Raw genomic sequence first — 108,870 nt, 5'->3', positions numbered from 1 at the left:
CTGCCCCCTGTCATCCGCACGTTACCTGCCGCCCCCAAGGTGGCGCCGGCCGACTCGCATTCCCCGCAGGGTTGGCACGGCATCCTCGCGGCACCATTCCCATGTGACGATGCTGCCCGCCATCCTCGTTGTGCCTGTCGGCGGCGATGGCATGGTCCAGGGCTCGTCCAGTCCTGGCGACCCAAGTCCCTAACACTCGGGGCCCCTTCGGGGGCCCCTTTTTTCCGTCGCTCAGGGCGCCAAGCAGGCCGCGACGCTTTCCGCCATCGCACGCAGCAGCTGCGGGTAGAGCGCCGCGCCCGGCTCCAGCCTGGCGCCCAGCGGGTCGAGCGTGGCGATCCGGGCCTGGGTGCCCTCCGAGGCCGCGCGGATCAGCCGGTCGTCGAACTGCGGTTCGGTGAAGACGCAGGCAACACCGCGCTCGGCCAGCACCGCGCGCAAATGCGCGACGCGGGCGGGGCTGGGGCTCGATGCATCGCCCAGCGTCAGCGTGCCGGCCGAGACGATGCCGAAGCGGGCCTCGAAATACTGGAAGCCGTCGTGGAAGGTTGCAACGGGATGCGCCCCCGCCCCGGCCAGCAGGGTTTCCAGTTCGGCGGTCAGAGTGGCGATCTCGTCCGCGCCGGCGGCGGCATTGGCGCGATAGGCCGCGGCATTGGCCGGGTCGAGCGCCGCCAGCTCACTTGCGATGACATCGAGCCACACCGCGGCATTGGCAGTATCGAGCCAGGCATGGGGGTCGGTGCCGCTGTGTTCGTGGTGATCGTCGTCGTGGCCCTCGTGGTCGTCATGGCCCTCGTGGTCGTCGTGCTCCTCGTGCTCCTCCTCGCCCGGATCGCGATAGCCCAGCACCTTCGTGCCCTGCGCCTCCAGCAGGTCGATCTGCGCCGCCCCACCGGCCAGCGTCTCGAGCGGCTTGGCCAGCCAGGGCGTCAGCTCGGGCCCGATCCAGACCACCAGCCCCGCCTCCTGCAAGGCCCGTGCCTGCGACGGCCGCATCGAGGCTGTATGCGGCGACTGGCCCGGGGTCAGCAGCAGGTCGGGCGATCCGACCCCTTCCATCACCCGCGAAACCAGCGCATGGACGGGGGCGATGTCGGCCACCACCTTCGGCGCTTCGGCGGCGGCGGGGGCGGCAAGCAGGCAGGCGAACAGGGCCGGCAACAGACGGGGCATGGCGGTTCCTTCGATTGGTTACAGAATCGGGTTGATAGATGAGATGTTATAACATATCAATCCCCCAGATTGCCCGAGAGAGATCCGCCCCATGACCGCCATCGGCTTTGACCGCCACGACCACTCCGGCTGCATCGCCGATTCCATGCGCGCCGCCGAGACGCTCTGCGCCGCGCAAAAGCTGCAATTCACCCCGACCCGGCGGCGGGTTCTGGAGTTGCTGCTCAAGGAGCACCGCGCGCTTGGCGCCTACGAGATCCTCGACCACCTGGCCGCCGAAGGCCTGGGCGCGCAGCCGCCGGTGGCCTACCGGGCGCTCGACTTCCTGGTGAAGCATGGCCTCGCCCACCGGATCGAACGGCTGAACGCCTATGCCGCCTGCGCCCATATCGACCATGACCACGTGCCGGCCTTCCTGATCTGCCGCGCCTGCAAGGCGGTGGCCGAGGCCGAGACCGGGCTGGAACAGGGCCGCCTTGGCCGCGCCGCCGAGGCCGCTCATTTCACCATAGAACGCATCGTGGTCGAGGCCGAGGGCCTCTGCCCCGCCTGCGCCGAGGCGGCATGAGCGCCCCGCTGATCGCCGCGCGCGGGCTGGGCATCCGGCTCGACGGGCGCGAGATCCTGACGGACGTCGATTTCGAAATCCGACCCGGCGAGATCGTCACCGTGGTCGGGCCGAACGGTTCGGGCAAGTCGACGCTGCTCAAGGCGCTGATCGGTGCGGTCAAGCCGAGCGCGGGCCGGGTCGAGCGGGCCGAGGGGCTGCGCCTGGGCTATGTGCCGCAGAAGCTGGCGATCGACGCCAGCCTGCCGATGACCGTGGGCCGCTTCCTGTCGCTGCCGCGCCGTGTGTCCGCCGAGGCGATTGCCGCCGCGCTCGACAAGGCCGGTGTCCCGGACCTCGCCAACCGGCAGATGAAGGATCTGTCGGGCGGGCAGTTCCAGCGCGTGTTGCTGGCCCGCGCCCTGATGGACCGCCCGCAGACCCTGCTGCTGGACGAACCGACCCAGGGCTTGGACCAGCCCGGTTCCGCCGCCTTCTACCGCCGGATCGAGGAGGTGCGTTCCGAGATGGGCTGCGCCGTGCTGATGGTGAGCCATGACCTGCATGTGGTGATGGCCGCCTCGGACCGGGTGCTCTGCATCAACGGTCACGTCTGCTGCGAGGGCACGCCCGAGATCGTCGCCGGTGCGCCGGAATATCGCGCGCTGTTCGGCAGCGGCACCAAGGGCGCGCTGGCGCTCTACCGGCACGAACACAGCCACGACCACGACCATTCCCACCCCCACCACCATCATCACGAGGCCGACGCCTGATGCTCGACGATTTCCTGGTGCGCGCCGCGCTGGCCGGTGTCGGCGTGGCGCTGGCCGCCGCGCCGCTTGGCTGTTTCGTGGTCTGGCGGCGGATGGCCTATTTCGGCGAGGCAACCGCCCATGCCGCCGTGCTGGGCGTCGCCCTGGCTCTGGCGCTCGAGGTGCCGATGCTGCCAATGATCCTGCTCGCGGCGCTGGCCATGGCGAGCGCGGTCTCGGGGCTGACCGGGCGCGGCTATGCCGCCGACACGGTGCTGGGCGTGCTGGCGCATTCCGCCTTGGCGCTGGGGCTGATCGCCGTGGCGCTGCTGACCGACACCCGGATCGACCTGATGGCCTTTCTCTTCGGCGATATCCTCGCCGTCAGCCGCGCCGATCTCGCCATAACCTGGGGCGGCGCGCTGGCGGTGCTGGGGCTGACCATCTGGCGCTGGCAGGCGCTGCTGATGGCGACGCTGAACCCCGACCTCGCCCGTTCCGCCGGGATCGACCCGCGGCGCGAGGAATTCGGCCTCACCCTGGCGCTGGCCGCCGTGGTGGCGGTGGCGATCAAGGTGGTCGGCGTGCTGCTGATCGCGGCGCTGCTCGTGATCCCGGCGGCGGCGGCCCGGCCGCTGGTACGCACGCCCGAGGCGATGGCCGTCGCCGCAGCCATCATCGGCGCGGTCTCGGCTCTGGCCGGGCTGTGGGGCGCGTTCGAATTCGACGCCCCCGCCGGCCCCAGCATCGTCTGCGCGGCGGCGGCCATCTTCGTGGTGACCACTTTACTGGCCGCCGTCCGGGGGCGCTGAGGTACTGCCCGAACCGGCCCTGCGAGCGATGCGGACCTCGCGCACCGGCCGGACGGGTCGGATTTCGCGCAAGCTCTTGAAATCCCTGCCCTGCCCGTCACGGGCAGGATTAGCGCCGCTACGGCGGCCGAGGAGCGCGAAAACCGGAGCTTGTCGCCGGCAGGGCTGGAGGCCCCGCAAGGTTATACACAGGAAAGCAGGGCATCTGGGGTACGTTTCTGAAAACGTTCGAAAAGGTCAAGATTCCAGCGACATCCTGTGGATAACTCTGCCAGCAATACCATTCCGTGACGTTCCACCCATCCATCCCGGCCCGCCAATCGGTGGATAACCGGTTGGGCGATGGCAGCGCGACCTCCCCGCGGCCCAAGCGCCGGCAATGCAACGTTACCTGCACCTGCCACAACATCGTGCCGCAGTGGCTTGATCAGGCGTGATTTTCAGGAGATGCCCTTGAGATACTCCATGATCGCCGGACGCACCGTCGTTGCGCCACTGTCGCGCGCATGGCGGATCAGCGTAGCAATCTCTTCGAGGTTGACCTTGCGGATCAGGCTCTTGACCGGGCCAATTGAGGCCGGGCGCATCGACAGTGTCCGCACCCCGATGGCGGCAAAGCAGATCGCCTCGACCGGGCGGCCCGCATCCTCGCCACAGAAGGAGAGCGGCGTGCCGCTTTCGTTGCAGCGTTCGACGATGCGCTCGATCAGGCTGAGGAAGCTGATGTTCAGCGTGTCATAGCGCCGCCGCACCCGCTCGTTTTCGCGGTCGGCGGCATAGAAGAACTGCTTGAGGTCATTGCCGCCGATCGAGACGAATTCGACCTCGTCGAAGAAGCGCTTGGGCGCGAAAGCCATCGAGGGCGTCTCGACCATGGCGCCGACCTCGATGCTGGCCGGCAGCTGGTGGCCCAGCCGCTCTTCCCGCGCGATGGCTTTGTCCAACTCGTTCCGGGCGGCGGCGAATTCTTCGTATTGCGCGATGAAGGGGAACATCACCGTCAGCGGCCGTCCCTTGGCCCCGCGCAGCAGCGCCTGCAGCTGCATCCGCAGCACGCCCGGCTTGTCGAGGCCCACCCGGATCGCCCGCCAGCCCAGCGCCGGGTTCGGCTCATCCGTCGGCTTCATGTAGGGCAGCACCTTGTCCGACCCGATGTCGAGCGTGCGGAAGGCGACGCGCTTGCCCTTGGCCGAGTCCAGCACCCGCGAATAAAGCGCGCTCAACTCGCTGCGCTTGGGCATCTGGTTGCGGATCAGGAATTGCAGCTCGGTGCGGAACAGCCCGACGCCCTCGGCCCCCGACCCCGCGAGCGACGGCAGGTCGGCCATCAGCCCGGCGTTCATGTGCAGGCTGATCGTGGTGCCGCAGCGCGCCTGCGCCGGCAGGTCGCGGATCGAGGCGAACTGCTGCTGCGCCTGGGCGTGCATCGCCACCTTGTCGCGGAAGGCGCTGACCACCGTGTCCTCGGGACGCAGGTGCACCATGCCCTGGTCGCCGTCGACCAGGATGTGGTCGCCGTTCAGCGCCTCAGTGGCGATATGGCCGGCATGGACCACCAGCGGAATCGCCAGCGCGCGGGCGACGATGGCGGCATGGCTGCCGACCGAGCCCTCTTCCAGCACGATGCCCTTCAGGCTGCGGCCATATTCCAGCAGGTCTCCGGGGCCGATGTTGCGAGCGATCAGGATCGGGTCGGGCGGCATCTCGGCGCCTGTATTCGCGCCCTGCCCGGTCAGGATCCGCAGCAGCCGGTTGGACAGGTCGTCGAGGTCGGCCAGACGCTCGCGCAGGTAGGCGTCCTGCACCTGGTCCATCCGCGCGCGGGCCAGGCTCTGTTCCTTCTCGACCGCCGCCTCGGCCGAGAGGCCGCGGCTGATGTCTTCCTCCATCCGGCGCATCCAGCCGCGCGAATTGGCGAACATGCGATAGGCCTCCAGCACCTGGAGCTGGTCCTTGTCGCCGCTCTTGCTCATCTCCAGCATCTGGTCGACGCCGATGCGCAGCTGGTCCACCGCCTCGTGCAGGCGCTCGAATTCGCGGTGCGGGTCGTCGGCGATCGGGTTGGCGACCACCACGCGCGGCTCGTGCAGCCAGACCCGGCCCTCGGCCGCGCCCTCCTGGCCGCAGGTGCCGCGGAACACAACCGGTTGCTGGTGACGGGCCGACAGTGCGGCCCCCTCCCCCACGAAGGCGCCCAGCTCGGCCATCTCGGCCAGGACCATCGCGACGACTTCCAGCGCGTAGAGTTCGTCTTCCGAAAACTGCCGGGCATCGCGCGACTGCACGACCAGCACGCCCAGCTTCTCGCCCAGCCGCTGGATCGGGATGCCGAGGAACGAGGAATAGCGCTCTTCGCCGGTCTCGGGCATGTAACGGAATCCGCGCTCGGCAGGCGCGTTCGGCGTGTTGATCACCTCGCCGGTGCGGGCGACACGGCCGACCAGCCCCTCGCCCATGCGCATCCGCGTCTGGTGCACGGATTCGGGCTTCAGCCCCTCGGTGGCGCAAAGCTCCAGCGTCTCGTCATCGCGGAACAGGTAGATCGAACAGACCTCGGTCCCCATGCTGTCGGCGATCAGATGGGTGATCTTGTCCAGCCGCGCCTGCCCGGCGTCGCCGCTGACCAGCGTGTCCCGCAACCGCTGCAGCAGCTTGCGGCTTTCCTTGTCCGTGCGTTCGTCCATGACGGGGACCGGTTACCTCCTGCAACCTCCGGGAGACTGCGCCTTTCCGTGTCTATAGATCACAACCACCAGCGAAACGAAACGGACGATTTCACTTCTCGCTTCCGCTTTCGCCGTCGGCGTCACCTGTCAGCTTCGGCTGCCCAGCACAAGGCGGCGGCCCAGCGTGTTATGCTTCGCAAGGCGTTGCAGCATGACTGGCCCGAGCAGCCCGGCCAATAGGCCGAGGGCGATATGAATTCCGAACCAGTCGACTCCGAGTTCGCTCAGCAGCCTGCGTGTCGGGCTCGAGAAGAAGGGATGGTAGAGGTAGATCGTGAACGTATACGGCGCCAAGGCCCGCATTGGTGGGCTATCCGGCGCGCCAAGAAACAGCGCGATGCAGGCGAACCACCCCAGGAAGATGGCTGCAAGCGAATATTTCGGCGCACCCAGAATGCCGAAATCCAGGTCGTTGGACAGGAAGATCTGGTGCAGCGCGAAGCCGACCAGCAGCACCAGGATCACGCCACCGACATGCGCCCGTGCCAGGGCCATGAAATTCGCGCGAAAAGCCAATACACCCAGCAGGAAAAAGGGGGCAAGGTAGAGAGCGCTATTGAGCGAGAAAATCGATGTTCGACCCACGTAATCTGTCAACGTAATGAAAAAGGTTAACGTCAGGGCGAACCAGACACTCCATTTTCCGATCAGTATGTCCATCGCAGCAAAGGCCAGCAAGACAACGAAGATGGCCTGAAGGAACCAATAGTGGGCATACGGCATCACGTAGACGGTCCAGAACTGCGCCAGAGGAACAGCAAACCTGTTGCCGATCATCCCCGAGCCAAGCGCAAAGAGGGTTGCGGCCAGGGCACCGGGAAGCAAGAGACGCCGGACCTTGCCGACCAGGAAGAAAGAGAAACTCGACCTGGATACAGGCTTCAGCGCATAGACGTACCCGGCGATGAACGCGAAAAGCGGCATCCTCACGTGTCCGAATGCGCCATTGAGGATCTGCAGGAATTGCTGTTCCAGCGGCGACCCGATATCCTTCTGTGCCAAGCCGGTGGAGACGTGAAACAGCACGAGAGCTATACAAGCGAAAGCTCGCATGAAATCTATCCGCAAATGCGCCGGAATCACTTCCCGCAATAAGTTGCCCCACGAAAGAAAATTGGGGCAATTAAGAGCAAAATGCTTGCTCATATCAAGCCATCAAGCCCGAGCCCCTCCAACTTTCAAGGAGGCGCGCCACTGCAGCCGAAAATTGCTGCATCATCTCTACCATCGCGCGGATTGCTGCCTTCGCCCACCCGGAAAACGGGTGGCCTTCGGAGAGGCGGCCCCGCTCAGGCCGCCTTGTCGAGTTCGAAGGCGTCGTGCAGCGCCTGCACGGCCAGTTCCATGTATTTGCGGTCGATCAGAACCGAGATCTTGATCTCGGAGGTGGTGATGACCTTGATGTTGATGTTCTCGTTCGAGAGCACCTGGAACATCTTGGCCGCCACGCCGGTGTGGCTGCGCATCCCGATGCCCACGACCGAGATCTTGCAGACATTGGTGTCGGCGACCAGTTCAGAGTAGTTCACCTTGCCCGCGGCCTTCATCTCGGCCAGGGCGGTCTCGGCGCGGGCGACCTGGTTGGTCGGGCACGAGAAGGTCATGTCGGTGCGCTCGTTCTCGGCGATGTTCTGCACGATCATGTCGACGTTGACGTTGGCGTCGGAGAGCGCGGTGAAGATCGACGCCGCGATACCGGGGCGGTCGGCCACGGAAAGCAGGGTCAGCTTGGCTTCGTCGCGGGAATGGGCGACACCGGCAACAACTTTCGATTCCATGATTTCCTCCTCGTCGCAGACCAGCGTGCCAGCCGTGTCGGACGGTTCCTCGAAACTAGACAGCACGCGCAGGCGCACCTTGTAGCGCATGGCGAGTTCGACCGAGCGGGTCTGCAGCACCTTGGCGCCCAGGCTGGCGAGCTCGAGCATCTCCTCGAAGGCGATCTTGTCGAGCTTGCGGGCCTTTTCGCAGATCCGCGGGTCGGTCGTATAGACGCCGTCGACATCGGTGTAGATGTCGCAGCGTTCGGCGTTGAAGGCGGCTGCGAAGGCCACCGCGCTGGTGTCGGAACCGCCGCGGCCCAGGGTGGTGATCCGCCCCTCCGGGCTGACGCCCTGGAAGCCGGCGATCACGGCAACCTTCATGCCCTCGCCGAACTTCCTGAGGATGTTCTCGGGCGGAATGTCCTCGATCCGGGCCGAGGAATGGGTCGAGGTGGTCAGCAACGGCACCTGCCAGCCCTGCCAGCTGCGCGCGGGAATATCCATTTCCTGCAGCGTCAGCGCCATCAGGCCGGCAGTCACGTTCTCGCCCGACGAGACGACGGCGTCATATTCGCGCGCGTCGAACAGCGGCGAGGTCTCTTCCACCCAGCCGACCAGCTCGTTGGTCTTGCCCGCCATGGCCGAAACGATGACGATCACGTCATAGCCCTTGGCCACCTCGAGTCCGACACGCTTGGCCGCACGCTTGATGCGGTCGAGCGTTGCCACCGAGGTGCCGCCGAATTTCATCACCAGGATCGGCATTGCGGTTCCTTACGTCCCAAAAGTCGCGCGGTGTTTACGCGCGCGCCGGAGCGAGGGCAACTGGAATTCGGCAGGCGGCCTGCGGCGTTCTGCCGATGTCACATCGGGTGCGCGCGGCCGTCCCAGGTCTCGAAACAGCCGGTGGTATCGACCGAGAGCGCGGCAAAGCGTTCGGCCAGCCCGCGCGCCGCTTCCTGCGCGGTAATCTCGGCGCTGCCGCCGCCCATGTCGGTCTGCACCCAGCCAGGGTGATATATGCCGACGGCGATCCCCTCGCGCCGCAGATCCTTGGCGAGATTGCGCCCGAGGTTCAGCGCCGCGGCCTTGGAAGCGCGGTAGATATAGCTGCCTCCCGGCGCCCGCTCCTGCGAGGCCATCTGGCTGGAGATGATGGCGATCTTCGCGCCCGGCCCGGCCCGCAGGTTGGGCAGCAGCGACTGGATGGTGAGAAAGACGCCGGTGACGTTCACGGCAAAGGTCTTCGCCCAGAGCTCGGCGGCAAAGCCGGTGTCCAGCGGCTGGCCCTTGTCGATGTAGATCCCGGCGTTGCAGACCAGAAGGTCGATCGGGCGGCCCGCCAGCCGGCCGGCCAGCGCCGCGTGGCTTGCGGGGTCGGTCACGTCCAGCGGCTCGATCCCCGGCGCGGCGCTGCGCGCGGCGCCGGTTACGTCGTGCCCCTGCCCCGCCAGATGCGTGGTCAGGGCCAGGCCGATCCCTCGGCTGGCGCCGGTGATGAGGACATGCATCGGGTCAGTTCGCCTTGCGGTTGGGAAGGAAGGGCAGCGGCGCCACCGGGACACCCTCTTCGGCCAGCTTGCGCGCCTCGTCGAGCCGCGCCTCGCCATAGATCGCCCGTTCGGGCGCGTCGCCCGCGTGCATCGCCCGCGCCTCGCTGACAAAGCGCGCGCCGACGTATTCCGAGTTTTCCTCGATCTTGCGGCGCAGCTCGGCCAGGGCCTGTTCCGCCGGGCTGGCGGGTTCGCGCAGCTTCGCCGGCGGGGCCGGTTCGCGCGAGGCGGCCACGCGGGGCGTCATCATCGCCTTTTCTACGCCGCCACCGCCACAGATGGCGCAAACCACCATCCCGGCACTGGCGAGCCTTTCATAAGCATCGGCGGACTGGAACCAGCTGTCGAAGGTATGTCCGTCTGCACATCTGAGCGCGTATTGGATCATGTCTCGTTCATTCTGCGTCTTCGGAGTACATGTTCCGAGTCCGCGGCAATTTCAAGACTTGTCCGCCGGATGCAGCGTCCTGGGGTCGAATGTGCGCAGGATATGGGCCAGCTCGGGTTCCTGGACCAGGCTCGCCGCCTTCTTGGGCGAGAACCACTTGCGCCGCCGCTGCCCGCGTTCGGGAAACTCACCCTTGAGCGAGAGCACCTTGACCGGGAAGACCTGCGTCTCGCAGATCTTGTCGGGGGCCTTCTCGAAATACTTGAGGTAGGTATAGGTGCCGAGGCACTGTTCGTAGATCCGGCCGATCACGCCGGCCTCTTCCCAGGCCTCCCGCGCCGCCGAGCCCGCGGCCGAGGCGCCCTCGACCCGCCAGCCCTTCGGCACGATCCAGCGCCCGGTCCCGCGAGAGGTGATCAGCAGAACGCGGGTCTTGCCGCGCGTCGTGGAGAAACAGAGCGCCGCGTATTGCTTGCCAATATCTTCCGCCGTCTCGGAAATTTCAGGAGACGGGTTTTCCACCATCATGTTCACATTCGTATCACTGCTGCCGCGGGCCGACCTGCCGGATCGGTCCCTTTTTTGTCAAAAAATCCATTCCCTATAGTAGACGCCTCAGATTCTATGAGGTCAAGCCCGCTTTGCCGGGGGCCCTTTGACCCTATCCTGCAATTTCGTCAAAAGTTCGGCCTGAGGCATATCTGCGTCAATCGCAAGCCGGCGCAGCCCGAAATGCACATGCGCGATTTCCTGGTAGTAACGGGTATAGACGTAATTGGCCGAGGCCCCGGCAATCGCGCCCAGCACCGGCACCGTCTGCGCGGCAAGCTTGTGACCCATCGCGATGGCCAGCTTCGGCGCCACGGTGGCGATCAGCTTCTGCATCGCCCCGCCGGTCAGCGTGAGGCGCAGGGTGAAGAAGGCGAGGTCGGCGCCGTCGTCATGGCTCAGCGGGCCGGCGGCGGCGAAGACGCGGATGCAGTCGAACTGCACCCCCTCCTCATCGGGGTTGAAACCGTTCTGCGCCGCCACGCCCTGGATCGCGCGCAGCAGCACGGCGGTGGTGGCCGGCAACTCCACCAGCGCCGAGGGCAGCCCGCCGAAACCGCCCGCCGCGCCCATCGCGGTGGCCACGGCGGTGTTCACCCAGGGCTGCTGGTCGCCGACCGTGCCGCGCGACTTCTGCGCGCCCTTCATCGCCAGCGTCAGCGCATAGGCGGTGGCGTCACCCAGACGGTCGCGGATACCCGAGGGCAGCCGGTCGAGCAGCCCTTCGGCCTGCCCGCCAAGGGCACTTAGCATCTGCACGCCAATGCCCCCCGCGCGGCGATAGCGCGCGGCAAGCCGGTCGAGCTCTGCCTCGGCATCCACCGGGCCAACCATCACGACGTCGTCCATGTCACCCTCCGCTTCTCACAGCGAATGTCGGGCCTGGACCGGCGGGTTTCAATAGTCGGTGGCGTCCCAGCGCATCACCGGCCCCGAGACTCCGGCCCAGGCGCCCGGCACCAGGTCCTGGCCAAGCACGCGGTCGGGGTTGGTCGGCGGCGGCATCTCGACGTCGTCGAGCTTGGTGAAACCGAAGCGGTTGTAATAGGGCGCATCGCCCACCAGCATCACCCGCTCCCAGCCGCCCGCGCGGGCGGCGGCCAGCCCCTCGCGGATCAGCCCGGCGCCCAGCCCCTCGCCCTGGTGCGTCGGGTGCACCGCCACGGGCCCCAGCAGCAGCGCCGGCAACCCGCCCACGCGGATCGGCCAGAAGCGGATCGCCCCGATCAGGATGCCCAACTCATCGCGCGCCACCAGTGACAGCCCGCGCACCGGCGGGATGCCGTCGCGCAGCCGGTAGGACGACAGCAGGGTGCGCCCAGGCGCGAAACACAGGTCGAGAAGGGCCTCGACCTCCCACCAGTCGGCGTCGGTTTCCGGTCTGAACTCGATCACGGGGAATATTCATCCTCGAAGGTATGCGGTGGAATCGCACCTAGCATGACGCTACCACTAGGGCAAACCAGAGGAGCCCCCATGTTCTACCGCCCCGAGGACGGCCACGGCCTGCCGCACAACCCGTTCAACGCCATCGTCACCCCGCGCCCCATCGCCTGGGTGTCGACACGCAAAGCGAAAGGCCAGGAAAACCTGGCGCCCTACTCCTTCTTCAACGCGGTGGCCTATACCCCGCCGCAGGTGATGTTCTCCTCGACCGGCTGGAAGGACAGCGTGCAGAACATTTCCGAGACCGGGGTCTTCTGCGTGAACATCGTCGAATATGCCGCCCGCGACGCGATGAACATCACCACGACTCACTTCCCGCCCGAGGTCGACGAGTTCTCCGAGGCCGGCATCGCCCGCGTCGAATGCGAGACGATCCCCTGCTCGCGCGTGGCCGATGCCCCGGCGGCGCTCGAATGCCGGATGACCCAGATCATCCCGCTCAAGGGCGGGATCAACCACCTGGTGCTGGGCGAGGTCGTCGGTGTGCACATGCGCGACAACTGCCTGCGCGACGGCCGCTTCGACGTCACCCTGTTCCAGCCCCTGTCGCGGCTGGGCTACCGCGATTACGCACGGGTGACCGAGGTTTTCGAACTGGCGCGGCCCGATGACTGAGCAAGCGCGCGAAAGCCTCGGCCTTGCGCCGCTCTGACCCTTGCCATTGCCCTGCCGCGCCGCCAGTCTGGCGCCAGGCAAGCAGGGGCAGAGCATGACAGACACCTTCATCGGGATCATCGGCGGATCGGGCATCTATGACATCGAGGGCCTCGACAATCCCGAGTGGATCGGGATCGAGACGCCCTGGGGCTCGCCCTCGGACCAGATCCTGACCGGAATGCTGGACGGTGTCGGCATGGCTTTCCTGCCCCGCCACGGGCGCGGCCACGTGCATACCCCCTCCTCGGTGCCCTATCGCGCCAATATCGACGCGCTGAAGCGGATCGGGGTGACCGACGTGATCTCGGTCTCGGCCTGCGGCTCGTTCCGCGAGCAGATGGCGCCGGGCGATTTTGTCATCGTCGACCAGTTCATCGACCGCACCTTCGCGCGCGAAAAATCCTTCTTCGGCCCCGGCTGCGTCGCCCATGTCAGCGTCGCCCACCCGACCTGCCCGCGCCTCTCGGCGGCCTGCCTCTCGGCCGCCATCGACGCCGGCATCACCGTGCATGACGGCGGCACTTACCTGGCGATGGAAGGCCCGCAGTTCTCGACCCTGGCGGAATCGAAGATGTACCGCGAGCAATGGGGCGCCGATGTCATCGGCATGACCAACATGCCCGAGGCCAAGCTCGCCCGCGAGGCCGAGCTCTGCTATGCCTCGGTCGCCATGGTCACGGATTACGACAGCTGGCACCCCGACCACGGCGAGGTGGACGTCAGCCAGATCATCGCCACGCTGATGGGCAATGCCGACAAGGGCCGCGCCATGGTGCGCCGCCTGCCCGCCCTGCTGGGGGCCGACCGCACGCCCTGCCCGCATGGCTGTGACCGCGCGCTCGACCATGCGATCCTCACCGCGCCGGACCGCCGCGACCCGCTGATGATGGCCCGACTCGACGCCGTCGCCGGGCGCGTCCTGGGGCGGCCCGCGTAAGGGCTTGGCAAAGCGCGCGTTCCGTGGCTGAGTTGCCGCCTCTGATGCGGAGACCCTGAGATGACCTTCGAATTCTGGCTGGCCTTCGTCGCCGCCACGGTGATGCTGCTGCTGATCCCCGGACCGACCGTCCTTCTGGTGCTGAGCTATGCGGTCAGCAAGGGCCGCAGCGTCGCCATCGCCACCGCGCTTGGCGTGGCGCTCGGCGATTTCATCGCCATGACCGCCTCGCTCCTGGGGCTGGGTGCGCTGGTGCTGGCCTCGGCCACGCTGTTCACCGCGCTGAAATGGGTGGGCGCGGCCTATCTCGTCTGGCTCGGCGTGAAACTGCTGCGCTCGGCACCGTCGCAGGGGCTGACCGCCGACACCACCCGGCGCGACGTCACCGCCCGCGGCGTCTTTGTCCATGCCGCCGTGGTCACCGCGCTGAACCCGAAGTCCATCGCCTTCTTCATCGCCTTCGTGCCGCAGTTCCTGCGCCCCGAGGCGCCGCTGCTGCCGCAGTTCGCGCTGCTGATCGCCACCTTTGTCGGCCTTGCGGCGGTGAACGCGCTGGCCTATGCGCTGCTGGCCGACCGGCTGCGCATGACCATCGGCAGGCCAAAGGTTATCACCGGACTGACCCGCACCGGCGGCCTTGCGCTGATCGGGATGGGCCTGGTCACCGCGCTGCTGCGCCGCCCCGCCTAGGAGATCCCGATGCCGAAAAGCCGAACCGTCCGCGACTATATCCGCACCATCGTCGACTTCCCCCACGAGGGGATCATGTTCCGCGACGTGACCACGCTCTTTGCCGATGCGCGCGGTTTTCGCATGGCGATCGACCAGATGCTGCACCCCTATGCCGGCATGGAGATCGACAAGGTCGTCGGCCTCGAGGCGCGCGGTTTCATCCTCGGCGGGGCCATCGCGCACCAGCTCTCGGTCGGCTTCGTGCCGATCCGCAAGAAGGGCAAGCTGCCGGGCACCACGATCAGCCAAGATTACAAGCTCGAATACGGCGAGGCCATCGTCGAAATCCACGACGACGCCATCGCGCCGGGCGAGCGCATCCTGTTGGTCGATGACCTGCTTGCCACCGGCGGCACCGCGGCGGCGGGCATCAAGCTGGTCGAGCGGCTGGGTGGCGAGATCGTCTCCTGCGCCTTCGTGATCGACCTCCCCGACCTCGGCGGTCGCCGCCTGCTGGAGGGGATGGGCATGGATGTTCACGCGCTCTGCGCCTTCGAGGGGGCCTGAGGCAAGCCGCCTCAGCCAGCGCCCGATGGCCGACAGGCACCAAAACAACGCAGTGCGCCATCGCGACGCGTTGGTACCTCTCCGTGAGCGGTCCCGCCCCGAATTCTGTGCGCCGACGTTCATCAGAACAGGTCCACCTCCCCGCTGATCCGCCCGGCCTCATCAACCACCGGCTGGCGCGGGTGCCCGGCCAGCTTGCCGGCCAGGTCGCGCAGGGTGATCCGCGCCAGCATGTCATGCACCTCGACCGGGTGCGCCTCGGGCACCTGGTCGGCCAGCGCCAGCACATAGGCGCTGAGCTCGCCCAGGGTCTGCACGATCAGGTCGATCTTCTGCAGGTTGCCCAGCGCCTCGCGCCGGGTCGGTTCATGGTCGAGGATGGCGTGGGCAATGGCGTCCTCCAGTCGCCGCCCCTCGTCGCGCAGGTCGCGCAATTCGTCCGCCACCAGGCTGACCAACTGGGCAAGCGGCATCGGATCGAGCCTGGCGGAACGCGACACGGTCAAAGCTGGCCGACAACGGCCTGGATGCATTCACGCATCTGCGGTGTGGTGAACGGCTTCTGGATGAAGTTGTTCATGCCCAGCTGGCGCCCGACGTTGATGATGTTCTGATCCACCCTCCCGCTGACCAGGATGAAGCCCACGCCCTTGGTCGCAGGGTTGTGGCGCAGCGCCTGCAAGAGGTGCAGCCCGTCCATGTTCGGCATGTTGTAATCCGAGATCACCAGGTGCACCGGCTTCTGCGCCAGGGCCTGCAGCGCCGAGGCGCCGTCGGTGCTGAAGTCGATCTTCCTGATGCCCATCTCCTCCAGCGCCATGATGATGAGGCTCCGGCTGGTCGACATGTCGTCGACCACCATGATGGTCAGCGCGTCTCTCAAGGCCATGTGGGGCTGTCCCTTTCCTGTTGTCGTCTTGCGATCATGGTCTCAGACCCGGCGGAAGGTGGTCTTGCCGACCATTTGCAGGCTGCCCTTCAACTCCGGACCGATCCGCTCGGAATGGCCGGTGAACAGCGTGCCGCCCGGCGCCAGGACCGAGGCCAGCCCGGCCCAGACCCGCGCCTGCACGTCGTCCTCCATGTAGATCATCACGTTGCGGCAGAAGATCGCGTCGAAGGGGCCGGTGACCGGCCAGGGCTCCATGAAGTTCATGTAGCGAAAGCTGACCAATTCGCGCAGCGCCGGGCGGATGCGCAGCTTCTCGCCTCCGCGCTCGAACATCAGCGCCGCCAGCTCGGGGGTAATGGCCTCGGCCCTGTCGGCCGGGTATTCCGCCCGCTCGGCCACCGCCAGCACCCGGCGGCTGATATCGGTGGCAAGGATGCGCAGATCGTGTCGGCCGGCCTCGGCGAAATGCTTCAGCACCACCGCCGCGATCGAATAGGCCTCCTCCCCCGTCGAGCAGCCGGCCGACCAGAGCCGCACGCGCCCCCCCCGCCCGCGCCTTCTGCACCAGGTCGGGCAGCAGCGCCTCGGCCAGCGTGTCGAAATGGTAGCCCTCGCGAAAGAAGCGCGTCGTATTGGTGGTCAGCGCCTCGACCATCGCCTCGCGCTCGTCGGCATTCCGGGCTGCCTGCACGTGGTCGACATAGTCGCAGAACCGGCTCATCCCCAGCTCGCGCACCCGCCGCGACAGCCGCGAGAAGACCAGCGCCTCGTTCGTGGGCGGCATCCGGATGCCCGAGACCTCGTGCAGGATCTCGGTGATCCGCTGGAAATCCGCGGTTCCATAGTCGATATCCCGCCCGATCGGCCCACCCGGCAGATCTGCCTGCAACACGCTCATGACGCCTCTGCGGTTTCCGCGACCTTGGGCAGCACGGTCTGGATATCGAGCACCCGCAACATCCGCTCCCTGGTGACGATGACCCCTTCGATGAAATTGCGCGTCGCCTCGGATGTGACATCCGGCGTCGGCTGCACCTCGGAGGCATCGACCGCTATGATATCGGCCACCGCGCTGACCAGGAAACCGGTGGCCTGGGTGCCGATCACGGCAATGACGATCACGTGGCGGTCATCGGGGACCGATGGCCCCAGGCCCAGCCGCGCCGAAAGGTCGACGATGGGAACCACCGAACCGCGCAGGTTTATGACCCCCAGCACGTATTTCGGCGCATGGGGCAGGATCGTCGCCGGCGACCATCCGCGGATTTCGCGCACCATCATGATGTCGATGCAGAAATCCTGGTCGCCCACGCGGAAGGTCACCAACTCGCGAACGCCGGGCTGCACATGGGTTGCCGTCGTCATTTCACACCTCGTCCAACAGGGCCAGTTCGCCGGGGTCGATGGCCGCCCCCGAGCGATGCGCGGTTTCTTCGGGATCGATGATCAGGGCGATGTTGCCATCGCCGAGGATGGTGGCCGCGGCGACGCCGGGCACGTGCCCGTAGTTGGACTCGAGCCCCTTGATCACCACCTGCCGCTGGTCGAAGATCTGGTCGACCGCCAGCGCCCAGCTTGTGTGGCTGTCGGATTCGACCAGCAGTACCACCATGTCCGAGATCGAGGCCGGCGCGCCGCGATGGCCGAAGACGACGCCGAGGTCGATGACCGGCACCAGCTTGTTGCGCACCGAAACCACGAGGTTGTCGGCGCCGAGGGCATGGATATCCTCGGGTTTCGGGCGCAGTGTCTCGACGATGGCGGTGATCGGCACGACCATCGTCTGCCCGGCCACGTCGACCACCATTCCGTCCAGCACGGCGAGCGTCAGCGGCAGGCTGATCGACATCGTCGTGCCCTTGCCGCGCTGCGACTGGATGCTGACCCGCCCGCCGAGCTTCTGGATCGCGCTGCGCACCACGTCCATGCCCACGCCGCGACCCGAAAGGTTGCTGACCTGACTGGCCGTCGAAAACCCCGGCATGAACAGCAGGTTGTCGATCTCCGCGTCCTTCAGCTGCGACTCGGGCGGGATCAGCCCCTTTTCCACGGCGATCTGAAAGACCTTGGGCCGATTGATCCCGGCGCCGTCGTCGGAGACCTCGATCAGCACCCGGCCCGAGCGATGTGCGGCCGAGAGCGTGACCCGCCCCGTCGCGGGCTTCCCCGCGGCCAGGCGGTCCTGGGGCGACTCGAGCCCGTGATCCACCGCGTTGCGGATCATATGCGTCAGCGGATCGACCAGGCGCTCGATGATTGTCTTGTCGACCTCCGTTGCCTCGCCCTCGGTGACGAACTCCGTCTCCTTGCCCGAAAGTTCCGCCGCCTCACGCACGATCCGCGCCATGCGCTGGAACAGGGGTTTCACCGACTGCGCGCGGATCGCCATCACGCTCTCTTGGATGTCGCGCGCCAGGTTGCGGAATTCGGCGAGGCTGGTGGACAGATCACCCCGGTCGAGCAAGCCGGCATCCTTGACGCATTGCGTCAATACGGCCTGGTTGATGACAAGTTCGCCCACCATGTTGATGAGCCGGTCGACCAGGTCGAGATTGACCCGCACGGTCGCCTTGGGGCCTTCGGCCTCCGCCGGCTTGTCGCGGGACTGCGCGGGCGCGGGGGGTGGGGCGGGCGGTGCCCCGACCGGCGCGGCGACAGGCGTCTCGGGCGCGGCAGGCAGCGGAATTTCGGCACCGGCAGGGGCGTCGGCCACCGCTTCGATCTGCAAGTCGCACATGCCTTCGACGAATTCGAAGACGTCCCGCACCGCGCCTTCGCTTTCCTCGGTCACCAGCCGCAGCGTCCAGGACAGGTAGGCTTCGCCTGCCTCGATCGCGTCGAAATCCGGTAGCCCCTCGGTTGCGACCTCGACAGTCAGCACCCCCATTTCGTCCAGCTCGCGGAGGATCAGGGCGGTGTCGTTGCCACTGGCGTAGAGCGCCCGATGCGGGCGGAAAGCGATCACGAACGTGGTCTGCCCGGAATCCTGCGTAATGGCGCCCAGATCGAGGCTGAGCGGAGCGAACCCAAAGCCGCCTTCCCCCGAAACGGGCGGCGTGGGGGCCGGCGCGGATTCTGGCATGGCCACAAGGCCGGCCAGCCGCGCAGCGATATCGGGGCCGCTCCCCGCGTCGAGCTCCCGATTCTCGCGGCCCGCGGCCACCAGGTCGTTCAGGTGATCCGCCGCCCGGTGGCAGATCTTCATGCCCTCCTCGGTCGCCTGCAACTGGCCCGAGCGCATGGCGTCGAGCACCGTCTCGAACTGATGGGCGAAATGCACCAGCGCATCCAACCCGAAGGCCGCCGCGCCGCCCTTGATCGAATGCACCGCACGGAACACCGCATTGACGGTGTCGATGCTGAAGGTGGCGTCGGCGATGCCATCGTCGATCTCGCTCAGCCCGTCGTCCAGCGCCTCGAGCAATTCGTCGCATTCCTGGAAGAAGGTCTGCCGGATGTCGTTTGCGGTGCTCATGCCAACCTCATGCTACCGTGATCCGCCGGATGGTGCCGATCAGCTTGGCATCATCGAAAGGTTTGACGATCCACCCCGTGGCCCCGCTGCGACGGGCCCTGTCCTTGAGGTCCTGCGCGCTCTCGGTGGTCAGCACCAGGATCGGCAGCCCGGCATATTCCGCCGCGGCGCGAATGGTATCGATCACGCCGAAGCCGTCCATCCGCGGCATGTTGATGTCGGTGATCACCACGTCGGGGGCGATACCGGGGAGTTTCTCGATCCCGTCGATGCCATCCTCCGCGACATGCACCTCGAAGCCGCCCTCGGTCAGCGTATGGCGCAGCATCTCGCGGATGGTGCGGGAATCGTCGATTGCGAGTACCCTGATGCTCATTTCGGTGGTTCCTGCGTAAGGAGAACGGCGTCCAGCCCAAAGCGACGGAGGTCGTCGCACAGAGCTTCTGACGGGTGGATTTCGAAGCGATGCCCGTCCCGCTCCCAACGGCACGCGGCGGCGAGGAGCATTTGCGCGGCCAAGCCGCCCAGGAGCCGCAGATTGCCGCCCTCGAGCTGCACCGGCTGGCCCGTCGCCTGGCGCAACTGCGCCTGCAAGGCCGGCACGGCCGCGGTGTCGAGCTTTTCGCCAAGGTCTATGCGGAGCGTCATCGCGATCTTTCCTCAGAACAACGTCACATCGTCGTCGCCAGGAGGAGCGACAGGTTGTGGCCGATCCGGCTCGACCTGGTCCTCAAGAAGCATCTGCTGCGCCTGACCGGTCGTCGGCACGAAGCGCACCCGCCGGGCGAGCGTACCGCCCAGGCTTTCCGCCCGGCAGGGAATGCCTTCGTTCGCCAGGAACCGCCGCGCGAAGATCGCGTTCGACTCGCCGATCCGCCCAAGACCGCCGTTCATCATCGCCCCCCCGAAGAGCTTGGCTTCGAGGCGTGGTTTCTGGGCGCCCCGCTTCAGGAGACCGTTGACCAGCAACTCCATCGCCAGCAGGCCATAGCGGAACCCGATGTCCTGCTTGATCTCGCCGTCGGGCAGCAGGAAATGGTTCATGCCGCCGACCCGCGCGACCGGATCGCAGAGACAGGTCGCCACGCAGGAACCGAGGATCGTGGTCAGCACGACGGCAGGATCGTCCGAGACGCGAAACTCGCCCTGGATGACATGGGTTGTCCTCAGGCCCACGCCGGCGGGGGCCGAAACCGTTCCGTTCACAACGCACCGCCTTTCGCGCCCGCCGGCCGCCATTCCGGTTTGCCCGGAGAGGGCCGGATCCTCAGAAGTCTTCCCACTGCGCCGCGGCCTTTTCGATCGCCGGGGCCGCTCCGCCAGTTCTTGCCAACGCGCGTTCGGGTGGCCGTCGGGCCGCTGCCGCCTTCTCCGGCTGACGGGTCTGCACCACGCCGCCCGCCTCGGTGGTCTGTTCGGAGATGCGGAACTGCGCGACCGCATCGACGAGGCTCAGCGCGTTCTGGCGGAGACCTTCGCTCGCGGCGGTGGTTTCCTCGAGCCGGGCCGCGTTCTGCTGCGTCGAATGGTCGAGCTGGCCGACGGCCGTGTTGATCTCGGCAAGACTGGCCGATTGCTGCCGGGCCGAACCCGCGATCTCGGAAACCAGGATCGAGATCTCGGAGACGGATTCGACGATCTGGCGCAGCGCCTGGCCAGTGCGGCCGACCAGTTGCACCCCCGTCTTGACCTGGGTCGCGCTCTTGGCGATCAGGTCGTTGATCTCGCGCGCGGCATTGGACGAACGCTGGGCCAGCGCCCGCACCTCCGAGGCGACGACCGCGAAACCGCGCCCGGCGTCGCCGGCGCGCGCCGCTTCCACTCCGGCATTCAGCGCCAGGAGATTGGTCTGGAAGGCGATGTCGTCGATCACCTTGATGATCGAGGTGATCTTCTCCGAGGAATCGGCGATCTGATCCATCGCCGAAACCGTTTCCAGCACGACCTGGCCGCTGTTTTCGGCATTTGTCTTGGCCGCCGAGACCGCCGAATCCGCCCGGTCCGCGCCTGATGCGGCGGCGCGCACCGAGGTTGTCAGCGTGTCCAGCGCGGCGGCGGTTTCCTCGAGCGTGGCCGAGTTCGTCTCGGTCCGCCGCGACAGGCCATCCGCGGTGCTGGAAATGTCGCGCGCCTCGTTGTGGATGCTCTCCGCGCTGCGGGCGATGCCGCTCATCGCGCTGGCCAGCGTGCGGAGCGCCCCGTTGAAATCGCTGCGCAGCTGTTCGTAGGTCCCGCTGAAGGGCTCCTCGATGGCGGTGGTCAGATCGCCCTGGCTCAGCCTGGCGAGCCCGACCTGGAGCGCCTGGACCACCTGCCCCTGGCTCCGCTCAGCCTCTTCCCGCGCGCTGCGGGCAGCGGCCAGTTCGGCCTCGGATACCGTCACGTCACGCCCGAGCAGCAGGATGCGCATCGGCTTTTCTTCGCTGTCGCGGATCGTGGTGAGGCTGCCGTCGAGCAACGTGGTCGTTCCGTCCGTGGCGGCCAAGGCGATCTGCCCGGCATAGCCCTGGCCACGACCGGCCAGTTCGAGCAGTTGCGCCGCCGTCTGCCCCTGGCCCACTGATCTGACGATACTGGCGAAGGTCTGGCCCCTGACGGCGTCGACCGATGCGCGCAGCGCAGCCGCGAAGGCCGGATTGGCCTGGATCAGCTCGCCCGAGGGGGCAAATTCCGCCTTGAGCTGGTTGGCCTCTATCGACCCCAGCGTCGCCTTGCCGAGAAGGTCGCTGGTCACATCCGCCCATTCCAGCACATGACCGAGCGCCGCGCCGTCCTCGCCGCTCACCTCGCTGATCGAAAGCGAGAAATGCACCTCGCCAAGACGCAGCACACGCTGGCCCAGGGCGCCCTGGCCCGAACGGAGCAGGTCGCCCAGCTGCACGCCGGCGATGTTGCAGGCGTCGACGGGTTGGCCGACCAGTCCGGTCGCATCGAACCCCGGCAATACCTTGGAAAAGGCTTCCTCATGTTGGCTGAACAGCGCCGCCATTCTTGTGTTCAGGTAGCGGATCGTGCCGGTCTCATCGACCACCATCAGGGCCGCCGAACAACCCATGAAGGCCGAGCCCTTGAAACTGGCTTCACGCTGGATCGCCTGGCCGACTTCCAGTTGGTCGCGAAGCATCGACAGCGACTGGCCGATTTCACCAATTTCATCGCTGCGGCGCAGGCCGGGAATCCGGATGTCGTACCGGCTGTCGCCCAGCGCCTGGATGGCATCGCGAAACTGGCGCAGCGGCCGGACGATGAAACCGCCGCAGACCACCAGCGAGAGCGCCACCGCGCCGAGGAAGACCAGGCCGGCCCATAGCAACGCCTGCCGGGACGACTCCTCTGCGCGCGCGAGCATCCGCTCCGGGGTCCACCCCGTCGCGAGAACGCCCACGAGGGCATCGCCGCTGCCGAAGCGGAGCGGTACGGCCAGGGTCAGGCCATCGCCGGAGGCTGCGACCTCATCCCCGGCGAGAAGGCCTTTGGCGAGATCGCGCAGATGGCTCAGCCCGGCAACATCGCTGCCGAAGGCAGAGAGTTCGGTGCCATCCGCGCCCAGCACCACCGCGCCGATCAGCTGCCCGCCGGAGTCCGCCGCCGTGCCCTGCAGGATCTCGCCGATCTGTTCCCGTTTGCCGAATTTCACCGCGCCGCCGATGATGTCGCCAACCAGGACCGTATTGGACAGGGCCTGTTCGGCGACGATCTGCTGCGCCAGCCGTTCGGAATAGATCGATTCGACGTATTTCACCGTGCCGATCACCAGCCCGACCGTGACGACCAGGATCGCCGCGATCTTGAGGAAGATGGAATTCAGTTTCGGTCGCATGTTGAAAGGGGTCATGGAGCTCTGTCCTCGGTTCGGCGGGGCGGTCGCGGCCGGATGGCGTCAGAAGGCTTCGGCATTCAGGCCGATGGTCACCGCGCCGACCGGCGCGCCCTGCGCATCGGTCACGGTGAAGGACACCTGCGCCTGGTAGATCTGGCTGGATTCATCCAGTTCGACCTCGCTGACATGCAGGGCCGCGGGACCCCGGGGAAACGTCTGCTGGAACTTGGCCTCGTCGCCCTGCCAGAAATCGGAGGTGACATCGCTGACCGCGACATTCATGCCGCGGTTGTCCATCAGGATGATCTCGGTGATCCGCCCGCCGCTGTCGGCGACATGGGCGCGCAGCGCCCCGGACACCGGGGACTGCAGGATGGCGTCGATCGTCGGGGTTTTCGTCTGGCCGATTTCTGCCCGCCATGCGGCATCCCGTTTTATCAGCTGCGCCTCGCTCAGCCCGGCATGTGCCGCGTTGCTGGCGGCAATCGCCGCCTGCACCGAGGGCGTGGCGAGCCAGCCCCTGACCGTCGCATCGACGAAGCTTGTCATCGGGTCGTGCGGTTCGCCTGCATGTGCGGCGAAGGCGGCCACGGCGAGTGAGGCGGCGAGGGCAGAAAGTTTGAGAGGCATGTCTGATTCCGTCAGCTTGGCAGTCACCCATTGGGTGCAACCTGACCGGAAAGACTTAAGGTTCGGTGAAGCCGAACCCGGTTTGCCGGGGGGGGGGGGCGCCGCGTCACGGCCAAGCCCGGCCGCTGGCGGCGCAAACCCCTGGGATTTATCGAAAATTGCGCGGGAAAACCGACCGCTGACGGGTCAGCCCAGCAACGCCCGCTGCCCCGGATCGCCCATCGAGACGATGAAGGGCGCGGCGGCGCTGGCGGCGCGCACGTCCTCGCGGCAGGCCAGCCCCTGCCAGCCGGCCAGCACCAGCGATTGCGCCACCGCGCCGCCCATGGTTGTGCCCGGCCCCGTCACGATGAAGAGATCGGGGGCGAATTCACGGGCGGCGGTGGCGATGGCGCGGGTGAAGTCATAGGGTTCGGTCACCTGGTGCCCCAGCGTATAGGCGCGCAGCTGCGCCGGATCGGTGGCATGGGGCCACCAGATATGGCCGCGCCCGTCGATCAGCGGCCTGCGCGGGCCGCCGAACAGCTCCACGCCGAGCCGCGATTGCCCCTCGGCTGCCACCGGCGCCTGCAGCTCGGTGTGGAAGCCGGCGTGGTTGGCCAGCCGCATCGGGAAACGGTCGACCCTGGGCACGGCCGCCTCGAAGGCGGCGAGACCCTCGGCGTTGCCGGCCAGCACCAGCATCCCGCCGAGGTCGATCGACAGCCCCAGAACGTGTCCCGCCCGCGCGCCGATGCCGGCCACGATCTCCAGCAGCGCGGCCTTGCGCGCCGGGTCGGGGCGCCAGTCGTCGCCGAGGAAGGGATAGACCAGCTGGCCGCCGATCATATGCGCCTGCATCAGCGTGCCCATGGTGTTGGCGATCTCGAAACCGGCGGTCGGCGTCACGGCCCCTGCGGCAGCGAGCGCGGTGTACCAGCCCATCGAATTGCCGGTGACGGCGACCACCTCGACCCCGGTGAGCGACAGCGCGTCGAGCAGCGAACAGGCGTAGATCAGCGGCGAGGCGGCGTCGCCGCGGGTGTGTTTCGCGGTCGAGAACCGCTCGGCCCCGTCCAGCGCCGAGACGGTTTCCTGCCCGGCGGCCGCGCGGATCGCGTCGAAGGCGGCGATCTCGCCCGCGCCGGCATGGTGGCGCGCCAGGTAGCCAAGCTCGGCGGCGCCATAGGTGCCCCGGCCGGGGCAGATCACGACGGCGGTGCGCATCACTTGACCTCCAGCAGGCGTTTCGCGGCGGCCACGATCCCCGCGCGCGAGGGCAGCGGCGCGGCATAGGCCGGGCCGGTGGCGATGAAGCTGTCCTCGGCGGTGACGCGGGCGATGGGCAGGCCGGTGCGTTCGGCCAGCAGCGTCATCAGCGCCTCGGAGACGTTGCCCGAGCGGCGGCATTCGTCGACCACCAGCACCCGCTTGACCCCGTCGAGCGCCGCCAGCAGCGCCTCTTCGGGCAGCGGCGCCAGCCAGCGCAGGTCGATAATCCGGGTATCGGCGCCGATCTCGCCCTCGGCCTGGCGCGAGAGGTAGTAGCCGTTGGCATAGGTGACAATGGCCAGCTCGCGCCCGGCGCCATGCACGCCGACCTCGCCGAAGGGAATCCGGCGGTCGGGCTCGGGATAGGTCGTCATCCAGCCGCCGTCCTTGTCGGCCAGCAGGTCGCGCATCGGGTAGAGCGCGATGGGTTCGAGGAAGACCACCAGCCGCTGTTCCTCATGCGCGAGGCGCACGCATTCGCGCAGCATCATGGCGGCGTCCGCCCCGTTCGACGGGCAGGCCAGGATCAGCCCCGGAATATCGCGCAGCACGGCCAGCGAGTTGTCGTTGTGGAAATGGCCGCCAAAGCCCTTCTGATAGCCGAGCCCCGCGATGCGAACGACCATCGGGTTGGTGAACTGGCCCTGGGAAAAGAACGGCAGCGTCGCCGCCTCGCCGCGCAACTGGTCCTCGGCGTTGTGCAGATACGCCAGGAACTGGATCTCGGGCAGCGGGACAAAGCCGTTGTGGCCCATGCCGATGGCCAGGCCCAGGATCGACTGCTCGTCGAGCAGCGTGTCGATCATCCGGTCGGGGCCGAAGCGCGCGGTCAGCTTCTGGGTCACGCCATAGACTCCGCCCTTGCGGCCGACGTCCTCGCCCATCAGCACCACCTCGGGGCGTTCGAGCATCAGGTCGGTCAGTGCCCAGTTCAGGATGCGCGACATCGGCTGCGGATCCTTCATCGCGGCGAGATCCGAGCCGAAGACCCTGGCCCGCGCCTCCTGGCCGGGGAAGTTGGTCGGCGCGCAGGGGCGTTTGGGCGGAACCAGGCTCGCCATCACCTCGGCGGCGGTTTTCAGGTGCGGACGTTTCACGGCCTCGCCCGAGACGCGGGTGACGCGGGCGCAGGTCTCGTCGTAGATCGCCAGCGCCTCGGCCGGCTGCAGCGCCCCGGCGTCGCGCAGCAGGCGTACCGATTGCAGCAGCGGGTCGTTGGCCTCGTCGCCTTCGACCTCGGCGCGGCTGAGATAGGTGGTCGGCACATCGGCCCCGGCATGGCCGTAGAGGCGCACCGTGCGCAGGTGCAGGAAGGCCGGCTTGCGGCGGCGGCGGACATAATCGGCGGCCTCCTGGGCGACGGCGAAGGTGTCGTAGATGTCCAGACCGTCGGCCTTGAAATAGCGGATGCCGGGCCGCGCCCGCATCGAGGATTCGATCCAGCCGCGCGGGGTCTTGGTCGAGATGCCGATGCCGTTGTCCTCGCAGACGAAGAGCAGCGGCAGCGGGATCGACTGCACCGAGGTCCAGCCGGCGGTGTTGATCGCGCCCTGGGCGGTGGAATGGTTGGCCGAGGCATCGCCGAAGGAGCACATCACGATGCTCTCGGGATCGAGCCGCTGATGCTCGGGCGCGAGCCGGCGGGCCGCGCCGATGGAATAGGCCGCCCCCACCGCCTTGGGCAGGTGCGAGGCGATGGTCGAGGTCTGCGGCGGGATGTTCAGCGCGGCCGAGCCCAGCACCTTGTGCCGCCCGCCCGAGATCGGGTCCTCGGCCGAGCAGGCGAAGGAGAGCAGCATGTCCCAGACGATCTGCTGGCCCGGCACCTGGTCGGCACGGGCGATCTGGAAGGCGGCGTCGCGGTAATGCAGGAAGGCCATGTCGGTGGGGCGCAGCGCATGGGCGACGGCGGCCATGCCCTCGTGCCCCGAGGAGCCGATGGTATAGAACCCCTTGCCAGCCTTCTGCATCGCCCGGCTGGTGATGTCGAGCGCGCGGCTGGTCACCTGCGCGCGGTAGAGCGCCACCGCCTCCTCGGCCGCCAAGCCCGCGCGCGGCGAGGCGCCCGCCGGCAGGTCGTTGGCGGCAACCCGGCTGCGGAAGTTGGCATCGACGATTTCGGCGCGGTCCATCCGGTGGCCCTCCTTCAACTGCGCCGCATTGGTGACAAATCGCCCCGGCAATTGCCAGAGCAAAAGCCGGGCGCACCGCCGCCGCCGGGGCACCAAGAATTTCCGGGAAATTCTTGGCAAATTTCTCGTCGGAGAAATTTGCGCCGCACGGGCGGGCGCCGAGCCCCCTTTCCCCTGCCGGCCAGCCTGCTAGGCTGGCGCCGCATCACGGGAGAGTTGCCATGATCCGCCATTCCCTTCTCGACCTCTCGCCGATCTGCGAGGGCGGCAGCGCGGCCCAGTCGCTTGCCAATACGGTCGACCTTGCCCGCCATGCCGAGAGCCTGGGCTTCACCCGCTACTGGCTGGCCGAGCATCACAACATGCCCGGCATCGCCAGCTCGGCCACCTCGGTGGTGATCGGCCATGTCGCCGGGGCGACCAAGACGATCCGCGTCGGTTCGGGCGGGATCATGCTGCCCAACCACGCGCCGCTGGTCATCGCCGAGCAGTTCGGCACGCTCGCCACGCTGTACCCCGGCCGCATCGACCTGGGGCTGGGCCGCGCGCCGGGCACCGATGGGGCCACCGCCTGGGCGCTGCGGCGCAACATGACGCAGGAGGACAACTTCCCGCGCGACGTGGTCGAGCTGATGGGCTATCTTGGCGACCCCACCCCGGAACAACGGATCCGCGCGGTGCCGGGCACCGGCACCAAGGTGCCGCTCTACATCCTCGGCTCGTCGCTCTATGGCGCCGAACTCGCCGCGCAGCTGGGGCTGCCCTATGCCTTCGCCTCGCATTTCGCGCCGCAGGCGCTGGCGCAGGCGGTGGATATCTACCGCGACCACTTCCGCCCCTCGGCGGTGCTGGATGCGCCCTATTTCATCCTTGCCGTCAACGTCTTCGGCGCCGAGACCGAGGCCGAGGCGGCACGGCTCAAGTCCTCGATGCAGCTGGGCTTCGTGCGGCTGCGCACCGGTCAGCCGGGGCCGCTGCCGCGCCCGGTCGATGACATCGCGGCCCATGTCGACCCGGCCATGCTGCGGATGGTGAACCAGGCGCTGTCCGTCTCGGTCACGGGCCCGAAGGAGAGCGTGCGCGCCGGGCTGGAGCAGCTCTGCGCCCGCTTCGCGCCCGAGGAGATCATCTTCAACAGCCAGATCCACGACCACGCCGCCCGCAAGGCCTCGGTCGCCATAGCGGCGACGGCGATGGCAGAGATGAACCGCGCCCAGGCCGCGGAGTGAGGGAGGAAGACCTATGGCAAACCCGTTCGACCTGAGCGGCAAGGTGGCGCTGGTGACCGGCGGCAACGGCGGCATCGGCCTCGGCATGGCCGAAGCCATGGCGGCGGCCGGCGCTTCAGTGGCGATCTGGGGCACCAATGCCGAGAAGAACGCCCGCGCGCTTGACAGGCTCCGCGCCCATGGCGGCGAGGCCGAGGCCTTTGTCTGCGACGTCTCCGACCGCGCGGCGGTCGAGGCGAGCATGGCCGCGACGCTCGACCGTTTCGGCCGCGTGGACGGCTGCTTCGCCAATGCCGGCGTCTCGGGCCGGGGCGAACGCTCCTTCCTCGACATCACCCCCGAGGAATGGCGCCGCGTGCTCTCGGTCAACCTCGACGGGGTCTATCACACCTACCAGGCGGTGCTGCGCCACATGGTCGCCCGCGCCGAGGCCGGCGACCCCGGCGGCCGGCTGGCCTGCGTCTCGTCCCTGGCCTCGGTCTCGGGCGCGGCGCGCAACGAACATTACGCCGCCTCCAAGGGCGCGCTGAACGCGATGACCTATGCGCTGGCGGTGGAATTCGCGCGCTACGGCATCACCGCCAATGCCATCCTGCCCGGCTGGATCGCCACCGACATGACCGAAACCGCCCGCGACAACGCGAAGTTCGCCCAGGCCGCCGGCGCGCGCATCCCCGTGCGCCGCTGGGGCGAGCCGACCGATTTCGGCGGCATCGCGGTCTACCTGATGAGCGATGCCTCGGCCTATCACACCGGGCAGCTGCTGCAGATCGACGGCGGCTATTTCCGGTTCTGAACGGAGGATCGGCCATGATGTTCATGGTCATCGAACATTTCGACAAGAACGACATGATCCCGGTCTACCGGCGGCTGCGGTCCGCCGGGCGGGCCCTGCCCGAGGGGCTGGCCTATCACGGCAGCTGGATCGAACCCAACTTCGCGCGCTGCTTCCAGCTGATGGAATGCGACGACCTGCGGCTGCTTCAGCACTGGGTGCTGAGCTGGCGCGACCACGGCGTGACCTTCGAGATCGTGCCCGTGGTGCCCTCGGCCGAGACCCGCGAGATCGTCGAACCCTTCCTCGACCGCGAGGACTGAGCCGCGCCATGGCCCGCCGCGTGGTCTACCTGTCGCATCCGCAGGTGATCGTCGATGCGGCGAAGCCGGTCGAGCGCTGGTCGCTGAACCCCACAGGGCAGGCGCGGGTCGCGGCGCTGGCGGCCTCGGGCCGGCTGGTGGGCACCGCCTGGATCGTCAGCAGCGCCGAGACCAAGGCCATCGAGACCGCCGACCCGCTGGCCCGCGCACTCGGGCTGACGCCGATCATCCGCGCGGCCATGCACGAGAACGACCGCAGCGCCACCGGCTTCCTGCCGCCGGCCGAGTTCGAGACGGTTGCCGACACCTTCTTCGCAAATCCCGAGACCAGCGTCCGCGGCTGGGAAACCGCCGCCGCGGCCCAGCGCCGGATCTGCGGCGAGGTGCGTGCCTGCCTGTCGGACTTCCCCGAAGGCGACGGGCTGATCGTCGGGCATGGAGCCGTCGGCACCCTGCTCTACAGCGCGCTGGCGGAGCTGCCGATCTCGCGCCGGCACGACCAGCCGGCGGGTGGTGGCAACTGGTTCGCCTTCACCGGGTGGTCGGCGCCGCTTGCCCCTTGGGCGCCGATGGAGACGCTGGGCACCCGCCTTTAGTCGCGCAGATGCACCGGCTGCCCGTGCGGCGTTTCGAGATAGGCGTGCTCCCAGGCGTGCTTCACCCGGGCGGCCTCGGCGGGATCGGCCGCGCCGTTTTCGGCGAGGAAGGTCTCCAGCGTCTCCAGCCAGGCGTTGAAGTAATCGTCGCCGCCGTCGAGATCGCGCGCCAGCCCGTGCCGGGCCAGCGTCGCGCCAAAGCGCGCGGCCCAGTCGGGCCAGTCGAGCTGCCCGGATTCGTTCAGATGCACCGTCAGCGCGAACAGCTGGGCGTGCCAGGGCTCGGCGAATACCGGTTCAGGGCGCGTCATGCCGGCTCCAGGTAGCTCTGCCAGAGGTCCAGCACCACCTCGTCGTTCGGATGCTCGGGCATCTGCCAGAGTTCGACCGCCGGGATCGCCACCGCGTAGAGCGGTTCGGCCTGGTCACCCAGCCCGTGGGCGCTGGTGTCGGGCAGCACGTGGATGCCGTGCAACCGCAGGATACGCCCCCGCGCCCCGGCCGCATAGGCCGGCAGCCGCGTGTGGCCGCCCTCGACATGGGTGTTCTCGGGGTGACGGCGCAGCCGCACCGCCTGCCCTTCGGTGAAATGCGGCGCAACCCGTCCCGGCCTTGTATAGGGGCTGCCCTTGGCCAGCACCTCGGGCACCGCCTCGGCGCGCAGCGCGCTGTAGGACAATGCATGGCGCCCCTCGGCGGCCTCGCCCTTCAGCTCGTCGGTCGTCAGCACCGAGGTCTCGACCAGCAGGTCGGCCAGCGCGGCGATCCATTTCTCGTAGTAGCTGAAGCTCGAATAGTCGCGCACCGACAGGCATTCGCGCGTGTGGCGCGACATGTCGATGTTCCACTGCCCCAGCGCCCCGGCGGCCAGCGTCAGCGCGGCGGCGCGGGCGTGCCAGTCCTCGTGGAAGACCGGCTCGTCCTCGCCATCGGGGTGGATCGCGCCATAGCCATAGCGCCCGCCCATGTCATGCGCGCGGGTCATGCCGGCACCTTTGCCAGGCCGGTACCAATCATGCTGTTGCGCGTCACCAGCTGCGCCAGCGCCTCGCGGTCCATGCCTTCGGTGCCTTCGGGGCGCATCGGAATCACCAGGTAGCGGACCTCGGCTGTCGAATCCCAGACCCGGATCGCCATCTCTTCCGGCAGGCGCACGCCGAATTCGGCCAGCACCCGGCGCGGCTCGCGCACGGCGCGCGCGCGGTAGCCGTCGGATTTGTACCAGGCCGGCGGAATGCCCAGCAGCGGCCACGGATAGCAGGAGCACAGCGTGCAGACGACCATGTTATGCGTCTCGGGCGTGTTCTCGACGGCGACCATGTGCTCGCCCTGCCGCCCGTAATAGCCCAGCTCGCGCACGGTTGCCGTCGCGTCGGACAGCAGCGCGGCGCGGAACCCCTCGTCGCTCCAGGCACGGGCCACCACCTCGGCGCCGTTCTTCGGGCCGATGCGGTTCTCGTAGGTGTCGATGATCGCGTCCAGCGCGGCCGGATCGACCAGGCCCTTGCGGGTCAGGATGGTTTCCAGCGCCTTGACCCGAAGTGCCGGATCGGAGGGCAGAAGCGAATGCGGGTGGTCGTCGTGATGATCGTGGGGCATGGCGGAAGACTGCGCCTGCGCTCATTGTCTTGTCCAGTGGCAAACTGATGCCTTGCCCCGGCCGGCGAACTTGCATAGATACCCCCCGTCAGCCGCCCGAGGACAATTCGGTATGGAAAACGTCGTACTCATCATCCACCTGATCCTGGCCTTCGGGCTGATCGCCATCGTGCTGCTTCAGCGGTCCGAAGGGGGTGGCCTCGGCATGGGCGGCGGCGGCGGCGTGATGAGCGGACGTGCGGCCGCAACGGCCCTGGGCAAGCTGACCTGGTTCCTGGCCATCGGCTTCATCTGCACCTCGCTGGCCCTGACCATCATCGCGGCAGAGAAATCGGCCGGCACCTCGGTGCTCGACCGCCTCGGCCCGGCCCCGGCAAACGCGCCGGCGGATCCGGTGCAAGTGCCTGCCGGCACTGACCTTTTGCCGCCCTCCTCGACCGATAACGCGCCGCTGGTGCCCAAGGCCGACTGAGGCCGCAAGGCCACAATACCTTGATCGAATACAAATAGCTGCAACATCATGTTGCGGTCGTCTTGCCCTTGTCGCGCGAATCCCTTATATGTGGACTCCCGTGATGCAGGGTTTTTTCGAAAGCCTTGGACATACAGGTTTTCGGCCAATCACGGGGGCAGCGACACCAATGGCGCGTTTCATCTTCATTACCGGCGGCGTCGTCTCCTCACTCGGCAAGGGGCTGGCATCGGCCGCGCTCGGCGCATTGCTCCAGGCGCGCGGCTATTCGGTGCGGCTGCGCAAGCTCGACCCCTACCTGAACGTCGACCCCGGCACGATGAGCCCCTTCGAGCACGGCGAGGTCTTCGTCACCGATGACGGCGCCGAGACCGACCTCGACCTCGGCCATTACGAACGCTTCACCGGCGTCGCGGCGCGGATGACCGATTCCATTTCCTCGGGCCGGATTTATTCCAACGTGCTCGAAAAGGAGCGCCGCGGCGACTACCTCGGCAAGACCATCCAGGTGATCCCGCACGTCACCAACGAGATCAAGGACTTCATCCGCATCGGCGAGGACGAGGTCGACTTCATGCTCTGCGAGATCGGCGGCACCGTCGGCGATATCGAGGGCCTGCCCTTCTTCGAGGCGATCCGCCAGTTCATCCACGAGCGTCCGCGCGGCGAATGCCTGCTGATGCACCTGACGCTGCTGCCCTACCTCGCCGCCTCGGGCGAGCTGAAGACCAAGCCGACCCAGCACTCGGTCAAGGAACTGCAAAGCATCGGCCTGGCCCCCGACATCCTGCTGCTGCGCTCCGAACAGCCGATCCCGGACAAGGAACGCGAGAAGATCGCGCTCTTCTGCAACGTCCGCAAATCGGCGGTGATCGCCGCCTATGACCTCAAGACCATCTACGAGGCGCCGCTGGCCTATCACCGCGAGGGCCTCGACCAGGCCGTACTCGACGCTTTCGGCATCTCGCCGGCGCCGCGTCCGAACCTGGACCGCTGGACCGACGTCATGGACCGCATGACCAACGCCGAGGGCGAGGTCCGCATCGCCATCGTCGGGAAATACACCCAGCTCGAAGACGCCTACAAATCCATCGCCGAGGCGCTGACCCACGGCGGCATGGCCAACCGCACCCGCGTCAAGGCCGAATGGATCGACGCCGAGATCTTCGAACGCGAGGACCCGGCCCCGCACCTCCAGCGTTTCCACGCGATCCTGGTGCCCGGCGGCTTTGGCGAACGCGGCACCGAAGGCAAGATCAAGGCCGCGCAATTCGCCCGCGAGAAGGGCGTGCCCTATCTCGGCATCTGCCTCGGAATGCAGATGGCGGTGATCGAGGCCGCCCGCAACCTCGCCGGCCTCAAGGATGCCGGCTCCGAGGAATTCGACCACGAGGCCGGCAAGAAGCGCTTCACCCCGGTGGTCTACCACCTCAAGGAATGGGTGCAGGGCAACCAGAAGGTCGAGCGCAAGGTCGGCGACGCCAAGGGCGGCACCATGCGCCTGGGCGCCTATGACGCGGTGCTCAGGGAAGGCTCGAAGGTGGCCGAGATCTATGGCTCCACCGCCATCGACGAACGCCACCGCCACCGTTACGAGGTCGACATCCAGTATCGCGACAAGCTGGAGACCTGCGGTCTCAGCTTCTCGGGCATGTCCCCCGACGGCCGCCTGCCCGAGATCGTCGAGATCCCGAACCACCCCTGGTTCATCGGCGTGCAGTTCCACCCCGAGCTGAAGTCGAAACCCTTCGCACCGCACCCGCTCTTCGCCGATTTCATCCGCGCGGCGAAGGAAGCCAGCCGGCTGGTCTGACACCTTCCCGCCGATCGCGGCAGCGTGATGCGCGCGGGGGCTTTGCGCCCCGCGCGCGGTGGATTAGACATCGCCCATGCGCCACGCTCTCGCCCTTCTCGCCGTTCTCGCCCCGCTGCCCGCGGCGGCCCATCCGCATGTCTTCATCGACACCGGCTTCGAGGTGATCCTCGACGAGACCGGCGCGCTGACCCATGTGCGCACCACCTGGGCTTATGACGAATTCTACACCCTGCTGATCTCGGAAGACCTCAAGATCGACCAGGATTTCGACGGCAAGCTGACCGAGGACGAACAACAGCGCCTGACCGGCTTCGACATGCAGTGGATCGAGGGCTATACCGGCGATCTCGACGCCCGGCTCGACGGCCAGCCGCTGGTGCTCTCCGGCCCGCTCGAGCCGACGGCGGTGATCGAGAACGGGCGGGTCGTCACCACCCACCTGCGCGCGGTCGAGAATGCGCCGGTGCTGGCCGGCAAGCTGCTCTCGCTCAAACCCTATGACCCGACCTTCTACACCGCCTATACCGTGGCCCTGCCGGTCACGCTCAAGGGCGGCGACGCCTGCATGATCGAGGCGATCGAACCCGATATCGACGCGGCGATGGAGGACATGCGCCAGCAACTCCTGCGCCTCGACAAGGACGCCGACCTCGAAGAGAACGGCTTCCCCGAGGTGGGCGAGGAATTTGCCACCGACGTCCGGATCTCATGCCCCGGATCCTGACACTGGCCGCGCTGATCGCGCTGGCCCTGCTCGGCTGGTTCTGGTTCAGCGGCGGGTTTGACGCGCTGGCCTCCTGGGCCGCCTTCGAGCAGCGCGATTTCCAGAACCACATCGCCCGCGCCCTGCGCGCCCTGCGCGGCGGTGAGGCCGGGGCGCTGGCGGTGCTGCTGAGCGCCTGTTTCGCCTATGGCTTCTTCCACGCCGTCGGCCCCGGCCACGGCAAGGTGCTGCTGGGCGGCTACGGGCTGGGGCGCCAGGTGCCCTGGATGCGCCTCGCCGGGATCGGGCTGGCCGCCAGCCTCGGGCAGGCGCTGACCGCGATCCTGCTGGTCTATGCCGGGGTCTGGGTGCTCTCGCTGGGGCGCGAGCACATGATCGGCTTTACCGAGGGCGTGATGGCGCCGGTCTCCTATGCCGCCATCGGCCTGATCGGTCTCTGGCTGGCCTGGCGCGGCCTGCGTCACGCGCGCGGCGGGCACAACCATCACCACCACGATCACGCGCATGACCACGACCATGCCTGCGACCATCGCCACGGCCCGACGCTGGACGAGGTCGCCCGTGCGGGAACCCTGCGCGAGGCGCTGGCGCTGATCGGCGGCATCGCCATCCGCCCCTGTTCGGGCGCGCTCTTCGTGCTGCTCATCACCTGGCAGATGGGCATCGGCCTGGCCGGCATCGCCGGGGCGCTGGTCATGGGCCTCGGCACCGCCACCGTTACAGTCGCCGTCGGCCTCGCCGCGGCGGGGATGCGCGGTGGCCTGCTCGGCGGCCTCGCCGGCTCCCCGCTCGCCGCCCGCGCCGTGCCGCTGATCGAGATCACCGCCGGGCTCTTCGTCACGGCGGTTGCCGGCGGCCTGCTTCTGCGGGTTCTCGCCTAAGTCGCGGACGGGCTTGCCAATTGCGCCGCACGGCGTCACCGTGCCGGCGACCGGAAGAGAGGAGACCGTCATGGCCAAGGGATACTGGGTCGCTCACGTCGACGTGGACAACATGGAGACCTACAAGAAATACATTGCCGCGAATGCCGCGCCCTTCGCCGAATACGGCGCGCGTTTCCTCGTACGCGGCGGCGAACACGAAGTGCGCGAAGGGACGTCGCGCAAGCGCACCGTGGTGATCGAGTTCGACAGCTACGAGAAGGCGCTGGAATGCTACGACAGCGCCGGCTACCAGCACGCCAAGTCGATCCGGCTGCCCGTCTCGACCGGCGATCTGGTCATCGTCAAGGGTTATGACGGCTAAATTCCGCTTGGAGCGGAAAGACTTGGGGGATAGTGTCCAGCCATGCCCAACCTGCTCAAATTCCTCAAGGCATTCCGTCCGCAGCAGCCCACGCCGCTGCCCGATCCGGATGCCGAACTGGCGCTCGGCGCGCTGCTGGTGCGGGTGGCCAAGTCGGACCGCGACTACCAGTTCGAGGAGATCAGCCTGATCGACCGCATCCTGGCGCGGATGTATGGCCATAACGCCATCGAGGCGGCCAAGGTGCGGGCGACCTGCGAAAAGCTTCAGGCGGCGGCGCCCGAGACCGACACCTTCGCCAAGCTGATCCGCGAGGCGACCGGCAACGAGGAGCGCATCGCCGCGCTCGAGGCGCTCTGGGAGGTCGTGCTGGCCGACGGCACCGCCGACGAGGTCGAGGTGCGCATCCTCGAGGACGCGCGCAAGGCCATCGGCCTTTCGGAGGCCGACAGCGACGAGGCCCGCGAAAGGGTGCAGGCGCGCCTGGACAATCCCGCCAGCGCGCCCGCGAAGGTCAGTCGCGCCCCGCGGTCATGATTGCCTTCGCCAACCCCTCGGGGTCGGTGAAGCAGACCTCGTGCCCGCCCGCCGCCTGAACCAGGCGATACAGCCCCAGTTTCTCGGAGAGACGCGGATGCCAGCCCAGGCTCTGCGGCAGCGCGGTGTCCTCGGTGAAGTTGATGTAGGACTTGCCCACCTGCATCTCGGCCGGGTTGGTGGTCAGCCGGATCGGATCGGTGAAGGTCGCATAGGGATGCGGGTTCAGCTGGTCATAGGCGCTCTGCGCCAGCTCCGCATCCGCATCGTTCATGAAGGCCTCGCGCCAGATCGGATAGGGCATCACCACCGAATTGTCGTCGCTCGCCCCGGCGATCTGGTCGAACAGGTCGACGTAATGCGGCGGCACCATCGCGTTGAGGCTCTCGCCGTCGTTCGGCACGAAGGCGTTCCAGTAGACCAGCCGCCGGACCCGCTCGCCGATGCGGTCGGCGACCCCGGTGATGATCATGCCGCCATAGCTGTGCCCGACCAGCACGATGTCCTTCAGGTTCTTGCCGATGATGTAATCGACAATCGACTTGATCGCCGCGCTCAGCCCGGTGCGGCGGTCGTCGCCCGGACCGTTCCCCAGGATCGTCGGCGTATGCACCTCGTGCCCCGCCGCGCGGATCGGCGCCGCGGTGGCTGCCATCAGGTCGCCCGTGTGCCAGGCCCCGTGGACCAATACGTAAGTCGCCATGAACACCTCCTCTTGCTCCGGCTCCTGCGCATCAGCATGGCGCAACCCGGCCCACCACGCAAACGTCACCGTGCGTGAGGCTTGCCTCCCCCGCCCCGCGGCCTATAGCTAGGCGCATGTTCGCCGATTTTCTGCGCCGCCTCACGGCCCCCGCCCCGCTGCCCGAACCCGATGCCCGCCTCGCGCTCGCCGCGCTGCTGGTGCGCATCGCCCGCGCCGACAACCACTACGCCGCCGAGGAGGTCATCCAGATCGACCGCATCCTCGCTACCCGCTACGGTCTCGACACCGCCGGCGCCGCCGGTCTGCGCGGCGAGGCCGAGCGGCTCGAGGCCGAGGCCCCCGACACCGTCCGCTTCACCCGCGCGATCAAGGACGCCGTGCCCTACGACCACCGCGTCGGCGTGATCGAGGCGATGTGGTCCGTGGTGCTCGCCGACGGCGGCCGCGCCGACGAGGAGAACGCGCTGATGCGCCTCGCCGCCAGCCTGCTCGGCGTCAGCGACCCCGACAGCGCCCGCGCGCGCCAGCAAGCGGCGATCAACCGATGATCGTCTGGCTCGGCATGTATGACATGCCCCCGCTGCAGGGGGCCAACGACCGCTTCTGGTCGGCGATCCGCAACCGCCTTGGCGAAGGCCCCGAGGCCCTGCGCCGCGACATCCACACCTGGGATGTCTGGCTCTCGCCCGAGATGCTCTTGTCGCAGACCTGCGGCCTGCCTTTCCGGGCGCGCCTGCATGACAGGGTACAACTGGTCGGAACCCCCGACTACGGCCTGCCCGGCTGCCCGCCCGGCCATTACAACTCGGCCCTGGTGGTGCGCGCCGACGACCCGCGCGCCAGTCTCGCCGAATTCGCCCATGCCCGGCTCGCCTTCAACGACCGCCTCTCGCAATCCGGCTGGGGCGCGCCCTGGGCGCATTTCGCCGCCGCCGATGTGCCGATCGGGCCGCGGCTCGAAACCGGCGGCCATGCCAACTCGGCCGCCGCCGTGGCCGAGGGCCAGGCCGATATCGCCGCGCTCGACGCGCTGACCTGGACGCTGCTGCAGGAACACCGCCCCGAGCTGACCGCATCGCTGCGCGAGATCGAGCGCACCGCGCCCACTCCGGTGCTGCCCTATATCACCGCGCTGCACCGCGACCCCGCCCCCATCGCCGCCGCCATCGCCGGTGCCATCGGGGATCTCTCGCCCGAAGACCGCGCGCTGCTACACCTCAAGGGGCTGGTTCAGATCCCCGCCGCCGACTACATCGCCCTGCCGATCCCGCCCACGCCCTGAGCGGCTGGACGGCGCGCCCGCCTTTGGCGATAAGGCCGCCATGATCCTGCCCATCGACGACGCCCTGCCCGAGCTGCTCTCCGCGCTGAAATCGCGCGGCCGCGCGGTGCTGCAGGCCCCGCCGGGCGCGGGCAAGACCACGCGGGTGCCGCTGGCCATGCTCGACGCCGGTCTGACGCCGGGCCGCATCGTCATGCTGGAACCCCGCCGCCTCGCCGCCCGCGCCGCGGCCGAGCGCATGGCCGAGACGCTGGGCGAGCCGGTGGGCCAGACCGTCGGCTATCGCATCCGGGGCGAGGCGAAGGTGTCGAAATCCACCCGCGTCGAGGTCGTGACCGAGGGCATCCTGACCCGGATGCTGCAATCCGACCCCGACCTGCCGGGCATCGGCGCGGTGATCTTCGACGAATTCCACGAACGCTCGCTGAACGCCGACCTGGGTCTGGCGCTCTGCCTCGAAGTCGCCGGGGCGCTGCGGCCCGAGCTGATCCTGCTTGCCATGTCCGCGACGCTCGACGCCGCGCCGGTGGCTGCGCTGATGGAGGCGCCGCTGGTGACCTCCGAGGGGCGCAGCTTTCCGGTCGAAACCCGCTGGCTCGACCGGCCGGCGGGCGCCGGCAACCGCATTGCCGAGGCGGCGGCGGAGCTGGTCGCAAGGGCCGAGGCCGAAACCCGCGACATCGGCGGCGGCCTGCTGGTCTTCCTGCCGGGCGAGGGCGAGATCCGCCGCGTCGAGACCCTACTTAGGGGGCGCCTGCCCGAGAACTGCATCATCCGCCCGCTGTTCGGCGCCATGCCCTTCGCCGCCCAGCGCGCCGCCATCGAGCCGCAGGCGCAGGGCCGCAAGGTGGTGCTGGCGACCTCGATCGCCGAGACCTCGCTGACGCTGGCCGATATCCGCGTGGTGGTCGACGGCGGGCTGGCCCGGCGCGCCCGTTTCGATCCCGGCTCGGGGATGTCGCGGCTCGTCACCGAACGGGTGACGCGGGCCGAGGCCACCCAACGGCAGGGCCGCGCGGGGCGGGTTTCGACCGGCATCTGCTACCGCCTCTGGACGCGGGGCGAGGAAGGCGCGCTGGCCGCCTTCCCCCCGGCCGAGATCGAGGTGGCTGACCTCGCGGGCCTTGCCCTCGAACTGGCGCTCTGGGGCGCGGGGGCCGCTGACCTGCCCTTCCTGACCCAGCCCAGCGCCCCGGCGCTGGCCGAGGCGCAGGCGCTGCTGGCCCAACTTGGCGCGCTCGACGATGCCGGGCGCATCACGCCGCATGGCCGCGCGCTGGCGGCGCTGCCGCTGCACCCGCGGCTGGGCCACATGCTGATGCTGGCGGGGCCTGATGCCGCGCCGCTTGCCGCGCTGATCGCCGAGCGCGACCCGCTGCGCGGCGCGGGCACCGAGGTGAAGGCGCGCCTTGCCGCCCTGCGCGACCCCAAGCGCGCGCCGCCCGAGGCGCGCGGCGCGCTGGAACGCATCCGCGCCGAAGTCAAACGCCTGGAACGCCAGGCCGGCCCCGCCCCCACCGAACCGCTGAGTCCCGGCGCGATGGCCGCGCTCGCCTTTCCCGACCGCATCGGCCAGCGCCGCAAAGGCGGGCCGGCGCGCTATGTGCTCTCGGGCGGCAAGGGCGCGGTGCTGCCGGATGCCGATGCGCTGGCCGGGGCGCCCTGGATTGTCGCGCTGGATACCGACGGCAACCCGCGCGAGGCGCAGGTGCGGCTGGCCGCGCCGATCACGCTGGACGAGATCCGCGCGCTGTTTTCCGACCGCATCGCCTGGGTCGAGTCCTGCGAATGGTCGCGCCGCGATGCCCGCGTGCTGGCCCGCCGCCAGGAACGCCTCGGCGCGCTGGTGCTGGAGGACAAGGCCTGGCCCGAAGCCCCGCCCGAGGCGACGGGTCGCGCCATGCTCGACGGTATCCGCCAGCTGGGCCTGAGCCTCGACGGTGCCGCCGAACGGCTCGCCGCGCGGGTCGAACTGCTGCGCGCCACGGGTGTGGACCTGCCGGACATGAGCGTTGCAGGGCTGATGGAGACGCTGGAGGACTGGCTGCTGCCGATGCTCGGGCCGGTGCGCAGCGCCGAGGACTGGAAGCGCTTCAATCTCTTCCCCGCGCTCGACGCCCGGCTCGACTGGGGCCAGCGCCAGCTGCTCGACCGCGAGGTGCCGGCGAAGTTCACCACCCCGCTCGGGCGCGAGGTGGCCATCGACTATACGCCCGAAGGCCCGGAACTTTCGCTCAGACTGCAGGAACTCTTCGGCGTGACCGAGCATCCGCGCGCCGGAGGGCGGCCGATCCGCCTCACCCTGCTCTCCCCGGCGCAGCGCCCGATCCAGGTGACCCAGGACCTGCCGGGCTTCTGGACCGGTTCCTACGCCGACGTGCGCAAGGACATGCGCGCAAGCTATCCCAAGCACCCCTGGCCCGAGGACCCGACCACCGCCGAGGCGACGCTGCGGGCCAAGCCGCGCAAGGGTTGAAACGCGTCCCGGAAATCACTCCCAGCGTTTTATCAATGGAGTCAATAACTTGACCCCCGTCCTAGCTGGGACACCTGTTCAGGGGGCCGAAATCAGACCCCGAGACAGTAGCGCATGATCGCCTTCTGGGCGTGCAGCCGGTTCTCGGCCTCGTCGAAGATCACCGAATGCGGCCCGTCCATCACCGCGCTGGTCGCCTCGTCATCGCGATGCGCCGGCAGGCAGTGCATGAACAGCGAGTCGGGCTTGGCATGGCCCATCAACGCGTCGTTGACCTGGTAGCCGCGCAGCTGGTTGTGCCGCCGCTCGCGCGCCGATTGCGGGTCATGCATCGAGACCCAGGTATCGGTCACCACCAGGTCGGCGCCCTCGACCGCCTTGGCCGGGTCCCGCTCGATGGTGATCGGGTGGCCCTTCCGGGCGGCGAAGTCGAGCCAGGCGGACTCGGGGTCGAGCGTCTCGGGCCCGGTGAAGGTGAGGTCGAAGCCGAACTGCCCGGCGGCATGGGCGAAGCTGGCAAAGACGTTGTTGCCGTCGCCCGACCAGACCACCTTCTTTCCGGCGATCGGCCCGCGGTGCTCCTCGAAGGTCATCACGTCGGCCATGATCTGGCAGGGGTGGGTGCGGTTGGTCAGCCCGTTGATGACCGGCACAGTGGCATGTTCCGCCATCTCCAGCAGGGTCGCCTCTTCGAAGGTGCGGATCATGATGAGGTCGACATAGCGGCTGAGCACGCGCGCGGTATCGGCGATGGTCTCGCCATGGCCGAGTTGCATCTCGTCGCCCTTCAGCACGAGGCTCTGTCCACCCATCTGGTGGACGCCGACCTCGAAGGAGACGCGGGTCCGGGTCGAGGGTTTCTCGAAGATCAGCGCGACCATGTGGTCTTTCAGCGGTTGGTCGTCGTCGCGCGCGCCCTTGGGCCGCCCGGCCCGCGCGCGCTTCATCGCGCCGGCCTCGTCGATGATCCGCCGCAGGTCGGCGGCGTCGGTCTTGTGGATGTCGAGAAAGTGGTTCATGGCGTTCGGCTTTTTCTTGCGGGACGCCGGGGACATCCTGTCCCCGGACCCCATGGGAGTATTTGGAAAGAGAAGAAGATCAGGCGGCCTCGACCTGGCGTGCGGCGGCGTCCAGACGGTTGATGGCCTCGTCGATCTCGGCGTCGGTGATGGTCAGCGGCGGCAGCAGGCGGATCACGTTGTCGGCCGCCGGCACGGTGATGACGAGGTTGTCATAGCCGGCCTTCACCACGTCGGCGTTCACCGCCTTGCACTTGAGGCCCAGAATCAGGCCCGCGCCGCGCACCTCCTCGAAGACCGCCGCATGCGAGGCAACCAGCGACTCCAGGCTCTGGCGCATCTTGCCGGCCTTGCGGTTGACCTCGTCGAGGAAGCCCGGCGCGGTGATCGCGTCCATCACCGCGCAGCCCACCGCGCAGCCGAGCGGGTTGCCGCCGTAGGTGGAGCCATGGGTGCCGGCGGTCATGCCCCCGGCGGCCTTTTCGGTGGCCAGCACGGCGCCCAGCGGGAAGCCGCCGCCGATACCCTTGGCGACCATCATGATGTCGGGCTCGATCCCCGCCCATTCATGGGCGAAGAGCCTACCGGTGCGGCCCATGCCGCACTGCACCTCGTCGAGGATCAGCAAGAGCCCGTGCTGGTCGCAGAGGTCGCGCAGGCCCTTCAGGCATTGGTCGGGCAGCGGGCGGATGCCGCCCTCGCCCTGCACCGGCTCGACCAGGATCGCGCCCGCGGTGGGCGAGGCGGCGGCCTGCTTGAGGGCGTCGTGATCGCCCCAGGGCAGGTGCACGAAGCCCGGAAGCAGCGGGCCGAAGCCCTTGGTCATCTTTTCGCTGCCGGCCGCGGCGATGCCTGCCGAGGAGCGGCCGTGGAAGGCACCGTCGAAGGTGAGGATGTCGGTGCGTTCAGGCGCACCCTTCTCGTACCAGTATTTCCGCGCCATCTTGACGGCGAGCTCGCAGGCTTCGGTGCCCGAGTTGGTGAAGAACACCGTGTCGGCGAAGGTATGTTCGACCAGCCGGTCGGCCAGCGCCTCCTGCTGCGGGATGTGGTAGAGGTTCGACGTGTGCCACACCGCGTTCGCCTGCTCGGTCAGCGCCTTGACCAGCGCCGGGTTGGCATGACCCAGCGCATTGACCGCGATGCCCGCGCCGAGGTCGAGGAAGCGTCGGCCATCCGCCTCGATCAGCCAGGAGCCTTCGCCCTTCACGAAGGCGAGCGGCGCACGGTTGTAGGTCGGCAGGACGGAAGCGATCATGGGATCATCCTTCTTGGAATGTTGAGCCTTCATGGTTGCCCCATGAACGGCCATTGCGTCAACGATCTGGAAGAGGTTTGCGCCTTTGGCAAGGCATGACCGGCCGCAATAGCGGCGCGAGGCTGGATCAGCGTCGGCGTCGGAGGACGCGGGAGGCGGAGAGCGTGGTCATGGCGTGGCTATACGCCCTCGCGCCGGGCTTGCATAGGGGGATTTGCGCGCTGCGCGGCGACGATGCTGCCGCGACACAGGACCCGCGCCCGGCCCTGGGCGCAATACGCTTGCGCCCGCCCGGCAAAGCGATATCGCTTGCGCATGTTTACTCCGAAGACCCACAACCCCGCGCTGGCGGCGGCGCTGATCCTGCTGGCCTCGGCTTTCATCGCGGCGACGACGCTGCTGGCCAAGGCGCTGAGCACCGGCGCCCTGGGGGCACCGCTGCATCCGCTGCAGATCAGCCACGCGCGCTTCGTCTTCGCCTTCGCGCTTTTCGCGGGGGGCGCGATGGTCCTGCGGCCCCGGATCACACGGCCGCATTGGGGGCTGCACCTGGGCCGGACGCTCTGCGGCTGGGGCGGTGTCTCGCTCATGTTCGCCGCCGTGGCACATATCGCCATGGGCGACGCCACAGCCATCAGCTTCCTGAACCCGGTCTTCGCCATGATGCTGGCGATCCCGCTGCTGGGCGAGAAGGTCGGCCGGGTGCGCTGGAGCGCCGCCGCCATCGCGATCACCGGCATGGTGATCCTGCTGCGCCCGACGCCCGAGAGCTTCCAGCCCGCGGCACTGCTGGCGCTGGCGGCGGCGGCGTCGATGGGAATGGAGCTGATCTTCATCAAGAAGCTGACCCGGCGCGAGGGGTTGTTCCAGATCCTGCTGGTGAACAACCTTCTCGGGGTCTGCATCGCCAGCGCCGCCGTCCTGCCGGTCTGGCAGATGCCCGAGCCAGGGCAATGGCCGGCACTGGCGGCTATCGGGATCCTGATGGCCTGCGCACAGATCGCCTTCGTCAACGGCATGGCGCGGGCGGATGCGAGCTTTGTCGCGCCCTTCAGCTATGCCACGCTGCTCTTCGCGGCGCTCTATGACTTCGCCGTTTTCGACGTGGTGCCGGATGCCGTGTCGATCCTTGGCGCGGTAGTGATCCTTGCGGGTGCGCTGCTGCTTGCCCTGCGCGAGGGACGCGCCCAGTCTTCCCCGCCGGTTCCGGCACAAACGCGCCCGGAAGCTGTCGCAAACGGCGCGGACAAGGCCGCGGGGGATGGCCCAGGGTCAGGCCAGCACTGAAGGCCCGACATGCACGAACGCCGACTCCCCGAATGGCTGCGCCATCCTCCGACCCCTGACATCAAGGGTTTCGCCATCCTCGCAGGCCTGGAGGCGGTAACGCGGGGCATCCTGCTCTCGGTCTTTCCGCTGGTGATGTACCAGGCGCTCGGCCAGGCCAGCCTGGTTTCGGCGGTCTATTTCATCGTCGGGTTCGTCTCGCTGACGGCAGGGCTGATGGTGCCCTGGCTGATCCGCTTCGTGCCGCGCCGCTGGGTCTATACCACGGGGGCGCTGTTCTACGTGCTGGGCGCGACCCTGGCCATCGAGGGCGGCCAATACGGGGCGGTCGGCGCGCTGGCGGCGAATACGGTCGGCACCGTCTCGACCTTCGTCTGCTTCAACGCCTATGTGCTCGACCACATCTCGCGGGTGCGGCTGGGCAAGATGGAGACCAGCCGGATGTTCTACAGCGCCATCGGCTGGACCTTCGGACCGATCTCGGGGGTCACGCTGCACGCCTGGTGGGCGCCGGCGCCCTTCCTGCTGTCGGCCAGCGCGGCGATGGTGATGCTGGCGGTCTTCTGGTATCTGCGCCTGGGCAACGGCAAGCTCATCACCCGCGCCAGCGCGCCGCCGCCCAACCCGCTGGCCTTCCTCGGCCGTTTCTTCCGCCAGCCGCGGCTGGTGGCAGGCTGGCTCTTCGCGGTGATCCGCTCCTGCGGGTGGTGGATCTACATCGTCTACCTGCCGATCTATGCCATCGAGTCCGGGCTAAGCCCCAAGCTCGGCGGCTGGGCGGCCTCCTTCACCAATGCCGCGCTCTTCGCCGCGCCGCTGATGCTGATCTGGGTGCGCCGCCGGCCGCTGCGGCAGGCGGTGCTGACCGGCTTCGGCGTGACCGGCGGCCTGTTCCTGGCAGCGACGCTGATGGCCGGCTATCCGCCGGTCACGGTGGGGCTGCTGATGACCGCTTCGGTCTTCCTGATCCTGCTCGACATCTGCGGCGGCCTGCCCTTCCTGATGGCGGTGAAGCCCTCGGAGCGCACCGAGATGTCGGCGATCTATTCGAGCTTCCGTGACGTCTCGGGCATCCTGACGCCGGGCATCGCCTGGGTGGTTCTGCTGGCGGCGCCCGTTTCGGGCGTCTTCGCCGCCGGCGGCGTGGCCATGTTCATCGCCTTCGCCATCGCCACCCGGCTGCATCCCCGGCTTGGCCAGGAACGCATTCCCGCCATGCGGGCGGCGCAAGATGCCTTGTAAGTCGCCCGCCAGTGGCTAGAATAGGGCGCTGATACCTAATTCGGAGCAGAAGGGGGCGGTCATGGGGCCGCCTTCGGGTTGGAAAGGCAAGGCATGTCCTGGACTGACGAGCGCGTGGAACTCTTGAAGAAAATGTGGAGTGACGGCCAGTCCGCCAGCCAGATCGCCAAGGAACTGGGCGGCGTCACGCGCAACGCCGTCATCGGCAAGGTGCACCGCCTGGGCCTGTCGAACCGCACCAACGGCGCGCCCGTGCCGCCGGCGAAGACCGAAGAGGTCAAGGAAAAGCCCGCGGCGGCCGCCGCACCCAAGGCCGAGGCCAAGCCCCGTCCCGCGACCCCGCCAAAGGCGGAAACCCCGCGCCCCGCGCCCGCCCAGCCGGCACCGCAGGCCGCACCCGAGACCAAGTCGGCGGTGCCCGCCCGGCGTCAGATCATCCCGGCCGGACAGCCGCTGCCGCCGCAGCCCTCGGCGAACGAGATCAGCCCGGAGGCGCTGGCCAAGGTGAACGAGATCGAGAAGCGGGCCAAGCGGCTCAGCCTGATGGAACTGACCGAGCGCACCTGCAAGTGGCCGGTCGGCGACCCGGCAACGCCCGATTTCTGGTTCTGCGGCCTGCCGGTCCAGGCCGGCAAGCCCTATTGCGACGCCCATGTCGGCGTTGCCTTCCAGCCGATGAGCGCGCGCCGCGACCGCAAGCGCTGAACGCCAGAGGGATTGCGCCGCGCGTTCCGCGCGTCGCCAGACGCGGTGGGCTGCGCCCACCGCGTCTTTTTTTTGAGTATTTGGAAAGAAGAGAAGCAGGGGCGTGCGGCGCAGCCCCGGAAGGGGCGCAAGCCGGATCAGCGCGAGGGCGGCGCGCCGAAAAAGCCCACGATCTCATCCAGACGGCCGTCTTGGGCGAGCCTGCCGAAGTCGACCCCCTCGGCCGCCACCGCGCCTTCCGGCGTCACCATGCGGCAGCAGAAATGCGCCCGTCCGTGATGCGTGCTGGCGCCGCTGGTCAGTTCGATCCGCGCGCCGGGCATCCGGGCGTGGAACTGGCCGATGTGATCGGCCAGGCCCTGCCGCCCCTGCACGTCGGCGCCGGGGTCCAGATAGTGGCCGGCATCGCTCCAGCAGGTTTCGAGCAGGGCAAGGCGCCTGTCGGCGTCTGCTTCGAGCCAGGCGGCGCCATAGGCCGCGATCACCTCGTCGACCGGGATCGCCATCTGGCTGGTCTTCTCGCGAACGTTGGGTCGGGGCACCCTAGCCGCCCCGCCCCCTTCGATCCACCCTGTTGGCGGCTGCCTCCTATTTCACCGGCGCCGCCGAGGTGAACTCGGGGATCGGGTTGGCCGAGGCCTTGCCGGCTTCGATGCCCGGCCAGTTGCCCTCGGCCAGGGAGATATTGCCGGGGATGTCCTCTTCCCAGAAGCCGACCACGTTCCGGGTGATGTTGAGATAGAGCTTGTCGTCGACGATCCGCCAAAGCGCCGGGTTGCCCGGCACCTTGCCGCCCTTGGACACGCCATAGGCACAGTGCCCGTCGTATTGCGGGGCAAAGCGCGCCGGGTCGGCGAGGAAGGCCGCCCGGTTCTCGGGTGTCGCGAAGGCGAAGGTCGCGCCGTTCCATTCGGCGGTGATATCGGCGCGCCCTGGCACCGGCGCAGGCTGGTCGCTGCCGACCGGGGCCTGTACCAGCGTGCGGTAGGCCACGACATCATAACCCGAGACGGCGAAGCCGGTCCTGTCAACATATTGCTCGCCGGCGAGTGCCGGTGACGCGAGGGCGAGGGCTGCGGCAAGCGCCAGCGCGAGCGGTTTCATGGCGGGATACTCCTCCTGATGCGGTCACGGCGGAAGGCCATGCGCCCGCATCAGGATAGCGACCGGCGGCGCGCCGCGAAGGGGGCCTCGCAGAGCTGTGACGGCCGGACAGCCGGCGTGAGCTTTGTTTCAGCGCAGGATCGGCGGGCGCGCAGGATCGCTGCCGGGCGCGGCGCGCAACACCTCGGCCCGCGCCGGTTCGGGCAGGTCGAAGCGCAGGCCCGCCCGCTCGAGCCGGGCGGCCATCGGGTCGCTGTCGGCGAAGAAGGCGACGTCGAGCGCCCCGGCCTCGATGCCGGAGAAGGTCAACGCCTCGGCCACCGCCTGAGCCAGGGCCGGCTCGGCCCCCGGCGCCGCCGCGGTGAAGGCCAGCAGGTGGCCGCGCCCGCCGCCGGCATAGGTTACCGCCACCAGATGGGCCGCGCGGGCCAGTCCGGCGGCGGCGGCGAGCTTGGTGTCGAGCGCGCCGAGCAGCGCCTCGGGCAGGCCCGCGGGCGGAGCCACCTCCTCGATCTGCGCCTCGGTCTCGGTCGGCGTATCGGCCAGCGTCTCGACCAGCCAGGCCACCGCCTCGGCGGGCAGCAGGATCGACGAGGGCGCCACCTCGAGGTTCAGCCCCAGCCCCAGCCCCTGCGCCGCCAGCAACCGCGCCAGCGCCCGCCCCGAGAGGCTGGCATAAGGCACCACCTGACCGCCGGAAAAAGCCGAGAGCCGCTCTTCCCGGTCGAAGGCCAGCACGAAGCGGCCGTCGGAGAGGTCGAAGATCTCGGGGATCAGCGCATCGCCGTCCGATTCCTCGGCCAGCATCAGGAACAGCTCGCCATCGGCCAGGCGCTCGTAGAAGCGCAGCCGCGCGGCACCGTCCTCGGGGGCGGCCTCCATCGCCGCATGGGCGGCGTCGAGCAGGGTTTCTTCGGTCATTCCAGCACCTCGCGGACCCGCGCCCGCAGCACCGGCAGCAGATCGGTTTCGAACCAGGGATTCTTGCGGATCCATGCGGTATTGCGCCAGGACGGATGGGGCAAGGGAAAGATCGCCGGCGCATGGTCGCGCCAGCCCGCCACCGTCCCGGTGACCGAGCCCTGCCGGCCGAGATGCCAGCGGTGCGCATGGCCGCCCACCAGCACCGTCAGCGGCATCGCGCCCAGCGCCGCCATCACCTCGCCGTGCCAGGTCTGCGCGCAGAGCGGCGGCGGCGGCAGGTCGGACCCCTTGGCATCGTAGCCCGGAAAGCAGAAGGCCATCGGCACGATGGCGACGCGGTCGCGGTCGTAGAAGACCTCCTCGCCTACCCCGAGCCAGTCGCGCAGCCGATCGCCCGAGGGGTCGGTGAAGGGCCGCCCGGACTCGTGCACCCTCGCCCCCGGTGCCTGCCCGGCGATCAGCAGCCGCGCGCCGGGGCGGAACCAGGCCACTGGCCGGGGCGTGTGCGCCGTTGCCGTCGCGGCGAAGCGCGGCGCGCAGAGGCGGCAGGCGCGGATGCGGTCGGCGAGGTCGGTCAAGGAAGCTCCATCGGGTTTTCGGGCAGCGGCGATACTGGGCGGTGACGCGGCCTGCGTCAAACCGGTGCCACGGCAAGGGCTTGGACAATTGTTTCGCCATCGGACATAATCTCGCCCAACTTGGTTTCTAGGTAGAGTAAACGACCTATTAACCTTCTCTTGCTAGGCAGGGTGAGTGCAGGAACGACAGCCATGCTTGGATTGCCCGCGTCACGTCATATGCCCAGCGTCGTGCCGGGCCTCGAATTCTCGAACGTCAGCAAGTCGTTCTGGACCGGCACCCAGCGCAAGGTGATCCTGGACCAGGTCAGCTTCCGCGTCGACCTCGGTCACAGCTTCGGCATCCTGGCGCCCAATGGCACCGGCAAGACCACGCTCATCAACATGATGGCCGGACTGGAGAAGCCCGACGAGGGCGAGATCCGGCGCATGTGCAACATCTCCTTCCCGCTCGGGTTCATGGGCGGCGTGATCTCCAAGGTCTCGGCGATGGAGAACTGCCGCTATATCGCCAAGATCTACGGCCTCGACCCCGATTACATCGAAAGCTATTGCCGCTGGCTCTGCGGCCTCGGCGAATATTTCGATCAGCCGGTCGGCACCTATTCGGCGGGGATGCGCGCAAGGTTCGCCTTCTCGTTGATGCTTGCGCTCGAATTCGACATCTACCTGATCGACGAGGGGATGCCGGGAACCACCGACGTGGAATTCAACAAGAAGGCCGGCGCGATCCTGCGGGAACGGTTGGAAACCACGACCATCATCATGGTGTCGCACCAGGCCCGCACCCTGGAAAAATTTGTGCGCTCGGCGGCCGTATTGCTGCAAGGTCAGCTATACATGTTCGACACCTTGGAAGAAGCGAAGCAGCTCTATGACTACGAAACCCAAGGCTAGGAAATTCCGCATCCGGCGCACCTCGCTTCTGGGGTCGGCAGCCGTGGCGGATGACCATGCCACGGAGGAGGAAGAGCTCGACCGGCAGGAGGAGCCGGCCGTTGCGCGGGCGGTGCCCGGGCCGGATGCCGGCGCGCCGGTGGACGAGGAGGCCGCGCCGCCGGAAGCCGCGCACGACGGCCAGGTCGGATCTGCCGCCGAGGCCGCTGCCGATACCGATATCGAGGCGATCCGCCGCGAGGGGCTGACCGGGCGGCAGCTGCGGATGGCCCGCCGGGTGGCGCAGAAGCACAACCTGCCTGCCACCTCGGATTTCGACGCCGTGCGCCTGCTGCGCGAACAGGGGATCGACCCTTTCGCGCGGGCCAACATGCTGGAACTGGTGGTGCCGCAATCCGGGACCGAGCTCGCCGATGGCGCGCCCGACGCCTTTGCTGCGGTTTCGGCGGCGGCCGCTGCCGGGCAGATGCAGGCGGCGCAACAGGGCGCGGCGCGGCAGCCGATCCCGCATACCACCTATTCGCCGGCCCCCGAGCTGACCCCGGCGCAGCGGCGCGAGCGGGACATCGGCGCAATCCAGCGCGACATCATGCTGCGGCGGCGCAAGCGGCTGATGCTGCTGCTGACGCGGCTGGCCTTCTTCGTGCTGCTACCGACGGTGATCTGCGGCTGGTTCTTCTACAAGGTCGCGACGCCGATGTATTCGTCGAAGTCCGAGTTCCTGATCCTGCAAGCCGACAACGTCGGCGGCAGCGGCCTGGGCGGCCTGCTCTCGGGCACCCAGTTCGCCACCAGCCAGGACTCGATCGCGACGCAATCCTACCTGCAATCCAAGGACGCGATGCTTCGGCTCGATTCCGACGTCGGCTTCAAGTCGCATTTCAGCCAGGACTGGATCGACCCGATCCAGCGCCTTGCCCCCGACGCCAGCAACGAAGAGGCATACCGCACCTATTCGCGCAACGTGAAGATCGGCTATGACCCAACCGAAGGCGTGATCCGCATGGAGGTCGCTGCCGCCGACCCCGAGGTTGCGCGCGAGTTCTCGGACAAGCTGATTTCCTACGCCGAACAGCGCATCAACCACCTCTCCGAGCAGAAGCGCGCCGACCAGATGCGCGACGCCAAGACCGGCTTTGCCGAGGCCGAAGAGGCCCGCCGCCAGGCCCAGGCGGCGCTGGTAAACCTGCAGCAGCAGGGCGCCCTGCTCGACCCCGAGGCGCTGATCAGCACGTTGCGCGGGCAGATCAACAATGTCGAACTCCAGCTCCAGGACAAGGAACTGCAACTGGCCGCGCTGCTCGACAACGCCCGGCCGAACCAGGCCCGCGTCGATGGCGCACAGGCCGATGTCGACCGGTTGCGCAAACTGCTCGACGGGCTGAATGCAAAGATGATCGACGCCTCGAAGGGCGAGAATTCGCTGGCCGAGCTCAGCGCGCGGATCGAGATGGCCCGCGCCGACCTTACCACCCGCAACCTGATGCTGGAATCCGCGCTGCAGCAGGTCGAACAGACCCGGATGGAGGCCAACCGTCAGGTGCGCTACCTGACCACCTCGGTGCAGCCGGTGGCCAGCCAGGAGGCCAGCTATCCGCGCAAGTTCGAGAATACGATCTTGGCCTTCCTTATCTTTTCGGGCATCTACCTTATGTTGTCGCTGACGGCTTCGATCCTTCGCGAACAGGTGACCTCTTAGACATGAAACAAGTTGACGTAGCCGGTCTGACGATCGGCAATGACCGCCCCCTGACCCTTATCGCCGGCCCTTGCCAGCTTGAAAGCGCCGACCACGCGCAGATGATCGCCGGCCGGATGCAGGAGATCTGCGCCGCCCATGGCGCGCAGTTCGTCTTCAAGGCGAGCTATGACAAGGCCAACCGCACCTCACTTGCCGGCAAGCGCGGCATCGGCATGGAAGCCGGGCTGCAGGTGCTGGCGGATCTGCGCAAGGCGCTTGGCGTGCCGGTGCTGACCGACGTGCACACCGAGGCGCAATGCGCCGAGGCGGCCGAGGCGGTGGACATCATCCAGATCCCGGCCTTCCTGTGCCGCCAGACCGACATGCTGCTGGCAGCCGGCCGCACCGGCGCGGTGGTGAACATCAAGAAGGGCCAGTTCCTTGCGCCCTGGGACATGGCCAACGTGGCCGAGAAGGTCGCCAGCACCGGCAACGAGCGCATCCTGCTGACCGAGCGGGGCGTCTCCTTCGGCTATAACACGCTGGTGGCCGACATGCGCTCGCTCCCCGAGATGGCCAAGACCGGCTACCCGGTGGTGATGGATGCGACCCATTCGGTCCAGCAGCCCGGCGGCAAGGGCGGATCGAGCGGCGGGCAGCGCGAATTCGCCCCGGTGATGGCGCGTGCGGCGGTGGCGATCGGCGTCGCCGGCGTGTTCATGGAGACCCACGAGGACCCGGACAACGCCCCCTCGGACGGCCCCAACATGATCTACCTCGACCAGATGCCCCGCCTGATCGAGACCCTGATGACCCTGGACCGGATCGCCAAGGCAGATCCGATCCGCCTGTGACCCTTTGACGAGAGATTATTGACGATGAAGCCTTTGGCGACGGTGACCCCGAACACCTGGGAATTCCTGCGCGACCCGATGATCGCGCCGACCGGGTTCCGCGAATATGACGCGCGCTGGAAATATCCCGACGCGATCAACCTGCCAGGCATGACGGCGCTGGGCCTGGGCCTGGGCACCCAGATGATGCGGCGCGGGCTCAAGCCGGTGATCGCGGTCGGCAACGATTACCGCGACTATTCGCTGGCGATCAAGAACGCGCTGATCCTCGGGCTGATGCGCGCCGGGATCACGGTGAAGGACATCGGCCCCTGCATCACGCCGATGGCCTATTTCTCGTCCTTCCACCTTGGCGGCTGCGCCGTGGCGATGGTGACCGCCAGCCACAACCCGAACGGCTGGACAGGGGTGAAGATGGGCTTTGACATGCCCCTCACCCATGGCCCCGAGGAAATGGCCGAACTGCGCGACATCGTACTGAACGGCGAGGGCGAGGAACGCCCCGGCGGCGCCTATGAATCCGTCGATGGCGTGTTCGAGGCCTACATGGACGATCTCGTCGGCGACTTCCGCATGACGCGCAAGCTGAAGGTGGTCTGCGCCACCGGCAACGGCACCGCCTCGGCCTTTGCGCCCGAGCTGTTCCGCCGGATCGGCGTCGAGGTGGTCGAGAGCCACAACACGCTCGACTACACCTTCCCGCATTACAACCCCAACCCCGAGGCGATGGAGATGCTGCACGACATGGCGCATTCCGTGAAGGCCTCGGGCGCCGACTTCGCGCTGGGCTTCGACGGCGACGGCGACCGCTGCGGCGTGGTGGATGACGAGGGCGAAGAGATCTTTGCCGACAAGGTCGGGGTGATCATGGCCCGCGATCTGGCCAAGCTGCACCCCGGCGCGACCTTCGTGGCCGACGTCAAGTCGACCGGACTGTTTGCCGCCGATCCGGAGCTGCGTGCGCATGGCGTGAAGGCCGACTACTGGAAGACCGGGCACAGCCACATGAAGCGCCGCGTGCACGAGCTGGGCGCGCTGGCCGGCTTCGAGAAGTCCGGCCACTACTTCCTGGCCGAGCCGATCGGGCGCGGCTATGATGACGGGATGCGCGTCGCGGTCGAGATCTGCAAGCTGATGGACCGAAACCCGGACATGAAGATGAGCGACCTGCGCAAGGCCCTGCCCAAGACCTGGTCGACCCCCACCATGTCGCCCTATGCCGCCGATACCGAGAAATACGACATCCTCGACCGGCTGGTCGCCCGCCTTGTCGCCAAGGCCGAGGCCTCCGAGACCTTTGCCGGCCGCGCGATCAAGGAAGTCGTGACGGTGAACGGCGCCCGGGTCATCCTCGACAACGGCTCGTGGGGGCTGGTGCGCGCCTCGTCGAACACGCCGAACCTGGTGGTGGTCTGCGAAAGCAGCGAGAGCGACGCCGAGATGCGCGCCATCTTCGCCGATATCGACGCGGTGATCCGCACCGAACCGGCGGTCGGCGACTACGACCAGACCATCTGACCCTGAGCGGCGCCTTCGGGTGCGGCACCTCCCCTCTCCCCTCGGGGGAGAGGGTCAGGGTGAGGGGACGCACCCCCGCCCCTCGCCGAGACTTCCCCATGGCAGAAGCAATCCCCTCTCCCCGAGGGGGAGAGGGTTAGGGTGAGGAGGGCCCCGCCCCCCCCCGCCAAGACATTCCCATGCCAAAGGCGCCCCCCTTCCCCGGGCCGGAGGAGAGCACCCCCCTCAGTTCTTGTTGAACAGCTTCAGCAGCCCCTTCTTCGCCTCTTCCTCCAGCTTGTCCTTCAGCGCGTCCTTGGCGTCCTGGCTTGACTCAACCGGCACGCCGAGCCGTTCCGACAGCTTCGCCTTTGCCTTCTCCTTCAACTCGTCGGTGCGGGTGTCGGCCTTTGCCTTCAGCACACCCTCCAGGTCGGGCTTGATCTGCGGACCGGACCAGGGCCCACGGATCAGGATGGGCACCGCCAGCCCCTCGCCGCCCCGCGCCCTGAGTGCGATCGGGGTGAACAGGTAATCGATATCCCGCGCGCCCAGGCCGATGCGGCCCTTGCCCTCGGCGCGGTAGTTCGGGAGGCTCAGCACCAGGTCGTCGTTCTGCAGGTTACCGCCCGCCATGGTGAAGGTGGCAGCCAGGCTGTCGAAGACCGTGGTGCCGCCGCTGCCCTTGCCCAGCGTCATCAGCGCGTTGAGGTCAACGCCCGCGATCACCCCCTGCCCCATCGCCAGCCCGCCGCTGCCCGAGAGCGAGCGCATGATCTCCGCCTCGCTCGTCCCCCCGCCGAGGAACTCCACCACGGCATTGGCCTTGCCCGAGAAGCGTTCGATATCGGCCAGGTCCTTCAGCGCGCGGGACATCTCGATACCATCGGCATTCAGCTTGCCGCCCACCGACAGGCCCCTGCGGTTGTTGGCCACGAACTGCCCCGTCAGGGTGCCGGAGAAGGCGTCGAGCCGGGCGATATCGGCCACCGCGCGTGCGTTGTCGATGGTCAGGCGCAGCTCGGCCCGACCGAACTCGGTCATCAAGGTGCGGATCGTATCGGCGGTCAGGTCGATGGTGCCGTCGAGCAGGCCCAGCGCGCTGGCGTCGATCGGTGCGGTCGACCAGCCCTCGCTGGCCGCCGCCGCGCCACCGCCGCTTGCCGCCGTCCCGCCCAGTCCGGTCAGGTCCAGCGTTCCGGCCGAGAGCTGGGCCACGATCTTTGGCTTGCCCGAGAGATCGATGTCCGCCGCGCCGGTCAGCCGGTTCTGGTCGAGCGTCAGGGAAAGCTTGCGCAACGACAGGCGGCCATCGGCGGTATAGGTCGCCTCGGTCGCAACATGCGCCATTTGCCCGGCACCGGACGGGATGTCGACCCGCCCGAGGCCGGCCGCGGCCAGCATCCGCGCCGTGTCGGTGGTCTTCAGGCTGACATCGCCGGCCAGCGCGCCGGCTGTATTGGCGCGGCCTTCAAAGCTCGCCGTGCCGCCGGGCGCCTCGAGCTGGGCCGAGATCGGCGTGACCTCGCCGGCGAGGAAGGCGCGGAAGGCACCGATCGAAAGGTTCGCCCGGACCGGCTCCCCGGCGGGGCTCATCGATACCGAGATGTCCGCCGCCCGCGTCGGATCGGGCCAGTCGAGCGTCAGGTCGATCCCCGCCAGCGTGAGCGGCGCCGCGCCGGCATCGCTCCAGTCGAGCCGCGCGCCGGTGAGCACCAGCCGCTCCAATGTTACTGGCCGCGTGGTTCCCCCGGTGCCGGTCTCGCGCGGCGTGGGAACCGGCTGCACCATCTCCCAGTTGCCGCGCCCGTCGCGCCAGCGGGCCAGCCGCAGATGCGCGCCCTCGGCGACGATCTCGGTGATGCGAATCGATCCGGCCAGCAGGTCGGCCGCGGCGACCCCCACCGACATGCTCTGCGCGGCGAAGATCGGCTCGGGGCCGGCCCAGTCGGCATTGGCCACCGTCACAGGCCCGGTACGCACGCCCAGCACCGGCCAGATCGAGAAGCGGACATCGCCTGAAATCGTGACCACACGCCCGGTCTGGGCGCGGATCTGCTCTGCGGCAAGGCTGGCGATCTTCTCGCCAGGCAACAGGAAAATCCCGCCGACCAGCAGCACAGCGCAAAGCGCGAGCGCGCCGATGATCCTGAAAACCCAACGCATTCGCCCGCCTCGTCTTGATCGTGGCGGAATGATACCGCGTCTGATTTTCGGTGCAACGCCTGTATTGTACGCGGCGGCGCGCCCGCGCATTCCCTTTGCGCGGCGGCGCGCGGCGGTGTAGAGCGCGCGCATGAGCACCAACCCGCCAAACCTGCGCCCCGACCTGGCCCCCAAGGCCCGACTCGGCGATGTGCCCCGCCCCGGCCAGCCGACCATCGGCATGGTCTCGCTTGGTTGCCCCAAGGCGCTGGTCGACAGCGAACGCATCCTGACCCGGCTGCGCGCTGAGGGCTATGGGATCTCGCCCGATTACGCCGGCGCCGACGCGGTGATCGTCAACACCTGCGGGTTCCTCGATTCAGCCAAGGCCGAGAGCCTCGAGGCCATCGGCGAGGCACTGAAGGAGAACGGCCGGGTGATCGTGACCGGCTGCCTCGGCGCCGAGCCCGAGTATATCACCGGCGTGCACCCCAAGGTGCTGGCGGTGACCGGCCCGCATCAATACGAACAGGTGCTCGACGCGGTGCATGGCGCGGTGCCGCCCGACCCCGACCCGTTCATCGACCTGCTGCCCGCCTCGGGCATCCGGCTGACACCCCGGCACTTCAGCTATCTGAAGATATCCGAGGGCTGCAACCACAAGTGCAAGTTCTGCATCATCCCCGACATGCGCGGCCGCCTGGCGTCGCGGCCCGCCAAGGCGGTGCTGCGCGAGGCGGAAAAGCTTGTGGAAAGCGGTGTGCGCGAGTTGCTGATCATCTCGCAGGATACGAGTGCTTACGGGCTGGACCTCAAGCATGGCGCGAGCCTGTGGAAAGACCGCGAGGTGCGCGCCCATATCGCCGACCTCACGCGCGAACTCGGGCAGCTGGGCGCCTGGGTGCGGCTGCACTATGTTTACCCCTATCCGCATGTGCGCGACCTGATCCCGCTGATGGCGGACCCGTCGAATGGGGTGCTGCCCTATCTCGACATTCCCTTCCAGCACGCCCACCCCGACGTGCTGAAACGCATGGCCCGCCCCGCCGCTGCGGCGAAGACGCTCGACGAGATCGCCGCCTGGCGCGCCGCCTGCCCCGACATTACCCTGCGCTCGACCTTCATCGTCGGCTATCCCGGTGAGACCGAGGCCGAGTTCCAGACGCTGCTCGACTGGCTGCAGGAGGCGCGGCTCGACCGGGTTGGCTGTTTCAAATACGAGAACGTCAAGGGCGCGCGGTCGAACGACCTGCCCGATCACGTGCCGGAAGAGGTCAAGCAGGACCGCTGGGAGCGGTTCATGGAGGTCTCGCAGGCGATTTCCGAGGCCAAGCTTGCCGCCAAGGTGGGCCAGCGGTTGCAGGTCATTGTCGACGAGGTCGATGACGAGGCCGCCACCTGCCGCACCTGGGCCGACGCGCCCGAGATCGACGGCAACCTCTTCATCGACGAGGGGTTCGAGGGCCTCAACCCCGGCGACATCGCCACCGTCGAGGTGGACGAGGCGGGCGAATACGATCTCTGGGGCCGGCTGGTCTGAGGGCGCTCAGCGCCCGAAGGCGCTATTCGGCATCCAATTCCGCTTGCCTCCGGTCGGGCCCATCTTCATGTGGAGGCAGGCGGTGCCGAGCCGCTGGAAATAGAGGATATTAAGCGGATACCACCCGGCCGAAGGCACCTCGACCTGCACCACGGTTGTTCCATCACAGGACTGCCGCCCGTCGAACAGCCCCACCTGCTGACCGCCGACGCGCGCGTCGATGCCATCGTTGGTCAGGAACTCGATATCGTAGATCCCGGCCGCATCGAACCGCACGAAACCGCGGATGCGTGCCGCGACATGCATCGCCCGCTTGGAGGTGAGCGTCTTCGCGCCCTCGGAGGTGTCGGCGTAGTCCAGCCCGCTCAGCGGTGTTCCACCCTCGGGCGCAGCCTTGAGCGCATTGGCCGCCTCGGAAAGCGATTTCACTTCCTCGGGGTAGGCATAGGTGACCGACAGCCCCGGCTTGGGCGAAGGCTGCGGATCTGCCGGCTTCAGCTTCAACGGCGCGGCGAGCGCGGGTGCGGCGATCATGGCGATGATGCAGACAGCGGCGGCTAGGCGGGACATCGCGACATCCTCGGTTGTTGGCTGCCGACCAGCTAGAAGCGCGCTCACGAATCTGTCAAGTCCACCGACCCCGCGCTTCCATTTCGCATCCGCCCCGATAGGCTGGGTCCAGCCAGTCCAAAGCGAGCGAAGCCATGTCCGACACGCCCCTTATTGCCCAGAACGCCCCCTACCCGGTCGAGGTCAGCGCCGGAAAGACCTATTTCTGGTGTGCCTGCGGCCGGTCCGCGAAGCAGCCCTTCTGCGACGGGTCGCACAAGGTGACCGACATCACGCCGATCAAATATACGGCAGAGGCCGACAGGAAGGTGTTCTTCTGCGGCTGCAAGCAGTCCTCGAAGAAACCGCTCTGCGACGGCACTCACAAGACGCTCTGAGGCCTCAGTCCGCCGCGAGGCGGTGCATCAGGTCGCGATTGCGGCAATAGCCCGGCGCCTGCTCCAGCTGCGGCTTGGTGGCGAGCACGCCCTGGCAGTGGTCGGGGTTGGTGCAGCCGGTGCAGCGCAGCACCGCGTCGGAAATCTCGTCGAGGTCGAGCTTGCCGCGCAGCGCCGCCTCTTCGAGGTCGACGCCCAATGCGCCGGCCATCTCATCGACCAACGCGGCGTGGCGTCGGAAATTCGGCATATCGGTCATGGCGCGCTCCATCGCAGGATCTTTCCTCTATCCTGCCCGAATCCGCGCGCCTGGCCTTGATGCAGATCAAGACCTCAGGACAGCCCCAGTGCGGCGATGGTGCGCTGAACCGTCTGGACCCGCGCGGCATTGGGCGGATGGGTGCCGAGGAAGCGGTCGCCGGGGTCCGGGATCCGGGCGAAGAACTGTACGCCGATCCGCGGGTCGAAGCCGGCGCGGTAGGCGATGAGCGTGCCCAGTTCGTCTGCCTCCAGTTCGTATTCCTTGGAGTATTGGCGCGCGCCCACCGCCGCGCCGAGGCGCTGCGCGGTCTCGACGTCCGTCGCCGAGCCTCCGGTCAGCGTCGCCAGCCCGCCCAGGACGACCGCCGCCGCCGTGGCGCTGCGCGACTGCCGGCGCAGGTGGTCGAGGATGTGATGCGCCGCCTCGTGGCCCATGACGAAGGCCAGTTCGTCGGCGTTCTCGGCCTGCGCGATCAGCGCCAGCGTAAAGGTGATGACCGGCCGGCCGCGTTCATCGACACTCTGGAAGGCGTTGGCCGGTGCGGTCGGATCGCCATCGACAACGATCCGGAAGTCGCAGCTGCGCCCGAACTGCCGCCGCTGGCACTCCGCCTCGGCCACCGGCTCGACGCTGGCGACCACTTGCGAGAAGGCCGCCGCCGCGGTCTGGGGCGGCATTCCGCCGGACAGGCTTACCGGCATCGGCCCGACGGTCACGACGTCGGAGCAGGCCGAGGTGAACAGCGCGGCGCAGAGCGCCAGGAGGGCAAAGGGGCGTCGGATCGGTGTCATGACAGACTGTCTAGCACAGCTTTCCATCACCGCCAGTGTCGCTTGCCACTTGCCAAGCGGCTTGTGGGCGCACACTTTGGTGACATGTTCTCCATCGAGCACGACTTCGACGCCACCGTGATCACCCTCATCGACGAGGGCGCTGCGCCCTTGCAGGAAGATGTGGTGATTCAAAGCTTTGCCGAATGCATCACGGTCGAGCAGTTCGACCCCCGCACCAACCAGGTGATGAAGATCACGCTCTCGCCCGAGCAGGCGCGTGACCTTGGTGCGGCGCTGAACCTGCCCGAGGGCATCTACCGGCTCAAGCCGGCGCCGCCCAAGTAGGCAAAGACCTTGTCGCGCGCCGTCTGCCCGCGCAGCAGGCGCAGGTGCGAGGGCGCGATTCCCATTGCCGCCGCAAGCAGCTCCTGCACCGCCGCGTTGGCCTTGCCGTCCTCGGGGGGCACGGTGACATAGGCCCGCAGCGTTCCCGCCTCGGCCACCAGCCGGGCCCGCGCGGCGCGCGGCGTCACCCGCACGGCAATCTCGCCGCCGGCAACGGCAAGGTCGGAGAGGTCGGGAAGGTCGCGCAGCTTGGCCATGGCGCCACTCTGCCCGCTCGGCGCGCCGGACGCCATGGCGATTGCGCCGGCCGCGCGCCTTGACACCGCCGCCCGACGTGCCGACATGGAGCCCGGACAAGACAAGGACCCTCCCGGATGCTGCAGCCCAATCCCGCCGCGCTCGATTTCCTGCTGACCCGCCGCTCGCGCCCGGCCAAGACGCTGATTGCGCCGGTGCCGAGCCATGACGAACTGATGGTGCTGCTGACCGCCGCCGGGCGGGTGCCCGACCACGGCAAGCTGGAGCCCTGGCGGTTCATCGTGATCGAGGGCGCGGCGATGGCGCGCATCGCCGATATCGCCGCCGCGCGCGGGGCCGAGCTGGGCAAGTCTGACGAGGACATCGCCAAGGGGCGCGGGCAGTACGACCAGGGCCACCTGGCCGTGGTGGTGGTGGAAAAGCCGGTCGCCTCGGAGAAGATCCCGCCGCTGGAACAGACCTATTCCGCCGGGGCCGTCTGCCTCTCGCTGGTCAATGCGGCGCTGGCCTCGGGCTGGGGCGCCTGCTGGCTGACCGGCTGGCCGTCGCATGACGCCGCCTTCCGCGAACGCGCCTTTGGCCTGGCCGCCGACGAGCGCATTGCCGGCATCGTGCACATCGGCACCGAGGGGTCGGCCCCGCCGGAACGGCCCCGCCCCGATATCGCGGCGCTGACGACCTGGGTGTCCGAGTGATCCTTCGGTCGTTCCTGCTGGCCGTCGGCCAGATCGGCGACCCGCGTTTCCGCAAGGTGCTGGGCCTTGGCGTGGTGCTGACCTTCGCGCTGCTGGTCGCGGCCTATGCGCTGCTGCTCTGGGGCGTGCAGGCCCTGACCGGCGACGCGGTGACCATCCCGATCATCGGCGAGGTGCGCTGGCTGGACGACCTGCTCGGCTTTGCCTCGTTCATCTTCATGATGGTGCTGAGTTTCTTCCTGATGGTGCCGGTCGCCTCGGCGATCACCTCGATGTTCCTCGACGAGGTCGCGCAGGCGGTGGAAGACCGGCATTACCCGCAACTGCCGCCCGCGCCGAAAGTGCCTTTCGGCGACGCGCTGCGCGACACCATCAACTATCTGGGCGTGCTGATCGCGGCGAACGTGGCCGCGCTGATCGTCGCGGCCTTTGTCTTCCCGCTCTGGCCGCTGATCTTCTATGCGCTGAACGGCTTCCTGCTGGGGCGCGAGTATTTCACCCTCGCCGCGATGCGTCGGCTTGGCCGCGAGCGCGCCAAGGAGCTGCGCCGCCGCCATCGCGGCACCATCTGGCTGGCCGGTGTCCTGATGGCGCTGCCGCTGTCGATCCCGCTGGTGAACCTGCTGATCCCGATCCTGGGCGCGGCGACCTTCACCCACATCTTCCACGCGCTGAACGACCGCCGCAGCGCCTGATCAGATCAACTGCGACAGGAAGGCGGCCAGGTCGTCGGTGTGGTGGTGGACGTGGTCGGCCTGCTGCGGCTCGGGCGTGACCAGCACGGTGCGCATGCCCATGGCATGCGGCGCGGCGAGGTTGCGGATATCGTCCTCGAACATCGCCGCCCGCGTCGGATCGGTGCCGTCGGTGGCGAAGACCGCCTCGAAGGCGGCCTGCTCGGGCTTGGGCAGGAAGCCCGCATGCTCGACGCCATAGACCGCGTCGAACAGCCCGCCAAGGCCGCGATGGGAGAGCACCTGCTCGGCATAGGGCGCAGAGCCGTTGGTATAGACGATCCGCCGCCCCGGCAGCGCCCCGATCCGCGCCGCCAGCTCCGGGTCGGGCTCCAGCACGGTGAAGTCGATGTCATGCACATGGGTCAGATAGGGCGTCGGGTCGACCGCATGCTCGCGCATCAGCCCGGCAAGCGTGGTGCCATAGGTCGCCCAGTAATGCCGCCGCAGCCGGTCGGCCTCGGGGCGGTCGACGCCGAGCGAGTCCATCACGTAGCGCGTCATCCGCACCTCGATCTGGTCGAAGAGGCGGGCTTTCGGAGGATAGAGGGTGTTGTCGAGATCGAACACCCAGGTGCGCACATGGCTGAAGACGTCCTTGACCATGGCATTCCCCTCGCGGCTGCGGTCCTGCAGGCTTGTCGCCCAGAACGGGGGGCCACTGCAATCGGCAATCGCCCCCTGCCCGCCTCTGTGCGGCACGCGGTTGGGATCAGTCCAGCGCGCGGCGCAGCCAGTCGTCGGGTTCGACCTTGGCCATCCGGCTTTTCACCACGATCACGCTGGCGAGCGAGGCGACGAAGCAGAGGCGCTCTTCCTGCCGGGCCGAGACCTCGAAGACCACGCTGGTGGTGCCGACATGGGTGACGCGCACCACCAGCGCCAGCGGGGCGCGGGCGGTGATCGGGCTTTTGAAGTCGATGTTGACGTTGACGAAGGGCGTGCCCCGGTCGAGGTCGAGGTTCATCTCGTACCAGCCCTTGCCGTCGAGCAGCGCCTTCCAGAAATCGTCGATCGCCTCGAGGCAGAGGTCCAGCGCGCGGGGCGTGTAGATGATCCCCGCCGGGTCGCAATATCCGAAGGGAATCGTGCGCGTCAGCTCGAGGACCCGCAGAGGGGCGGTGGTCGTCATGTCGGGCTTGTCCTTCTGCGTTCGTTCCACGGCGCGGCCGCTCACAGGTGCGGCCGGATCCCGCCCGAGACCGACAGCATCTCGCCGGTGAGGAAGCGGGCCTCGTCGGTCAGGAAATAGGCGATGGCGTCGGCCACCTCGGAGGGTTCGGCCATGCGGGGGTTCATCGCCATCCCGGTCAGCCGGGCCAGCTGGTCTGGCGGCATGTTCTCGGTCACCGAGGTGCGGGTCAGGCCGGGGGCGACGCAGTTCACGGTGACATGCGGCGCGAATTCGATCGCCATGGAGCGGGTCAGCGAGGCCACCGCCGCCTTGGCCGCGGCGTAGTCGGCCTGCCCCGCCTCGCCGCCGAAGACGATGGAGGCCAGGTTGACGATGCGCCCCCAGCCCCGGTCCAGCATGCCGGGCACGAAAGCGCGGGCGAGATGCAGCGTGCCCATGACGTTGAGGTCCATGGTGGCGCGCCACTGTTCCGGCGCAATTTCAAGAAGCGGCGTGTAGAGCTGCTTCGAGCGCAGGCCGCCGACGAGGTTCACCAGCAGATCGACCCGCCCCAGCCGGTCGTGAACGGCGGCGGCAAACGCCGCCGCCTCCTGCTCGACCGTCACGTCGGCGCGCAGCGCCACTTCTGACAGATCGGGGGGGAGCGCCGCCGACGCCGCCTCGAGGCGGCGGGAGGAAATGTCGGTCAGCGCCACCCCCGCGATTCCGCCGGCCACCAGCCGGTCGACAACGGCGCGGCCCATAGGGCCGCCCGCGCCGGTGACCACCGCGATGCGGCCGGCAAAGCTCATGCCAGCCCCATCTCGTCGCGCAGCATCTTGCGCAGCGCGAACTTCTGGATCTTGCCCGAGGCGGTCGCGGGCAGCGCCTCGCGCAGCTCCAGCCGTTCGGGCCAGTAGGTCTTGGAGAAGTTGTTTGCGGCCAGCACGGCCTGCATCTCTTCGAAGGTCAGGCTGTGCCCCGGTTTCGGCACGACAAAGGCGCAGGCCCGTTCGCCAAGCCGGTCGTCCGGATAGCCGACGATGGCGACCGAGGCGACGGCGGGGTGCTTGAACAGCGCGCTTTCGACCTCGACCACGGGGATGTTCTCGGCGCCGCGGATGATGATGTCCTTGGACCGGCCGCAGATGCGGATATAGCCCCGCTCGTCCGCCCGCGCGATGTCGCCGGTGTCGAACCAGCCATCGGCGTCGACGTTGTTCCACTGCGGACGCTTGAGATAGCCGCCGAAGTTCGAACAGCCGCGCACGAACAGTTCGCCTTCCTCGTGCGGTTCGGCGATCCGACCGTCGGCGGTGCGTATTTGTGTTTCCATCCCCGCCAGCGGGTAGCCGTCAGAGTGGATCGACCGTTCGTCAGGATCGTCGAGGTTGGTCAGCGTCACCGCGCCATTCTCGGTCATGCCCCAGGCCGAGACGATCTTGGTGCCCATGACCGCACGCGCGCGCTCCACCGCCGGGCCGGGAATGGCGGTGCCGGCGCAAAGGAAGGTGCGCAGCGACGAGCTGTCGGTGCCGCCCTCCTCGACCGCATTCGCCAGGTCGAGCAGGAAGGGGGTCGAGGCCATGGTGAAAGTACAGCCGTCCTCGGCCACGACGCGCGCGGCCAGCGCCTTGTCCCAGCTGTCCAGCAGCACCGCCCGCGCCTGCAGCTGCACCGGCATCAGCAGGCCGTACATGAAGCCGGTCTGATGCGCCATCGGCGAGGCCATCAGCACCACGTCATCGGCCCCGAGCTTCAGCCGCTCTGCATAGGGGACGAGGTTGGCATACATGGTGTTGGCGGTATGCATCACGCCCTTGGGCTCGCCCGTGGTGCCCGAGGTGTAGATCAGTTGGCAGACCGCGTTGGCATCGGGGCGGTTCTCGGTCGTGATGCGGGCCATCTCCGGCTCGGCGTCCAGCGCCGGATCGAAGAGCGCCGCGTCAAGATCGCGCGCGCCCTCGCCGCCCTCAACAAGGACATGCTTCAGATCAGGCAGTTCGGAGCGCATTCCCTCGGCCATCGCTTCGTGATCGAAACCGCGGAACAGCTTGGGGATGACGAAGACCTTCGCCTCGCCATGGCGCAGCATGAAGGTCAACTCACGGGCGCGGAATATGGGCATCACCGGGTTGAACACAGCACCCAGCCGCGCGCAACCCAGGTAGGTCGCAACAAAGCGCCAGCCGTTAGGCAGCTGGCAGGACACGACGTCGTTGCGCCCCACCCCGAGCCGCGACAGGCCGACCGCCGCGCGGTTGGCCAGCACGTCGAGTTCGGCCCAGGTGAGGTCACGGCGCTCGCCCGTAGAGACGACAATCGAGGTCAGCGCCGGCTTGTCCGGGCAGGCTGCGAGGCAGGCGTCGAAATAGTCGTTGACGGTCTTGCCGTGCCAGAAGCCCTTCTCGGTCATCTCCCTGATCCGCGGTTCGATCAGGACAGCATCGAATTCCATTGTTTTTCCTCCTCCGTTTGCCGCGCCTCCCAGCGCGCCCCCGCGGCCGCGCTCAGGCGGCCGTCACAGCCCGGCCCGCGCGCTCGCGGGCGATGATGTTCTTCATGATGTGCGCGGTGCCGTCGCCGATCTGCAGGCCCAGCACGTCGCGCAGGCGCTGCTGGAACGGCAGGTCGCCGGAATAGCCGGCGTGGCCGTGGATCAGCAGGCAGGCGTGGATCGCCTCGTAGGCCAGCAGCGGCGGCCACCACTTGGTCATCGCCGCCTCGGTGGTGTGGGGCAGCCCGCGGTCCTTGAGCCAGAGCGCGTTCATCGACATCAGCCGCGCCGCCTCGATCCGGGTGTCGAAATCGGCCAGCTGGTGGGTCACGCCCTGGAAGGCGGCCAGCGGTTTGCCGAAGGCCTGCCGCTCGGTAATATAGGCCCAGGTCTCGTCCAGGCTTTGCCGCGCCGTGCCGACGCATTGCATCCCGATCAGCGAGCGCGAGAAGTCGAAGCCCTGCATGACCTGGGCAAAGCCCTTGCCCTCGTCGCCCAGCAGGTATTCCGCCGGCACCCGGACGTTGTCGAACCAGATCGAGCCGTGGCCGACCGAGTTCTGCCCGCAGTTGTCGAACTTCGAGGTGGTGATCCCCGGCAGGTCGAGCGGGATCAGCACCGCCGAAACGCCCTTCGCCCGGTCCTCGGGACGGCCGGTGCGGGCGAAGGTGACCACGCCCTTGGCGATCTGGTTGGCCGAGATCGAGGTCTTTTCGCCGTTGATGATGTAATGGCTGCCATCACGCTCCATCCGCAGGCCAAGATTGGCGGCGTCCGATCCGCCCTTGGGTTCGGTCAGGGCGATGGCCAGCATGTGTTCGCCCGCGGTCAGCCCCGGCAGCCAGTCGCGCGCAACCTCGGGCGCCGCGAACTGGCGCAGGATCTGCCCGTTCAGCGAGGCCAGCAGCGAGGCATAGCCGAAGTTGAAATCGGCGCGCGCGATCTCTTCGATGATGACGCCGGAATAGAGGAACTCGGCCCCCATGCCGCCGAATTCCTCGGGGAGTTCGGGGGCGATCAGCCCCAGCCCGCCCATCTCGCGCAGCAGCTCCATGTCGAAGCGGCCCGCCTTTTCGCGGGCCAGGTAGCCGGGCGCCACCCGCTCCTGCGCGAACTTGCGCGCCAGTTCGCGGATCTGGTCCAGTTCCTCGGTGTCGAAAATCGTTCTCATGGCGTCCTCACCTGCGCGTCGGATCGGCCGCCGGGCCCAGCGGGCGCGGCGGCCGGTCTCTTACTTGGCAAACTTGCGGAAATCCGGCTTGCGTTTTTCCCGGAAGGCGACGCCGCCTTCCTTGCTCTCGTCGGTGTCGTAGTAGAGCGACAGGCCCAGCATCCCGAGCCCGGCGATGCCGCGCTGATGCTCGGTGTCCATGTTGAAGCTGCGCTTGGCCAGGGCCAGCGCGGTGGGCGACTTCTCCATGATCTCGGCGCACCAGGCGTCGACCTCGGCATCGAGCTGGTCATGGGGGACCACCTTGTTCGCCAGTCCCATCTCGAGGGCTTCCTGCGCCGAGTAGCGGCGGCACATGTACCAGATCTCGCGGGCTTTCTTCTCGCCCACGACGCGGGCGAGGAAGGCGGTGCCATAGCCCGGATCGACCGAGCCGACCTTCGGGCCGACCTGGCCGAACACCGCCTTTTCGCTGGCGATGGTCATGTCACAGATCGTCGCCAGCACGTTGCCGCCGCCGATGGCAAAGCCCTGGACCCGTGCAATCACCGGCTTGGGCACGTCGCGCATGATCGAATGCAGGTCCTCCATCGGCAGGCCGATGGTGCCGCGCCCGTCGTATTGGCCTTCATGCGCCGACTGGTCGCCGCCCGTGCAGAAGGCCTTGTCGCCCGCGCCGGTCAGCACGATGACGCCCACCGACTTGTCCCAGCCCGCCTTGTTGAAGGCGTGGATCAGCTCTTCGCAGGTCTGGCCGCGGAAGGCGTTGTATTTCTCGGGGCGGTTGATGGTGATCCAGGCCGCACCGTCCTTCACTTGGTAGAGGATGTCTTCATAGGTCATGGTGGCCTCCCTCAGCCGTGCATGGTCAGGCCGCCGGAGACCGACAGCACCTGGCCGGTGATGAACCCGGCATCATCGCTTGCGAAAAAGGCTATTGCGCCGGGCAGGTCGCCGGGCTTGCCCAGCCGCCCCATCGGCACCGCCTTGGTAAAGGCCGCGCGCAGCTTTTCCTTGTCGCCGGCGGATTCCATGAAGGCCTCGAGCATGCCGGTCTCGGTGACACCGGGGCAGACCACATTGGCCGAGATCCCCTGGCGGGCATGTTCGCGGGCGATGGTCTTGGAGAAGGCGACGACGCCGGCCTTGCAGGCGGCATAGACGCTTTCGCCCGACGACCCGCCGCGCGCAGCATCCGAGGCCAGCGAGACGATGCGGCCCGAGCGCCGCTCGGCCATGCGCGACAGCACCGGATGGGTGATGTTCAGCACGCCGCGCAGGTTGATGTCGATGATCTTGGACCAGAAGTCGGGGCCGCTCTTGAGGAAGGGCGTGAAGACATCCCAGCCAACTCCGTTGACCAGCACGTCAATCGCGCCGAGGTCGGCCTCGATGCGCTCGACCGCCCGCGCGGTGGCCTCGGCATCGGTCAGGTCGACCGCCACCGCGAGGGCCTTGCCGCCTGTCGCCGCGATCTGATCGGCGACGGCCTTGGCCGCAGCTTCGTTCAGATCGACGACGGCAACCGCTGCCCCCTCTTCCGCAAAACGCAGGCAGGTTGCCGCACCAATGCCGCCGCCACCGCCGGTTACGACAACAGTTTTACCTTTCAATCCTCTCACGGGATCCTCCTCTGGATATTGCGCGAAGCGATTCAAGCCCGGAACAGCACGCGATGACGCGCATTCCCTTGCCTCCCCTCGTGTCGCGCCTCCTCAGCTTGACATGATCCTGACTACGACTCGCCATGAGTTATGTCAAGTAGTTGTCATTAATCCGCCTGCGACGGGGCGGCCATTGACTTGCCGGTGAAATCCCCGGAAGTATTGGCAATCATGACTGAAGCGCCTCAGTTCCCCCCCCAGTCGAAAGTCGATGACCTGGCAAACCGGGTCTTCTTCCGGCTGTACCAATCCGCGAACCTGATGCACAAAAGCGGAACCAAGGCGCTGGACGAGCTGCATATTACCACCCAACAATGGGCGGTGATCGGGGCCCTGGCGCGCAAGGGCGCCGAGAACGGCATCGCCGTGGGTGAGCTGACCCGCTTCCTGATGGTGAGCCGCCAGAACCTGACCGGCATCCTGGCCCGGCTCGAACGCGACGGCATGATCGAGCGGACGGTCTCGCCGCACGACAGCCGCAGCCGGCTGATTCGCCTCACTTCACACGGCCGCCACCTGTGGAGCACGGACATGAGCGCGCGCATCTCGGACTATTACGACGAAGCGCTGGCCGGGTTCTCGACCACCGACAAGATCCACCTGATCCACTACCTCGACAAGCTGCTGAACAACATGAAGCAGCTCGACCAGGACAGCGGCGACATCTGACCCTCACTGCGGCTGGCATCCCCGCGCGCCTGTCGAGGCGCGGGTGAGTCGTGCGAACAGAAGAGCGACTCACCCAACAACATATTGCCACACACATCTTTTGATGAACGAAGCGCGACCCTTCCGGATGCCGCCGTGGAACCGCCATTTGTCCAATATTTCTGGACAAATGGACACCACGGCAGCACCCACCAAGCGGTCCACCTTCATGCGTCTTGCATTTTTATGACAATCTATTTACATTCTTTCGAGGGAGGACCTTCGAATGACCGCAACTTTTGCAACCCGTCGCCGCGCGACCTCAGTTCGCGCCGGAACCGCCGCAGCCCGGATTGAGGCAGCGGCATGACGGCCCCATCCTTCTCCACGGTGCTGACCGAAATCGACGGTCCGGTCGCGCTGATCCGGCTGAATCGTCCGGACGCACTTAACGCGCTGAACCACCAGATCACCTCCGAACTGAGCGCGGCCCTCGACGCCTTCGAGGCCGACCTGGCGATCCACGTCATCGTCCTCACCGGGAACGAACGGGCCTTCGCGGCCGGCGCGGATATCAAGGAAATCCAGCACATGACCTCGGCCGAGGCTTATGAGCAGCAGCTCATAACCGCGACCTGGGAACGTGCCTCGCGCTGCCGCAAGCCGCTGATCGCCGCCGTGGCCGGCCATGCGGTGGGCGGCGGCTGCGAACTGGCGCTGATGTGCGATATCATCATCGCCGCCGACACCGCCCGCTTCGCCCTGCCGGAAACCCGCATCGGCGTCATTCCCGGCGCCGGTGGCACCCAGCGCCTGACCCGGATCGTCGGCAAGGCGGTGGCGATGGACATGATCCTTTCGGGCCGTACCATCGACGCCGAAGAGGCGCTGGCCCGCGGCCTCGTCAGCCGGGTCTCGCCCGTTGCGACCCACCTGGAGGACGCGATGGCGTTGGCCCGTCAGATCGCCCGCTCGTCGCGCCCAATCTTGCGGCTGGCCAAGGAGGCGGTGAACCAGGCTTACGAGACCCAACTCTCGGCCGGCATCCACCTGGAACGCCGCCTGCTCTATGCGACTTTCGCCACCGAGGACCGCCTCGAAGGCATGAGCGCCTTCGTCGAGAAGCGCCCGCCCCAGTTCCGGCACCGCTGACGGCTAGGCGGAGGCACGCGCAGTGAAACATGCAGATTGTGCAATTATAGAAAACCACCCCAACCATGGGGACGCCCCGCCTTTCAATAAAAGAACAGAAATAGCACTTCGTTCCGGCCATTCACGACATTCAGCCAGCCACGCAGGGCAATCGAATAATCCAATTAATTCCCGCCTTTCTCCATTCAGGCCGGACCCGTTTCTTGAAACCCTGCGCAGCAATGCACCCGTCAGGGCCAGGAGGCGGCAGCGCCCTGCGGAAAGGGCGATCGGGCGGGAATGAAGGAGGAACCGGCGGCCAGCCCCAAGGCAGCCGCCGACCCGCAACACGGAAATTCATGTCATCGATAGGGAGGATACCATGAAGAGTGACATTACGATCCGCACGCTTGGCCTGACCGCGGCCTTTGCCACGGCGCTGACCACCACGGCGGCCTTTGCGCCCGGCGCGGCCCAGGCGGCCGAGGTCGAAGGACCCAAGGTCAAATGGCTGGTCTCGCTCTGGGGCGCGCGGCGCGGCTTCACCGAGGGCGTCGAGGGCCTGAAAGAGGAACTCGCCCGCAAGACCGACGGCAATTTCGAACTCGACCTGCAGTATGGCGGCGTCCTGTCCGATCCGAAGGAGAACATCGACGGCCTGCAGCTCGGCGCCTTCGAAGCGGCGACGGTCTGCCCCTTCTACCACCCTGACAAGACCCCGGCCTCGATGGGCCTCAGCCAGGCCTTCCTGCCGCTGCCGAGCTTCGAGGTGCAGTACAAGGTCTATGGCGAATACCTCAAGCACCCGGCCGTCAAAGCGGAATGGGACAAGTGGAACGCCACGCCCATCATGTCGGCGCTGATGCCGAACTACGAGATCATGGGCAAGGGCGAGATTCCGGCCAAGCTCGCCGATTGGAGCGGCGTGCGGGTCAACGCCTCGGGCGGCCATGCCGCGCTGATGGAGTCGCTGGGCGCCGTGCCCTCGACCATGCCCGCCCCCGATCTCTACAACTCGCTCGAGCGCGGCGTGATCGACGGGATCGTCTATCCCTACACCTATGCCTTTGTCGCCTATCGCTTTCACGAGCTGTCGACCTGGGTGACCGACGCCTGGAACCTCGGCACCATCCAGTGCACCGTCGCGGCGAACACCGACGCCTACAACGCCCTGCCCGAGCAGTACAAGGCGCTGCTGGCCGAAGCCGTGGTTCTGGCCTACGCGCACCAAATCGCCGCCTATGCCGAGATCGACAAGGCGAACGAGGCCGAATTCGACGCGCGCGGTCTCAAGCGGGTGCCGCTGACGGATGACGTCAAGGCCGCCCTCGAAGCCGCCGTCAAGCCGAGCTGGCAGAGCTGGATCGACGACGTCACCGCCAAGGGCATTCCCGGCCAGGAGCTGTTCGACATGATCCTCTCCGAGGCCGAAAAGGCCCGTGCCGGGCAGTAAGGAACCGGTTCGGCGGGGTCCGCCCCGCCGAACCACACCGCCAGGGAGGCGCCCGTGAAGAACCTTGTTGCCGTCGCCAACCGACTGCTGGGCCGAATCGAAGTTTCCGCCGCACTGGTGGCGGGGCTGCTGATCCTTGTCCTGATGACCCTGGTCTGCGCCGAAGTGCTGGGCCGGGGCCTGTTCAACCACCCTGTCCGCGGCTCGATCGACATCATCGAACAGTTGATGGTCGCTCTGGTTACCCTGGGCGTGGCCTATGGCCAAAGCCATTTCGGCAATGTCCGCATGACCCTGCTGAGCGACCGCACGCGCGGGCGCGGGAAATGGCTGAGCGAGGTCTTCGCGCTTGGCATCGCCCTCTTCGTGGTGGTGGTGCTGACCAAGGGCAGTTGGCTCAACCTCATGCGGTCCTGGAACAACGGCGGCGACACGCCCGAGATCGGCATCCCGCTCTGGCCGGGCATCGCCATCGTCACCGGATCGCTGGCCCTGCTCGGCCTTCGCCTGCTGCTCCAGCTGGTCGAGGCGCTGCGCCTGGCGCTGCGCCCCGACGACAGCTCCGCGATCTTCGGGCAATCGGTGGATGCCCTCGAAACCGCCCCCTACGAATAAGGCCGACATCATGGATCCGATCACCCTGGGCTATCTCGGCATCGCTGTGCTGGTCATTCTGGTCGTCATCGGGGTGCCGGTGGCCTATGCCTCGGCCTTCACCGGTATCGTCGGGATGATGATCCTGCGCAATCCGACCGTCGCGACGGGACTCTCGGGCATCATTCCCTATGCCAATTCGGGCCATTACGCGCTGAGCGTGCTGCCGCTCTTCATCACCATAGGATTCCTCGCCATGCACGCGGGGATCACCACCTCGGCCTATGACGCCGCGCGCAAGTGGGTCGGGCGAGCACCGGGAGGGCTGGCGACGGCGACCATCTTCGCCTCGGCCGGCTTCGCGGCGGTGTCGGGCGCCAGCACCGCCTCGACCGCGGTGTTCACCCGGCTGGCCCTGCCCGAGATGGAGGCGCACGGCTATGACAGCCGGCTCGCGGCCGGCGTGGTGGCCGTGGGCGGCACCCTGGCCGCGCTGATCCCGCCTTCGGCCATCCTGGTCATTTACGGCATCATCGTGGAGCAGTCGGTGGCCAAGCTGCTGATGGCAGGGCTGCTGCCGGGCCTGCTGTCGATGATCGTCTACCTCTTCGTCATCACCGTCGTCGTCAAGCTCAACCCCGGCCTCGCGCCGCTGGAGCCCAGCACCACCTTCATGGAGAAGATCCGGGCCCTGCCGCAGGTCGGAGGCGTCTTCGCCGTGGTCGGGGTTATCCTGGGCGGCATCTACCTCGGCTGGATGACCCCGACGGAATCGGCCGGCGTGGCGACCGCGATCATCCTGGGGATGGCGCTGTTCAAGCGGATCGGTCTGAAGGACTTCCACAACGGCCTGCTCGATACCGTGCGCACCACAGTCATGATCTTCATGGTGATCTGGGGCGTTCTCATCTTCGTGCGCTTCCTTGCCTTCACCGGCCTGCCCGCCAGCGTGACCGACCTGATCGTCAGCCTCGACGTGCCGCGCTGGATGATCCTGATCGGGATCATCGTAATGTATCTGCTGATGGGCATGATCCTCGACGGGCTGGGGATGATGATGCTGACGCTGCCCGTGGTCTTCCCGGCCATCGTCGGACTAGGCTATGACCCGATCTGGTTCGGCATCCTGCTGGTCAAGCTCATCGAGGTGGGGGTCGTGACGCCCCCGGTCGGCCTCAACTGCTATGTCGTGAACGGCATCCGACCCGACATTCCGCTGGAAAGCGTTTTTCGCGGCGTCGCGCCCTTCCTGGTCGGAGAGATCTTCATCATCGCGATCATCGTGCTGTTCCCAGACCTCGTCCTGTTGCTGCCCAACCTGATGAACTGACCGGAGGGAGGCGCAGATGCCGCAGGCAGACCACCGCAGGACCGTGCTGACCACCGGCGCCGCCGCCGGTATCGGCTGGAGCACCGCCCGCCTGTTCGCCGAGCGCGGCCACCGCGTCGCCATCGCCGACCGTGACGGCGAAGCCGCACTGCGGCGTGCGGCCGAGCTTGGCGAAGGCCACCTCGGTCTCGCCTGCGACGTGACCGATGAAGCCGCCGTTGCCGAGGCGGTGGCCGCCGTGACCGAGCGCTTCTGTCGGCTGGATGCGCTGGTGAACAACGTCGGGATCGGCGACACCGCCGCGCCCACTTTGGAACAGGGCGCGGCGCATTTCCGCAACGTACTCGACGTTCACCTGACCGGCACCTTCCTGATGTCGCGCACGGCTGCTGCCGCGATGATCGCGCAGGGCGGCGGGGCCATCGTGAACCTGGCCTCGATCGCGGCGCTGACCGGCCTGCCCCGGCGCAACGCCTATGGCGCGGCGAAGGCGGGCATCGTCTCGATGACCCGCTCGATGGGGGCTGAATGGGGGGCTGTCGGCGTGCGCGTCAACGCGGTGGCGCCGGGCTATGTGCGCACCGAGCTTGTCGAAAAGCTGATCGCCGACGGGCTACTCGACCCTGCCGGCATCGTCGCGCGCACGCCGCTGGGACGGATGCTGGAGCCTACCGAGATCGCCGAGGCGATCTATTTCCTCGCCTCCCCCGCCGCCTCGGGCATCACCGGCTCGGTTCTGAGCGTCGATGCCGGCTGGGTGGCCTTCGGCGCGGCTGGCTCGCCTTCGGGCTAGCGCAGGGGCGAACAGGAGAGCGCGCGGAGGAGTTCGTGGCGCTGCACCTCCCCCACCGCCGCCAAGGGCGCATCCATCGCGTGACGGCAGAGCGTGACCGAAGTGCCCGGTGCCTCGCCCGAGACGACGCGCCAGCGCCCGAGACATTCCGCCCCCGCGACCCGCCCTTCGCCGAAGGTCAGCGACAGATAGCCCGGCTCGAACATCGCGCTTGATGCCGCCTGCCCTGGATGAACCTGCTTGCGTGCGTCACGAACCGCCGCCAGCGCGGCGGAGTCCTCGTTCAGCTCCATCAGCATGTTGCGCTGCGCAACGATCAGCGGAAAGCCCTTCGGAACGAAACCGTCGTTCCAGTCGGCATCCCCGGCCAGCCCGGCCCGGCAGGCCAGCCGCTCGTCGAGGCTGGTGTAGATCCAGAGGTGATAGAGCCGGTTTAGGCTGCCGCTGTCGGTCAGCCAGTAGCCCGCCATCGGCAGATGCCGCGTCACATATTGCACCCCGTCCTGCCGGAAGTGATCGAGGTATTGCGGCCCCTTGCCCGGAAGCAGGTCATAGGCCCTCAGTTCATAGATCATCCGCACGCACTCCTTCGCCCCGGCACCCTGCCCGCAGAGGCGCCAAGGCGGAATGGAGAGAACCGCCGATCCCTTGCACTATCCGCTTGCCCCCTCGCCCGTGTGCTGCGCGCGATAGGCGCCCGGAGGTTGACCGACCCGCTGCGAAAAGAAGCGCGAGAAATAGGCCGGGTCGTCGAAACCCAAGTCATAGCCGATCTCGGCCACCGTCATCTCCATGTAGAGCAGGCAGCGCTTGGCCTCGATGATCGCGCGTTCATGCAGGATCTCAGACGCCGTCTTGCCCGACCGTGCCTTGCAGGCCTGGTTCAGCCGCTGCGCGCTGACACCGATCTCGCCGGCGTAGAAATCCATCGCCTTCTCGCGGCGGAAGTTGCGCTCCACCAGCTCGCGGTACCGCATGAGGATATCGTAGTCACGGTCGCGGGCCGAGGTGACGGTGCGCAGATGTTCGCCCCGCAGGCGCACCGCCGCCACGAGGATGCGCAGGAAATGCGACATTACCGCCAGCCGCCGGGCCGGGGCCGACCAGATGTATTCGCGGTTCAGCCATTCGAAGGCATCGCCCAGGGCCTCGGCGCTGACGCCCGTGCCGGCGATCGGATAGACGCCGGGGTGGTCGACCGCCTCGAGCAGCCGCTTGTCGCCCTGCGAAACCGAGGTCGCATAAGCCGTCGCCACCGTAACCACGATCCCGTCGGTATCGGGGCCGAAGCGGATCTCGTGCACCATCGCGGCCGGAACGATCACCAGGCTGCCGGTCGGGATGGCATAGGTCTGCCCCTCGATCACGATTTCGCCACCGCCACGGTCGACCAGCAGGATCTGATGATGATCCGGATGGGCGTGGGCGCGAATTGTCCAATCATGCGCGCCGCTTCTTTCGCGGATCGGTTCGACGTGGATGAAGTTCAGCTCAACGTCGCTCACCTGGTCGCCGTAGAGATAATATCGCGGAATCGCCGCCATCCTGGACTGCGCCATCACTCTCCCCTCCCCGCGCGCGGACTCACTCCTCCCTGCGCGCTTTCACGAATTGTGCAATAAATCCCGGCCTTGGTCCATTCGATCCCGCACGGCGAAATGCAACTGTCCCTCGCGAGGAGAGCCACCGGATCGCGCAGAGGGAGTACCGCCATGTCCGTGAGACTGAAGGAAGACCAGACCTGCGACGTCCTGGTGATCGGATCGGGCGCAGGAGGCATGTCGACGGCGATCACGGCGGCGAAGAACGGGCTGAAGGCGATCATCGTCGAGAAGGAGCCGGTCTTCGGCGGCACCACCGCCTTTTCCGGCGGCGTGCTCTGGATTCCCGGCAACCGGATCTGCGCCGGACAAGACAGCCGCGCGGCGGCGCTTGAATATCTCAAGAACGAGACCGGCAATTTCTACGAGGCCGAGGCGGTCGACGCCTTTCTCGATGCCGGGCCCGAGATGCTCGACTTCTTCGAGACTGAAACCGCGGTGTCCTTCGTGCCGACGCTCTACCCCGACTACCACCCCGACGTGCCGGGCGGTGTCGACGTCGGCCGCTCGGTCCTTGCCGCGCCGTTCGACACCTCGGCGCTGGGCGCTGACATCCGCCGACTGCGCCCGCCGCTTTCGACGATCACCTTCATGGGCATGATGTTCAATTCCTCGAATGCCGACATCAAGCATTTCTTCAATGCCACCAAATCCCTGACCTCCTTCACCTATGTCGCCCGCCGGCTGATCGCCCACGGCCTCGAGGTCCTGCGCCACGGCCGGGGCACCAAGGTGACCTCGGGCAACGCCCTGGCGGCCCGGCTCGCGAAGAGTTGTTTCGACCTCGGCATTCCGATTCACACCGATTGCCCGGCACGAGAGCTGATCTTCGAGGACGGCGCCGTGCAGGGAGCCATCGTGGAGACCGGCGGCCGCCGCCTGCGTATCGCCGCGCGCAAGGGGGTCGTGCTGGCCGCCGGCGGCTTCGCGCAGGATCTCGACCGCATCCGCCACGCCTATCCGCACCTGCGGCGGGGGGGCGAGCATGTCTCGCCCGTGCCCAAGGGCAATACGGGCGACGGCATCGACCTCGCCACCGCGGTTGGCGGCAAATTCGAGACGCGGCTTGCCAGCCCCTCGGCCTGGATGCCGGTCTCGAAAGTGCCCGTCGGCGGCGGCAGATACACGCCCTTCCCCCACCTTCTGGACCGCTACAAGCCGGGCATCATCGCCGTGCTGCGCTCGGGCCGGCGCTTCACCAACGAGAGCGAGAGTTATCACGACGTCGGCGCCGCGCTGATCGCCGCCTGCGAGGAGTCCGAGGAAACCGCCTGCTGGCTGATCGCCGACCGCCCGACGATCCGCAGATACGGCCTCGGTTTCGCCAAGCCCGCGCCGGTGCCGCTGCGCCGCTACCTCGCCAATGGATATCTGCAGACCGGGCGCACCCTCGGCGAACTCGCCCGTGCCTGCGGCATCGACCCGGCGGGGCTGGAAGAGACCGTCAGCACCTACAACATCGGCGCACGAAAGGGCGAGGACCCGGCCTTTCACCGAGGGCGCAGCGCGTTCAACCGCTATCTCGCCGACCCGGACCATCGGCCCAACCCGGCGGTGGGGCCGATCGAAACCGGACCGTTCTATGCCCTGAAACTGGTGATGGGCGATCTCGGCACCTTCGACGGGCTGCAGACGACGGTCGAGGGCCAGGTGCTCGACACCGGTGCCCGGCCAATCCCCGGCCTCTATGCCGTGGGCAACGACCGCGCCTCGATCATGGGCGGGAACTATCCCGGCGCGGGCATCACGCTGGGCCCGGCGATGACCTTCGGATATATCACCGGCCGCCATCTCGCCGGGCTGCCACGGAGCGCCGCGCGATGAGCTGGCTGGGTCTTGCGGGCAAATGCGTCGTGGTGACCGGTGGTTCGGGCGGGATCGGGCGCGCCTGCCTTGCCGCCTTTCATCGCGAGGGCGCGCGGGTCGTGGCGCTCGATCGCGGCGTCGGGGTGGCGCAGGCGGTGGCCTCGGCGCTCGATCCGGGCGGAGAAACCGCGCTCGGCCTCGACTGCGATATCAGCGACCGCGAAGCTGTCGCCGAGGTGGCCGCGACCGTGGCGGCGCGTTTCGGCGGCGCGGATGTGGTGGTGAACAATGCCGGCATCCTGCGGCCCGCCCCGCTCGAACGGGTGAGCGAGGCCGACTGGGGAGCCATGCTGCGGGTCAACCTTACCGGCAGCCTTTGGGTCGCGCAGGCCTTTGCCCAGCAGATGGCTTCCAGGGGCGGCGGCGCGGTGGTGCAGATCGCCTCCATCTCGGCGAGCCAGCCGCAGCCGATGTCGGGCGCCTACAGCGTCAGCAAGGCGGCGGTGGCAATGATGGTGCGGCAGATGGCCTACGAATGGGGGCCACGCGGGATCCGGGCCAACACGGTCAGCCCCGGCCTGGTGCTGACACCGATGTCGGACGCCTTCTACGCCGACCCCGAGGTGAAGCGCGCGCGAGAGGCTATGGTGCCGGCCGGGCGGATCGGCACGCCCGAGGACATGGCCGATGCGGCGCTCTTCCTGGCCAGCGACCGGGCGCGCTATATCACCGGGCAGGAGATCGTGGTGGATGGCGGGCTGTCGCAGAGCCTGATGGGACTGGTGCCGCGGCCGGGTTACGAACCCAGCCGTGAGCAACGCCAGGGTTGATTGCCGGGCCGGGGGCTGTAGACAGGGAAAACAGCGACCCAAGAGACCGGCATGACCCAGAGCAAACCCTCGCCGACCGATGCCTACAGCCTGATCCTCGAGGCGATCGATTCCGGCACCTACCGACCCGGCGACCGGCTGGTGGAGAGCGAGCTGGCCGACCGCTTCGGCATGTCGCGCACCCCGGTCCGCGAGGCCCTGCAGCGGCTGGAAACCCAGTCGCTGCTGACGCGGGACGGGCGGTCGCTGATCGTGGCCTCGCTGGATCACAACCAGATGGGTGAGCTCTACGTGGTGCGGCGCGAGCTGGAGGGGCTGGCGGCGCGGCTGGCGGCGCAGCATGCCAACGCCGAGGAGATCGAGGTGCTGCGGGGGATGGTGGCGGCGGATGATGCGCTGGTGGACGACCCGCGGGCGCTGTCGCGGGCGAACCGGCGGTTCCACAAGCAGATCCACTTGGCCTCGCACAATCGCTACCTGGTGCAGCAGCTGGACCTGGTGCACCGGTCGATGGCGCTGATGGCGACCACCTCGCTGGCGGCCGAGGGGCGCGGGGCGATGGCGCAGACCGAACACAAGGCGATCGTCGACGCCATCGCGGCGCGGGACGCGGGAGCGGCGGAGAAGGCGCTGCAGGACCATATCTCGGTGGCCTTCAAGACCCGCCTCAAGCTCGACGCCGACAAGCGGGAACGGCGGGGCTGAGAGCGTCCCAGCTAGGACGGGGGGTCAAGTGATTGACTCTCAAGGATAATCTTTGGGAGTGAATCTGGGACGCTGGTTTTTTGGGGGGGTGGTGGAAGGGCGGAAGAGAGATCAGCTCCGGCTCTAATGACTCCCCGCACCCATACCCGTCAGCCTAAATTTACAACTCGACGGAATAATCTTCGCCGTCCATTACCTTCTTAAACAGGTCGATGCTGGCAAGCGACCATTTCCTAACTTTGCTATTCTTCCCTGGACCCGTCTTAATCTGACAATGATAAACATTATCAGATGATCTCAGATCGACGCCCTTTTCATCCTTTATCCTATTGACGAGCTTATTCGCGCCGGACCAATGTTTGTATCCAAGCCGAGTCGCAACCTGAGATATCGTCAATGGATGAGTCTGATTTGGGTTGGTTGCCAATGCGATCCCGAGCAGCTTTGGAAGCTCCGCGTCTTGGTCCGCCACCCTCTCCAGAACGTCATAGTCGGCCTCAACCTTTCCCGAAGGAATATCATGTCGAACCAATTTCATTGTCCGCGCCGCCAACGCGCGCACAAGCTTTGGATTAATAGAAGTAAGAGCAGATTGACTCTTTAGTGCCTCAAAAATCCACTGGAAGCTATTTGCGTGTATTGCATTCACGCGAAATTCCTTACCATCCACGGAGAAAACTGACTGCTCAGACGGATTCCTTGGAAGCTCACTTGACCAAAAAACTTGATAGACATTCTCGATTAAACCGCTTTCATCCGCAACCAACTCACCAATGTCTCGAAGTATCCCCTTCACGTTTGGGTCTCCCAGCTTATATCCAAAAATAAAAACAGGGTGCTCCGCAAAATAAGTGAGAAGCTTTGCCGATATATACTTCTTCTTCTGTTGCCAGTTCTGGTAGTCAGCTTGCGTCAAGACTATCGAGGCAGGATCACTAACGTCGCCATGAATATGGAAAATCTCGCCAAAACTATTTGTATTGTATCTAATAATGGTTTGACCCGTCACCGGAACATAGCCATCAAATATGGCCTCAAGTGACATATCGTAATTGGTAGTTATGATTGCATGCGGCCTTATTGCTGAAAGCGCCATTATCTCCTTTTGCGCGTGAGGGAACGCGTTCACTGTAGCAGGAGTAAGGCCCTTCAGGTAATCACACACCAAGTACTTCAAGAAACAGTCTTTACTCTTACCTTGAGCAAAAAGCTCTTTTGGAAAATTCTGTCTTCCACTACCCCAAGCCCACTCGAACACCAAACCAGACAACTCGCTGCCAATAGCAACAGGATCAGCCTCATGCTTCTGATTGTAGTATTCAAATTTTCCTTCCTGCCCCGGAATCATCGATGTTATTCTCTCCAAGAGCTCCATCCAATTCGGCGCATCAAAGTAGCGACGAGAAAGCCCGCTACCAACAAACAATATCGGCTGACATTCAAACTCGAGAAGCAAATCCCGGATTTTCGCATCCATGCGTTGGTTGTAGGACAGCTCTGGAGCTGACTTCGGCTCGATCAACTTTTTCTCCCCTCATCAGATAATTAGCACTTGCTGACACTCAGCAACTGCCCACGCATGATATTCAAAGCAAGTTCGCCAGTAGATAGCCCCGCAGGCCGCAGGGCGTTGCACTGGGAAGATAACTATGCACTTTCTTGTAATTCCGCATAGTACATCATCTGCTAAATTACCAGAAGAGAAAGAGAAAAGCATGACAGATCAGGAGAGGATTAGGGTCCCGAAGAGCCCCGCCGAGTTACCCATAGCGCTATGCGCGCCAAATCTTGCACAATCACAAAAGGATCGCGTCAGTGAGGAATGCCATTAATTTCAATGACCTATAGGTCCCACACAGAGCGGCCGCCCACAGCCCGCTGCGGGACGGTTGATGTTCGCAGCCACCGCTCATCGAATAAAATTTGAACTTTCCATAGACGTCGCCTTTCGGCACCTCCACAAAAAGGCCTGCCATCCCCTACCGCGCCGCGCGCCCCGCAAGACCTCTGCCGTCAACACACGTCGAATCCGCCAAACACACCGCCCACTTCGCTGAAGGTTCGAGACCACATCCCGTCCCTCAACCCAGGCACCCAACCGCCTTAAAAGACACCCAGGGACCTCCCCCCCTACCGGATCACCTCTGCATCCCCCAGCGCCTGGACGATGGCGCTGCGCAGGGCGCTTTCGCAATGGGCGAGGACGACGCGTTTCTCGTCGGGCGGGATCGAGGCCCAGCTGGCGCCGTGGATCGGTTGCTCGATCTGGCGGACGCCTGCGATGGCGCGGCCCTCGCGCAGGACGGTGCCGGTCCTGGGGTCGCTGACCACGGCCTTGACCCCGACGGCGCAGGCGCTCTTGCCGAGCATACCGCTCTTCTCGGGCAGCATCAGGGTGACGACGACGCGGGGCTGATAGCGCTGGTCCCGGTTCTGCGCGCCGACCGCCGCGCCGATGATGCCCTGAAGCAGGAAGTCGCGGCCGGGGTCATAGACCAGCGAGAGCCAGTCGAGCGGGGCCTGGGCCAGGGTGACGACCACATCGGCGTTGCGGGCGGCGGCGCTGCCGGATGCGGTGACCTGGGCGCTGGCGCCGGCCTCGGCCAGGACCTGCTGCGCGGCGCGGCCGGTGGCGGCGGCGAGGTTCCAGTCGATGCGGCCCTGGGTCTGGGCCGGGTCGGCGAGCGCCCGGGTGTAATGCACCGAGAGCAGGTTCTGCGTCATCAGCGGCACCACGGCGACCTTCTGGTAGGCGGCGCGGCCCTTGACCGCGGTGGCGCCGGTGCCGGTTTCGAGGCAGCCGGCGAGCAGGAGCACGGCGGCGAGCGCGGACAGGACGGGCTGGCGGGTGATGGTCTTCCCTTGCATGGCAACCTCCCCATTGCTGGCATCGGGATGGATCCAGCCTGCGGGCGGCTGGCGGGGCGCGCCTTGACCTCGATCAAGCGGGCCGGGAGGGGTCCGGACCGGGGGTTTCGCCCCGGCGCGGCCCCGCCCGGGTCACAATTTCGCGTCAGCGGTGAATGTACCCTTGAAAAGCGGTAAGATTGGGCCTTATTAGGCGCGCGGCTCGCACTCTGGCGGGCCGGATTGATATGGAGACCACATGGCCAAGGAAGACATTCTCGAATTCCCCGGCGTCGTGAAGGAACTCCTGCCCAATGCGACATTCCGGGTCGAACTCGAGAACGGCCATGAGATCATCGCACATACGGCAGGCAAGATGCGAAAGAACCGCATCCGGGTTCTGGCTGGCGACAAGGTACAGGTCGAGATGACCCCCTACGATCTGACCAAGGGTCGGATCAACTATCGCTTCAAGTAGCGCGAAGCTGTGCTTCGCGCAGCGCGGGACAGCGGGTTGCCGGTGGCAACTTGCGGCCGCGCAGGTGTGGGATTCGCATGAACTCTGACGCTTTCCCCCGCCTGATCCTTGGGTCCGGCAGCCCCCGGCGGCTGGAGCTTCTGGCGCAGCTTGGCATCGTTCCCGATGCGGTGCGCCCTCCCGACATCGATGAAGACCCGCTGAGGGGCGAACTGCCCCGCCCCTATTGCGCCCGCATCGCGCGGGCCAAGGCCGAGGTCGTGGAGGCCTGCGACGACGATGTCGTGCTTTGCGCCGATACCACGGTCGCGCTGGGGCGGCGGATCCTGGGCAAGGCGGCGGATGCCGGCGAGGCGGCGGAGTTCCTGCTGGCGCTGTCGGGGCGGCGGCACCGGGTTGTCACCTCGGTCGCGGTTCGGCGCGGCGGGCGGATCTGGCAGAAGGACGTCGAGAGCGCGGTCAAGATGAAGCGGCTTTCGGACATCGAACTGAACGCCTATCTGGCGACCAACGACTGGATGGGCAAGGCCGGGGCCTATGGCATCCAGGGGCCGGCGGGGGCGCTGATCCCGTGGATCTCGGGCAGTTTCACCGGTATCGTCGGGCTGCCGCTGGCCGAGACGGCGGCGCTGCTGCAGACCGCCGGTTATCCCGTTTACAGGAGTGGGTCATGAAGGGGCGAGTCGTCGCGCTGGATCATATCGCGGGCCGCGAGGCGGCGGCGCTGATGGTCGACGGGGTGCTGGAGGATCTGTTCATCGCCTCGGACGCGCCCGCGCCGGGCACCATCTGGCGGGCCATCGCGGACCGCCCCGTGAAGGGCCAGGGCGGCATCTTCCTGGCGACTCCCGAGGGGTCGGCCTTCCTGCGCCAGTCCGATTACATCGCGCCGGGCCAGCGCCTGCTGGTGCAGGTGATGGGCTATGCCGAGCCGGGCAAGGCGGTTCCGGTCAGCCTCAAGCTGCTGTTCAAGAGCCGCTATGCCATCGTCACCCCGGATGCGCCGGGCATCAACGTCTCGCGCGCGATCAAGGATGACGAGGAGCGCGAGCGCATCCTGGAAATCGCCCATGAGGCGATGGAGGGGGCCGGGCACGGGCTGATCCTGCGGTCGTCCTGCGCCGGGGCCGACGACGAGGCGATTGCCGAGGATATCGCGGCGATGCTGGCGGCGGCGGCGGCGGTGCTGGGCGATACCGGGACCGAGCCCGAGGTGCTGCTTGACGGCGACCAGCCGCACATGATGGCCTGGCGGGAGTGGACCGCCCCGGCCGAGGTGGCCGAGGGGCCGGGATCCTTCGACGCCCATGGCGTCACCGAGGCGATCGAGGCGCTGATGCAGCCGGTGGAGAAGCTCCCCGGTGGCGGCACCATGTATGTCGAGCCGACGAGGGCGCTGGTGGCGGTGGACGTGAACACCGGCGGCGATACCTCGCCGGCGGCGGGGCTGAAGGCCAATATCGCCGCTGCGCGCGCCCTGCCCCGCGCCCTGCGGCTGCGCGGCCTTGGCGGCCAGATCGCCATGGATCTCGCGCCGATGCCGCGCAAGGATCGCACCACCTTCGAGAACGTTCTGAAGGGCGCGCTGCGGGGTGACAACGAGGAGACCGCCATGGCGGGCTGGACTCCGCTGGGCCACTTCGAGCTGCAGCGCAAGCGCGGCCGGCTGCCGCTGGCCCAGCTGCTGGGGCGCTGATCAGGCCACCGTCACCACCACCACCTGCGGATCGCGCAGGGCGAGGAACCAGGGGTCCATCTCCAGCGTGCGGGCGACCAGGCGGTCGATCTCGGCGCGGGGTTCGTCGCTGTCGATGCGGATGGTGAGCCGCGTCTCGGTCGGAGCGGCAGAGGCATTGCCGAGGCCGAAGAGCGCGCTGTCGTCGAAATCGGTCGCCACCTCGACATTCACCTCGCGGAAGCTGAGCCCCGAACGGGCGGCGGTCATCTTGACCGCGATGGCGACACAGCCGGCGATGGCGGCGCGGGCGTAGAAGCCGGGGCTGGGCGCCGAGGCGTCGCCGCCCATGCCGGGGCCGAGGTCCATCCGGGTTTCGAACCGGCCCTGTGTCACGGTGCAGGCCAGCCCCTCGCCCACCCGTCCGGTGGTGACGATGGTGCTGCGGGCGGGTTCGGGCACCGCCACCATATTGGCGATGACGCGGTTCTGGTTGTCACGGATCCGCGCGTCGCGCTCGCAGAGTGCGGGACGGATCGTCTCGGGGCCGGGCATGATCATCTTCTCTCTCCTAGGCTGCGCGAAAAAGGCGGGTTTCGGTCAGGTGGTCGGCGATTTCGGCCGCGTCGGCGCCGACGCCGTCGATCAGGGCGGACATCCGGCGGCGCTGGAACGGCAGGCCGAGCACGTAGAGGCCGGGCGCGACATGGCCGTCGTCATGGACGAGGCGGCCCTTGCGGTCGAAGACCGGCAGGTCGAGCCAGCCGAAATCGGGCGCGTAACCGGTGGCCCAGAGGATCGTCCTGAAGCGGCCGTCGGTCAAGCTCGCCGAAAGGCGCGGGCTGGACGGGGTCAGGGTGGGCGCGAAGCTCTCGGGCGGGCCGGCGTCGGGGGCGTGGATCTCGGCCCAGGCGTCGATCTCGCGCAGGAGGCGGTTCATCTTGAGGTCGGACAGGGCGCAGGCATTGGCCAGCGAACCGGAGAAGACGGCGCGGCCCTCGCGGATATCGGCGAGGCGGCCGGTGATCTCGATGCCCTGGGCCTGGAGCGCGTTCAGGTCGGTGAACTGCGCCGCGCGCGAGCCGGTAAGCTGGAGCGAGGGCACCCTGCGGGCGCGGTCGACGTCGTCGATCTGATCCGTGGTGACGTGGTTGGTGCCGGTACGGTCCATCCACCACTGGATGTCGCGGCCCCGGTAGTGGCGCGGCATCCTAATGTGGTGGCCGGCGGCGAGCATCACCTCGTGACCGGCGGCGGCGATCTCGGCGGCGAGCTGGATGCCGGTGGCCGAGGCACCGACCACGAGCACGCCGCCGCGGCCGAGCTGGGCGGGCGACTTGTAATCGAGCGGCGTGATCTGGGCGAGCGGCGCGGCGCTAGCGCAGGCGGGAACCTGCGCGCGGCGGCAGGCGCCGGTGGCCATTACCACGGCCTGGGCCAGCCAGTCACCGCGGTTGGTCTCGACCCGGTAGCCGCGGCCTTCGGCCCGGACCGAGCGCACGGTGGTGCCGGTCTCGAGCGGGGCGCCTTGCGCGTAATCGGAGAGGAAGGCGGCGATCTCGGGCATGGTCATGAAGCCGTCGGGATCGGGGCCGCCGTAGGCAAAGCCGGGCAGCCGGCTTTGCCAGTTGGGGGTGAGCAGGCGCAGGCTGTCCCAGCGCTCATTCACCCAGGCGGGGGCGGGAGAACTCCCCCGCTCGAGCACGACATGGTGGACGGAACGGTCCCGAAGGCAGCGGCTCATCGCGAGACCGGCCTGGCCGGCGCCGATGACGAGGGTGGGGATATGTCGCATGGCTGGGCTCCTTCGGGAGAGGTGCGGGCCAGAGCGCCTGGGGAGGAAACGCGCTCTGGCCCGGGTGAGGCGCAGGACAGGGACGGGGGCCCTGCGCCGATGGTGTCAGCCGACGGTGACGGCGACGTTGGTCGGGTTGGTCAGGATGTCGAACACGGCCGAGCGTTTCTGGCTCTGGGCCACCAGCGCGGCGATGTCTTCCTTGCTGGCGTCGGCGTCGATGTCGAAGCGGACGCGGATGGCCGAGAAGCCGTTGCGGATGTCCGGGTCCATCCCGAGGATGCCCTGCACGTCGACGTCGCCTTCGACAACGGCGCGGGCCGAGTGCAGCTGGATGCCGCGGTGCTGGGCGACGGCGGCGAGACCTCCCATCAGGCAGCTCGCCAGGGCGGAGAGCACCAGTTCGGTCGGGGTCGCGGCGCGGTCCTCGGCGGCGAAGACCTCGGGGTGGTCGGATTCGACTGTGAAGGTCTGCTTGCGCTGATGCTCCTGGCCGAGGCCGAAGTAGCCGTTGATGCTGTTGCGGCTGAACGAGCCGTCCACCCAGTCGCAGGTGCTGCGGAAGGTGAAGCGGGCGGCTTCGGGGGCCTGTTCGAAGGCGCCGCGGGCGCCGATCAGGGCCTCGGTGTTGACGCCGTTGCGGACGGGGGCGGTGGCGGTGGCTGCATGGGTCATTGTCTTGTCCTTTCAGGGGGTTTGGGGTTCTTGGGGTTGGGTTGGGGAATTCGGGGGAGAGAACGGGACTACTCGTTACGCGGGTCGGGAGGTTACGGGGTTTCGGGGGCGCTGGCGGTGATGAGCCAGGACGAACTGTCCATCCACAGCCCCTGCGCGTCGGTCTCGACGCCGGCGAAGATCCGGGCGAGCGCCGTCTCGATCTGGCCGCGCTTCTGCTCGGCCAGCGCTCCGGCCTCGCGGAAAGTCTCGCCGGCCGGCCCGAGGGCGAGCTGGAAGGCGATGGCATCCTCGACGGTACGGCCCACCAGGACCTTGGTGTCGAAGCGGCGGAATTCGATGTCGGTGAAACCGGCGGCCATCATCTTGGCGCGGGTGGTTTCCTCGTCGGCCATAGAGAAGGGACCGGGGCCGCAGGTGCGGGCATCCTCGCCCGGCGCCGGCAGGAAGCGGCGCACGGTCTCGCCGGCGGCGGCCAGCCATGGGTTGTCGGCGCGGTCGCGCCAGACGATATGGGCCATCCGCCCGCCGGGCTTCAGCGCCTTCCGCATCGCGCGCAGGCCGGCCACCGGGTTGGTGAAGAACATCGTGCCGAAGCGGGCGAAGACGAAGTCATACATGCGCTCTTCGAGGCCGCGTTCCGCATCGCCCTTCACGAAGCGGACGTTGGTGGTGAAGCTCTTCTCGGCGGCCTCCCAGGCGAGGTCGAGGAAGGCCTGGCAGCAGTCGACGCCGACCACCTGGCCGGTGGGGCCGACCATGTCGGCCATGGCGATGGCGGTGTCGCCGAAGCCGCAGCCGACATCGAGGACGCGGGCGCCGGGCTCCAGTTCGAGCGCGGGCAACACCAGCTCGGAATGGCGCGAGAGGCCGCCGACCAGCACGTGCTTGTAGGCGATGAACTTGGGGGCGAGCACCTCGTTCCAGAAATCGACGATGGCGGATTGTTCGGGGACCATCGGGTCGGGGGTCTGCAGGGTCATCTCTGTCTCCGTCGTTTGGCGTTTGCTTGAGCCTTTATCGGCCAGCGCGCGTTTCAGACGGATGTCGGGGATGGGGGTTTGGTGTTTCAGTTGTTGAGGGAGGAGCAGCGCGGTGGGCGCGGCGATTAATCTCTGTTCGTCAGCGGGTTAGGGGTTTCTGGTCGCATCGGTGCCGGTCGGCGCGGAAACAGTTGAAACATGCGCGGGGGGCGGTGTTCGGGTTCTGAAACGGAAGGGCATCGTCCCGGCGTCGACGCGTCCGGGCAGAGGTTGCGGATGGGGGCGCTGCCCCCGCCGCGCCTGCGGCGCGACTCCCCTGGAGATATTTTTGAAGAAGAGAAGCCTGGGGGCGCGCGGCGCCGGGTGAGGGAGGCGCCGCGCTTTTCGGGCGGCGGGGCGCGGAGCGGCGCTTTCCCGGTGGGGAAGCTGCCCGGTGACAGGCGCGGGTGCGCGTGGGTCGATCGGAGGCGGTGACGGGATCAACGCGGGGGCGGTGACGGGATTAACGCGGGGGCGGCCCGGAGCGATGCCTCCGCGCCTGCATGGTCCGGTTGCATTCGGGCCGGAACGGGGCTGCGGCGGAACCGCGGCACCGGTAGACCGGCGGGCGGGAAAGCCCCCTACCCCGCGCGGACCGGCGCGATGTCCTTCTTGCTGTCGTAGAGGCGCCAGACCGGCTGGTCGGCAAAGCCGCGGATCTGCTTTTCGCCGAGGCTCTCGATCTCGAAACGGTCGCGCAGGATCTTGGCGACCTCGTCCTGCACCGAGATCTGCATCGGCTCGGAGAATTCCTGCAGCCTTGTGGCGAGGTTCACGGCGGGGCCGAAGATGTCGTAGACGTATTTCTGGATTCCGACGACCGAGCCCACGACCGCGCCGCTGGCCAGCCCGATGCGGCAGCGCCACTGGTGCGGGTGGCTCTGGTTCCGGCGTTCAAGGTAGCGCACGAAGCGGATCGCGGCATTGGCGATGGCATTGGCATGATCGGGCATCGGGTCGGGCAGGCCCGCGACGGTGATATAGGCGTCGCCGATGGTCTTGATGCGTTCGCAGCCGAACTGTTCGCCGATGCGGTCGAAGGCGCTGTAGATGTCGTTCAACTCGGTCACGGTGACGCTGGGGTCGGCCGAGGCGACCATCTCGGTGAAGCCGACGAAATCGAGCATCAGCACCGAGACCGGGTCGTAGAGCTGCGGCGTCACCACGCCGAAGGACTTGAACTCCTCGTAGGCCGAGCGCGGCATGATGTTGAGCAGGAGGCGTTCGACCTGCTCCTTTTCGCGCTTCAGCTCGCGGGTGTTGCGTTCGACCATCATCGAGTAGCTGTCGATCATCGACTCGAGTTCGCGGATGCGGGTGATGTTCTGGCAGACCAGTACAACCAGTTCCTGGCCGGCGTCGGTGGCGGCGGTGAAATCGGCGGCGATCACCATGCGGCGACGCTTCTTGCGGTGCTGGATCTCGGCGGTGTAGCGGCCGGTCTCGGAGAGGGCGGCACCCAGCGCGGCGGTGTCGAGTTCCTCGAAGACCTCGTCGAGGCTGGCGGCCTCGGCCTTGTCGGCGAACCAGTCGCGGAAGGTGTCGTTCTGGAAGCGGAAGCCCAGCGTGTTGCGGTCGAGCAGGGCGACCCCGACGCCGATGGCGCGCAGGAGCTGTTCGTTGATGGCTTCAATCATTGGGTGCCCCCACGATCAGGTTGCGGCGGTTCTCGAACTCCTGCAGCACGGCGTCGATATCTCCGGGCTCGAAGCCGAACTCGCCGAGCGTATCGCGCAGCACCACCTTCAGCTCGTCGAAATGGGCGTCGGTGATGGCGAGATGGGAATGCAGCTGTTCGAGCTGGCGCGGCGTATAGGAGGCCGGCCCGCCCAGCAGCGAAGCGATGAACTTGGTCTGGTGATCGACCATCTTCGTCATGTCGACATTGTCGAAGAAGGGGCCGATCTCGTCGCTGTCGAGCAGGGTGTCGTAGAAGGACAGCACCACCCGGCTGACCTGCGAGAAGCCACCGTATTTGTCGAAAAGGCTTTGCTTGCTCATGGCACCGTTTCCCTGTCCCCTTGCCTTCCGCAGGTGTCGCGGACAGGCCCTGGCCTGAAGTATGCCGCATCCGGACGATTTTTGAACCCTGCTGTCGCCGATCGGGCGTTCCTTGAGGTCGGGCAAGGGGCGTTCTCCTGTTTTCCGGGCGGCATCAGGCCGCGTTCGGTTCGGGCCAGCCGAGGCGCGCGGGGGCGCGTTCGACGCGCGCGATGTGCTGCTGGATGCGCGGGTTGACCCAGTCGGGCGCAGAAACGGGCGCCATGTGGCCGAGGCCCGGCAGCATGGCGATCTCGGCCTGCGGCAGGGCGGCGGCGACCATGGCGGAGGTGCGGATGGCGACCTCGGCCGAGTCCATGCCGACCAGCAGCAGCGCCGGGATGCGCAGGCCCGCGAGGCTCTCGGGGCGCCAGGTCTCGGCCAGGACGCGGTCGAGGTCGGCGCTGATCCGGGTGACATGGGCGGCGAGCGCGGCGCGCATCCGTTCGGGCACGGCGGCCCATCCGCCCTCGGGAGTCCAGAAGTCGACCATGGCGGCGATGGCGGCATCCGGTTCGCCTGCCGCGATGCCTGCGCGCAACATGCCCGCGCGGGTGCGCAGGGCGGCGTGCAGCAGGCGGTCGGCGGGGGCGCCGTGATCGAGAACGTGGAAGGCGGCCGGTTCGAACAGGGTGAGGCTGCGCACGAGGCCGGGGCGCTGGAGCGCGACGCCGAGCGCCACCGCGCCGCCGAAGGAATGGCCGACGAGGTGGACCGGACGGCCGAAGCTGGCGATCCGGGCGGCAACGCGGGCGGCGGTCTGGGCGACGGTGCCGGCGTTCTCGGGGAGGTCGACGGCATGGACCGGGTACCAGCTGGCCAGCTGGGCCGCCAGCGGCGCCCATTGCTCGCTGCCCGTCATCGACGTGTGCAGCGCGACGACGGGGGCGTCGCGATCGGCGGGCATGGGTCGGTGGGCGGTCATGGTCCTGTCCTCGGTTGAAGGTGCCCCTTGATAGCCCGCGCGAGGTTTCAGGCCGATGTCGGGCACCCCGCTTTCATGTTTCACTTGTTGCAGGGGGTGCCTTGCGCCCATGCTGGGGCGAGAGCGCGTATTTGCAGGGGTTTGCCCGCCCTGCCCCGGCACGCCGCTGATACAATTGAAACAAAGCCGCACGGACGGGACAAACGACTGAAACACGGGTGGACTAGAAGGAGGCTCATGAACAGGGATCCTCAGTCGGACAGGGACAATGCGCGGGCGCTCGGCCTGCTGCAGGATGCCATCGAGTCGCTGAGCGAGGGCTTCGCGCTCTACGACGAGGACCGGCGGCTGGTGATGTGCAACACCCAGTACCGCGAGATGAACAAGGGCGTGGCCGACCTGCTGGAACCCGGGCTCGACTGGGAGATCCTGATGCGCGAAAGCGCCCGGCGCGGGATCTATGCCGAGGCGATCGGGCGCGAGGAGGAATTCGTGCGCGACCGGCTGCAGACCAGCCACGACTATGTCCACGAATACGAACTGAAGCAGACCGACGGGACCTATTACCACGTCTCGACCCATCCGACGAACCTGGGCGGCTTCGTCATCACCCGCACCGATATCACCCGCAAGAAACAGGCCGAGGCGATGGAGCGCGAGGGCGACCTGCTGGTGCGCACGGTGCTCGATGCCTCGGCCGCCGTGGTCATCATGTCGCGCACCGGCGACGGGCAGATCCTCTACCGCTCGCCCGCCGCGCTGGAGATGTTCGGCAATACCCGCTCGTCGCGCGAGCACTACCTGTACCCCGACGACCGGGCGGATTTCGTCACGCAGATGCTCGCCGACGGGCAGATCGACGACTATCCGCTGACCATGGTGGCGCGCGGGCGGAGCTTTCCGGCGACGATTTCGGCCCGTTTCGCCGAGTATCACGGCGACGAGGTGATCGTGGCCAGCGTCACCGACCTGACCGAGCAGGTGAAGGCGCAGGCGATGATCCGGCAGGTGCTGGAAAGCTGCCCGGTGCCGCTCCAGATGACCCGCGCCGAGACCGGCGAGACACTGTATCGCAGCGCCGAGACCGAGGCGCTGCTGGGGTCATCGGGCAATGCCAAGACCTATTACAAGGAGCCGGGCGAGCGGGAGGCCTATCTCGCCGAGTTGCGCGAGAAGGGCTTCGTGCGCAACCGCCGGGCGAAATACATCAACGCCCAGGGCGAGGAGTTCTGGGGCGCGGCCTCGTCGGTGCTGATCGAGTTCGACGGCGAGGAGGTCATCGTCTCCTCGACCCGCGACCTGACCGACGAGCTGGCGCTGCAGGAAGAACTGGCACACCAGCGCGAGATGCTGTTCCAGAACGAGAAGATGTCGGCGTTGGGCGAACTGCTGGCCGGGGTGGCCCATGAGCTGAACAACCCGCTGTCGGTGATCGTCGGCCATGCGCTGATGCTGATGGACGAGGTTGGCGACCCCGACGTCTTGCGCCGGGTCGAGAAGATCAGCAATGCTGCCGAGCGCAGCGCCAAGATCGTCAAGACCTTCCTGGCCATGGCGCGCCAGCAGCCCGCGCGGGTCGAGCATGTCGACGTGCGCTCGGTGGTGGCGACCGCGCTGGACGTGGCAGGCTACGGGCACAAGCTGTCGGATCTGGAGATCGTCACCGACCTGCCCGAGGGGCTGGCCGATATCCTCGCCGATCCGGACCAGATCACGCAGGTGGTCATCAACCTGGTCATCAATGCCGCCCATGCGATCGAGAGCGCGGGGACCGGCGACCGCATCATCGTCGCGGCGCGCCCCTCGGACCGGGGACGGAGCGTCACCCTTTCGGTCGCCGACAACGGCCCCGGCATCGACGAGACCATCCGCGCGCGGGTGTTCGAGCCCTTCTTCACCACCAAGGACATCGGCGACGGCACCGGCATCGGCCTCGCCTTCTGCCACCGCATCGTGCATTCGCATGGCGGGCGCATCTGGCTCGACCCCGATCACGCGCCGGGCAGCCGGTTCTGCATCAGCCTGCCGGCGGCCAGGGGCGCGGCCGAGGCGCTGGCCGAGGAGGCCGAGCCCCCGGCGCAGGGGCGGCGGCGGGCGCTGGTGGTGGATGACGAGGCCGACGTGGCGGAACTGATCGCCGAGATCCTGACGCGCGACGGCTTTTCGGTCGATACCGCCCATTCCGGCGCAGAGGCGGTGCAGCTGCTGGCGCAGCGGCGCTATGACCTGCTGCTCTCGGATCTGAACATGGCCGGGATGGATGGCCGCGCGCTGTATGAACATGTGACCGCGCGCCACCCCGAGCTGGCGGCGCGCACCGGCTTCATCACCGGCGACACCATGGGCCGGGCCTCGCAGGCGCTGCTCGGCGAGACGCGGCGGCCGCACCTGGAGAAGCCGGTGACGCCGGGCGACCTGCGGCGGCTGGTGCGGGTGATCTTCGAGGAAGGGACTTTGTAGGGCATGACGACCGAGGGCAAACATATCCTGGTCTGCGACGACGAGGTGGACCTGCGCGAGATGGTGCAGGAATACCTGGAAAAGCGCGGTTTCCGCGTCTCGACCGCCGGCGGCGGCGAGGCGCTGCGCGCCATCGTGGCGGCGGGCGGGGTCGACCTGATCGTGCTCGACATCAACATGCCGAAGGAGGACGGGCTCTCGGTGCTGCGGGGGCTGCGGGTCGACAACCCGGTGCCGGTGGTGATGCTCACCGCGGCGGGCGAGGTGGTCGACCGCATCATCGGGCTGGAGATGGGCGCGGACGACTATCTCGGCAAGCCGGTCGACCTGCGCGAGCTGGAGGCGCGCATCAAGGCGGTGCTGCGCCGCCGGGTCGAGGCCGCCCCAGCCGTCAGGCAAGAGGCACCGGGGCGGGCGCGGTTCGGGGCCTATATGCTCGATTTGGAGGCGGCGCGGATGGAGGCGGAGGATGGCAGCGAGCTGCCGCTGACGGCGATGGAGTTCAGCCTGCTGAAGACCTTCGCGCTGAACAAGGGCCGGGTGCTGAACCGAGACCAGCTGCTGGAACAGGCCCACGACCGGCCGTGGGATCCCTTCGACCGCAGCATCGACATCCGCATCTCGCGGCTGCGCCGCAAGATCGAGAAGAACCCCGAGAAACCCGCTGTGATCCGCACGATACGCGGCATCGGTTATCTTTACGACCCGGAGTGAGGCCCGTTTTCCTGCAAGGAAAACGTCCGAAATCCGTGACGGATTTCGGCGCCGCCGGGTGGCCCCTGTCACAAAACTTTTGCCCGCGCGACACGCAGCCGTGACCGACTCGTGACAGGAACGCCCCCGAAAGCGACCTTGGGGGCCACATGTTGTATGTCAAGGAACTGACCCGGCAATTCGGGATCAACACCGCCGTTGACCGCGTCAGTTTCCAGATCGACCGTCCGATGATGGTCGGTGTCATCGGACGCTCGGGCGCCGGCAAGTCGACGCTTCTGCGGATGCTGAACCGGCTGACCGACGCCAGCGCCGGGCAGATCCTGTTCGAGGGGCAGGACATCCTGACCCTGACCGGCCGCGCCCGCCGCGCCTGGCAGGCGCGTTGCGCGATGATCTTCCAGCAGTTCAACCTGGTGCCGCGCCTCGACGTGGTCTCGAACGTGCTGCACGGCACGCTGAACCGCCGCTCGACCCTGGCGACGGTCTTCAACCTCTTTCCCGCCGAGGACATCCACAAGGCTGTCGGCATCCTCGACCGGCTGGGCATCGCCGAGCAGGCGGCCAAGCGCGCCGAGGCGCTCTCGGGTGGCCAGCAGCAGCGCGTCGCCATCGCGCGGGCCCTGATGCAGGACCCGGCGATCATCCTGGCCGATGAACCCATCGCCTCGCTCGACCCGATGAACGCGCAGGTGGTGATGGAGACGTTGCGGCGCATCCACGAGGAGGACGGCCGCACGGTTGTCGCCAACCTGCACACGCTCGACACCGCGCGGCGCTATTGCGACCGGGTGATCGGGATGCGCAACGGCCGGATCGTCTTCGACGGCGCGCCCGAGCTGCTGACGGCCCAGGCCGCGCGCGAGATCTATGGTGCGGGTGCCGATTTCAGCGAGGCGGCCACCTCGACCGAGATCGAGACGCTGGAGCGTGCCGACAAGGATTACGCGCTTTCGATGATGGGCCCCTGAGGCCCGCGGAGATACCACGGAAGGACGACAGGATGGACCTAATGCTGACACTGGACCAAGCGCTTGGTGCCTGTGACCGGATCGTCGGCCTTCGCGAGGGCAAGGTCATCTTCGACCACCCCCTTGTCGATCGGAACGCCGCGGTGGCTTGCAAGCTGCCCGACGTCGTGACTTCGCCGAAAGGCGAGGTGGAATGCAACGATATCGAAGTTCTCAACGCAGTCTGGCGCCAAGCGATGCGCGACGCCGGTGTGTAGCCTCCCGCACGGCGGGGGCGATAGCAGTCAACCGAACCTACCAACACTGGAGAAAGTCATGAAACTCAAAGTCGTAGCCGCTGCCGCGGCAACCCTGCTGGCCTGCGCCGCCCAGGCCCAGGAGGCAAAGATCACCGAGTTCAACATCGGCCTGCTGGGCGGCGAAAACGCCCAGGACCGGCTGAACAGCAACGAGTGCCTGCGCGCCTATGCCGAAGAGGCCCTGGGCGTTCCGGTCAAGCTGTTCGCCCCCGCCGACTACAACGGCGTGATCCAGGGCCTGCTGGGCGGCTCGCTCGACATGGCCTGGCTGGGTGCCTCGGGCTATGCCGCGACCTACCTGCAGAACCCCGAGGCGGTCGAGCCGGTGCTGGTCAAGACCAACCTGGACGGCTCGTTCTCGTATCACTCGATCGGTTTTGCCCGCAAGGATAGCGGCATCACCAGCCTGGCCGACGTCAAGGGCAAGAAATTCGGCTTCGGCGACCCGAACTCGACCTCGGGCTACCTGATCCCCTCGATCGAGATCCCGCAAGCCACCGGCGCCTCGATGGAGCCGGGCAAGTATTTCGGTGACGTCGTCTTCACCGGCGGCCACGAGCAGACCATCGTCGCCGTCGCCAACGGCGACATCGACGCTGGCGTGACCTGGGCCGACGGCCTGGGCAACTGGGAAGACGGCTACAACTCGGGCGCGCTGCGCAAGGCGGTGGATGCCGGCCTCGTCAACATGAACGACATGGTCGAGATCTGGAAATCGAAGCCGATCCCGGAAGGCCCGGTGGTGCTGAAGAAGGCCCTGCCCGCCGAGGTGAAGGCGAAGATGGTTGACCTGGTCGCCAACCTGCATGCCACCGACAAGGACTGCGCCTATGGTGTGGCCGCGGGCGAGACCGCCGGTTTCGCACCGATCACCCATGACGCCTACCTGTCGATCATCGAAGTGCGCCGGGCCAAGACCAACTGAGCCCGCGTGAGCGATACCAGGGGCCCCGTGCATCGCGCGGGGCCTTTTGCGCAAGGAATATCCCATGACAGACCAGACCGCCCCGGGCCTTGACCGCTCGCAGGCCTATCTCGCCCTGGTGCGCCAGCGGCGGCTTTACGGCAGCGTCCTGACGGTGCTTTTCGTGGTGGCGCTGGTCGCCGGCTTCCGGGTTGCCGACGATCGCAACGCCGGCGGGTTCTGGGAGGGGCTGCCGCAGATCCTCGATTTTCCGGCCGATGTGATCGCCGAAGCCTGGCGCCGCGCGGGCGAGTTGCCCGGCCTGCTGTGGCATTTCCTGCCCTCGTTGATCGAGACGCTGAACATCGCCGCCGTCTCGACGCTGACGGGCGCTTTCATCGCCTTCTTCCTGGCCCTGCTGTCGACGCGCGGCCTGGCCCGCTGGCCGCGGCTGGTGCCGCTGTTCCGCCGGCTGATGGACGTGCTGCGCGCCATTCCAGACATCGTCATCGCGCTGGTGCTGATCTTCCTGATGGGCGGCGGGCCGGTGCCGGCGATGATCGCCATCGCCATCCACACCGCCGGTGCGCTGGGCAAGCAGTTCTCGGAAGTGAACGAGAACGCCGACCTGAAGCCCGTCGAGGGCCTTGCCTCCACTGGGGCGGTCTGGGGCCAGCAGATGTGGCTCGGCGTGGTGCCGCAGGTGGCGCCGAACTACCTCAGCTATGCGCTGCTGCGCTTCGAGATCAACATCCGCGCCTCGGCGATCCTCGGGTTCGTCGGCGCGGGCGGGCTGGGCTATGACCTGCGCAACGCCATCAGTTGGGGCATGGGGCAATTCGCCGAAAGCGCGGCGATCTTCATCCTGCTGTTCGGCACCATCGTTCTGTTTGACCAGTTGTCGTCGCAGTGGCGCGACCGGCTGATCCGCGAAAGGAGCCGGGCATGATCTCGGACGATCTCTCCATCATCCGCGCGGCGACCTATCACCGCTTCCTGCGCCGCCGCCTTGTCGCCTTCGCCGTGCCGCTGGGGCTGCTGGTCTACTTCGCCTATGTCTTCGTTGCCTTCGACATGGGCGGGCTGTGGCAGCGGATGCGCTGGGACAACATGACCACCTTCCTGTCGGACAGCTACAGCTACAAGACCCATGTGACGCGCAACAACCGCAGCGGCGAGGTGGTCGTCGCCATCGAGGGCGAGCGCAAGGGCACCTACCCGGCGGGCCAGTTGCCCGACTGGGTGACGCAGAGCGGCGACGAGACCCGCGTGTCGTTGGGTGGCAGCATCTTCGCAACCTTCGCCGGCGAGCGACTGCTGGTCGAACGTCCGGGCGAGCCGATGCTCGAAGCCTGGCGCGAGGGCGGCGAGGTGCGCATCAACCGCGCGGCAGAGGAGTATCCCGACTGGATCAGCTATTCGCCGACCCGCCTCGACGTGACGACGCCGCACGGCCGCGTCTCGCTGACCCGGGCGAAGACCGAGGTGTTCCGCTACTTCCCCGGCTGGGAGATGTTCTTCTTCACGCTGGAAAGCCCCTATTACGGCCATGGGCTGATCGACCTGCTGGCCGGGCCGCAGCTGGACCCGGCGCGCTCGAACCTCGCCGGCATGTGGCAGGATTTCTGGGGCAACCCGATCTGGCGGCATTCCGAGGTGCTCTGGGCGCTGGGCGAGACGGTGCTGATGGCCTTCCTCGGCACCTTCGGCGCGGCGCTGGTGGCGCTGCCGCTGGCCTATCTCGCCGCCCGCAACTTTGCGCCGCTGGTGGCGCTGCGGGTGCTGGTGCGCCGCGTCTTCGACTTCCTGCGCGGGGTCGATGGGCTGATCTGGACCATCCTCTTGTCGCGCGCCTTCGGCCCCGGCCCGCTGACCGGCTCGCTCGCCATCCTGCTGACCGATACCGGCAGCTTCGGCAAGCTGTTCTCTGAGGCGCTGGAGAACGTCGACGACCGCCAGATCGAGGGGGTGCAGTCGACCGGCGCCAACGCGGTGCAACGCTATCGTTTCGGCGTGCTGCCGCAGATCGTGCCGGTGCTGCTGAGCCAGGTCTTCTACTACCTCGAATCCAACACCCGCAGCGCAACCATCATCGGCGCGATTACCGGGGGCGGCATCGGGTTGCTGCTGACCCAGGCGATCCAGACCCAGAAGGATTGGGAGGAGGTCACCTATTACGTGGTGCTCATCATCCTGATGGTGTTCATCATGGACGCAGTATCCGGCTGGCTGCGCCGCCGGCTGATCCGGGGGTAGACCATGGCACGACTGCAAGCGGATGCGCCCTTCCTGCATCCCGACACGGAAATCACCGAGAGCCGGTTCGGCGCCTATGTCGAGATCGGCCGGGGGTCGCGCGTGGCCTGGTCGACGATTGGCGATTATTCCTACTGCGACCGCTATGCCGACATCGCCAATGCCGAGGTGGGCAAGTTCGCCAATATCGCCGCCTTCGTGCGGATCGGGCCGACCGATCACCCGATGCAGCAGGCGTCGCTGCATCATTTCCTCTACCGTTCGGCGGATTACTGGGACGATACCGAGCCCGATGCCGATTTCTTCGCGCACCGCCGCTCGCGCATCGCGCGGATCGGCCATGACACCTGGATCGGCCACGCGGCGGTGATCCGCCCCGAGGTCACGGTGGGCCATGGCGCCATTGTCGCCTCGGCGGCGGTGGTGACCAAGGATGTGGCCCCCTACCAGATCGTCGCGGGCATTCCGGCCCGGCCGATCCGCGACCGCTTTGCCCCCGAGATCGCCGAGCGCCTGATGGCGCTGGCCTGGTGGGACTGGGACCATGCCACCCTGCGCGCGCGGCTCGCGGACTTCCGCGCGCTGCCGATCGAGGCCTTCCTCGACCGCTACGAGGGCCTCTGAGCCCCGCAAACGTCATGAAAACTTCATGAAGCGGTTGTTGCGGGGCTTCGCTTGTCCGGGTATGATTTGTCTAGTTGTATAGTAATACCAACCGCGAAGGTGTCGAGATGACGAAGGATCCCGCGACGAGGGAAGGCTGGATGAGCCTGCTGGCCCGCGCCCCGGCGGCGCGGCTGGCAGCGCTGGTCGAGACGCTGGGGCCGCTGCCCGAACACGACTGGCTGCGCCGCCCCGAGACCGGCGGCGTGATGGTGCGCGGCCGGATGGGCGGCACCGGCGGGGCGTTCAACCTGGGCGAGATGACGGTGACGCGCTGCGCGCTGAAGCTCGCCGATGGCACGGTGGGCCATGCCTATGTGCAGGGGCGCGATGCCGCCCATGCGACGCGGGCGGCGCTGACGGACGCGCTGTTGCAGACCGGGCGGGCTGCCGAGGTGCAGGGTGCGGTGATCGGACCGCTGGCGCGCGAGGCCGCCGCACGGCGCAGCGCGCGGGCCGAGAAGGCCGCGGCGACCAAGGTGGAGTTCTTCACGATGGTGCGGGGAGAAGACGCATGAGCACGCATCTGACAGGCGGTTTCGACAACCCGCCGGTACAATCGGCGCTGGCCTTCCGGGCGGTGATGAACGCGCTGGCGCGGCCCGGCCGGATCGAAACGGTGGCGGGCGCCGCGGCCCCTGCCCCGGTCTCGCCGGCGGCGGCGGTGCTGCTGCTGACGCTCTGCGACGCCGAGACGCCGATCTTCCTCGCCGGGGCGCATGATTGCGCGGCGGTGCGGGACTGGCTGGCCTTCCATTGCGGCACCCCGGTGGTGACGCGGCGCGCCGAGGCGATGTTCGCCCTCGGGGGCTGGGAGGCGCTGGCGCCTATCGGAGAGTTCTCGGTCGGCGCGCCGGAATACCCAGACCGGGCGGCGACGCTGATCGTCGAGGTCGACGAACTGGAAGGCGCGGGGGCGCGGCTGACCGGGCCGGGGATCGCCGGCGAGGCGCGGCTTTCGCTGCCCGAGGTCGCGGCCTTCGCCGCCAACCATGCCCGCTTTCCGCTGGGCTTCGACAGCTTCCTGACCTGCGGCAGCCGGATCGCCGGCCTGCCCCGGTCGACCAGAGTGGAGACGGACTGATGTATGTCGCGGTCAAGGGTGGCGAACGCGCCATCGAGAACGCCCATGAATGGCTGGCCGAGGAACGGCGCGGCGACACCGGCATCGCCGAGCTCTCGGTCGCGCAGATCCGCGAACAGCTGAGCCTGGCGGTGAACCGGGTGATGGCCGAGGGGTCGCTCTACGACGCTGACCTGGCGGCGCTGGCGATCAAGCAGGCGCGCGGCGACCTGATCGAGGCGATCTTCCTGATCCGCGCCTATCGCACCACGCTGCCGCGCATCGGCCATTCGGTTCCGGTGGACACCGGGGCGATGGCCTGCGACCGGCGCATCTCGGCCACCTTCAAGGACCTGCCCGGCGGGCAGGTGCTGGGACCGACCTTCGACTATACCCACCGCCTGCTCGACTTCCGGCTGGCCGCCGAAGGGCTGGCCAGCGCGGCCCCTTGCGCCCCGGCGGCCGAGGCGCCGATGCCGCGGGTGACCGGGATGCTGGGGCGCGACGGGCTGATCCAGGAGGAGCATGACGACGGCGCCGCGCCGCGCGACATGACCCGTGCGCCGATGGAATACCCGGCGGGCCGCGACCTGCGGCTGCAGGCGCTGACGCGGGGCGACGAGGGCTTCGTGCTGGGCATGGCCTATTCCACCCAGCGCGGCTACGGGCGCAATCACCCCTTCGTCGGCGAGCTGCGCATCGGCGCGGTGCCGGTCGAGATGGAGATCCCCGAGCTGGGCTTCGCCATCGAGATCGGCGAGGTGGTGCTGACCGAATGCGAGACGGTGAACCAGTTCGCCGGGTCCAAGACCGAGCCGCCGCAGTTCACCCGCGGCTATGGGCTGGTCTTCGGCCAGACCGAGCGCAAGGCGATCTCGATGGCGCTGGTCGACCGGGCGCTGCGCTGGGAGGAACTGGGCGAGGACAATGTCGGCGCACCGGCGCAGGACGAGGAATTCGTGTTGAGCCATTCGGACAACATCCAGGCGACCGGCTTCCTCGAACACATCAAGCTGCCGCATTACGTCGACTTCCAGTCCGAGCTGGAGCTGGTCCGCAAGCTGCGCCGCGAGGCGGGGGCGGAGCAGATGCGGGAGGCGGCGGAGTGAGTGCGGTTCCCCTTGGCGCCGATGGTGCTTCGGTCGGGCGTTGCGCTGGTCCCCTCACCCTGACCCTCTCCCCCGAGGGGAGAGGGAATGGCGCTTTGGTCGGGCGGTGCGGCGGCCCCCTCACCCTGACCCTCTCCCCCGAGGGGAGAGGGGACGGCGCTTTGGTCGGGCGGTGCGGCGGCCCCCTCACCCTGACCCTCTCCCCCGAGGGGAGAGGGGACGGCGCTTTGGTCGGGCGGTGCGCTGGTCCCCTCACCCATCCCCTCTCCCCCGAGGGCAGAGGGGATGGCGCTTTGGTCGGGCGGTGTGCTGGCCCCCTCACCCTGGCCTTCTCCCCCGAGGGGAGAGGGGATGGCGCTTTGGTCGGGCGGTGCGGCGGCCCCCTCACCCTGGCCCTCTCCTCCGAGGGGAGAGGGAATGGCGCTTTGGTCGGGCGGTGCGGCGGCCCCCTCACCCTGCCCCTCTCCCCAGAGGGGAGAGGGAATGGCGCTTTGGTTCGGCAGTGTGTCGGCCCCCTCACCCTGGCCCTCTCCCCAGAGGGGAGAGGGGATGGCGCCTTGGTCGGGCGCGGTGCTGAAACCATTTCCCCGCCCCGCTCAGGGAGCCGGAGAAACGCCCACCACAATCGCAACAGGTCCCCTCTCCCCTCGGGGGAGAGGGTCAGGGTGAGGGGCACGCCCCCCTTAACCCATTCTTCACCATCGCGCACGCAGACTGCGCCCCATGCGCCAATCCGCACTCCAGACTTCTCGCGCCCGGCGGTTGCGCCGGGAGATGACCGCCGCCGAGCGCATCCTCTGGTACCAGCTGCGCGACCGGCGGCTCTGCGGGCTCAAGTTCCGCCGGCAGGTGCCTGTCGGCCCCTATATCGCGGACTTCCTCTGCCCCGAGCGGCGGCTGATCGTCGAGGCGGATGGCGGCGGTCATGGCGACTCCGCGACGGATGCCCTGCGCGATGTATGGCTCGCGCGGCATGGCTTTATCGTGCTGCGCCTCTGGAACAGCGACATTCTCGACAACCTTCCGGGCGTTCTGACGCGGATCGCCGAACGCGCCGCCTGACCGCTGCCGCCCGGACCGAAGCGCGGACCGGAGGCCGGCATGACTGACTACAACTTCGCCTATCTCGACGAACAGACCAAGCGGATGATCCGCCGGGCGATCCTCAAGGGGCTGGCGGTGCCCGGCTACCAGGTGCCCTTCGCCAGCCGCGAGATGCCGATGCCCTATGGCTGGGGCACCGGCGGGGTGCAGGTCTCGGCGGCGATCCTGGTGCCCGAGGACCGGTTCAAGGTGATCGACCAGGGCTCGGACGACACCACCAACGCGGTCTCGATACGCAAGTTCTTCGAGGCCACCGCCGGGGTCGCCACCACCACTCACACAACCGAGGCGACGGTGATCCAGACCCGCCACCGCATCCCCGAGACGGCGCTGACCGAAGGGCAGATCCTGGTCTACCAGGTGCCGATCCCCGAGCCGCTGCGCTTTCTCGAACCGCGCGAGGCGGAGACGCGGAAGATGCACGCGCTGGAGGAATACGGGCTGATGCACGTAAAGCTGTACGAGGACATCGCGCGGCACGGCCATATCGCCACCGCCTATGCCTATCCGGTGCTGGTTCAGGGGCGCTATGTGATGGATCCCTCGCCGATCCCGAAGTTCGACAACCCGCGGCTGGAAAGCGCGGCGATCCAGCTGTTCGGGGCCGGGCGCGAGCAGCGGATCTATGCCCTGCCACCGCATACCAGGGTGGTGAGCCTCGATTTCGAGGACCATCCCTTCGAGGCGAGCAAGGCCGACCACGCCTGCGGATTGTGCGGCGCCGGGGACACCTACCTCGACGAGGTCATCACCGACGACCGGGGGTCGCGCCTCTTCGCCTGTTCGGATACCGATTACTGCGAGGCCCGGCGCGCGGCCGGCCACGCCGGCGCAATGGCCGCCCCCTATGCGGAGACCCAGGCATGACCCCCCTCTTCTCGGTGCGCAACCTGACCAAGCGCTATGGCGCGCGGATCGGCTGTGCGGATGTGTCCTTCGACCTCTACCCCGGCGAGATCATGGGGATCGTGGGTGAATCCGGTTCGGGCAAGTCGACGCTGCTGAACTGCCTGGCCGGCCACCTTGACCCCGACGCGGGCCAGGTGCTGTTCGACACCCGCGACCGCGGGCTGATCGACACCGCCACCATGTCCGAGCCCGAGCGGCGGATGCTGGCGCGCACCGACTGGGCCTTTGTCCACCAGAACCCGCGCGACGGGCTGCGCATGGGCGTCAGCGCCGGCGGCAACGTGGGCGAGCGGCTGATGGCCGTGGGCGCGCGCAACTACGGCCAGATCCGCGAAAGCGCGATCGACTGGCTGGGCCGGGTCGAGATCGCCGCCGACCGGATCGACGACCGCCCGCGGGCCTTCTCGGGCGGCATGCAGCAGCGGTTGCAGATCGCCCGCAACCTGGTCACCGGGCCGCGCCTCGTCTTCATGGACGAGCCGACCGGCGGGCTGGACGTCAGCGTGCAGGCCCGCCTGCTCGACCTGCTGCGCACCTTGGTGCGGCGCATGGGCCTCTCGGCGGTGATCGTGACCCACGACCTTGCCGTGGTGCGCCTGCTGGCCGACCGGCTGATGGTGATGAAGAGCGGCCATGTCGTCGAACAGGGCCTGACCGACCAGGTGCTGGACGACCCGCAGCACGGCTATACCCAGCTGCTGGTCTCCTCGGTGCTGCAGGTCTGACATGCTCCACGCCTATGTCCCGCAGAACGGCCACCTGCTGCGCCTCGACCCAGAGGAGGGGCTGGAGCGCGCGCTCTGGATCGATCTCTACCGGCCGATGCCCGAACAGGTCGCGGCGATGGCGGCGCTTGGCGTCGCCGTGCCGACGCTGGCCGACATGGAAGAGATCGAGATTTCCAACCGGCTCTACCGCGAGGACGACCTCGAGGTGATGACCGTGGTGCTGCCGGGCCTTTCCGAACACAAGGAGGCGATGGCCGGGCCGGTGACCTTCATGCTCTCGCCCGCCCGGCTGGTGACGGTGCGCCACCACGCGCCGCGCCCCTTCGAGACCTTCCCCGACCGCGCCAACCGCGCGACGCTGAGCTGCACCTCGCCCGAGCGGGTCTTCCTCGGCCTGGTCGAGGAGATCGTCGGGCGGCTCGCCGACCTGATGGAGGGGATCGGCCGCAGCGTCGACCAGATCTCGGCCTCGGTCTTCCCAAGCGAGGGCCCGGCCACCGCCGAGGCGCTGCATGGCGCGCTGCATCGCGTCGGACGCGAGAGCGAACTGCTGTCGCGGATCCGCCTTGGGCTGCTGACCATCGAGCGGATGCTGTCCTATTTCGGCCAGACCATCGACGACCGGGGTGACGCCCATGCGCTGAGGGCCGCGGTGAAGGGCGAGATGCGCGACATCCAGGCACTGGGGGTGCATGCCGACTTCCTGTCGCAGCGGATCGCCATGGCGACCGATGCGACGCTGGGCATGATCAACCTGCAGCAGAACGCCACCGTGCGGGCGCTGTCAGTGGTCGCCGCCCTGTTCCTGCCGCCGACGCTGATCGCCTCGGCCTATGGCATGAACTTCCGGCTGATGCCGGAACTGGACTGGCCCTGGGGCTATCCCATGGCGATCGGGCTCATGGTGCTCTCGGCAGTGCTGAGCTGGCTTTATTTCAAATGGCGGAGATGGCTCTGATGATCGACGTCTCGGACGTATCCAAGCGTTTTGTCCTGCACAACCAGGGCGGAGCGGTAATCCCGGTGATCGAGGGGGCAAGCTTTTCGGTGCGCCCCGGCGAATGCGTGGCCTTGGTCGGCAGCAGCGGCGCCGGCAAGTCGACGCTGATGCGGATGATCCACGGCAACTACCTGGCCGCCTCGGGCAGCATACGCGTCGGAGGGACCGACGTGGCCCGCGCCGAACCGCGCGAGATCCTGAAGCTGCGGCGCGAGGTGCTGGGCTATGTCAGCCAGTTCCTGCGCGTGGTGCCGCGGGTGCCGACCATCGACGTGGTGGCCGAACCGCTGACCACGCTGGGCGTCGACCCCGACGCGGCGCGGGCGCGCGCCGCGGCGCTGCTGGCCCGGCTCAATATCCCCGAGCCGCTCTGGGCGCTGTCGCCCACCACCTTCTCGGGCGGCGAGCAGCAGCGCGTGAACATCGCGCGCGGCTTCGTGCATGACTATCCGGCGCTGCTGCTGGACGAGCCGACGGCGAGCCTGGATGCCACCAACCGCGCGGTGGTGCTCGACCTGATCCGGGCGGCCAAGGCGCGCGGGGCGGCGATTGTCGGGATCTTCCACGACGAGGCCGCGCGCGAGGCGGTCTGCGACCGCGAGATCGACGTCACCGGCTTCGCCGCAAGGCGGGCGGCATGAGCGGACGGCTGTTTGCGGTGGTCGGGCCCTCGGGGTCGGGCAAGGACACGCTGATCGCGGCCATCGCGCAGGCGCGGCCCGACCTGCACATCGTGCGCCGGGTCATCACCCGGCCGAGCGCGGCGGGCGGCGAACCCTTCGAGGGCGTTACCCCCGCCGAGTTCGAGCGCCGCCGTGCGGCGGGCGCCTTCCTGTTCGACTGGCAGGCCCATGGCCTCAGCTACGGCATTCCCGCCGACCTCGCCCGCGTGCTGGCGACCGGGCGCGACGCGCTGTTCAACGGCTCGCGCGCGATGCTGGCCGAGGCGGCGGCGAAGGTGCCCGCGCTGCATATCCTGCATGTTACCGCCCGCCCCGAGGTGCTGGCCGCACGGCTCGCCGCGCGCGGCCGGGAAACCCCCGAGGACATCGCCCGCCGCCTGGCGCGCGCGCCCGCGCCGCTGCCGCCGGGGGTGCCCGTCACCGAGATCGACAATTCCGGCGCGCTGGGCGATGCCCTGCACCGCGCGCTCTCCGCCCTGGCCGCCGAAGGAGCCGCCGCGTCATGACCATGCTCGCCCAACCGTCACACCCCCGTCACACCGCTCTGGCAGTGCCGCAGCGGAAACCGGGGACATCCATGACCGAAACCGTTCTGACCAATGCCAACATCGTGCTCGGCGACGAAGTCGTGCGCGGCTCGCTCTGCTTCGACGAGGGGCGTATCTGCGCCATCGACGCCGGCAGCACCGCCCTGCCCCGCGCCATCGACTGCGAGGGCGATTTCCTGATCCCCGGCCTGATCGAGCTGCATACCGACAACCTCGAACGCCACATCCAGCCGCGCCCCGGCGTCGACTGGCCGCATGACGCGGCGATCCTGGCGCATGACGGCGAACTGGCCTCGACCGGCATCACCACGGTCTTCGACGCGCTGCGGGTCGGCTCGGTGCTTTCGGGCAAGAAGGCCACAGATTACCGCAGATATGCCCGCCCGCTGGCCTCCGAGATCCTCGACATGCGGGCGCGCGGCGCGCTGCGGATCAGCCACTTCCTGCACCTGCGGGCCGAGGTCTGCTCGGAGACGCTGCTCGAGGAACTCGACGAGTTCACCGAGAGCGACCGCGTCGGCATCGTCTCGATCATGGACCACACGCCGGGCCAGCGGCAGTTCCGCGACCTCGACAAGCTGCGCCAGTATGTCTGCGGCAAGCATGGCGTCTCGGAGGAGGGCTTCCTCGAACATGTCGCCAGCCAGCAGGCGCTGAGCGAGCGGGTCCGCCTGCCGCACGAGGCCGGCGCAGTGGCCCATGCGATCCGCCTGGGCGCGGTCCTGGCCAGCCATGACGACACCACCGCCGAGCAGGTCCGAACCAGCGCAGAATACGGCATCCGCCTCGCCGAGTTCCCGACCACCGTCGAGGCGGCACGCGCCTGCCACGACGCGGGGATCGCCGTGATGATGGGCGCGCCGAACCTGATCCGGGGCGGCTCGCATTCCGGCAATGTCGCGGCCGAGGACCTGGCGCGGCTCGGGCTGCTCGACCTGCTCTCCTCCGACTACGTTCCGGGCGCGCTGCTGCGCGCCGCCTTCCGCCTGGCCGAGGTACTGGGCGACCTGCCCCGTGCCGTGGCCACGGTGACCGCCAGCCCGGCCGATGCCACCGGGCTGGGCGATCGCGGGCGTATCCTGCCGGGGCTGCGCGCCGACCTGGTGCGGGTCCGGCTTGGCGGCGACCTGCCGATGGTGCGCAACGTCTGGTCGCACGGCCGCCTGGTGGGCTGAGGAACCGCCGGGCCTGGCGCGCGCCTGCTGGCTTCTTCTCTTCAAAAATACTCCCCTTCGACAGTACCACCTGGCGCCCGCTCCGGGGCCTGGCGCGTTCAGGGGGGTCCGGGGGGCAGCGCCCCCCGGCGGGCGCCGCGCGCAGGCGCGGCGAAACCGCTTCAGTCCAGCGTGCGGCGGAAGCGCAGCAGCGAGAGCAGCGCCAGCACCACCACGAAGACGCCCAGCGCCACGAACGAACCGGCGACCGTGGGCCAGTCCGCGCCCTTCAGCATGATCGCGCGGATCAGCCGCAGGAAATGGGTGAGCGGCAGCACCTCGCCCAGGTATTGCGCCCAGAGCGGCATGCCGCGGAATGGGAACATGAAGCCCGAGAGCAGCAGCGAGGGCAGGAAGAAGAAGAAGGTCAGCTGCATCGCCTGCATCTGGGTGCGCGCCACCGTCGAGATGAGATAGCCCAGGATCACCAGCGCGAAGACGAAGACGAAGACCCCGGCGAGCAGCAGCCCCAGGCTGCCGACGAAGGGGATGGTGAAGACCACCTTGGCCGCCACCAGCACCACCGCCACCTGCACGGCGCCGATGCCGAGGTAGGGCACCACCTTGCCCAGCATGATCTCCAGCGGCGTCGCCGGCATCGAGAGCAGATTCTCCATCGTGCCGCGCTCGATCTCGCGGGTCAGCGCCATGGCGGTCATCATCACCATGGTCAGCTGCAGGATCACCCCGAGCAGGCCCGGCACGATGTTGTATTGCGTGATGCCTTCGGGGTTGTAGCGGCGGTGCACGATGATCGAGGGCGCGGTCGACGCGTCCTGCAGGTGGTCGAGCCCCGCCTCGCGGCTGAGCGCCGCCGCCGCCACCGTGTTCAGCGTCGAGATCGCGCCCGAGGCGACCGAGGGATCGGTGGCATCGGCCTCGATCAGCAGGGTGGCGTGGTCGTTGCGCTCGATCCGGCGGCCGAAGTCCGAGGGCACCGTCACCGCGAAGGCGACGTCGCCGCGGGCGATCATCGCCTCGGCCTCGGCCGCCGTCGCGTCGGGGGCGATGAAGCGGTAGTAGCCGGTCAGCTCCAGCGCCGTGACCATGGCGCGGGTGAAGCGGTCCTGCGTCGGCGCGACCAGCGCGGCGGGCAGCGCCTTGGGGTCGGTGTTGATGGCGAAACCGAACAGCATGAGCTGCAAGAGCGGGATGCCGATCATCATGCCGAAGGTCAGCCGGTCGCGGCGCATCTGGATCGATTCCTTGACCAGCAGCGCGCGCAGGCGGCGGAAGGAGAAGATGCCGTTCATGCCATGTTGTCCCGGCTCTCGGCCATCAGCTGGATGAAGACATCCTCGAGGCTGGTCTCGGCGGGGGCCGCGGTGGTGCCGGTGCGGCGGGCGACCTCGTCGACGGTGCGGCGCAGCGCCTCGGCGTCGCGGCCCACCACGTGCAGCGTGGTGCCGAAGGGCGCGACCTGGTCGACGCCGGGCGCGCCGCGCAGCTGCCGCGCGGCCTCGGCCGTGTCCGCGCCGGTGATGATCAGCGTGGTCAGCCCGGCGTCGCGCACCACCTCGGCCACGGCGCCTGTCGCCACCAGCCGGCCGTAGGAGATATAGCCGATGCGGTGGCAACGCTCGGCCTCGTCCATGTAATGGGTCGAGACCAGCACCGTCAGCCCGCCTGTGGCGCGGGCGTGGATCTCGTCCCAGAACTCGCGCCGCGCCTTGGGGTCGACCCCGGCTGTCGGCTCGTCGAGGATCAGCAGGTCGGGGTGGTGCATGATGCAGGCCGCCAGCGCGAGGCGCTGCTTCCAGCCGCCCGAGAGCGAGCCGGCCAGCTGTCTGCGGCGCGAGGTGAGGCCGAGGTCTTCCAGCGTGTCAGCGACCACGCGGCGCACATCGGCCATGCCGTAGAGGCCGGCGACGAAACGCAGGTTCTCCTCGATCGAGAGGTCCTCGTAGAAGGAGAATTTCTGCGTCATGTAGCCGACCCGGCGCTTGATCGCGCGGCGGTCGCGGCGGATGTCGAGGCCCAGCACCCGCCCGTCGCCGCTGTCGGGTTCGAGCAGGCCGCACATCAGCCGGATCGTCGTGGTCTTGCCCGAGCCGTTGGGGCCGAGAAAGCCCATGATCTCGCCCCGGGCCACGTCCATGCTGACGTGGTCCACCACGGTCTTGTCGCCGAAGCTCTTGGTGAGGTCGTGCACCGAGATGGCGGGCTCGGTCACTTCGCACC

At 67.8% G+C, this 108,870-nt stretch carries 119 protein-coding genes and 1 pseudogene (1 of these 120 cut by a window edge); 62 read left to right on the top strand and 58 right to left on the bottom strand.

The annotated features are described in order from the left end of the window. Window positions 1-231 precede the first annotated feature (231 nt). Window positions 232-1,176 (bottom strand): zinc ABC transporter substrate-binding protein, encoded by a 945-nt coding sequence (locus IE266_RS10370; protein ID WP_189680011.1) that lies wholly within the window; start codon window positions 1,174-1,176, stop codon window positions 232-234. A gap of 91 nt (window positions 1,177-1,267) precedes the next feature. On the opposite strand from IE266_RS10370, the gene IE266_RS10365 reads away from it, so the two are divergent. From IE266_RS10365 to IE266_RS10355, 3 genes are read left to right on the top strand one after another with little or no spacing between them, the layout of a single operon-like run. After that, a complete protein-coding gene (locus IE266_RS10365) occupies window positions 1,268-1,744 on the top strand; it encodes a Fur family transcriptional regulator (RefSeq protein WP_189680010.1) in 477 nt (158 codons plus the stop codon). Beyond that, the gene (locus tag IE266_RS10360; protein ID WP_189680009.1) at window positions 1,741-2,496 is read left to right on the top strand and encodes a metal ABC transporter ATP-binding protein; all 756 of its coding nucleotides are present in this window, start codon (window positions 1,741-1,743) and stop codon (window positions 2,494-2,496) included. Before IE266_RS10365 ends, IE266_RS10360 begins: the two co-directional genes overlap by 4 nt. Continuing rightward, window positions 2,496-3,287 carry a metal ABC transporter permease gene (locus IE266_RS10355; RefSeq protein WP_189680008.1) on the top strand — a complete coding sequence of 264 codons (792 nt, stop codon included), beginning with the start codon at window positions 2,496-2,498 and terminating at the stop codon, window positions 3,285-3,287. Before IE266_RS10360 ends, IE266_RS10355 begins: the two co-directional genes overlap by 1 nt. A gap of 440 nt (window positions 3,288-3,727) precedes the next feature. On the opposite strand, the gene ptsP is transcribed toward IE266_RS10355, so the two are convergent. From ptsP to IE266_RS10315, 8 genes are all read right to left on the bottom strand, one after another. Continuing rightward, complete coding sequence (gene ptsP, locus IE266_RS10350) at window positions 3,728-5,971, bottom strand: phosphoenolpyruvate--protein phosphotransferase (RefSeq protein ID WP_189680007.1); 2,244 nt, start codon at window positions 5,969-5,971, stop codon at window positions 3,728-3,730. A 129-nt stretch (window positions 5,972-6,100) separates the two neighbouring features. Continuing rightward, window positions 6,101-7,159, bottom strand: a complete 1,059-nt coding sequence (locus IE266_RS10345; RefSeq protein WP_189680006.1) for an acyltransferase family protein — start codon at window positions 7,157-7,159, stop codon at window positions 6,101-6,103. Between the two features lie 143 nt (window positions 7,160-7,302). After that, entirely contained in the window at window positions 7,303-8,541 is a 1,239-nt protein-coding gene (locus IE266_RS10340) for an aspartate kinase (RefSeq protein WP_189680005.1), read from the bottom strand. Between the two features lie 98 nt (window positions 8,542-8,639). After that, complete coding sequence (locus IE266_RS10335; protein ID WP_189680004.1) at window positions 8,640-9,287, bottom strand: SDR family oxidoreductase; 648 nt, start codon at window positions 9,285-9,287, stop codon at window positions 8,640-8,642. A 4-nt stretch (window positions 9,288-9,291) separates the two neighbouring features. Further along, window positions 9,292-9,717 (bottom strand): DUF1178 family protein, encoded by a 426-nt coding sequence (locus tag IE266_RS10330; protein ID WP_189680003.1) that lies wholly within the window; start codon window positions 9,715-9,717, stop codon window positions 9,292-9,294. Between the two features lie 51 nt (window positions 9,718-9,768). Continuing rightward, window positions 9,769-10,245, bottom strand: a complete 477-nt coding sequence (locus IE266_RS10325) for an NUDIX hydrolase (RefSeq protein ID WP_229864021.1) — start codon at window positions 10,243-10,245, stop codon at window positions 9,769-9,771. A 102-nt stretch (window positions 10,246-10,347) separates the two neighbouring features. After that, on the bottom strand, window positions 10,348-11,115 hold the full coding sequence (locus IE266_RS10320) for an EcsC family protein (protein ID WP_189680002.1): 768 nt from the start codon (window positions 11,113-11,115) through the stop codon (window positions 10,348-10,350). 48 nt (window positions 11,116-11,163) lie between these two features. Continuing rightward, the gene (locus IE266_RS10315; protein ID WP_189680001.1) at window positions 11,164-11,661 is read right to left on the bottom strand and encodes a GNAT family N-acetyltransferase; all 498 of its coding nucleotides are present in this window, start codon (window positions 11,659-11,661) and stop codon (window positions 11,164-11,166) included. An 81-nt stretch (window positions 11,662-11,742) separates the two neighbouring features. Between IE266_RS10315 and IE266_RS10310 the strand changes: the two genes are divergently transcribed. The 4 genes from IE266_RS10310 (at window position 11,743) to IE266_RS10295 (ending at window position 14,545) form a co-directional block, all read left to right on the top strand. Next, entirely contained in the window at window positions 11,743-12,327 is a 585-nt protein-coding gene (locus IE266_RS10310; RefSeq protein WP_189680000.1) for a flavin reductase family protein, read from the top strand. A gap of 94 nt (window positions 12,328-12,421) precedes the next feature. Next, a complete protein-coding gene (locus IE266_RS10305) occupies window positions 12,422-13,306 on the top strand; it encodes an S-methyl-5'-thioadenosine phosphorylase (protein WP_189679999.1) in 885 nt (294 codons plus the stop codon). A gap of 60 nt (window positions 13,307-13,366) precedes the next feature. Beyond that, window positions 13,367-13,996: a LysE family translocator gene (locus tag IE266_RS10300; RefSeq protein WP_189679998.1), complete on the top strand. Its 630-nt coding sequence runs from the start codon at window positions 13,367-13,369 to the stop codon at window positions 13,994-13,996. 9 nt (window positions 13,997-14,005) lie between these two features. Continuing rightward, window positions 14,006-14,545 (top strand): adenine phosphoribosyltransferase, encoded by a 540-nt coding sequence (locus tag IE266_RS10295; protein WP_189679997.1) that lies wholly within the window; start codon window positions 14,006-14,008, stop codon window positions 14,543-14,545. A 122-nt stretch (window positions 14,546-14,667) separates the two neighbouring features. Here IE266_RS10295 and IE266_RS10290 read toward each other — a convergent pair whose 3' ends face one another. The 13 genes and pseudogenes from IE266_RS10290 to IE266_RS10230 all read right to left on the bottom strand — a co-directional run bounded on the left by IE266_RS10290 (window position 14,668) and on the right by IE266_RS10230 (window position 26,745). Then, complete coding sequence (locus IE266_RS10290; RefSeq protein ID WP_189679996.1) at window positions 14,668-15,045, bottom strand: DUF8776 family protein; 378 nt, start codon at window positions 15,043-15,045, stop codon at window positions 14,668-14,670. Window positions 15,046-15,047: 2 nt separating this feature from the next. Beyond that, window positions 15,048-15,434, bottom strand: a complete 387-nt coding sequence (locus IE266_RS10285; RefSeq protein WP_189679995.1) for a response regulator — start codon at window positions 15,432-15,434, stop codon at window positions 15,048-15,050. Between the two features lie 42 nt (window positions 15,435-15,476). Next, entirely contained in the window at window positions 15,477-15,974 is a 498-nt protein-coding gene (locus IE266_RS10280) for a CheR family methyltransferase (protein ID WP_189679994.1), read from the bottom strand. A 112-nt stretch (window positions 15,975-16,086) separates the two neighbouring features. Then, window positions 16,087-16,335 (bottom strand): annotated as a pseudogene (locus tag IE266_RS27290) (hypothetical protein); the annotation flags it as partial. Then, entirely contained in the window at window positions 16,332-16,802 is a 471-nt protein-coding gene (locus tag IE266_RS10270; RefSeq protein WP_189679993.1) for a chemotaxis protein CheW, read from the bottom strand. The pseudogene IE266_RS27290 and the gene IE266_RS10270, both read right to left, overlap by 4 nt. Before the next feature lies 1 nt (window position 16,803). Continuing rightward, window positions 16,804-18,912: a chemotaxis protein CheA gene (locus IE266_RS10265; RefSeq protein ID WP_189679992.1), complete on the bottom strand. Its 2,109-nt coding sequence runs from the start codon at window positions 18,910-18,912 to the stop codon at window positions 16,804-16,806. A 7-nt stretch (window positions 18,913-18,919) separates the two neighbouring features. Next, window positions 18,920-19,288 (bottom strand): response regulator, encoded by a 369-nt coding sequence (locus IE266_RS10260; protein WP_189679991.1) that lies wholly within the window; start codon window positions 19,286-19,288, stop codon window positions 18,920-18,922. Next, window positions 19,285-19,560 carry an STAS domain-containing protein gene (locus IE266_RS10255; protein WP_189679990.1) on the bottom strand — a complete coding sequence of 92 codons (276 nt, stop codon included), beginning with the start codon at window positions 19,558-19,560 and terminating at the stop codon, window positions 19,285-19,287. The genes IE266_RS10260 and IE266_RS10255 overlap by 4 nt, the downstream gene beginning before the upstream one ends. Before the next feature lie 12 nt (window positions 19,561-19,572). Then, window positions 19,573-20,118, bottom strand: a complete 546-nt coding sequence (locus IE266_RS10250) for a chemotaxis protein CheD (protein WP_229864020.1) — start codon at window positions 20,116-20,118, stop codon at window positions 19,573-19,575. Window positions 20,119-20,179: 61 nt separating this feature from the next. Then, a complete protein-coding gene (locus tag IE266_RS10245; RefSeq protein ID WP_189679988.1) occupies window positions 20,180-22,747 on the bottom strand; it encodes a methyl-accepting chemotaxis protein in 2,568 nt (855 codons plus the stop codon). A gap of 45 nt (window positions 22,748-22,792) precedes the next feature. Further along, window positions 22,793-23,362: a hypothetical protein gene (locus IE266_RS10240; RefSeq protein ID WP_189679987.1), complete on the bottom strand. Its 570-nt coding sequence runs from the start codon at window positions 23,360-23,362 to the stop codon at window positions 22,793-22,795. Between the two features lie 186 nt (window positions 23,363-23,548). Further along, the gene (locus tag IE266_RS10235) at window positions 23,549-24,568 is read right to left on the bottom strand and encodes an ACP S-malonyltransferase (protein ID WP_189679986.1); all 1,020 of its coding nucleotides are present in this window, start codon (window positions 24,566-24,568) and stop codon (window positions 23,549-23,551) included. After that, complete coding sequence (locus IE266_RS10230; protein ID WP_189679985.1) at window positions 24,568-26,745, bottom strand: dehydrogenase E1 component subunit alpha/beta; 2,178 nt, start codon at window positions 26,743-26,745, stop codon at window positions 24,568-24,570. The genes IE266_RS10235 and IE266_RS10230 overlap by 1 nt, the downstream gene beginning before the upstream one ends. Window positions 26,746-26,966: 221 nt before the next feature. Between IE266_RS10230 and IE266_RS10225 the strand changes: the two genes are divergently transcribed. From IE266_RS10225 to IE266_RS10210, 4 genes are read left to right on the top strand one after another with little or no spacing between them, the layout of a single operon-like run. After that, window positions 26,967-27,974, top strand: a complete 1,008-nt coding sequence (locus IE266_RS10225) for an LLM class flavin-dependent oxidoreductase (RefSeq protein WP_189679984.1) — start codon at window positions 26,967-26,969, stop codon at window positions 27,972-27,974. 13 nt (window positions 27,975-27,987) lie between these two features. Then, window positions 27,988-28,770, top strand: a complete 783-nt coding sequence (locus IE266_RS10220) for an SDR family NAD(P)-dependent oxidoreductase (protein ID WP_189679983.1) — start codon at window positions 27,988-27,990, stop codon at window positions 28,768-28,770. A 14-nt stretch (window positions 28,771-28,784) separates the two neighbouring features. Beyond that, window positions 28,785-29,072, top strand: a complete 288-nt coding sequence (locus IE266_RS10215; protein ID WP_189679982.1) for a DUF3303 domain-containing protein — start codon at window positions 28,785-28,787, stop codon at window positions 29,070-29,072. A gap of 8 nt (window positions 29,073-29,080) precedes the next feature. Next, entirely contained in the window at window positions 29,081-29,668 is a 588-nt protein-coding gene (locus IE266_RS10210; RefSeq protein ID WP_189679981.1) for a histidine phosphatase family protein, read from the top strand. Here the strand turns inward: IE266_RS10210 and IE266_RS10205 are convergent. From IE266_RS10205 to nthA, 3 genes are read right to left on the bottom strand one after another with little or no spacing between them, the layout of a single operon-like run. Further along, complete coding sequence (locus IE266_RS10205; RefSeq protein WP_189679980.1) at window positions 29,665-29,979, bottom strand: nitrile hydratase accessory protein; 315 nt, start codon at window positions 29,977-29,979, stop codon at window positions 29,665-29,667. The genes IE266_RS10210 and IE266_RS10205 overlap by 4 nt on opposite strands. Then, window positions 29,976-30,653 (bottom strand): nitrile hydratase subunit beta, encoded by a 678-nt coding sequence (nthB, locus tag IE266_RS10200; protein WP_189679979.1) that lies wholly within the window; start codon window positions 30,651-30,653, stop codon window positions 29,976-29,978. Before nthB ends, IE266_RS10205 begins: the two co-directional genes overlap by 4 nt. Continuing rightward, window positions 30,650-31,267 (bottom strand): nitrile hydratase subunit alpha, encoded by a 618-nt coding sequence (gene nthA / locus IE266_RS10195; protein WP_189679978.1) that lies wholly within the window; start codon window positions 31,265-31,267, stop codon window positions 30,650-30,652. The genes nthB and nthA overlap by 4 nt, the downstream gene beginning before the upstream one ends. 112 nt (window positions 31,268-31,379) lie before the next feature. Here nthA and secG point away from each other — a divergent pair, with 112 nt between their 5' ends. The 6 genes from secG to IE266_RS10165 all read left to right on the top strand — a co-directional run bounded on the left by secG (window position 31,380) and on the right by IE266_RS10165 (window position 36,061). After that, window positions 31,380-31,739 carry a preprotein translocase subunit SecG gene (secG, locus tag IE266_RS10190; RefSeq protein WP_189679977.1) on the top strand — a complete coding sequence of 120 codons (360 nt, stop codon included), beginning with the start codon at window positions 31,380-31,382 and terminating at the stop codon, window positions 31,737-31,739. 169 nt (window positions 31,740-31,908) lie between these two features. Then, complete coding sequence (pyrG, locus tag IE266_RS10185) at window positions 31,909-33,552, top strand: CTP synthase (RefSeq protein ID WP_189679976.1); 1,644 nt, start codon at window positions 31,909-31,911, stop codon at window positions 33,550-33,552. A gap of 76 nt (window positions 33,553-33,628) precedes the next feature. Continuing rightward, window positions 33,629-34,279, top strand: a complete 651-nt coding sequence (locus IE266_RS10180; protein ID WP_189679975.1) for a DUF1007 family protein — start codon at window positions 33,629-33,631, stop codon at window positions 34,277-34,279. Then, the gene (locus IE266_RS10175; RefSeq protein ID WP_189679974.1) at window positions 34,264-35,160 is read left to right on the top strand and encodes a nickel/cobalt transporter; all 897 of its coding nucleotides are present in this window, start codon (window positions 34,264-34,266) and stop codon (window positions 35,158-35,160) included. The genes IE266_RS10180 and IE266_RS10175 overlap by 16 nt, the downstream gene beginning before the upstream one ends. A gap of 70 nt (window positions 35,161-35,230) precedes the next feature. Beyond that, window positions 35,231-35,524 carry a DUF1330 domain-containing protein gene (locus IE266_RS10170; protein WP_189679973.1) on the top strand — a complete coding sequence of 98 codons (294 nt, stop codon included), beginning with the start codon at window positions 35,231-35,233 and terminating at the stop codon, window positions 35,522-35,524. A gap of 42 nt (window positions 35,525-35,566) precedes the next feature. After that, entirely contained in the window at window positions 35,567-36,061 is a 495-nt protein-coding gene (locus tag IE266_RS10165; RefSeq protein WP_189679972.1) for a tellurite resistance TerB family protein, read from the top strand. On the opposite strand, the gene IE266_RS10160 is transcribed toward IE266_RS10165, so the two are convergent. After that, complete coding sequence (locus IE266_RS10160) at window positions 36,039-36,764, bottom strand: alpha/beta hydrolase (RefSeq protein ID WP_189679971.1); 726 nt, start codon at window positions 36,762-36,764, stop codon at window positions 36,039-36,041. The two genes, IE266_RS10165 and IE266_RS10160, sit on opposite strands and share 23 nt — an antisense overlap. Before the next feature lie 116 nt (window positions 36,765-36,880). Here IE266_RS10160 and IE266_RS10155 point away from each other — a divergent pair, with 116 nt between their 5' ends. From IE266_RS10155 to hrpB, 3 genes are read left to right on the top strand one after another with little or no spacing between them, the layout of a single operon-like run. Continuing rightward, window positions 36,881-37,315 carry a tellurite resistance TerB family protein gene (locus IE266_RS10155; protein WP_189679970.1) on the top strand — a complete coding sequence of 145 codons (435 nt, stop codon included), beginning with the start codon at window positions 36,881-36,883 and terminating at the stop codon, window positions 37,313-37,315. Continuing rightward, window positions 37,312-38,049 carry a phosphate/phosphite/phosphonate ABC transporter substrate-binding protein gene (locus tag IE266_RS10150; RefSeq protein ID WP_189679969.1) on the top strand — a complete coding sequence of 246 codons (738 nt, stop codon included), beginning with the start codon at window positions 37,312-37,314 and terminating at the stop codon, window positions 38,047-38,049. Before IE266_RS10155 ends, IE266_RS10150 begins: the two co-directional genes overlap by 4 nt. 40 nt (window positions 38,050-38,089) lie before the next feature. After that, window positions 38,090-40,525 (top strand): ATP-dependent helicase HrpB, encoded by a 2,436-nt coding sequence (gene hrpB, locus IE266_RS10145; RefSeq protein ID WP_189679968.1) that lies wholly within the window; start codon window positions 38,090-38,092, stop codon window positions 40,523-40,525. A 92-nt stretch (window positions 40,526-40,617) separates the two neighbouring features. Here the strand turns inward: hrpB and argF are convergent, their stop codons facing one another. Together argF and IE266_RS10135 are read right to left on the bottom strand one after the other, a co-directional pair. Next, entirely contained in the window at window positions 40,618-41,544 is a 927-nt protein-coding gene (gene argF, locus IE266_RS10140) for an ornithine carbamoyltransferase (protein ID WP_189679967.1), read from the bottom strand. Between the two features lie 79 nt (window positions 41,545-41,623). Next, on the bottom strand, window positions 41,624-42,802 hold the full coding sequence (locus IE266_RS10135) for an aspartate aminotransferase family protein (RefSeq protein ID WP_189679966.1): 1,179 nt from the start codon (window positions 42,800-42,802) through the stop codon (window positions 41,624-41,626). Between the two features lie 315 nt (window positions 42,803-43,117). On the opposite strand from IE266_RS10135, the gene IE266_RS10130 reads away from it, so the two are divergent. The 3 genes from IE266_RS10130 to IE266_RS10120 all read left to right on the top strand — a co-directional run bounded on the left by IE266_RS10130 (window position 43,118) and on the right by IE266_RS10120 (window position 46,036). Further along, complete coding sequence (locus IE266_RS10130; RefSeq protein WP_189680142.1) at window positions 43,118-44,089, top strand: DMT family transporter; 972 nt, start codon at window positions 43,118-43,120, stop codon at window positions 44,087-44,089. Between the two features lie 9 nt (window positions 44,090-44,098). Continuing rightward, window positions 44,099-45,331, top strand: a complete 1,233-nt coding sequence (locus IE266_RS10125) for an MFS transporter (RefSeq protein ID WP_189679965.1) — start codon at window positions 44,099-44,101, stop codon at window positions 45,329-45,331. Window positions 45,332-45,424: 93 nt separating this feature from the next. Further along, window positions 45,425-46,036, top strand: coding sequence for a GcrA family cell cycle regulator (locus tag IE266_RS10120; RefSeq protein WP_189679964.1), 612 nt, complete (start codon window positions 45,425-45,427; stop codon window positions 46,034-46,036). Between the two features lie 137 nt (window positions 46,037-46,173). On the opposite strand, the gene IE266_RS10115 is transcribed toward IE266_RS10120, so the two are convergent. The 4 genes from IE266_RS10115 to IE266_RS10100 form a co-directional block, all read right to left on the bottom strand. Beyond that, entirely contained in the window at window positions 46,174-46,578 is a 405-nt protein-coding gene (locus IE266_RS10115) for a nuclear transport factor 2 family protein (protein ID WP_229864019.1), read from the bottom strand. A 46-nt stretch (window positions 46,579-46,624) separates the two neighbouring features. Beyond that, window positions 46,625-47,140, bottom strand: coding sequence for a YHS domain-containing (seleno)protein (locus IE266_RS10110; protein ID WP_189679963.1), 516 nt, complete (start codon window positions 47,138-47,140; stop codon window positions 46,625-46,627). A gap of 129 nt (window positions 47,141-47,269) precedes the next feature. Then, window positions 47,270-48,061 (bottom strand): SseB family protein, encoded by a 792-nt coding sequence (locus IE266_RS10105; protein WP_189679962.1) that lies wholly within the window; start codon window positions 48,059-48,061, stop codon window positions 47,270-47,272. After that, window positions 48,058-48,642: a uracil-DNA glycosylase family protein gene (locus IE266_RS10100; RefSeq protein ID WP_189679961.1), complete on the bottom strand. Its 585-nt coding sequence runs from the start codon at window positions 48,640-48,642 to the stop codon at window positions 48,058-48,060. Before IE266_RS10100 ends, IE266_RS10105 begins: the two co-directional genes overlap by 4 nt. A 219-nt stretch (window positions 48,643-48,861) precedes the next feature. Here IE266_RS10100 and IE266_RS10095 point away from each other — a divergent pair, with 219 nt between their 5' ends. From IE266_RS10095 to IE266_RS10080, 4 genes are read left to right on the top strand one after another with little or no spacing between them, the layout of a single operon-like run. Then, a complete protein-coding gene (locus IE266_RS10095; protein ID WP_189680140.1) occupies window positions 48,862-49,539 on the top strand; it encodes an ABC transporter ATP-binding protein in 678 nt (225 codons plus the stop codon). Continuing rightward, window positions 49,517-51,238: a KpsE/RkpR family capsule polysaccharide export protein gene (locus IE266_RS10090; RefSeq protein ID WP_189679960.1), complete on the top strand. Its 1,722-nt coding sequence runs from the start codon at window positions 49,517-49,519 to the stop codon at window positions 51,236-51,238. Before IE266_RS10095 ends, IE266_RS10090 begins: the two co-directional genes overlap by 23 nt. A gap of 2 nt (window positions 51,239-51,240) precedes the next feature. After that, complete coding sequence (kdsA, locus tag IE266_RS10085) at window positions 51,241-52,074, top strand: 3-deoxy-8-phosphooctulonate synthase (RefSeq protein ID WP_189679959.1); 834 nt, start codon at window positions 51,241-51,243, stop codon at window positions 52,072-52,074. A gap of 24 nt (window positions 52,075-52,098) precedes the next feature. Then, window positions 52,099-53,592: a phosphomannomutase/phosphoglucomutase gene (locus IE266_RS10080; RefSeq protein ID WP_189679958.1), complete on the top strand. Its 1,494-nt coding sequence runs from the start codon at window positions 52,099-52,101 to the stop codon at window positions 53,590-53,592. Between the two features lie 225 nt (window positions 53,593-53,817). Here IE266_RS10080 and IE266_RS10075 read toward each other — a convergent pair whose 3' ends face one another. Then, window positions 53,818-55,737, bottom strand: coding sequence for an AsmA family protein (locus IE266_RS10075; RefSeq protein ID WP_189679957.1), 1,920 nt, complete (start codon window positions 55,735-55,737; stop codon window positions 53,818-53,820). Window positions 55,738-55,867: 130 nt separating this feature from the next. On the opposite strand from IE266_RS10075, the gene rimO reads away from it, so the two are divergent. Then, complete coding sequence (gene rimO / locus IE266_RS10070) at window positions 55,868-57,256, top strand: 30S ribosomal protein S12 methylthiotransferase RimO (RefSeq protein ID WP_189679956.1); 1,389 nt, start codon at window positions 55,868-55,870, stop codon at window positions 57,254-57,256. A 6-nt stretch (window positions 57,257-57,262) separates the two neighbouring features. On the opposite strand, the gene IE266_RS10065 is transcribed toward rimO, so the two are convergent. Beyond that, window positions 57,263-57,826, bottom strand: coding sequence for a PA14 domain-containing protein (locus IE266_RS10065; protein WP_189679955.1), 564 nt, complete (start codon window positions 57,824-57,826; stop codon window positions 57,263-57,265). Between the two features lie 134 nt (window positions 57,827-57,960). Between IE266_RS10065 and IE266_RS10060 the strand changes: the two genes are divergently transcribed. After that, window positions 57,961-58,203 carry a CDGSH iron-sulfur domain-containing protein gene (locus IE266_RS10060; RefSeq protein ID WP_189679954.1) on the top strand — a complete coding sequence of 81 codons (243 nt, stop codon included), beginning with the start codon at window positions 57,961-57,963 and terminating at the stop codon, window positions 58,201-58,203. A 4-nt stretch (window positions 58,204-58,207) separates the two neighbouring features. Here IE266_RS10060 and IE266_RS10055 read toward each other — a convergent pair whose 3' ends face one another. Together IE266_RS10055 and IE266_RS10050 are read right to left on the bottom strand one after the other, a co-directional pair. Continuing rightward, the gene (locus IE266_RS10055) at window positions 58,208-58,462 is read right to left on the bottom strand and encodes a DUF6455 family protein (RefSeq protein ID WP_189679953.1); all 255 of its coding nucleotides are present in this window, start codon (window positions 58,460-58,462) and stop codon (window positions 58,208-58,210) included. A gap of 74 nt (window positions 58,463-58,536) precedes the next feature. Then, the gene (locus IE266_RS10050) at window positions 58,537-59,256 is read right to left on the bottom strand and encodes a M48 family metalloprotease (RefSeq protein WP_189679952.1); all 720 of its coding nucleotides are present in this window, start codon (window positions 59,254-59,256) and stop codon (window positions 58,537-58,539) included. Between the two features lie 84 nt (window positions 59,257-59,340). Here IE266_RS10050 and IE266_RS10045 point away from each other — a divergent pair, with 84 nt between their 5' ends. Continuing rightward, window positions 59,341-59,583, top strand: coding sequence for a DUF8831 family protein (locus tag IE266_RS10045; protein WP_189679951.1), 243 nt, complete (start codon window positions 59,341-59,343; stop codon window positions 59,581-59,583). On the opposite strand, the gene IE266_RS10040 is transcribed toward IE266_RS10045, so the two are convergent. Further along, window positions 59,553-59,840, bottom strand: coding sequence for a DUF167 domain-containing protein (locus tag IE266_RS10040; protein WP_229864018.1), 288 nt, complete (start codon window positions 59,838-59,840; stop codon window positions 59,553-59,555). The genes IE266_RS10045 and IE266_RS10040 overlap by 31 nt on opposite strands. A 117-nt stretch (window positions 59,841-59,957) precedes the next feature. Between IE266_RS10040 and IE266_RS10035 the strand changes: the two genes are divergently transcribed. Beyond that, window positions 59,958-60,536, top strand: a complete 579-nt coding sequence (locus IE266_RS10035) for a nitroreductase family protein (protein WP_189679949.1) — start codon at window positions 59,958-59,960, stop codon at window positions 60,534-60,536. Beyond that, a complete protein-coding gene (locus IE266_RS10030; RefSeq protein WP_189679948.1) occupies window positions 60,533-61,231 on the top strand; it encodes an EI24 domain-containing protein in 699 nt (232 codons plus the stop codon). The genes IE266_RS10035 and IE266_RS10030 overlap by 4 nt, the downstream gene beginning before the upstream one ends. Here IE266_RS10030 and IE266_RS10025 read toward each other — a convergent pair whose 3' ends face one another. From IE266_RS10025 to IE266_RS09995, 7 genes are all read right to left on the bottom strand, one after another. After that, window positions 61,232-61,876 (bottom strand): pyrimidine 5'-nucleotidase, encoded by a 645-nt coding sequence (locus tag IE266_RS10025; protein WP_189679947.1) that lies wholly within the window; start codon window positions 61,874-61,876, stop codon window positions 61,232-61,234. A 106-nt stretch (window positions 61,877-61,982) separates the two neighbouring features. Continuing rightward, the gene (locus IE266_RS10020; protein ID WP_189679946.1) at window positions 61,983-62,402 is read right to left on the bottom strand and encodes an acyl-CoA thioesterase; all 420 of its coding nucleotides are present in this window, start codon (window positions 62,400-62,402) and stop codon (window positions 61,983-61,985) included. Between the two features lie 41 nt (window positions 62,403-62,443). Further along, complete coding sequence (locus tag IE266_RS10015) at window positions 62,444-63,196, bottom strand: SDR family NAD(P)-dependent oxidoreductase (protein ID WP_189679945.1); 753 nt, start codon at window positions 63,194-63,196, stop codon at window positions 62,444-62,446. Next, window positions 63,193-64,842, bottom strand: coding sequence for a cyclohexanecarboxylate-CoA ligase (gene aliA / locus IE266_RS10010; protein WP_189679944.1), 1,650 nt, complete (start codon window positions 64,840-64,842; stop codon window positions 63,193-63,195). The genes IE266_RS10015 and aliA overlap by 4 nt, the downstream gene beginning before the upstream one ends. A 52-nt stretch (window positions 64,843-64,894) precedes the next feature. Further along, window positions 64,895-66,052, bottom strand: a complete 1,158-nt coding sequence (aliB, locus tag IE266_RS10005; RefSeq protein ID WP_189679943.1) for a cyclohexanecarboxyl-CoA dehydrogenase — start codon at window positions 66,050-66,052, stop codon at window positions 64,895-64,897. Between the two features lie 60 nt (window positions 66,053-66,112). Beyond that, window positions 66,113-66,895: a 2-ketocyclohexanecarboxyl-CoA hydrolase gene (gene badI / locus IE266_RS10000; RefSeq protein ID WP_189679942.1), complete on the bottom strand. Its 783-nt coding sequence runs from the start codon at window positions 66,893-66,895 to the stop codon at window positions 66,113-66,115. An 11-nt stretch (window positions 66,896-66,906) separates the two neighbouring features. Continuing rightward, window positions 66,907-67,674, bottom strand: a complete 768-nt coding sequence (locus tag IE266_RS09995) for an SDR family NAD(P)-dependent oxidoreductase (protein ID WP_189679941.1) — start codon at window positions 67,672-67,674, stop codon at window positions 66,907-66,909. Window positions 67,675-67,977: 303 nt separating this feature from the next. Here IE266_RS09995 and IE266_RS09990 point away from each other — a divergent pair, with 303 nt between their 5' ends. The 6 genes from IE266_RS09990 (at window position 67,978) to IE266_RS09965 (ending at window position 73,665) form a co-directional block, all read left to right on the top strand. Further along, on the top strand, window positions 67,978-68,385 hold the full coding sequence (locus IE266_RS09990) for a MarR family winged helix-turn-helix transcriptional regulator (RefSeq protein WP_229863999.1): 408 nt from the start codon (window positions 67,978-67,980) through the stop codon (window positions 68,383-68,385). Between the two features lie 345 nt (window positions 68,386-68,730). Then, window positions 68,731-69,516 (top strand): enoyl-CoA hydratase-related protein, encoded by a 786-nt coding sequence (locus tag IE266_RS09985; RefSeq protein ID WP_189679939.1) that lies wholly within the window; start codon window positions 68,731-68,733, stop codon window positions 69,514-69,516. Between the two features lie 361 nt (window positions 69,517-69,877). Continuing rightward, window positions 69,878-70,948, top strand: a complete 1,071-nt coding sequence (gene dctP / locus IE266_RS09980; protein ID WP_189679938.1) for a TRAP transporter substrate-binding protein DctP — start codon at window positions 69,878-69,880, stop codon at window positions 70,946-70,948. 54 nt (window positions 70,949-71,002) lie between these two features. Further along, window positions 71,003-71,563 (top strand): TRAP transporter small permease, encoded by a 561-nt coding sequence (locus tag IE266_RS09975; protein ID WP_189679937.1) that lies wholly within the window; start codon window positions 71,003-71,005, stop codon window positions 71,561-71,563. Window positions 71,564-71,573: 10 nt separating this feature from the next. After that, window positions 71,574-72,872: a TRAP transporter large permease gene (locus IE266_RS09970; protein ID WP_189679936.1), complete on the top strand. Its 1,299-nt coding sequence runs from the start codon at window positions 71,574-71,576 to the stop codon at window positions 72,870-72,872. A 16-nt stretch (window positions 72,873-72,888) separates the two neighbouring features. After that, window positions 72,889-73,665 (top strand): SDR family NAD(P)-dependent oxidoreductase, encoded by a 777-nt coding sequence (locus tag IE266_RS09965; RefSeq protein ID WP_189679935.1) that lies wholly within the window; start codon window positions 72,889-72,891, stop codon window positions 73,663-73,665. On the opposite strand, the gene IE266_RS09960 is transcribed toward IE266_RS09965, so the two are convergent. Further along, window positions 73,662-74,240, bottom strand: coding sequence for an NIPSNAP family protein (locus IE266_RS09960; RefSeq protein WP_189679934.1), 579 nt, complete (start codon window positions 74,238-74,240; stop codon window positions 73,662-73,664). The genes IE266_RS09965 and IE266_RS09960 overlap by 4 nt on opposite strands. A gap of 78 nt (window positions 74,241-74,318) precedes the next feature. Beyond that, the gene (locus IE266_RS09955; RefSeq protein WP_189679933.1) at window positions 74,319-75,224 is read right to left on the bottom strand and encodes a helix-turn-helix domain-containing protein; all 906 of its coding nucleotides are present in this window, start codon (window positions 75,222-75,224) and stop codon (window positions 74,319-74,321) included. Between the two features lie 153 nt (window positions 75,225-75,377). On the opposite strand from IE266_RS09955, the gene IE266_RS09950 reads away from it, so the two are divergent. Genes IE266_RS09950 through IE266_RS09940 form a run of 3 tightly spaced genes read left to right on the top strand, consistent with a single transcriptional unit; the run spans window position 75,378 to window position 78,607 of the window. Beyond that, entirely contained in the window at window positions 75,378-77,090 is a 1,713-nt protein-coding gene (locus tag IE266_RS09950; RefSeq protein ID WP_229863997.1) for an FAD-dependent oxidoreductase, read from the top strand. Next, on the top strand, window positions 77,087-77,902 hold the full coding sequence (locus IE266_RS09945) for an SDR family NAD(P)-dependent oxidoreductase (protein ID WP_189679931.1): 816 nt from the start codon (window positions 77,087-77,089) through the stop codon (window positions 77,900-77,902). Before IE266_RS09950 ends, IE266_RS09945 begins: the two co-directional genes overlap by 4 nt. 51 nt (window positions 77,903-77,953) lie before the next feature. Continuing rightward, a complete protein-coding gene (locus IE266_RS09940) occupies window positions 77,954-78,607 on the top strand; it encodes a GntR family transcriptional regulator (RefSeq protein ID WP_189679930.1) in 654 nt (217 codons plus the stop codon). 160 nt (window positions 78,608-78,767) lie between these two features. Here the strand turns inward: IE266_RS09940 and IE266_RS09935 are convergent, their stop codons facing one another. Next, a complete protein-coding gene (locus IE266_RS09935) occupies window positions 78,768-80,129 on the bottom strand; it encodes an SIR2 family NAD-dependent protein deacylase (protein WP_229863995.1) in 1,362 nt (453 codons plus the stop codon). 608 nt (window positions 80,130-80,737) lie between these two features. Beyond that, the gene (locus IE266_RS09930; protein ID WP_189679929.1) at window positions 80,738-81,475 is read right to left on the bottom strand and encodes a hypothetical protein; all 738 of its coding nucleotides are present in this window, start codon (window positions 81,473-81,475) and stop codon (window positions 80,738-80,740) included. Between the two features lie 238 nt (window positions 81,476-81,713). On the opposite strand from IE266_RS09930, the gene infA reads away from it, so the two are divergent. The 3 genes from infA to IE266_RS09915 all read left to right on the top strand — a co-directional run bounded on the left by infA (window position 81,714) and on the right by IE266_RS09915 (window position 83,628). Next, window positions 81,714-81,932: a translation initiation factor IF-1 gene (infA, locus tag IE266_RS09925; RefSeq protein ID WP_010137880.1), complete on the top strand. Its 219-nt coding sequence runs from the start codon at window positions 81,714-81,716 to the stop codon at window positions 81,930-81,932. 77 nt (window positions 81,933-82,009) lie between these two features. Continuing rightward, window positions 82,010-82,606 carry a Maf family protein gene (locus IE266_RS09920; protein ID WP_189679928.1) on the top strand — a complete coding sequence of 199 codons (597 nt, stop codon included), beginning with the start codon at window positions 82,010-82,012 and terminating at the stop codon, window positions 82,604-82,606. Continuing rightward, window positions 82,603-83,628: a ribonuclease E/G gene (locus tag IE266_RS09915; protein ID WP_189679927.1), complete on the top strand. Its 1,026-nt coding sequence runs from the start codon at window positions 82,603-82,605 to the stop codon at window positions 83,626-83,628. Before IE266_RS09920 ends, IE266_RS09915 begins: the two co-directional genes overlap by 4 nt. On the opposite strand, the gene IE266_RS09910 is transcribed toward IE266_RS09915, so the two are convergent. The 7 genes from IE266_RS09910 to IE266_RS09880 form a co-directional block, all read right to left on the bottom strand. After that, a complete protein-coding gene (locus IE266_RS09910; RefSeq protein ID WP_189679926.1) occupies window positions 83,629-84,168 on the bottom strand; it encodes an OsmC family protein in 540 nt (179 codons plus the stop codon). It abuts the gene before it with no gap. Window positions 84,169-84,178: 10 nt separating this feature from the next. Further along, window positions 84,179-85,402 carry an NAD(P)-binding domain-containing protein gene (locus IE266_RS09905; protein WP_189679925.1) on the bottom strand — a complete coding sequence of 408 codons (1,224 nt, stop codon included), beginning with the start codon at window positions 85,400-85,402 and terminating at the stop codon, window positions 84,179-84,181. 105 nt (window positions 85,403-85,507) lie between these two features. Next, on the bottom strand, window positions 85,508-86,077 hold the full coding sequence (locus IE266_RS09900; RefSeq protein ID WP_189679924.1) for an OsmC family protein: 570 nt from the start codon (window positions 86,075-86,077) through the stop codon (window positions 85,508-85,510). 92 nt (window positions 86,078-86,169) lie between these two features. Continuing rightward, complete coding sequence (locus IE266_RS09895) at window positions 86,170-87,060, bottom strand: class I SAM-dependent methyltransferase (protein ID WP_189679923.1); 891 nt, start codon at window positions 87,058-87,060, stop codon at window positions 86,170-86,172. Window positions 87,061-87,680: 620 nt separating this feature from the next. Continuing rightward, a complete protein-coding gene (locus IE266_RS09890) occupies window positions 87,681-88,736 on the bottom strand; it encodes an adenylate/guanylate cyclase domain-containing protein (RefSeq protein ID WP_189679922.1) in 1,056 nt (351 codons plus the stop codon). Then, window positions 88,729-89,100, bottom strand: coding sequence for a group I truncated hemoglobin (locus tag IE266_RS09885; protein WP_189679921.1), 372 nt, complete (start codon window positions 89,098-89,100; stop codon window positions 88,729-88,731). Before IE266_RS09885 ends, IE266_RS09890 begins: the two co-directional genes overlap by 8 nt. Window positions 89,101-89,254: 154 nt before the next feature. Next, window positions 89,255-90,064: an alpha/beta fold hydrolase gene (locus tag IE266_RS09880; RefSeq protein ID WP_189679920.1), complete on the bottom strand. Its 810-nt coding sequence runs from the start codon at window positions 90,062-90,064 to the stop codon at window positions 89,255-89,257. Between the two features lie 237 nt (window positions 90,065-90,301). Between IE266_RS09880 and IE266_RS09875 the strand changes: the two genes are divergently transcribed. From IE266_RS09875 to IE266_RS09790, 18 genes are all read left to right on the top strand, one after another. After that, complete coding sequence (locus IE266_RS09875) at window positions 90,302-92,524, top strand: hybrid sensor histidine kinase/response regulator (protein WP_189679919.1); 2,223 nt, start codon at window positions 90,302-90,304, stop codon at window positions 92,522-92,524. A gap of 3 nt (window positions 92,525-92,527) precedes the next feature. Continuing rightward, window positions 92,528-93,238: a response regulator gene (locus tag IE266_RS09870; RefSeq protein WP_189679918.1), complete on the top strand. Its 711-nt coding sequence runs from the start codon at window positions 92,528-92,530 to the stop codon at window positions 93,236-93,238. Between the two features lie 149 nt (window positions 93,239-93,387). Next, window positions 93,388-94,209: a phosphonate ABC transporter ATP-binding protein gene (phnC, locus tag IE266_RS09865; RefSeq protein ID WP_189679917.1), complete on the top strand. Its 822-nt coding sequence runs from the start codon at window positions 93,388-93,390 to the stop codon at window positions 94,207-94,209. Between the two features lie 41 nt (window positions 94,210-94,250). Further along, window positions 94,251-94,466, top strand: coding sequence for a hypothetical protein (locus tag IE266_RS09860; RefSeq protein WP_189679916.1), 216 nt, complete (start codon window positions 94,251-94,253; stop codon window positions 94,464-94,466). Window positions 94,467-94,524: 58 nt separating this feature from the next. Next, window positions 94,525-95,433: a phosphonate ABC transporter substrate-binding protein gene (gene phnD / locus IE266_RS09855; protein ID WP_189679915.1), complete on the top strand. Its 909-nt coding sequence runs from the start codon at window positions 94,525-94,527 to the stop codon at window positions 95,431-95,433. 64 nt (window positions 95,434-95,497) lie between these two features. Continuing rightward, on the top strand, window positions 95,498-96,361 hold the full coding sequence (gene phnE / locus IE266_RS09850) for a phosphonate ABC transporter, permease protein PhnE (RefSeq protein WP_189679914.1): 864 nt from the start codon (window positions 95,498-95,500) through the stop codon (window positions 96,359-96,361). Further along, a complete protein-coding gene (phnE, locus tag IE266_RS09845; RefSeq protein WP_189679913.1) occupies window positions 96,358-97,668 on the top strand; it encodes a phosphonate ABC transporter, permease protein PhnE in 1,311 nt (436 codons plus the stop codon). Before phnE (IE266_RS09850) ends, phnE (IE266_RS09845) begins: the two co-directional genes overlap by 4 nt. A 3-nt stretch (window positions 97,669-97,671) precedes the next feature. Then, complete coding sequence (locus tag IE266_RS09840; protein WP_189679912.1) at window positions 97,672-98,292, top strand: LbetaH domain-containing protein; 621 nt, start codon at window positions 97,672-97,674, stop codon at window positions 98,290-98,292. Window positions 98,293-98,399: 107 nt separating this feature from the next. After that, window positions 98,400-98,849 carry a phosphonate C-P lyase system protein PhnG gene (phnG, locus tag IE266_RS09835; RefSeq protein WP_189679911.1) on the top strand — a complete coding sequence of 150 codons (450 nt, stop codon included), beginning with the start codon at window positions 98,400-98,402 and terminating at the stop codon, window positions 98,847-98,849. Then, window positions 98,846-99,415: a phosphonate C-P lyase system protein PhnH gene (gene phnH / locus IE266_RS09830; RefSeq protein ID WP_189679910.1), complete on the top strand. Its 570-nt coding sequence runs from the start codon at window positions 98,846-98,848 to the stop codon at window positions 99,413-99,415. The genes phnG and phnH overlap by 4 nt, the downstream gene beginning before the upstream one ends. Next, window positions 99,415-100,503: a carbon-phosphorus lyase complex subunit gene (locus IE266_RS09825; RefSeq protein ID WP_189679909.1), complete on the top strand. Its 1,089-nt coding sequence runs from the start codon at window positions 99,415-99,417 to the stop codon at window positions 100,501-100,503. Before phnH ends, IE266_RS09825 begins: the two co-directional genes overlap by 1 nt. A gap of 723 nt (window positions 100,504-101,226) precedes the next feature. Continuing rightward, the gene (locus tag IE266_RS09820) at window positions 101,227-101,565 is read left to right on the top strand and encodes an endonuclease domain-containing protein (protein ID WP_189679908.1); all 339 of its coding nucleotides are present in this window, start codon (window positions 101,227-101,229) and stop codon (window positions 101,563-101,565) included. A 39-nt stretch (window positions 101,566-101,604) separates the two neighbouring features. After that, window positions 101,605-102,474: an alpha-D-ribose 1-methylphosphonate 5-phosphate C-P-lyase PhnJ gene (locus IE266_RS09815; protein ID WP_189679907.1), complete on the top strand. Its 870-nt coding sequence runs from the start codon at window positions 101,605-101,607 to the stop codon at window positions 102,472-102,474. Next, a complete protein-coding gene (phnK, locus tag IE266_RS09810) occupies window positions 102,471-103,241 on the top strand; it encodes a phosphonate C-P lyase system protein PhnK (RefSeq protein ID WP_189679906.1) in 771 nt (256 codons plus the stop codon). Before IE266_RS09815 ends, phnK begins: the two co-directional genes overlap by 4 nt. Before the next feature lies 1 nt (window position 103,242). Continuing rightward, a complete protein-coding gene (locus IE266_RS09805; RefSeq protein ID WP_189679905.1) occupies window positions 103,243-104,202 on the top strand; it encodes a magnesium transporter CorA family protein in 960 nt (319 codons plus the stop codon). Next, window positions 104,202-104,885, top strand: coding sequence for a phosphonate C-P lyase system protein PhnL (phnL, locus tag IE266_RS09800; protein WP_189679904.1), 684 nt, complete (start codon window positions 104,202-104,204; stop codon window positions 104,883-104,885). The genes IE266_RS09805 and phnL overlap by 1 nt, the downstream gene beginning before the upstream one ends. Next, entirely contained in the window at window positions 104,882-105,433 is a 552-nt protein-coding gene (gene phnN, locus IE266_RS09795) for a phosphonate metabolism protein/1,5-bisphosphokinase (PRPP-forming) PhnN (protein WP_189679903.1), read from the top strand. Before phnL ends, phnN begins: the two co-directional genes overlap by 4 nt. Window positions 105,434-105,504: 71 nt before the next feature. Next, window positions 105,505-106,650, top strand: a complete 1,146-nt coding sequence (locus tag IE266_RS09790; protein ID WP_189679902.1) for an alpha-D-ribose 1-methylphosphonate 5-triphosphate diphosphatase — start codon at window positions 105,505-105,507, stop codon at window positions 106,648-106,650. A 161-nt stretch (window positions 106,651-106,811) separates the two neighbouring features. Here the strand turns inward: IE266_RS09790 and IE266_RS09785 are convergent, their stop codons facing one another. The 3 genes in view from IE266_RS09785 to IE266_RS09775 are tightly spaced (each overlapping or abutting the next) and all read right to left on the bottom strand, a layout consistent with a single transcriptional unit that may run on beyond the window. Continuing rightward, window positions 106,812-107,942 (bottom strand): ABC transporter permease, encoded by a 1,131-nt coding sequence (locus IE266_RS09785; protein WP_189679901.1) that lies wholly within the window; start codon window positions 107,940-107,942, stop codon window positions 106,812-106,814. Continuing rightward, complete coding sequence (locus IE266_RS09780) at window positions 107,939-108,862, bottom strand: ABC transporter ATP-binding protein (protein ID WP_229863991.1); 924 nt, start codon at window positions 108,860-108,862, stop codon at window positions 107,939-107,941. The genes IE266_RS09785 and IE266_RS09780 overlap by 4 nt, the downstream gene beginning before the upstream one ends. Then, window positions 108,859-108,870: the final stretch of an HlyD family secretion protein gene (locus tag IE266_RS09775; RefSeq protein ID WP_189679900.1), read on the bottom strand. 939 nt of this gene lie beyond the right edge of the window; only the last 12 of its 951 coding nucleotides appear in the window; the start codon falls outside the window, past its right edge; its stop codon occupies window positions 108,859-108,861. The genes IE266_RS09780 and IE266_RS09775 overlap by 4 nt, the downstream gene beginning before the upstream one ends.

It is taken from the genome of Seohaeicola zhoushanensis (assembly GCF_014656415.1).
In the GTDB taxonomy this organism is placed as follows: Bacteria; Pseudomonadota; Alphaproteobacteria; order Rhodobacterales; family Rhodobacteraceae; genus Seohaeicola_A; species Seohaeicola_A zhoushanensis.
Note: the sequence above shows the minus strand (reverse complement) of the source record. Positions and strands in the feature narration are given on the sequence as shown.

Excerpts from the sequence above, each read along its gene's own strand:
- argF (WP_189679967.1), bottom strand. The coding sequence starts at position 41,544 with ATGAACCACTTTCTCGACATCCACAAGACCGACGCCGCCGACCTGCGG.
- IE266_RS10340 (WP_189680005.1), bottom strand. The coding sequence starts at position 8,541 with ATGCCGATCCTGGTGATGAAATTCGGCGGCACCTCGGTGGCAACGCTC.
- IE266_RS10295 (WP_189679997.1), top strand. The coding sequence starts at position 14,006 with ATGCCGAAAAGCCGAACCGTCCGCGACTATATCCGCACCATCGTCGAC.
- IE266_RS09785 (WP_189679901.1), bottom strand. The coding sequence starts at position 107,942 with ATGAACGGCATCTTCTCCTTCCGCCGCCTGCGCGCGCTGCTGGTCAAG.
- aliB (WP_189679943.1), bottom strand. The coding sequence starts at position 66,052 with ATGAGAACGATTTTCGACACCGAGGAACTGGACCAGATCCGCGAACTG.
- IE266_RS10095 (WP_189680140.1), top strand. The coding sequence starts at position 48,862 with ATGCCCAGCGTCGTGCCGGGCCTCGAATTCTCGAACGTCAGCAAGTCG.
- IE266_RS09985 (WP_189679939.1), top strand. The coding sequence starts at position 68,731 with ATGACGGCCCCATCCTTCTCCACGGTGCTGACCGAAATCGACGGTCCG.
- IE266_RS10105 (WP_189679962.1), bottom strand. The coding sequence starts at position 48,061 with ATGACCGAAGAAACCCTGCTCGACGCCGCCCATGCGGCGATGGAGGCC.
- phnG (WP_189679911.1), top strand. The coding sequence starts at position 98,400 with ATGACGAAGGATCCCGCGACGAGGGAAGGCTGGATGAGCCTGCTGGCC.
- IE266_RS10055 (WP_189679953.1), bottom strand. The coding sequence starts at position 58,462 with ATGACCGATATGCCGAATTTCCGACGCCACGCCGCGTTGGTCGATGAG.
- IE266_RS10075 (WP_189679957.1), bottom strand. The coding sequence starts at position 55,737 with ATGCGTTGGGTTTTCAGGATCATCGGCGCGCTCGCGCTTTGCGCTGTG.
- IE266_RS10265 (WP_189679992.1), bottom strand. The coding sequence starts at position 18,912 with ATGAGCACCGCAAACGACATCCGGCAGACCTTCTTCCAGGAATGCGAC.
- IE266_RS09860 (WP_189679916.1), top strand. The coding sequence starts at position 94,251 with ATGCTGACACTGGACCAAGCGCTTGGTGCCTGTGACCGGATCGTCGGC.
- IE266_RS10320 (WP_189680002.1), bottom strand. The coding sequence starts at position 11,115 with ATGGACGACGTCGTGATGGTTGGCCCGGTGGATGCCGAGGCAGAGCTC.
- IE266_RS09930 (WP_189679929.1), bottom strand. The coding sequence starts at position 81,475 with ATGCAAGGGAAGACCATCACCCGCCAGCCCGTCCTGTCCGCGCTCGCC.
- IE266_RS09970 (WP_189679936.1), top strand. The coding sequence starts at position 71,574 with ATGGATCCGATCACCCTGGGCTATCTCGGCATCGCTGTGCTGGTCATT.
- IE266_RS10335 (WP_189680004.1), bottom strand. The coding sequence starts at position 9,287 with ATGCATGTCCTCATCACCGGCGCCAGCCGAGGGATCGGCCTGGCCCTG.
- IE266_RS09880 (WP_189679920.1), bottom strand. The coding sequence starts at position 90,064 with ATGACCGCCCACCGACCCATGCCCGCCGATCGCGACGCCCCCGTCGTC.
- IE266_RS10150 (WP_189679969.1), top strand. The coding sequence starts at position 37,312 with ATGATCGTCTGGCTCGGCATGTATGACATGCCCCCGCTGCAGGGGGCC.
- IE266_RS10205 (WP_189679980.1), bottom strand. The coding sequence starts at position 29,979 with ATGACGCGCCCTGAACCGGTATTCGCCGAGCCCTGGCACGCCCAGCTG.
- phnK (WP_189679906.1), top strand. The coding sequence starts at position 102,471 with ATGACCCCCCTCTTCTCGGTGCGCAACCTGACCAAGCGCTATGGCGCG.
- hrpB (WP_189679968.1), top strand. The coding sequence starts at position 38,090 with ATGATCCTGCCCATCGACGACGCCCTGCCCGAGCTGCTCTCCGCGCTG.
- phnH (WP_189679910.1), top strand. The coding sequence starts at position 98,846 with ATGAGCACGCATCTGACAGGCGGTTTCGACAACCCGCCGGTACAATCG.
- IE266_RS09805 (WP_189679905.1), top strand. The coding sequence starts at position 103,243 with ATGCTCCACGCCTATGTCCCGCAGAACGGCCACCTGCTGCGCCTCGAC.
- IE266_RS09955 (WP_189679933.1), bottom strand. The coding sequence starts at position 75,224 with ATGGCGCAGTCCAGGATGGCGGCGATTCCGCGATATTATCTCTACGGC.
- IE266_RS10360 (WP_189680009.1), top strand. The coding sequence starts at position 1,741 with ATGAGCGCCCCGCTGATCGCCGCGCGCGGGCTGGGCATCCGGCTCGAC.
- IE266_RS10045 (WP_189679951.1), top strand. The coding sequence starts at position 59,341 with ATGTTCTCCATCGAGCACGACTTCGACGCCACCGTGATCACCCTCATC.
- IE266_RS10225 (WP_189679984.1), top strand. The coding sequence starts at position 26,967 with ATGATCCGCCATTCCCTTCTCGACCTCTCGCCGATCTGCGAGGGCGGC.
- IE266_RS09915 (WP_189679927.1), top strand. The coding sequence starts at position 82,603 with ATGAAGGGGCGAGTCGTCGCGCTGGATCATATCGCGGGCCGCGAGGCG.
- IE266_RS10255 (WP_189679990.1), bottom strand. The coding sequence starts at position 19,560 with ATGACGCTCCGCATAGACCTTGGCGAAAAGCTCGACACCGCGGCCGTG.
- pyrG (WP_189679976.1), top strand. The coding sequence starts at position 31,909 with ATGGCGCGTTTCATCTTCATTACCGGCGGCGTCGTCTCCTCACTCGGC.
- IE266_RS10215 (WP_189679982.1), top strand. The coding sequence starts at position 28,785 with ATGATGTTCATGGTCATCGAACATTTCGACAAGAACGACATGATCCCG.
- IE266_RS10025 (WP_189679947.1), bottom strand. The coding sequence starts at position 61,876 with ATGGTCAAGGACGTCTTCAGCCATGTGCGCACCTGGGTGTTCGATCTC.
- IE266_RS09905 (WP_189679925.1), bottom strand. The coding sequence starts at position 85,402 with ATGCGACATATCCCCACCCTCGTCATCGGCGCCGGCCAGGCCGGTCTC.
- kdsA (WP_189679959.1), top strand. The coding sequence starts at position 51,241 with ATGAAACAAGTTGACGTAGCCGGTCTGACGATCGGCAATGACCGCCCC.
- IE266_RS10240 (WP_189679987.1), bottom strand. The coding sequence starts at position 23,362 with ATGCCTCTCAAACTTTCTGCCCTCGCCGCCTCACTCGCCGTGGCCGCC.
- IE266_RS10040 (WP_229864018.1), bottom strand. The coding sequence starts at position 59,840 with ATGGCCAAGCTGCGCGACCTTCCCGACCTCTCCGACCTTGCCGTTGCC.
- IE266_RS09950 (WP_229863997.1), top strand. The coding sequence starts at position 75,378 with ATGTCCGTGAGACTGAAGGAAGACCAGACCTGCGACGTCCTGGTGATC.
- IE266_RS10370 (WP_189680011.1), bottom strand. The coding sequence starts at position 1,176 with ATGCCCCGTCTGTTGCCGGCCCTGTTCGCCTGCCTGCTTGCCGCCCCC.
- IE266_RS09960 (WP_189679934.1), bottom strand. The coding sequence starts at position 74,240 with ATGATCTATGAACTGAGGGCCTATGACCTGCTTCCGGGCAAGGGGCCG.
- IE266_RS10310 (WP_189680000.1), top strand. The coding sequence starts at position 11,743 with ATGTTCTACCGCCCCGAGGACGGCCACGGCCTGCCGCACAACCCGTTC.
- IE266_RS10245 (WP_189679988.1), bottom strand. The coding sequence starts at position 22,747 with ATGACCCCTTTCAACATGCGACCGAAACTGAATTCCATCTTCCTCAAG.
- IE266_RS10035 (WP_189679949.1), top strand. The coding sequence starts at position 59,958 with ATGCTGCAGCCCAATCCCGCCGCGCTCGATTTCCTGCTGACCCGCCGC.
- phnN (WP_189679903.1), top strand. The coding sequence starts at position 104,882 with ATGAGCGGACGGCTGTTTGCGGTGGTCGGGCCCTCGGGGTCGGGCAAG.
- IE266_RS10260 (WP_189679991.1), bottom strand. The coding sequence starts at position 19,288 with ATGAGCATCAGGGTACTCGCAATCGACGATTCCCGCACCATCCGCGAG.
- IE266_RS10325 (WP_229864021.1), bottom strand. The coding sequence starts at position 10,245 with ATGATGGTGGAAAACCCGTCTCCTGAAATTTCCGAGACGGCGGAAGAT.
- IE266_RS10165 (WP_189679972.1), top strand. The coding sequence starts at position 35,567 with ATGCCCAACCTGCTCAAATTCCTCAAGGCATTCCGTCCGCAGCAGCCC.
- nthB (WP_189679979.1), bottom strand. The coding sequence starts at position 30,653 with ATGACCCGCGCGCATGACATGGGCGGGCGCTATGGCTATGGCGCGATC.
- IE266_RS10220 (WP_189679983.1), top strand. The coding sequence starts at position 27,988 with ATGGCAAACCCGTTCGACCTGAGCGGCAAGGTGGCGCTGGTGACCGGC.
- IE266_RS09965 (WP_189679935.1), top strand. The coding sequence starts at position 72,889 with ATGCCGCAGGCAGACCACCGCAGGACCGTGCTGACCACCGGCGCCGCC.
- IE266_RS09940 (WP_189679930.1), top strand. The coding sequence starts at position 77,954 with ATGACCCAGAGCAAACCCTCGCCGACCGATGCCTACAGCCTGATCCTC.
- IE266_RS10345 (WP_189680006.1), bottom strand. The coding sequence starts at position 7,159 with ATGAGCAAGCATTTTGCTCTTAATTGCCCCAATTTTCTTTCGTGGGGC.
- IE266_RS10175 (WP_189679974.1), top strand. The coding sequence starts at position 34,264 with ATGCCCCGGATCCTGACACTGGCCGCGCTGATCGCGCTGGCCCTGCTC.
- IE266_RS10355 (WP_189680008.1), top strand. The coding sequence starts at position 2,496 with ATGCTCGACGATTTCCTGGTGCGCGCCGCGCTGGCCGGTGTCGGCGTG.
- IE266_RS10155 (WP_189679970.1), top strand. The coding sequence starts at position 36,881 with ATGTTCGCCGATTTTCTGCGCCGCCTCACGGCCCCCGCCCCGCTGCCC.
- IE266_RS10015 (WP_189679945.1), bottom strand. The coding sequence starts at position 63,196 with ATGAGCTTTGCCGGCCGCATCGCGGTGGTCACCGGCGCGGGCGGCCCT.
- phnD (WP_189679915.1), top strand. The coding sequence starts at position 94,525 with ATGAAACTCAAAGTCGTAGCCGCTGCCGCGGCAACCCTGCTGGCCTGC.
- IE266_RS10160 (WP_189679971.1), bottom strand. The coding sequence starts at position 36,764 with ATGGCGACTTACGTATTGGTCCACGGGGCCTGGCACACGGGCGACCTG.
- IE266_RS09840 (WP_189679912.1), top strand. The coding sequence starts at position 97,672 with ATGGCACGACTGCAAGCGGATGCGCCCTTCCTGCATCCCGACACGGAA.
- IE266_RS10180 (WP_189679975.1), top strand. The coding sequence starts at position 33,629 with ATGCGCCACGCTCTCGCCCTTCTCGCCGTTCTCGCCCCGCTGCCCGCG.
- IE266_RS10210 (WP_189679981.1), top strand. The coding sequence starts at position 29,081 with ATGGCCCGCCGCGTGGTCTACCTGTCGCATCCGCAGGTGATCGTCGAT.
- IE266_RS09895 (WP_189679923.1), bottom strand. The coding sequence starts at position 87,060 with ATGACCCTGCAGACCCCCGACCCGATGGTCCCCGAACAATCCGCCATC.
- phnE (WP_189679913.1), top strand. The coding sequence starts at position 96,358 with ATGATCTCGGACGATCTCTCCATCATCCGCGCGGCGACCTATCACCGC.
- IE266_RS10330 (WP_189680003.1), bottom strand. The coding sequence starts at position 9,717 with ATGATCCAATACGCGCTCAGATGTGCAGACGGACATACCTTCGACAGC.
- IE266_RS10120 (WP_189679964.1), top strand. The coding sequence starts at position 45,425 with ATGTCCTGGACTGACGAGCGCGTGGAACTCTTGAAGAAAATGTGGAGT.
- IE266_RS09825 (WP_189679909.1), top strand. The coding sequence starts at position 99,415 with ATGTATGTCGCGGTCAAGGGTGGCGAACGCGCCATCGAGAACGCCCAT.
- phnL (WP_189679904.1), top strand. The coding sequence starts at position 104,202 with ATGATCGACGTCTCGGACGTATCCAAGCGTTTTGTCCTGCACAACCAG.
- IE266_RS10050 (WP_189679952.1), bottom strand. The coding sequence starts at position 59,256 with ATGACACCGATCCGACGCCCCTTTGCCCTCCTGGCGCTCTGCGCCGCG.
- IE266_RS10230 (WP_189679985.1), bottom strand. The coding sequence starts at position 26,745 with ATGGACCGCGCCGAAATCGTCGATGCCAACTTCCGCAGCCGGGTTGCC.
- IE266_RS10125 (WP_189679965.1), top strand. The coding sequence starts at position 44,099 with ATGCACGAACGCCGACTCCCCGAATGGCTGCGCCATCCTCCGACCCCT.
- ptsP (WP_189680007.1), bottom strand. The coding sequence starts at position 5,971 with ATGGACGAACGCACGGACAAGGAAAGCCGCAAGCTGCTGCAGCGGTTG.
- IE266_RS09815 (WP_189679907.1), top strand. The coding sequence starts at position 101,605 with ATGACTGACTACAACTTCGCCTATCTCGACGAACAGACCAAGCGGATG.
- IE266_RS10130 (WP_189680142.1), top strand. The coding sequence starts at position 43,118 with ATGTTTACTCCGAAGACCCACAACCCCGCGCTGGCGGCGGCGCTGATC.
- IE266_RS09875 (WP_189679919.1), top strand. The coding sequence starts at position 90,302 with ATGAACAGGGATCCTCAGTCGGACAGGGACAATGCGCGGGCGCTCGGC.
- IE266_RS09990 (WP_229863999.1), top strand. The coding sequence starts at position 67,978 with ATGCACAAAAGCGGAACCAAGGCGCTGGACGAGCTGCATATTACCACC.
- badI (WP_189679942.1), bottom strand. The coding sequence starts at position 66,895 with ATGACCTATGAAGACATCCTCTACCAAGTGAAGGACGGTGCGGCCTGG.
- IE266_RS10365 (WP_189680010.1), top strand. The coding sequence starts at position 1,268 with ATGACCGCCATCGGCTTTGACCGCCACGACCACTCCGGCTGCATCGCC.
- IE266_RS09900 (WP_189679924.1), bottom strand. The coding sequence starts at position 86,077 with ATGACCCATGCAGCCACCGCCACCGCCCCCGTCCGCAACGGCGTCAAC.
- IE266_RS10170 (WP_189679973.1), top strand. The coding sequence starts at position 35,231 with ATGGCCAAGGGATACTGGGTCGCTCACGTCGACGTGGACAACATGGAG.
- IE266_RS09885 (WP_189679921.1), bottom strand. The coding sequence starts at position 89,100 with ATGAGCAAGCAAAGCCTTTTCGACAAATACGGTGGCTTCTCGCAGGTC.
- IE266_RS10135 (WP_189679966.1), bottom strand. The coding sequence starts at position 42,802 with ATGATCGCTTCCGTCCTGCCGACCTACAACCGTGCGCCGCTCGCCTTC.
- IE266_RS10080 (WP_189679958.1), top strand. The coding sequence starts at position 52,099 with ATGAAGCCTTTGGCGACGGTGACCCCGAACACCTGGGAATTCCTGCGC.
- nthA (WP_189679978.1), bottom strand. The coding sequence starts at position 31,267 with ATGCCCCACGATCATCACGACGACCACCCGCATTCGCTTCTGCCCTCC.
- IE266_RS10305 (WP_189679999.1), top strand. The coding sequence starts at position 12,422 with ATGACAGACACCTTCATCGGGATCATCGGCGGATCGGGCATCTATGAC.
- IE266_RS09870 (WP_189679918.1), top strand. The coding sequence starts at position 92,528 with ATGACGACCGAGGGCAAACATATCCTGGTCTGCGACGACGAGGTGGAC.
- IE266_RS09920 (WP_189679928.1), top strand. The coding sequence starts at position 82,010 with ATGAACTCTGACGCTTTCCCCCGCCTGATCCTTGGGTCCGGCAGCCCC.
- IE266_RS10065 (WP_189679955.1), bottom strand. The coding sequence starts at position 57,826 with ATGTCCCGCCTAGCCGCCGCTGTCTGCATCATCGCCATGATCGCCGCA.
- IE266_RS09890 (WP_189679922.1), bottom strand. The coding sequence starts at position 88,736 with ATGATTGAAGCCATCAACGAACAGCTCCTGCGCGCCATCGGCGTCGGG.
- IE266_RS10285 (WP_189679995.1), bottom strand. The coding sequence starts at position 15,434 with ATGGCCTTGAGAGACGCGCTGACCATCATGGTGGTCGACGACATGTCG.
- IE266_RS10300 (WP_189679998.1), top strand. The coding sequence starts at position 13,367 with ATGACCTTCGAATTCTGGCTGGCCTTCGTCGCCGCCACGGTGATGCTG.
- IE266_RS09790 (WP_189679902.1), top strand. The coding sequence starts at position 105,505 with ATGACCGAAACCGTTCTGACCAATGCCAACATCGTGCTCGGCGACGAA.
- IE266_RS09820 (WP_189679908.1), top strand. The coding sequence starts at position 101,227 with ATGCGCCAATCCGCACTCCAGACTTCTCGCGCCCGGCGGTTGCGCCGG.
- IE266_RS10270 (WP_189679993.1), bottom strand. The coding sequence starts at position 16,802 with ATGACGACGGCAACCCATGTGCAGCCCGGCGTTCGCGAGTTGGTGACC.
- IE266_RS09910 (WP_189679926.1), bottom strand. The coding sequence starts at position 84,168 with ATGATCATGCCCGGCCCCGAGACGATCCGTCCCGCACTCTGCGAGCGC.
- phnC (WP_189679917.1), top strand. The coding sequence starts at position 93,388 with ATGTTGTATGTCAAGGAACTGACCCGGCAATTCGGGATCAACACCGCC.
- IE266_RS10110 (WP_189679963.1), bottom strand. The coding sequence starts at position 47,140 with ATGAAACCGCTCGCGCTGGCGCTTGCCGCAGCCCTCGCCCTCGCGTCA.
- rimO (WP_189679956.1), top strand. The coding sequence starts at position 55,868 with ATGAGCACCAACCCGCCAAACCTGCGCCCCGACCTGGCCCCCAAGGCC.
- phnE (WP_189679914.1), top strand. The coding sequence starts at position 95,498 with ATGACAGACCAGACCGCCCCGGGCCTTGACCGCTCGCAGGCCTATCTC.
- infA (WP_010137880.1), top strand. The coding sequence starts at position 81,714 with ATGGCCAAGGAAGACATTCTCGAATTCCCCGGCGTCGTGAAGGAACTC.
- IE266_RS09945 (WP_189679931.1), top strand. The coding sequence starts at position 77,087 with ATGAGCTGGCTGGGTCTTGCGGGCAAATGCGTCGTGGTGACCGGTGGT.
- IE266_RS10060 (WP_189679954.1), top strand. The coding sequence starts at position 57,961 with ATGTCCGACACGCCCCTTATTGCCCAGAACGCCCCCTACCCGGTCGAG.
- IE266_RS10235 (WP_189679986.1), bottom strand. The coding sequence starts at position 24,568 with ATGCGCACCGCCGTCGTGATCTGCCCCGGCCGGGGCACCTATGGCGCC.
- IE266_RS10020 (WP_189679946.1), bottom strand. The coding sequence starts at position 62,402 with ATGACGACCACCGCCCCTCTGCGGGTCCTCGAGCTGACGCGCACGATT.
- secG (WP_189679977.1), top strand. The coding sequence starts at position 31,380 with ATGGAAAACGTCGTACTCATCATCCACCTGATCCTGGCCTTCGGGCTG.
- IE266_RS10090 (WP_189679960.1), top strand. The coding sequence starts at position 49,517 with ATGACTACGAAACCCAAGGCTAGGAAATTCCGCATCCGGCGCACCTCG.
- dctP (WP_189679938.1), top strand. The coding sequence starts at position 69,878 with ATGAAGAGTGACATTACGATCCGCACGCTTGGCCTGACCGCGGCCTTT.
- aliA (WP_189679944.1), bottom strand. The coding sequence starts at position 64,842 with ATGGAATTCGATGCTGTCCTGATCGAACCGCGGATCAGGGAGATGACC.